We start from the raw sequence: 115343 nt of genomic DNA, 5'->3' as shown, positions 1-115343 counted from the left end.
CGCGGCGAGGAGCGGCCGCAGGGACAGTTCCAGCCCGGTCAGCAGGGGCTGTTCTCCCGCCTGAAGGACGCGTTCAACGGGCGCTGATCCCTGACCGTCAACGACTGTCAGGGGGCGCCGAGCGGAGGCGTACGGGGTGCTCCGGTCCCCGTGCGCCAGGGGCCTGTGCCGGGGGAAGCCCGGATTCGGACTTGTACGGAGGACGTGACAACATGCGGTCATGTCCTCCGCGCTGACCGATCTCTTCCCCCAGCCGATCGTGCAGGCCCCCATGGCGGGCGGTGTCTCCGTCCCGCAGCTCGCCGCCGCCGTCTCCGAGGCCGGTGGCCTCGGCTTCCTCGCCGCCGGATACAAGACCGCCGACGGCATGTACCAGGAGATCAAGCAGCTGCGGGGGCTCACCGGCCGCCCGTTCGGCGTGAACGTGTTCATGCCCCAGTCGGACCACGCCGAGTCCGGCGCGGTGGAGGTGTACGCGCACCAGCTGGCCGGCGAGGCCGCCTGGTACGAGACCGAGCTGGGCGACCCGGACAGCGGCCGCGACGACGGCTACGACGCCAAGCTCGCCGTCCTCCTCGACAACCCGGTGCCGGTGGTCTCCTTCCACTTCGGCGTGCCGGCCCGTGAGGTGCTCGACCGGTTCCGCCGGGCCGGGACCCTCACCCTCGTCACCGCCACGACCGCGGAGGAGGCCCGCGCGGTCGAGCGGGCCGGGGCGGACGCGGTGATCGCGCAGGGCGTGGAGGCCGGCGGCCACCAGGGCACCCACCGGGACCTCCCGGAGAACGACGGCTCCGGCATCGGACTGCTGTCGCTGGTCGCGCAGGTGCGGGAGGCCGTACGGATCCCGGTCGTCGCCGCCGGCGGCATCATGCGCGGCAGCCAGATCGCCGCCGTCCTCGCGGCGGGCGCGAGCGCGGCCCAGCTGGGCACCGCCTTCCTCGCCACCCCCGAGTCCGGGGCGCACGCCCTGCACAAACAGGCGCTGACCGACCCCCTGTTCACGCGCACCGAGCTGACCCGTGCCTTCACCGGCCGCCCGGCCCGCGCGCTGGTCAACCGCTTCCTGCGCGAGCACGGCCCCTACGCCCCCGCCGCCTACCCGGAGGTCAGCCACCTCACCGCGCCGCTGCGCAAGGCCGCCGCGAAGGCCGGGGACGCGCAGGGTCTGGCGCTGTGGGCGGGACAGGGGTACCGGATGGCGCGGGAGCTGCCGGCCGGACGGCTGGTGGAGGTGCTGGCGGCGGAACTCGCCGAGGCCGGGACAGCGTTGTCGGCCGGGGGTGGTGCGCGATGACCGCGCCGGTGTTCGTCGTCGACTCGCTGGAGGGCGTGGGCCCCGGCTCCGTCGTCGACGTCCGGGGCCCGGAGGGGCGGCACGCCGTCTCGGTACGGCGGTTGCAGCCGGGCGAGCACGTGGTGCTCACCGACGGCAGGGGCCGGGGCGCGGCCGGGGCCGTCGTCAGCGTGTCCGGGAAGGACCACCTGGTGGTCGAGCCCTCCGAGTTCCCGGTGGAGCCCGAGCCCAGCCCCCGCATCACCGTCGTCCAGGCCCTGCCCAAGGGGGACCGTGGCGAACTGGCCGTGGAGACGATGACGGAGACCGGTGTCGACGCGATCGTGCCCTGGCAGGCGGCCCGCTGCATCACCCAGTGGAAGGGCGAGCGGGGACTGAAGGCGCTCGCCAAGTGGCGGGCCACCGCGCGGGAGGCCGGCAAGCAGTCCCGGCGGCTGCGCTTCCCGGAGGTCGCGGACCTCGCGACCACCAGGCAGGTCGCCGAGCTCCTCGCCGCCGCCGACTTCGCCGCCGTGCTCCACTCCGACTTCGAGCACGTCAGCCGGCCCCTGGCCGCCGCCGAACTCCCCGCCGAGGGCGAGATCGTCCTGGTCGTGGGGCCGGAGGGCGGCGTCTCCCGGGACGAGCTGGCCCTCTTCGAGGAGACGGGCGCGAAGGCCTGCGTCCTCGGCCCCACCGTCCTGCGCACGTCCACCGCCGGCACCGCCGCCACGGCCCTGCTGCTGGGCCGCACCGGCCGCTGGTCCTGACCCCTCGTCCCGACCCCTCGCGGAGGCACCGTGGAACTCGCCCAAGTCCGGCTCCTGGTCACCGACTTCCCCGCCTGCTACCGCTTCTACACCGACGTCCTCGGCCTCAAGCCGCAGTCCGGCGCCGCGCGCGGCCCGTACGAGAAGCTCAGCCCGCACACCGGCTCCGCCGGGATCGCCCTGCAGGACCGGGCGATGATGGCCGAGGTCCTGGCCGAACTGGGCGACACCGCCACCGGCCACCGCTCCCTGGTCGTCCTGCGCGTGGACGACCTCGACGCCTACTGCGCGGAGATCACCTCCCGCGGCGCCACCCTGCTGCACGGCCCGGCCCCCATGACCGACCGCATGCGCGTCGCCCACCTCAAGGACCCGGAGGGCAACCTGGTGGAGCTCCAGGAGTGGCTGCTGCTGCGCGGCTGACGGCGGGCAGCAGCGCCCAGCCGTCCACCTCACCGGCCACCGGCCCGCCACGGCCCCGCAGTGCGTCGACGAAGGCCCGGACGACGCGGGGTTCGTGCAGGTTGACGGTGTGTCCGTGCCGGTCGAAGACCAGACCGGAGTGCCCGTAACCGCCGACGACCACGCCGGGGAACACGAGGTGCGTCACGGTTCCGTCCCGGTGCAGCGAGAGCACCTCCGTACACGGTCCGCCGTCGGTGTGCCGGTGCCGGACCCGCCACCGGTACTCGGTGCCGTCGGGCAGGACGAGCCGTCTGAGCCTGCGTTCACCGCGCATCGGGCCACCATAGGCCGCCTGCCCCCGAACGGGTGAGTGGCCGTATGCGGCCTTCCGCGCGGTGCGGGGCGGTGGCACGCTGCGCTGTATGGGCGTATCGAGGCGGATACGGCGCGGGTCGCGGACGGCGGCCGTGGTGGGGCTCGTCGCGGTGGGCGCGGGAGCCGTCGTGGCGTGTCAGCCCGGTGGGCTCGGGTCCGCGACCGTCGCCTACACCACCGACCGGACCGCGACCGCCGCGCTGGAGCACCGGCATGTGAACGTCGCCTGGCTGACCTGCACCGGACGGCAGGGTGACGACGGCACCCGGGATGCCTCGCCCTCGTCGACGGAGAGCACGCTCGTCTCCGTCGACTGCCGGGGGGAGACGGACGACGGGCGGAAGATCGCCGTCACCGGGGTGGTGACCAAGGCCGTCGACGGGGCCTGCGTCCGCGGTGACCTGACGGCGAAGGTCGGCGGCAGACAGGTCTTCCACGTCGACGGGCTGGGCAACTGCTCGGCGCCGCCCGGGCCGACGTACCGCCCGCCCACCGGGGGCCGGCCCGAGCCGGCGGTGACCGTCACCGTCACCGTCACGCGGACCGTGTGGCCCGTACCGGGCAAGTGAGGGGCGAACCGGGAGCGGAGCGCGCCGGTCGCTGCGTAGAGTGACGGGGTGACTCAGGGCGCCTATCTCCGATATCCCCACCTGCACGGCGACTTGGTGACCTTCGTCGCCGAGGACGACGTGTGGCTCGCACCGCTGGACGGCGGCCGGGCCTGGCGGGTCAGCGCCGACAACACGCCGGTGACCCGGCCCCGGATATCACCCGACGGAAGGCACCTCGCCTGGACCTCCACCCGGGACGGCGCCCCCGAGGTGCATGCCGCCCCGGTCGACGGCGGCCCCGCCGAGCGGCTGACGTACTGGGGCAACCGCCGGACCGAGGTGCGCGGTTGGACCCCCGACGGACGGGTGCTCGCGCTCGGCGCGCAGGGCCGGCCCAGTTTCCGGCACTCCTGGGCGCACGCCGTCCCGCTGGACGGCGGACCGGCCGAGACCCTGCCGTACGGCCCGGTCGGCGACGTGGCTCACGGTCCGGCCACCGTGCTGCTGTCCGCGCCGATGGGGCGGGAGGCCGCCCACTGGAAACGCTACCGGGGCGGCACGGCGGGCAAGTTGTGGATCGACCGGGACGGCGGCGGGGAGTTCGTCCGGCTGCACGAGGACCTCGACGGCAACATCGAGTGCCCGGTGTGGGCGGGGGACCGCATCGCCTTCCTCTGCGACCACGAGGGCACCGGCGCGCTCTACTCCTCCCTCGCCGACGGCTCCGACCTGCGCCGGCACACCCCGCTGGACGGCTTCTACGCCCGGCACGCGGCCGGCGACGGCACCCGGGTCGTCTACGGCTCGGCCGGTGAACTCTGGCTGCTGGACGACCTGGACGGCGCCGAGCCGCGCCGGCTGGACGTACGGCTCGGCGGACCCCGCGTCGACCTGCGGCCCCACCCGGTCAACGCCTCCCGCTGGTTCGGAGAGGCCGCACCCGACCACACCGCGCGCGGCAGCGCCGTCTGCGTGCGCGGCGGCATCCACTGGGTCACCCACCGCTCCGGCCCCGCCCGCGCCCTGGCCGCCACCCCCGGCGTCCGCGCCCGCACCCCGCGCGTCTTCCGCGCCGAGGGCGAGGAGTGGGTGGTGTGGGTGACGGACGCCGAGGGCGAAGACGCCCTGGAGTTCGCTCCCGCCACCGGCACCGTCCCCGGCGCCCCGCCGCGCCGGCTCGCCGCCGGAGAACTGGGCCGCGTCCTGGAACTGGCCATGGCACCCGACGGCGGCCGGGCCGCCGTGGCCGCGCACGACGGCCGGCTGCTCCTGGTCGAACGCGAGACCGGCGAGGTCCGCGAGGTCGACCGCAGCGACGACGGCGAGGTCTCCGGCCTCGCCTTCTCACCCGACTCCGCCTGGCTCGCCTGGGCCCACCCCGGCCCCCGCCCGCTCTCCCAGCTCCGCATCGCCCACACCACCGACCTCTCGGTCACCGAGGCGACCCCGCTGCGGTTCCAGGACTACGCGCCCGCCTTCACCCTCGACGGCAAACACCTCGCGTTCCTCTCCAACCGCGCCTTCGACCCGGTCTACGACGAACACGCCTTCGACCTCGCCTTCGTGGTCGGCGCCCGTCCCCACCTGATCACCCTGGCCGCCACCACCCCCTCGCCGTTCGGCCCCCAGCGCCACGGCCGCCCCTTCGAGACCCCCGACAAGGACGAGACCCCCGACGGCGAGGGCACCCCGGCCACCCGTATCGACCTGGAGGGCCTCGCCGACCGCATCGTCCCCTTCCCGGTCGAGGCCGGCCGCTACTCCACGCTCCGAGCCGCCAAGGACGGCGTCCTGTGGCTGCACCACCCCGTCGAGGGCGTCCTCGGTGCCGCCCGCGCCCACCCGGAGGACCCCGACCCGCACACCGAGCTGGAGCGCTACGACCTCGCCCAGCGCCGCCTGGAGCACCTCGCCTCAGCGGCCGACCACTTCGAGGTCAGCGGCGACGGCAGACGCGTCCTGCTGTGGAGCGAGGGCCGGCTCCGGGTCGTCCCCGGCGACCGTCGTACCGGCAGCGACGACGACGGCGACACCAGCGTCACCGTCGACCTCGCCCGCGTCCGGCAGACCGTCGACCCGGCCGCCGAGTGGCGGCAGATGTACGACGAGACCGGCCGCCTGATGCGCGACCACTTCTGGCGCCCCGACCTCGGCGGCGCCGACTGGACCGGCGTCCTCGACCGCTACCGCCCGCTCCTCGCCCGCCTCGCCACCCACAGCGACCTGGTCGACCTGCTCTGGGAGGTGCACGGCGAACTCGGCACCTCGCACGCCTACGTCACCCCGCGCGGCGGCTCCGGCGGCGCCCGGCACGGCCTGCTCGGCGCCGACATCTCCCGCCACGCTGACGGCGGCTGGCGCATCGACCGCATCCTCCCGTCGGAGACCTCCGACCCGGACGCCCGCTCCCCGCTCGCCGCACCGGGGGTCGCGGTCCGCCCCGGCGACGCGATCATCGCGGTCGCCGGCCACCCGGTCGACCCCGTGACGGGCCCCGGGCCGCTGCTCGCCGGCACGGCCGGCCACCCCGTCGAACTGACCGTCTCCCCGGCCGCCGGCGGCGAACCCCGGCACACCGTCGTCATCCCCGTCGCCGACGAGGAACCCCTGCGCTACCACGCCTGGGTCGCGGACCGCCGGGCCCACGTCCACGCGGCCTCCGCCGGCCGCCTCGGCTACCTCCACGTCCCCGACATGCAGGCCCCCGGCTGGGCCCAGATCCACCGGGACCTGCGCGTCGAGGTCGCCCGCGAGGGCCTCGTGGTCGACGTCCGGGAGAACCGGGGCGGCCACACCTCCCAGCTGGTGGTCGAGAAGCTGGCCCGCCGGATCATCGGCTGGGACCTCCCGCGCGGTATGCGCCCCACCAGCTACCCGCTCGACGCCCCCCGGGGCCCGGTCGTCGCCGTCGCCAACGAGTTCTCCGGATCCGACGGCGACATCGTCAACGCGGCCATCAAGGCCCTCGGCATCGGCCCGGTCGTCGGCACCCGCACCTGGGGCGGTGTCATCGGCATCGACAGCCGCTACCACCTGGTCGACGGCACCCTGGTCACCCAGCCGAAGTACGCGATGTGGCTGGAGGGCGTCGGCTGGGACGTGGAGAACCACGGGGTGGATCCCGACGTGGAGGTCCCGCAGAGGCCCCAGGACTGGGCGGCGGGCAGGGACACCCAGCTGGACGAGGCGATCCGGCTCGCACTGCAGGCGCTGGAGGAACGCCCCGCGAAAACACCACCGGGCCTGCCCGGCTGACCGACTACGATGCCCACGGAATGGATCACAGGAGGCACACGCATGGCCGGAGAACCGCAGGACGACTGCCTGTTCTGCAAGATCGTCGCGGGTGAGATCCCGGCGACGATCGTCCGCGAAACCGAGACGACCGTAGCGTTCCGCGACATAAACCCCCAGGCCCCCACCCACGTCCTGGTGATCCCGAAGGCCCACTACGAGAACGCGGCCGAGCTCGCCGCGGGCGCCCCGCAGGTGGCCGCCGACGTGCTCGCGGAGACCAAGGCCGTGGCCGACGAGGAGAAGCTCGACAGCTACCGCCTCGTCTTCAACACGGGCTCCGGCGCCGGCCAGACCGTCTGGCACGCCCACGCCCACGTCCTCGGCGGCCGCGGCCTCCAGTGGCCGCCCGGATAAGCGGTGTCCGTACGCGAACTGGTGGTCCTCGGCACCGCCAGCCAGGTCCCGACCCGGCACCGCAACCACAACGGCTACCTGCTGAGGTGGGACGGCGAGGGCATCCTGTTCGACCCCGGCGAGGGCACGCAGCGGCAGATGCTGCGCGCCGGGGTCGCCGCCCACGACCTGAACCGGATCTGCGTCACGCACTTCCACGGTGACCACTCCCTGGGCCTCGCGGGAGTCATCCAGCGGATCAACCTGGACCAGGTGCCGCACGAGGTCACCGCGCACTACCCGCGCTCCGGGCAGCGTTTCTTCGACCGGCTGCGCTACGCGACCGCCTACCGGGAGACGGTCGGCCTCACCGAGGCGCCGGTCGCCGCCGACGGCGTCCTCGCGGTGACCCGCTCGTACACCCTGGAGGCCCGCAGGCTCTCGCACCCCGTCGAGTCCTACGGCTACCGGCTCATCGAACCCGACGGCCGCCGCATGCTGCCCGACCGGCTCGCCGCGCACGGCGTCAGGGGCCCGGACGTGGGCCGGCTGCAGCGCGAGGGCCGGCTCGGGGACGTGACGCTGGAGGACGTCAGCGAGGTGCGGCGCGGGCAGCGGTTCGCGTTCGTCATGGACACCCGGCTCTGCGACGGCGTGCACGCGCTCGCGGAGGGCTGCGATCTGCTCGTCATCGAGTCCACGTTCCTCGACGAAGACACCGAACTGGCCGTGGAACACGGGCATCTGACGGCCGGCCAGGTCGCCGCCGTGGCCCGGGACGCCGGCGTACGGCACCTGGTCCTCACCCACTTCAGTCAGCGCTACTGCGACCCGGAGGAGTTCGAGCGGCAGGCGCGGGCGGCGGGCTTCGAGGGGGAGCTGACCGTGGCGTACGACCTGCTGCGGGTGCCGGTTCCGAAACGGCGGTAAACCAGCCGTACGATGCTTTGATGTCCCTCCCGAAAGCAGAACTGCACCTCCATATCGAAGGAACGCTGGAGCCTGAGCTGGCGTTCGAGCTGGCCGCCCGCAACGGTGTGACCCTCCCGTACGCGGACAGCGAGGCCCTCCGCGAGGCCTACCGGTTCGAGGACCTCCAGTCCTTCCTGGACCTGTACTACGAGCTGATGGCCGTCCTGCGCACCGAGCAGGACTTCGCCGACCTGGCCGACGCCTACCTCGCCCGGGCCGCCGCGCAGGGCGTGCGGCACGCGGAGATCTTCTTCGACCCGCAGGCCCACCTGGCCCGGGGCGTATCGATGGGCACGGTCGTGGAGGGGCTGTGGCGGGCGCTGGGCGGCAGCGAGGCGCGCCACGGCGTGTCCACCAGGCTGATCATGTGCTTCCTGCGGGACGAGTCCGCCGAGTCGGCCCTGGCCACCCTGGAGGCCGCGAAGCCGTACCTGGACCGGATCACCGGGGTCGGCCTGGACTCCGCCGAGGTCGGGCACCCGCCGGTGAAGTTCCGGGAGGTGTACGAGGCCGCCGCCGCGCTCGGGCTGCGCCGGGTCGCGCACGCGGGCGAGGAGGGGCCGCCGGAGTACATCACCGAGGCGCTGGACGTCCTCGGTGTGGAGCGGGTCGACCACGGACTGCGCTGCATGGAGGACCCGGCACTCGTCGAGCGACTGGTCCGGGAGCGGATCCCGCTGACCCTGTGCCCGCTGTCCAACGTCCGGCTGCGCGCCGTGGACACCCTGGCCGGCCACCCGCTGCCGGCCATGCTCGACGCCGGCCTGCTGTGCACGGTCAACTCCGACGACCCCGCGTACTTCGGCGGCTACGCCGGCGACAACTTCGCGGCCGTGCACCGGACCCTGGGCCTGTCCCGGGACCGGCTGCGCGAGCTGGCCCTCAACTCCTTCCTCGCCTCCTTCCTGGAGGACGACGAGGAGCGGCGGGCGCGTTACCTCGCCGAGGTGGAGGCGTACGAGTTCGGGGACGCCGCCTCGTAAGGCACGCCGGGCGGGCACGGCGGGCGACTCCCCGGGGATCTCCGGGACCGGGACGTCCGTGGCCGGGGCCGTGACCGGACGAGGGTGCCCGCCCGCGCTGCACCGCCGTCGTCGTCGGGACCGGCGTGTGATCCGGACCACGGTTGGGTTGGAGGGTGGTGTGCGGGGGTAGGAGGCTCTAGCCTCGGTTCTCATATGTGGACGGCATTCATAAGAGGAGATGGCCAGTGAGCGGTGACCCGGCTCCGCAGAAGGTGGCGCGGCGACTGCGGGAGGGGATGGCGCGCGGAGTGCTCTCCTTTCCGCTCACCGCGTTCCGCGACGACGGCACCCTCGATCCCGACGGCTTCCGCACCCACGTCGCCGGCCGGCTCGCCGCCGGCCCCGGCGCCCTCTTCCCGGCCTGCGGCACCGGCGAGTTCTTCTCGCTGGACGAGGACGAGTACCGGACCGTCGTCACCGTCGCCGTCGAGGAGGCGCACGGCCGCGTGCCCGTGGTCGCCGGCACCGGCTACGGCTGGGCGCAGGCCGCCCGGTTCGCGCGGATCGCCGAGGAGGCCGGCGCCGACGCCCTGCTCGTGCTGCCGCACTACCCGACCGAGGCCCCGCAGGACGGCCTCGCCGCCCAGCTGGAGCACCTCGCCGCCCGCACCCGGCTGCCGCTCGTCGCCTACCAGCGCGGCCAGGTCGCCTACACCGCCGGCTCACTGCGCCGCCTCGCCCGCGTCCCGAACGTCATCGGCCTCAAGGACGGGCACGGCGACCTGGACCGGCTCCAGCGCCTCATCCTGGCCGCACCCGACGGCTTCCTCTTCTTCAACGGCGCCGCCACCGCCGAGATCCAGGCCCGCGCCTACGCCGCCGTCGGCGTCCCCGCCTACTCCTCCGCCGTGCACGCCTTCGCCCCCGAGATCGCGGGCGCCTTCTTCACCGCGCTCCGCGACGGCGACCACGGCACCGCCGACAAGCTGCTGCGCGGCTTCTACGTCCCGTTCGTCGAACTCCGCGACCGGGTGCCCGGATACGCCGTGTCCCTGGTGAAGGCGGCGGCCCGGCTGCGCGGACAGCCGGTCGGGCCCGTGCGCGCCCCGCTCACCGACCCCGCGCCCGCCGACCTCGCCGACCTGAAGGCCCTCCTCACCGCCGGACTCGATCTCGTAGGAGCCTCCCTGTGACCCGTGACCTGACCATCGCCGAGGTGCGGCTGACACCGATCCTGGTCGCCGACCCGCCGCTGCTCAACACCCAGGGCGTGCACCAGCCGTACACCCCGCGGCTGATCGTGGAGATCGTCACCGCCGACGGGGTCACCGGGCTCGGCGAGACCTACGGCGACACCAAGTACCTGGAGCTGGCCCGGCCGCTGGCCGAGCGACTCCCCGGACGCTCGGTCACGGATGTGAACGGCCTGTTCGGGATCGACCTCGCCGTGGACGCCTCCCGGGTCGAGGGCGAGGCGGACGCGGGCGGGCTGCGCGGGGTGCAGACCGCCGACAAGCTCCGGCTGTCCGTGCTGTCCGCCTTCGAGGTCGCCTGCCTCGACGCCCAGGGCAGGGCACTCGGGCTGCCCGTGCACGCGCTGCTCGGCGGCAGGGTGCGGGACGCCGTCGAGTACAGCGCCTACCTCTTCTACAAATGGGACGGGCACCCGGCGGGCGTCCCCGCCGAACCCGACGCGTGGGGCGCCGCGCTCGACCCGGCCGGCGTGGTGGAACAGGCGCGCCGGATGCGGGACCTGCACGGCTTCGGATCGTTCAAGCTCAAGGGCGGCGTCTTCCCGCCCGACGAGGAGACCGCCGCCGTCCGCGCCCTCGCCGACGCCTTCCCCGGCCACCCGCTGCGGCTCGACCCCAACGGCGCCTGGTCGGTGGAGACCTCGCTGAAGGTCGCGGAGGAACTCGGCGACGTCCTGGAGTACCTGGAGGACCCGACCCTGGGCACGCCCGCCATGGCACAGGTGGCCGCCGGCACGGACGTGCCGCTCGCCACCAACATGTGCGTCACCACCTTCGGCGAGATCAAGGAGGCGTTCACGAAGGACGCCGTCCAGGTCGTCCTCTCCGACCACCACTACTGGGGCGGCCTGCGCAACACCCAGCGGCTCGCCGCGGTCTGCGCCGCCTTCGGGGTCGGGGTGTCCATGCACTCCAACACCCACCTCGGCATCAGCCTCGCCGCGATGACCCAGGTCGCGGCCACGGTCCCGAACCTGCACCACGCCTGCGACTCCCACTACCCCTGGCAGTCCGAGGACGTCCTCACCGAACGGCTCGCCTTCGACGGCGGCAGGGTCGCGGTGTCCGACGCGCCCGGCCTCGGCGTCGAACTGGACCGGGACGAACTCGCCCGCCTGCACCGGCGGTGGGCCGAGGACGACGGCGCGCTGCGCGACCGCGACGACGCCGCGGCGATGCGCGCCGCGGAACCGGACTGGCGGACACCGGCCATGCCCCGCTGGTGACCGACGCCGTACGGCATCCCGGTGCATGACCTGGTGCACACTGGCCAGAACCGCACCACGCCAGGGAGCGCACCGTGACGCCGTCGCACACCCTCACCGGAGAGGAACCGGAACACCTCACCCAGGCAGCGCGCTGCCGGACCCAGGTCGACCCGCTCGCCGCGCTGCGCGCCCCCGGCGACCCGCCCTGGGACGTCTACCTCACCGGCACGGTCTTCCTCGACATCATCTTCACCGGCCTGGACTCGGCGCCGGTGCGCGGCACCGAGTCCTGGGCCCGCGGCATGGGTTCCAGCCCCGGCGGGGTCGCCAACATGGCCACCGCCCTGGCCCGGCTCGGCCTGCGCACCGCCCTCGCCGCGGCCTTCGGCGACGACCACTACGGCGAGTACTGCTGGGACGCGCTGGAGCAGGGCGAGGGCATCGACCTCTCCGCCTCGCGGACCGTGCCCGGCTGGCACTCCCCGGTGACCGTCTCGATGGCCTACGAGGGCGAGCGGACCATGGTCTCGCACGGCCACGAGCCGCCGCCCGAGGCCGTGTTCCCCGCGGAGGGCGCCCCGGCGCACCCGCCCCGCGCGCGTGCGGCCGTCGCCTCCCTCACCCCCGGCACGCGCGCCGCGTGGATCGCCCGGGCGGCCCGCGAGGGCACCCGGATCTTCGCCGACGTCGGCTGGGACGACACCGGCGCCTGGGACCTGTCCGGGCTGGCCGACCTGGAGCACTGCGAGGCGTTCCTGCCCAACGCGGAGGAGGCGAAGCGGTACACCGGCACCGACTGCCCGCGGCTCGCCGCGCACGCCCTCACCGAGTACGTGCCGGTGGCCGTGGTCACCCTCGGGGAGGAGGGCGCCTACGCCGTGGACCGGCGCACGGGGGAGGCCGCCGAGGTGCCCGCGATCGCCGTGGAGGCGCTGGACCCGACCGGGGCGGGGGACGTGTTCGTCGCCGGGTTCGTGACGGGCTCCCTCGCGGGGTGGCCGCTCGCCGACCGGCTGGCCTTCGCCGGGCTGACGGCCGCGCTGTCCGTGCAGGAGTTCGGGGGCTCGCTGTCGGCGCCGGGGTGGTCGGAGATCGGCGCGTGGTGGCGGCGCGTGCAGTCCCTGCCGGGGCAGTCGCCCGCGGCGCTGGGGCGGTACGAGTTCCTGGAGGGCCTGGTCCCCGAGCGGCTGGACCGGCCCTGGCCGCTGCGCCGGGCCGTACCGACGATCGGCTTCCGCCGCTCGGGCTGACGTACCGGGCGAGGCGGTCGTATGAAAAGCCCTACGGCGATGTCGGCCCCCCGTCGTACCCTGGAGTCGCGAGGCCGCCCTCAGCCGTGCGGCCGTGACGAGGAGGAAGCGCAGGCCTTAAGCGCCGGCCCATGACACAGACACCCACAGCTCACACCTCCGCGCAGGAGCAGGCGAGAGCGCAGTTGACCGTCCCCGCCCAGCACCCCATGGTGACCGTGCTGGGTTCCGGCGACTCCCTCCTGCGTGTGATCGAGAGGGCCTTCCCGGCGGCCGACATCCACGTCCGGGGCAATGAGATCAGCGCGGTCGGCGACCCGGTGGACGTCGCCCTGATCTCGCGCGTGTTCGACGAGATGATGCTGGTGCTCCGCACCGGGCAACCGATGACGGAGGACGCAGTGGAACGCTCGATCGCGATGCTCAAGGCGAGCGAGAACGGGACGAGCGACGGCCCGGAGACCCCGGCGCAGGTGCTGACGCAGAACATCCTGTCCTCGCGCGGCCGTACGATCCGCCCCAAGACCCTCAACCAGAAGCGGTACGTCGACGCGATCGACAAGCACACGATCGTCTTCGGCATCGGTCCCGCCGGCACCGGCAAGACCTACCTGGCCATGGCCAAGGCCGTGCAGGCCCTCCAGTCCAAGCAGGTCAACCGGATCATCCTGACCCGTCCGGCGGTGGAGGCGGGCGAGCGCCTCGGCTTCCTGCCCGGCACGCTCTACGAGAAGATCGACCCGTACCTGCGCCCGCTGTACGACGCGCTGCACGACATGCTCGACCCGGACTCCATCCCCCGGCTGATGGCCGCGGGGACGATCGAGGTCGCGCCGCTCGCCTACATGCGGGGAAGGGCCCAGCCGGTCTTCACGAACGTCCTGACGCCGGATGGCTGGCGCCCCATCGGCGCGCTCCAGGTCGGTGACCTGGTCATCGGCTCCAACGGTGAGCCGACCCCGGTCCTCGGCGTCTATCCGCAGGGGGAGAAGGACATCTACCGTGTCACGGCCCAGGACGGCTCCTGGACGCTGTGCTGCGGTGAGCATCTGTGGACGGTCAGGGCGCGCGACGACAAGCGCCGTGACAAGCCGTGGCGGGTCCTGGAAACCCAGGAGATGATCGGCAACCTGCGGGCGGCGCATGCGCGCCGGTACGAGCTGCCGCTGCTGACTGCGCCTGTGTGTCTCCCCGAGCGCGATGTGCCGATGGATCCGTATGCACTGGGCCTGCTCCTCGGCGACGGGTGCCTCACCGGCTCCGCCACCCCCTCGTTCTCCACAGAGGACCCGGAGCTGGCAGCAACGCTGGAATCCGCGATTCCGGGTATCTCGGTCCGGCATCGAGGCGGACCTGCCTACGTCCTGAACCGGACCAAGTCTCCCGGAGATGTGATCACCCAGGTGAACCCGGTCACCAAGGTCATGCGCGAGCTGGACCTGACCGGCGCACGCTCACACGCCAAGTTCGTCCCTGACGACTACCTGCACAACTCGGCCGCGGTCCGGTTGGCCGTCCTGCAGGGTCTTCTGGATTCGGACGGCGGCCCGGTCGTGCAGAAGGACCGCACCTGCCGCATCCAGTACAGCACGACGTCGATCCTGCTCCGTGACGACGTGATCTCGCTCGTGCAGTCGTTGGGCGGCGTCGCCTACAGCCGACGCCGGGCTGCCGAGGGTCGCACGCCGGGTCTCGCGAACGGCCGGGAGGTGGCGCACCGCCGCGACTCCCACACCATCGACATCCGCCTCCCCGAGGGCATCGAACCCTTCCGCCTCGCCCGCAAGCGAGACGAGTACCACGCGGCCGGAGGCGGGGGACGCCCGATGCGGTTCATCGACAGCATCGAACCCGCGGGCAGGGAGGAGTGCGTCTGCATCCAGGTGGCGGCCGAGGACTCTCTCTACGTAACCCAGGACCACCTGCTCACGCACAACACGCTCAACGACGCCTTCATCATCCTGGACGAGGCCCAGAACACGAGCCCCGAGCAGATGAAGATGTTCCTCACCCGCCTCGGCTTCGACTCGAAGATCGTGATCACGGGTGACGTGACCCAGGTCGACCTGCCCAACGGGCAGAAGTCCGGTCTGCGGCAGGTGCAGGACATCCTCGAAGGGGTCGAGGACGTCCACTTCTCCCGGCTGTCGTCCCACGATGTCGTCCGGCACAAGCTGGTGGGCCGTATCGTCGACGCGTACGAGAAGTACGACAGCAAGCACGGCACCGAGAGCGGCGCCCCCAAGGGCGGCCGCGGCACGTCCGGCGCCAAGGGCACCAAGGGGAAGTAGACCAGCACGGCCATGTCGATCGACGTCAACAACGAGTCCGGCACCGAGGTAGACGAGCAGGCGATCCTGGACATCGCCCGCTACGCGCTCGCGCGGATGCGCATCCACCCCCTCTCCGAGCTCTCGGTGATCGTCGTGGACGCCGACGCCATGGAGCAGCTGCACATCCAGTGGATGGACCTTCCGGGTCCCACCGATGTCATGTCGTTCCCGATGGACGAGCTGCGCCCGCCGTCCAAGGACGACGACGAGCCGCCGCAGGGGCTGCTCGGCGACATCGTGCTGTGCCCGGAGGTCGCCGCGAAGCAGGGGGCGGAGGCGCCCACGCAGCACTCCATGGACGAGGAGCTGCAGCTGCTCACCGTCCACGGCGTGCTGCACCTGCTCGGGTACGACCACGAGGAGCCCGACGAGAAGGCCGAGATGTTCGGCCTCCAGGCCGCCATCGTGGACGGGTGGCGGGCCGAGCACGGCCTGACCGGGCCGTCCCCGGCGCCGACCGTCTCGTAAGCGGGCCGTATGTCTCCGCAGATCGTGGTCGGCGCGATCGCGCTGGTCGTCGTCGCCTGGCTCGCCGCCTGCGCGGAGGCGGGCCTGGCGCGGGTCTCCAGCTTCCGGGCCGAGGAGGCCGTGAAGTCCGGCCGGCGGGGCGGCGCGAGGCTCGCGCAGCTCGCCGCCGACCCCACCCGCTATCTGAACGTCGCCCTGCTGGTCCGCGTGGCCTGTGAGATGGCCGCCGCGGCGTTGGTGACGTACGCCTGCCTGCAGGAGTTCGCCGCCACCTGGCAGGCCCTGCTGGTCGCCATCGGTGTGATGGTGCTCGTGTCGTACGTCGCCGTCGGCGTCTCCCCGCGCACCATCGGCCGCCAGCACCCCGTCAACACGGCGACCGCGGCGGCGTACGTGCTGCTGCCGCTGGCCCGTGTCATGGGGCCGATCCCGTCGCTGCTGATCCTCATCGGCAACGCGCTCACGCCCGGCAAGGGCTTCCGGCGCGGGCCCTTCGCCTCCGAGGCGGAGCTGCGCGCGCTGGTCGACCTCGCGGAGAAGGAGTCGCTGATCGAGGACGAGGAGCGCCGGATGGTGCACTCGGTCTTCGAGCTGGGCGACACCCTGGTGCGCGAGGTGATGGTGCCGCGCACCGACCTGGTCACCATCGAGCGCTTCAAGACCATCCGCCAGGCCCTCACCCTGGCCCTGCGCTCCGGCTTCTCCCGCATCCCGGTCACCGGTGAGAGCGAGGACGACATCGTCGGGATCGTGTATCTGAAGGACCTGGTCCGCAAGACGCACATCAACCGGGAGGCGGAGGGCGACCTGGTCTCCACGGCGATGCGCCCGGCCGTCTTCGTGCCCGACACCAAGAACGCCGGCGACCTGCTGCGCGAGATGCAGAAGGAACGCAACCACGTCGCCGTCGTCATCGACGAGTACGGCGGCACCGCCGGCATCGTCACCATCGAGGACATCCTGGAGGAGATCGTCGGCGAGATCACCGACGAGTACGACCGGGAGCTGCCGCCCGTGGAGGACCTCGGCGACGACCGCTTCCGGGTCACGGCCCGCCTGGACATCACCGACCTCGGCGAGCTGTACGGGCTGGAGGAGTACGACGACGAGGACGTGGAGACCGTGGGCGGACTCCTCGCCAAGGCGCTCGGCCGGGTGCCCATCGCGGGTGCCTCGGCGGAGGTCTCCCTGCCCGACGGGCGCAGCCTGCGGCTGACGGCGGAGGCCGCGGCCGGCCGCCGCAACAAGATCGTGACGGTCCTGGTCGAACCGGTCCCCGTCCCGGTCCCGGAGGAGGTCGGACCCGAGTGACCCCGCAGCAGCTGCGTGCCTTCTGCCTCTCCTTCAACGCGGTGGTGGAGGACTTCCCGTTCAACCCCGAGACGTCGGTCTTCAAGGTGCTGGGCAGGATGTTCGCGCTGACCAGCCTGGACGCGCGGCCCCTGACGGTCAACCTCAAGTGCGACCCGGAGGACGCCCTGCGGCTGCGCGGGGAGCACGAGGGGCTGATCGTCCCCGGCTGGCACATGAACAAGCGGCACTGGAACACCGTGACGGTGGACGGCGGTCTCCCCGACCGGCTGGTGAAGGAGCTGATCGAGGACTCGTACGACCTGGTCGTGGCGGGTCTTCCGAGGGCGGAGCGGCTGCGGCTGGACCGGCCGTGATCCCGTTGCCGGGGCCGGTCGGGTGCATGTCAGAATCCGGCATGACTGTGCGATACCCGCGCCCGCTGCGCCCCGGTGACCGTATCGGTGTGACCTCCCCGTCCAGCGGGGTGGCCCGGGAACTCCGGGGCCGCCTCGACCTCGCCGTACGTGACCTGGAGGCGCTCGGGTACGAGGTGGTCGTCGGCCGGTGCATGGACGGCACGACGCACGTCAGCGCGCCGGCGGCGGAGCGCGCGGCCGAGCTGACCGGGATGCTGACCGACCCCGCCGTCCGGGCCGTGATCCCTCCGTGGGGCGGGGAGACCGCGATCGACCTGCTGCCGCTGCTCGACTTCGAGCGGATCGCGCGGGCCGAGCCGACGTGGATGGTCGGCTGGTCCGACATCTCCACGGTCATCGCCCCGCTGACCCTGGGCACCGGCGTCGCGACCGTGCACGCCTCATGGACACGCCCTACCGCACACCCGAGGGCCTCGCGTCCTGGCTCGACATCGTCACCGCCGCGCAGGGCGAGCCGTTCACCCAGACCCCGCCCGGCCGGTACCGGACCGGCGGCTGGGACGACTGGGCCGCCGACCCCGGCATCCGCGACCTCACCCTGGACGCCGAGGGCGGCTGGACCCGCCTCGACGGCACCGGAGACGTCGACGTCGAGGGCCGGCTGATCGGCGGCTGCACCGAGATCCTCGCCAACCTGACCGGGACGCCGTACCTGGACACCTCGTCCTTCGCCGTGGGCGAGCCGCTGCTCGTCTACGTCGAGGCCTGCCAGGACGACGCGTTCGAGATCTGCCGCAATCTGCACGGCCTGCGCCTCGCCGGCTTCTTCGACCGGGCGGCCGCCGTCCTCGTGGGCCGCACCCACGCGCCCGACAGTCGCACCCTCACCCAGCACGAGGCCGTCCTCGACGCCCTGGGCCCGCTGGGCGTGCCGATCGTCGCCGACGTCGAGTGCGGGCACGTGCCGCCCCACCTTCCCCTGGTGAACGGCGCGCGGGGGCGAGTGGTGCACACGGGCGCGCGCAGCGAGATCGTGCAGACCCTCGACTGACTCCCGGCCGGGACTTCGTATGCTCGGGGCATGACCGAGAGCAACGCGCTTGACCCCGAGGACCGCAAGATCGTCACCCTGGCCCGTTCCGCGCGGGCCCGCAACACCGTGCCCGAGGGCGCGGCCGTACGGGACGACACCGGGCGGACCTATGTCGCCGGGTCGGTGGAGCTCGCCTCGCTGAAGCTGAGCGCGCTGCGGACGGCCGTCGCCATGGCCGTGGCCTCCGGGGCCGCCTCCCTGGAGGCGGCGGCGGTGGTGAGCGAGGCGGAGTCCCTGCCGGCGGAGGACCTGGCCGCCGTCGCCGACCTGGGGGGCGCCGGGACGCCGGTGCTGCTCGCCGCGCCCGACGGCACGGTACGGGTCACCGTCTCCGCGGGCTGAGGCGGCACCGCGCGGGGAGCCACCGAACAAAAGGTCGGCTGGAATTCAACCTTGTTGGGTTCCCGCCGCCGCGCGTCAATGGGCCCATACGTTCCGACGGACCGTCAGATCCGCACCCCCGCGCAGTGTGCCCGCACCCGCCTGCGCAGGCCTTCCCGTCCGTCGGCCGTCCCCACGCGGCACTCCCCACCAGGAAAGGGAAGCGGATCCCCATGAGAGGCAAGCGCACGGCAACGGGTGCGGCACTGGCCGCCGGGTCCCTCGCGGTCACCGGACTCGCCTTCGCCCCCACCGCGGCCGCCGTCACCCCCCAGTCGGCGACCATCACCGCGAACTGCGGCATCTTCGGCGGCGGCACGGCCACGCTCACCGCCACCCAGGTCGGCACCTCGGCCACCCTCACCCTCACCTCCACCGCGATCAAGACGCCGGTCGCGGTGGCCCAGGATTCGATCGCCTCCACGCTCACCATGGTCAAGGCGAGCGGCGGCACCACCGTCTTCAGCGGCACGAAGAACCCGGCCATGGCGAGCGGCTCGGCGGTCACCGTCGGGCCGCTGCCCGGCACCGTGGCCGCCGGCGACAGCCTGGAGGCGTACGGCGGCTCGCTGAAGATGGTGATCTTCGGGGTCACCGTGACCTGTACGGCCTCGGCCAGGCAGTCGCCCGGCCCGTTCGTGTTCTGACCCGACCGAGCGATGTGTTCCGGATGCCGCAGAAACTGATGATCCGTCAGCTTTCTGCGGCATCTCCATTGACTTCTCACCCCCGCTCCACATCAATGCCCCCTGTCGGCGCAGACGAGCCGCTGCGCCAGCAACCCTCAGGAGGGGGCCCATGGGTCCGACACCCCGAAGAGCCCGACGGTGGCGCTGGGCGTCACTGCTCGGGGCGACCGCCCTCGCGGTCACCGCGGGCGGCGCGCTGGCCTGCCCGGCCGGCGCCGCCGGCACCGACGTGGACTTCGCCACGCACTGCGTCCCGCCGGCCGTCGCGGGCATCCCGCCCATCGACGGCACCACCACCGGCAACGTCACGGTGGACAACACCAGTCCCAAGGTCGGCGACACCGTCACCGTGACCTACACCGTGGTCAAGGCCGCCGCCGGCAACCCCACCGACCTGGCCCTGCCGGCCGACATCATGACCCCGACCGGGAAGGTGACGCTCGGCGGCGCCCAGAGCGGCGCCGTCACCGTCACCGGACCGAAGAAGAACCCGCCGGTGCCGGGGAAGGCCGCCTTCCCGTCCTTCTCCATGACCGGCACGTTCACCGTCACCAAGGCCGGGCAGATCACCCTCTCGCCCGGCGACTACAACATCCACACCAGCTACATCCTGGAGCTGGACACCCCCTGCACCGTCATCACCCCGCCCGCCCCGGTCTCCCAGACCATCACCGCGACCGACGGCACGCCCGGCAACACCCGGGCGATCTCGCTCGGTTCGGCCTCCGGTGACCCCGGCGCCGGCGTCACCGTCAACGGCCACGACTTCACCCCGGGCGCCACCGTCACCCTGGCCGGGCGGGCCGGCGACACCCAGACCGCGGACACCGCGACCGTGACCGCGAACGCCCAGGGCTCCTTCAGCGGCACCCTCGTCGTCCACGACAAGGCGACGACCGGGATCGTGGCCTACGAGGGCGGCACCTGGAACCCGGACAAGGGCGCCGGCCCCGCGGCCTACGTCGTCAACGACAACACACCCGTCCCGGCCGGCGGTCAGAAGCTGACCACCACCGTCAAGGCGGGCACCCTCTCCATGTCCCAGGCCGGTGACTCCGTCGCCCTGTCCGGGGTCGACTTCGGCCAGGGCGGAGCCTCCACCGGCAGTCTCGACACGGTGACCGTCAAGGACTTCCGCGGCGGACCCGCGGGCTGGTCCCTGACCGGCAAGGTCACCGACTTCACCGGTCCCGGCGCCCGGATCGACGCCGGCCGGCTGAGCTGGACGCCGGCCTGCGCGACCAAGGCGGGCAGCCCCAGCACCTGCAAGGCCGGTTCGGCGGGCACCGTGGGCAGCGCGGGCGCGACCCTCGCGTCCACCCCCGACGGCACGCTGACCGGCGGTGAGTTCACTGTCGACGCCGGGCTCTCGCTGGACGTGCCGGCGTTCACGCCGCCCGGCGCCTACTCCGGGGTGCTCACGCTGACGCTCACCTGAACGCACGGGCGTCCGCACCCGCCCGTTCCCCTGTCTCCCGTCCGTGGGGGTCCGCACCCATGCGCAAGCTGCACGTCCTCCTGAGCCTGACCGCCCTGCTCCTCGGCCCGCCCACGGCAGTGGCCCGCGCCGCCGACAACGGCAGCTGGTCCGTCTACCCGGTCGCCTCGAAGACCGCCGCGCGGCCCTACTTCACCCTCTCCGCCGAACCGGGCCAGACCCTCACCGACAAGGTCGCCGTCCGCAACAGGACCGCCCGGCCGCTCACCTTCCGGCTCTACGCCGCCGACGCCTACAACACCGCCCGCGACGGCGGGTTCGCCGTCCGCACGCTGAAGGAGCGGATGCGCGGGGTCGGCGCCTGGGCCAGGCCCGCCGAGTCCCGGATCACCGTGCCCGGGCACCGGACCCTCACCGTGCCCTTCACCCTGCGCATCCCCGCCGGTGCCGGGCCCGGCGACCACGCCGGTGCGATCGTCGCCCTGGACGAGCGGATCGACAAGGGCGCCGGCCGTCTCGCCCTCGGCGTCCAGCGGGCCGTCGGCGCCCGGGTCTACCTGCGGGTCGGCGGTCCCACACTGCCCGCGCTCGCCGTCGGCGACCTGCGCGTCAGCCACCACCAGCCGCTCGTCCCCGGCCTCGGCGACAGCACCGCCACCGTCTCCTACACCCTGCGCAACACCGGCAACGTCACCCTCCACCCCACGGTGGAGCTGACGGCGCGCGGACTGTTCGGCCGTACGCTGCTCGACCGGGAGCTGACCCGGGTGCCCGCCGAACTGCTGCCTGGGCAGCGGGTACGGCTCACCGAGACCTGGCGCGGGGCACCCCAGTTCGACCGGGCGGACGTGACGCTCACCGCGAGCGCCCAGGACAGCCGCGAGTCGGCGAGCGCCGGCTTCCTCGCGCTGCCCTGGCTGCCGGTGGCGCTGGTGTTCGCCGCCGGTGTGCTCACCGGGGCGCTCCTGGTCAGAGCGCGTCGGGCCCGCGCTCGCCGGTCCGCACCCGGACGACCGTCTCCACCGGAACGGCCCACACCTTCCCGTCCCCGATCTTCCCCGTCTGCGCGGCCCTGACGATCGCGTCGATCACGTCGTCGGCGACGGCGTCCTCCACCACGACCTCGATCCGCACCTTCGGCACCAGGTCGACCCGGTACTCGGCCCCCCGGTACACCTCGGTGTGGCCGCGCTGCCGGCCGTAGCCGCTCGCCTCGGTCACGGTCAGACCGTGCACCCCCAGCTCCTGCAGGGCGGTCTTGACCTCGTCGAGGCGGTACGGCTTGACGATGGCGGTGATGAGCTTCATGCCTGGGTCTTGACCTTCTGGGCGGAGGGGAGGACGGAGTGGGACACCGGGGCGCCGTGGCCCAGGACGCCGTGATCGTATGCGGTCTCGGCGTGCACCGTAAGGTCCAGACCGGTGTGCTCCTGCTCCTCGCTCGCCCGGAAACCCATCGCCTTGTCGAGCAGTGTGCCCAGGCCGTACGTCACCGCGAAGGCGTACCCCGCCACGGCCGCCACGGCCAGCAGCTGCCTGCCGAGCGGGGCGAGCCCGCCGCCGTAGAACAGGCCCTCCACCCCGCCGGTCATCGCCTTCTCGGCGAACAGGCCGATCAGCAGGGTGCCGATGATCCCGCCGACCAGATGGACGCCGACGACGTCCAGGGAGTCGTCGTAATCCAGCCTGAACTTCCAGCTCACGGCGTAACTGCAGACGACACCGGCGGCGAGGCCCACGACCAGGGCGCCGAGCAGGGACACCGTGCCGCAGGACGGGGTGATCGCGACCAGGCCGGCCACCGCGCCGGAGGCCGCGCCCAGGGTGGTCGGGTGGCCGTCGCGCCGCTGCTCCACGAAGAGCCAGCCGAGCAGACCGGTGCAGCCGGCGGCGAGCGTGTTGAGGAACGCGGCGGCGGCGAGGCCGTTCGCGCCGAGCGCGGAGCCCGCGTTGAAGCCGAACCAGCCGAACCAGAGCAGACCGGCGCCGAGGATCACCATGGGCAGGTTGTGCGGGCGCATGGCGTCCTTCTTGAACCCGAGCCGCGGGCCCAGGACCAGACAGAGGGCGAGCCCGGAGGCACCGGAGGTGATCTCCACGGGCAGACCGCCGGCGAAGTCCAGCGCGCCCAGCCTGGCGAGGATCCAGCCACCGGGACCCCACACCCAGTGCGCCACCGGAACGTATACGAGCAGCGTCCACAGCGGTACGAAGACCAGCCATGCCGAGAACTTCGTCCGGTCGGCGACCGCGCCGCTGATCAGCGCGGCCGTGATGATCGCGAAGGTCAGCTGGAAGGTGGCGAAGAGGGCGGTGGGGACGGTGCCGTGCACGCTGTTTGGGGTGATGTGCGCCATGCCGGCGTGGTGCAGGCCGCCGATCAGTCCTCCGCCGAGGTCGTCGCCGAACGCCAGCGAGTAGCCGGCCGCCAGCCACACCACCGTCACCAGGGCGATCGACACGAAGCTCATCATCAGCATGTTCAGGACGCTCTTCGTGCGGACCATGCCGCCGTAGAAGAGGGCGAGCCCCGGGGTCATCAGCAGGACGAGGGCGGTCGCGGCGAGGAGCCAGGCGGTGTCACCGGTGTTCACGGCGGCGGCAGCGAGGGTCACGGGCGTCTCCAACGGTGGGCGGACTGCGTCAGAGGGTCACCGGTGCGGGTTTCCGGTCGCGTACGGCCGTGTTTCCGTGACGTTTCGTTGCGTGAAGGTCACCGAAACCTCACGGTACGGCGGTGCTCCGTGGATCAGGGAGAATGAACGGCATGAGCGTTCGCACCCAGTCATCCGAGCAGCCGGCCGAGACCGTCCACCGCGCCGGCTTCGCCTGCTTCGTGGGCCGCCCCAACGCGGGCAAGTCCACCCTCACGAACGCTCTGGTCGGGCAGAAGGTGGCGATCACCGCGAACCAGCCGCAGACCACGCGGCACACGGTACGCGGCATCGTGCACCGGCCGGACTCCCAGCTGATCCTCGTGGACACCCCCGGTCTCCACAAGCCGCGCACGCTGCTCGGCGAGCGGCTCAACGACGTCGTACGGACGACGTGGGCCGAGGTCGACGTGATCGGCTTCTGCCTCCCGGCGAACGAGAAGATCGGCCCCGGTGACCGCTTCATCGCCAAGGAGCTGGCCGGGATCCGGAAGACCCCCAAGGTCGCCATCGTCACCAAGACCGACCTGGTCGACTCCAAGACACTGGCCGAGCAGCTGATCGCGATCGACCAGCTGGGCAAGGACCTGGGCATCGAGTGGGCGGAGATCGTCCCGGTGTCGGCGGTGGGCGCCAAGCAGGTGGACCTGCTGGCCGACCTCCTGGTCCCGCTCCTGCCCGAGGGCCCGCCGCTCTACCCGGAGGGCGACCTGACGGACGAACCCGAGCAGGTCATGATCGCGGAGCTGATCCGCGAGGCCGCGCTGGAGGGCGTCCGCGACGAGCTGCCGCACTCCATCGCCGTGGTCGTCGAGGAGATGCTCCCGCGCGAGGACCGCCCCGCCGACCGTCCCCTCCTGGACATCCACGCCAACGTCTACATCGAGCGCCCCAGCCAGAAGGGCATCATCATCGGCCCCAAGGGCAAGCGCCTGAAGGAGGTCGGCATCAAGTCCCGCAAGCAGATCGAGGCACTGCTGGGCACACCCGTCTTCCTCGACCTCCACGTGAAGGTCGCCAAGGACTGGCAGCGCGACCCGAAGCAGCTTCGCAAGCTGGGTTTCTGACCTCGTTCTCCGCTCGCCCGGCGTATTCGGCTGAGGGCCCTTGCCACGGGGCTCCGCTCGGGTTCCGGAGACCGGGGACGCCGGCCGCGCGGCGGTGGCCGCAGGTGCGGCCGGTCCGCGGCTGTGGACGATGCGAGGAGCCCGTCGTCCAGCGGCGCGAGCAGCCGGGCCTCTAGCCGGCGGCCCCCTGGGGGGTCATGTCCTGGAGGCCCACCACCCTCAGCAACCGGAGTCTGTCGTGTGACTCCGTGCCGGGGCGGGCCGTGTGGATGACGAGGTGGTGGTGGGCCTCGTGGCTCAGGAGGACCTCGCAGTCGAGTTCCAGGAGGCCGACCACCGGGTGCAGGAAGCGTTTGGTGGCGGGGCGGCGCAGGGACACCTCGTGGTTCTGCCAGAGCCGGGCGAACTCCTCGCTCTTCGCGCGGAGCTCGGTCACCAGGGCCGCGGGCTCCGGGTCGTCGGGGCGGGCCGCGGTCACCGCGCGGAGGGTGGCCACGTGGTCGCGGGCGTGTGCCGGGAGGTCCTCCGGCGGGAACAGCGCACGGGCCGTCGGGTCCAGGAAGAAGCGGCGGGTCAGGTTCCGTTCCCGTGCCGGACGGGCGGACGCGTCGCCGACCAGGGCTTTGGCCAGCGCGTTCTGCGCCAGCACCGTCCCCCAGTCCGTCACCACCTGCGCCGGTGAGTCGTACAGCCGGTCCAGGACCAGCAGCAGGCCGGGGCGGACATGGGGCGACGCCCCCTCCCGGCGTGGCGGCGCCTCGCCCACCAGGTGGAAGAGGTGGTCCCGTTCGTCCTCGGTCAGGCGCAGCGCCCGCGCCAGCGCCGTCAGCATCTGGCGGGACGGGCGCGGGCCGCGCTGCTGCTCCAGGCGCGTGTAGTAGTCGACCGACATCCCGGCCAGCGACGCCACCTCCTCCCGGCGCAGTCCGGGCGTACGACGGCGGGCGCCCGCCGCGAGGCCCACGTCGGACGGTTCCAGCCGGGCGCGGCCACGGCGCAGGAAGTCGGCGAGTTCTGCTCGGTTCACCCCTCCAGCGTGGGGCAGCCCGCCCGGCTTATCCAGGGACTGCCGATCCCACGATCGGGAGGTCTCTCCCGGTCCGCGCTCCGGCCGCCGAGGGTGGAAGCCGTCCACCGAGAGGAGCACCACCATGTCCACCACACTCGTCACCGGCGCCACCGGCCAGGTCGGCACCGGGTTCCTGCCCAGGCTGCTGGCCCAGCGGCGCCCCGGGGAGCGGGTCCGGGTCCTGGTGCGGGACCCCGCCCGCGCCGACCGGCTCGGCGACCTCGGCGCCGAACCCGTCCTCGGCGACCTGCGCGACACCGGCGTCCTCGGCAAGGCCCTCACCGGAGTCGACGCCGTCGTCAACATCGCCGCCTCCTTCCGGGGCGTGACGGACGAGGAGATGCGGGCCGTCAACCGCGACGCCGCGCTGGAGCTGGGCCGGGCGGCCCGCGCCCGCGGGGTGCGGCGGTTCGTGCAGGCCGGCACCATCCTGGCGTACGGCACCGGCCGCGGCCGGCCGCTCGTCGAGGACGACCCCACCGTGCCGGGCGGCCCGATGTGGATGGCGTACCCGCAGGCCAAGGCGGAGGCCGAGCGCGGACTGCTGGCGCTGGACGGGCTGGACGTCCGCGTCGGCCGCCTCGGCTTCGTCTACGGCGACGGCGACCCGCACCTGCCGGGCATCACCCGCTGGACCGCCGCCCAGCCCGCCACCAAGCGGCACCACCTGGTGCACGTCGCCGACGCCGCCCAGGGCCTGCTGCGCCTGCTGTACGCCCCCGGCGCCGACGGCCGCACCTACAACATCGCCGACGACGCCCCGGTCACCGTCCTGGACATCCACCGGATCCTCGGGGTGGAGCCGCCCGCGGACGGCCCCGACCCCGACCCCTGGTACGCCATCGCCTCCACCGACCGCATCCGTCGCGAACTCGGCTACCGGCCGCACTTCCCGACCCTGTGGTCCGCCCGGGACGCCGGAGCCCTATGAGTGCGGGCCCTGGGCCCGCAGCAGGTCCCGGTACCACCGGTACGACGCCTTCGGTGTCCGCTGAAGCGTCTCGAAGTCCACGTGCACCAGGCCGAACCTGCGGGCGTAGCCCTCGGCCCACTCGAAGTTGTCCATCAGGGACCACACGAAATAGCCGCGCACGTCGACCCCGGCCTCGACCGCCCGGTGCAGGGCCCGGACGTGGGCGTCCAGGTACGCGATCCGGTCCTGGTCGTCCACGCCCTCGTAGGAGCAGCCGTTCTCGGTGATGACGACGGGCGGGAGCCGGTCGCCGTAACGCTCGCGGAAGCCGGTGAGCAGTTCCGTCAGGCCCTCCGGTACGACCGGCCAGCCGAAGTCCGTCACCGGGCGGCCCTCGATCCGCCGGACCGAGAAGGGGAGTTCGGCCGGCATCGTCAGGCCGCCGAACTCGGTGTCGCCGCCCTGCGGTGCGCCGACCAGTGTCGGGGCGTAGTAGTTGATCCCGTACCAGTCGACCGGCTCGGCGATCACCTTGAGGTCGGCCTCCACGTCCCCCGGCATCAGGGCGCCCATGCCCTCGGGGTACTCGCCCAGGAGGACCGGCTCGGCGAAGAGGCGGTTGAGGAGGACGTCGTAGAAGCCGGCCGCCTCCAGGTCCGCCTGTTGCCGTGAGGCGGCCCAGGTGGGGCCGTGGGAGTTGGCGATGCCGATGTCGCCCGCGCCGGCCGCGCGCAGCGCCCGTACCGCGAGGCCGTGGGCGAGGAGCTGGTGGTGGGCGACCGGGAGGGCGTCGAAGAGCAGCCGCCGGCCGGGGGCGTGGGCGCCCAGGGCGTGCCCGAGCAGTGTGTGTTCGGCGGGCTCGTTGAGGGTGATCCATTTCCGTACCCGGTCGCCGAGCCGCTCCGCGACCACCGTCACGTGGTCGGCGAACCGGGCCGCCGTGTCCCGGTCCAGCCAGTCCAGGTCCGCCGGCAGGTCCCAGTGGAAGAGGGTCGGGACGGGGCGGACGCCCGCCGCGCACAGCTCGTCCACCAGCCGGTCGTAGAAGTCCAGGCCGCCGGGGGAGTTCACCCGCGGCCAGGAGACCGAGAACCGGTACGCGTCCACGCCGAGGTCCGCGAGGAGGGCCACGTCCTCGGCGTAGCGGTGGTAGTGGTCGCAGGCCACCGCCGCCGTCGAGCCGTCCTTCACCCGCCCGGGCCCGGCCGTGAACACGTCCCACACGGACGGCTCCCGCTCCCCGGCCGCGCCTTCGATCTGGTGGGCCGAGGTCGACACGCCCCACAGGAAGCCGGGCGGGAACCGGGGGACCGGGGTGCCTGCGTCAGTCGCCATGGCCGGATCATCCGTACCGTCGGTAACGGAAGTCAACGCCCCTGCGCGGAACGGCCGTCACGCACCCTCCTTCAGCACCCTCGACACCAACTCCCGTTCGTTCTCGCTGAGTCGGGGGTCCGCCGCGTACACGGTGCGGCCGTCCACCGAGATCTCGTAGGCGAAGCCGTCCGGGACCCCGGCCGGAGGGGTGTCCCCGCCGGCCGCGAGGACGCGTCCGGCCAGGGCCTCCCACTCGGAGGCGTCGGGCCGGGCGGAGGTGTCCACCTCGGCCCGGCGCTCGATGCCCGCGAAACCACCCGTGCGTCGCACTCGAATCCACATGGGTCCGTGTCTAGTACGGAACTACAGCGTCCGCACCCCCACCTGCTCCCACGCCTTCTGCACGGCCTGGAGTTCGCCCCCGGCGCCGTACCGCTCGCGGGCCGCCTTCACCGTCAGCGTGGCGAAGTCGGCGAAGAGGGCGTCCTCCCGCAGTTCGCCGCCGGTCAGCACGTCGTACCAGATCTGCCCGGCCTTCTCCCAGGCGTAGCCGCCGAGGGCGGTGGCGGCCAGGTAGAAGGCGTGGTTGGGGATGCCGGAGTTGATGTGCACGCCGCCGTTGTCGCGGCCGGTGCGGACGTAGTCCTCCATCTTGGCCGGCTGCGGGTCCTTGCCGAGGACGTCGTCGTCGTACGCCGTGCCCGGGGCCTTCATCGAGCGCAGCGCCACGCCCGTGACGCGCGGGGCGAGCAGCCCGGCGCCGATCAGCCAGTCCGCCTCGACGGCGGTCTGGCCGAGGGTGTACTGCTTGATCAGCGAGCCGAAGACGTCCGACACCGACTCGTTGAGCGCGCCGGACTGCCCGAAGTAGGCCAGGTTGGCGGTGTGCTGGGTGACGCCGTGGGTCAGCTCGTGCCCGATGACGTCGACCGGGATGGTGAAGTCGAGGAAGATCTCGTTGTCGCCGTCGCCGAACACCATCTGCTCGCCGTTCCAGAAGGCGTTGTCGTAGTTCTCGCCGAAGTGCACGGTGGCGTCCAGCGGCAGCCCGTTGTCGTCGATGGAGCGCCGGCCGTACGCCTTCAGGTACAGGTCGAAGGTGGCGCCCAGGCCCGCGTAGGCGCGGTTGACCGTGGCGTCCGGGCCGGGGTCGGATCCCTCCTCGCGGACCTTGGTGCCGGGCAGGTCCTGGGTGTGCTCGGCGTCGTAGATGGTGCGGTGCGGCTGGTCGGCGGCGGCACCGGCGGGCGGGGCGACGGCGGACGCACCGATCACCGTGGTCAGGCGGCGCTTGGTGCGCTGGTAGGCGTCGTGCTCCAGGGACCGGCGGGCCGGGCCGGAGAGCGCGGGGTCCTCGTGACGGGCGAGCCGGTCGAGGACGTGCGGCGGCACGATCGTGCAGAAGACGGGCTGGAAGCCCCCGTTGGTCGTCATATGCGCACCATTGCACTGCGTGATGACGATGTCACTAGCTGCCACCATGATTGGTGAAATACCGGGACAGGGGACGCAACCCTGCGTGACGACGTGGTACGGCGATGTGGTGCGGCGCACTTTTTGTCCCTTTTTGTCGTGCGGTCCCGCATACTGGGACAGGCCCGCGCACCCCGGAACGGCTCGGCTAGGCTGCGGAGCATCATGCGTTTCTGGCTGCTTCTTCTTAGCTGCCGCGGCGAGGGCCTGTAGTCGAGGCCGACTCCCTCCCCGCGGAGCTTGGCGTTGCGTCGTCGGCCGCCCACTCGGATACCGGACATCCTGAGGAGCCCACGCCATCATGGCCAACCGCCAGCAGCCCAGCCCCATGCCGATCCACAAGTACGGCCGCTACGAGCAGGTCGACATCCCGGACCGCACCTGGCCGGACCAGCGGATCACCACCGCCCCCCGCTGGCTCTCCACCGACCTGCGCGACGGCAACCAGGCCCTGATCGACCCCATGTCGCCCGAACGCAAGCGGCGCATGTTCGACCAGCTGGTCAAGATGGGCTACAAGGAGATCGAGGTCGGCTTCCCCGCCTCCGGCCAGACCGACTTCGACTTCGTGCGCTCGATCATCGAGGAAGAGGGCGCGATCCCCGAGGACGTGACGATCTCCGTCCTGACCCAGGCCCGCGAGGACCTGATCGAGCGGACCGTGGAGTCCCTGAAGGGCGCCCGCCGGGCCACCGTCCACCTGTACAACGCCACCGCCCCGGTCTTCCGCCGGGTCGTCTTCCGCGGCTCCAAGGACGACATCAAGCAGATCGCCGTCGACGGCACCCGCCTGGTGATGGAGTACGCCGAGAAGCTGCTGGGCCCCGAGGCTGATGGTACGGAGTTCGGCTACCAGTACAGCCCCGAGATCTTCACCGACACCGAGCTGGACTTCGCGCTGGAGGTCTGCGAGGCGGTCATGGACGTCTGGCAGCCCGGCCCGGGCCGCGAGATCATCCTCAACCTGCCCGCCACCGTGGAGCGTTCGACCCCGTCCACGCACGCGGACCGCTTCGAGTGGATGCACCGCAACCTGACCCGCCGCGAGCACGTCTGCCTGTCCGTCCACCCGCACAACGACCGCGGCACGGCCGTCGCCGCCGCCGAGCTGGCCCTGATGGCCGGCGCCGACCGCGTCGAGGGCTGCCTGTTCGGGCAGGGCGAGCGCACCGGCAACGTCGACCTGGTCACCCTGGGCATGAACCTGTTCTCGCAGGGCGTCGACCCGCAGATCGACTTCTCCGACATCGACGAGATCCGTCGTACGTGGGAGTACTGCAACCAGATGGAGGTCCACCCGCGCCACCCGTACGTGGGCGACCTGGTCTACACGTCCTTCTCCGGCTCCCACCAGGACGCCATCAAGAAGGGCTTCGACGCCATGGAGGCCGACGCGAAGGCCAAGGGCGTCACCGTCGACGACATCGAGTGGGCGGTGCCGTACCTGCCGATCGACCCGAAGGACGTCGGCCGCTCCTACGAGGCCGTCATCCGCGTCAACTCGCAGTCGGGCAAGGGCGGTGTCTCCTACGTCCTGAAGAACGACCACAAGCTGGAGCTGCCGCGCCGGATGCAGATCGAGTTCTCCAGGATCATCCAGGCCAAGACCGACGCCGAGGGCGGCGAGATCACGCCGAAGGAGATCTGGGCGGTCTTCCAGGACGAGTACCTGCCCAACCCCCGGAACCCCTGGGGCCGCATCCAGGTGAAGACCGGCCAGTCGACCACCGACACCGACGGCGTGGACACCCTCACCGTCGAGGCCACGGTCGACGGCGAGGACCGGATCCTGTCCGGTTCCGGCAACGGTCCGATCTCGGCCTTCTTCGACGCCCTGCAGTCCATCGGCATCGACGTACGCCTGCTGGACTACCAGGAGCACACGATGAGCGAGGGCGCCTCCGCGCAGGCCGCCTCCTACATCGAATGCGCGATCGACGGCAAGGTCCTGTGGGGCATCGGCATCGACGCGAACACGACGCGTGCGTCGCTGAAGGCGGTCGTCTCCGCGGTGAACCGCGCGGCCCGCTAGACCCCGTCCGACCGGCGCTTTCGGCGCCCCGACCGCGGAACACGGCGGTCGGGGCGCCGTCATGTATCGGCCACCGCGCCCCCCAGGTCACGGAAAGGTCTCGTACGGGGTACTGACGCCACCTCGGTGATGTGGCTAACATCACGCCAGCGCGGCGATGTTGCCGCGCGGTTACGGAGGTGCGACGTGCTGCCAGTACGGGGACGAGACGGCCGTGCCGCCAGGGCTGTGCGCATCCTGGGCACCCGCACCGCGTGGACGCCCGTCGGAGACGGCGAGTTCTTCTGTCCCGGCTGCGGCGGCGACCGCAACTACCAGCGCCTCACCGGACGCCGCCGGCTCACCCTGCTCGGCGTGCCGGTGCTGCCGCGCGGGACCACCGGACCGGTCGTGGAGTGCGCGGCCTGCGAGCACCACTTCGGCACCGAGGTGCTGGACCACCCCACCACCCGCCGCTTCTCCGCGATGCTCCGCGACGCCGTGCACACCGTCGCCCTCGCCGTGCTCGCCGCGGGCGGCACCGGCTCCCGCACGGCCCTGGAGACGGCCGCCACCGCGGTCCGCGCGGCCGGCTTCGACGACTGCACCGAGGACCAGCTGGCCGCCCTGGTCGAGGCCCTCGCCGCCGACACCGGCCGCTACTTCGAGCAGCCGTGCGGGGCCGGGCTGACCATAGAACTGCACGAGGCCCTGGACCCGCTGGCCCCGCACCTCGCCCCGGCCGGCCGCGAGGCCCTGCTCCTCCAGGGCGCCCGCATCGCCCTCGCCGACGGCCCCTACACCCCCGCCGAACGCGACGCCCTCGCCACCGTCGGCGCGGCCCTCACCATCTGCTCCGACGACGTCACCCGCTTGCTGGCCGCGGCCCGCACCCCGTCCTGACCACCCGTGCGGAGTAAGGCCGCCCCCGCGACCGCGGGCAGCCTCAGGGAGTGACCCCGCGCAGCCGCTCCCTCCTCGCCGGCCTGGTGCTCCTCGCCTCGCTCACCGCCCCGCTGCCCGCGCACGCCGCACCCGCGGCCGGCGGCTGCGACTCCTCCGTGCCCTACGTCTCCGGGCAGGGCGGCTACGCCGTCTACCGCATCCCGGCCGTGGTGAGGACCCGGCAGGGCACGGTCCTGGCCTTCGCGGAGGGCCGCCGCTCCGGGCCCGCGGACACCGGGGACATCGACGTCGTCCTGCGCCGCTCGACCGACGGCGGCTGCACCTGGGGCCCGCTGACCGTCGTGACCGCCGGGCACGGGCACACCCGGGGCAACCCCGCCCCCGTGACCGACCCGCACACCGGCGCGATCGTCCTGGTGACCTGCGCCAACAGCGGGACCGTGACGGAGGAGCAGATCATGCGCGGCCAGGTCACCCCGCGGCAGGGCCGCCGGGTCCACGTGCAGCGCAGCGGGGACGACGGACGGCACTTCACGGCCCCACGCGACATCACCGCCCAGGTGACCCGGCCGGGCTGGCGCTGGTACGCCACCGGCCCCGGCCACGCCCTCGCCCTCACCCACGGCCCCCACACCGGCCGCCTCCTGATCCCCGCCGACCACTCCGCGGCCCCGCCGCCCGGCTCCCCCGACACCGGCCGGGAACCCAGGTACTACGGCGGCCACGCCCTCTACAGCGACGACCTCGGCCGCAGCTGGCACCTCGGCTTCACCGACGACACCCACGACGGCCGGACCAACACCAACGAGACCGGCGCCGCCCAGCTCCCCGACGGCCGCGTCTACCTCGGCGCCCGCGACCAGAACGGCACCGCCCCCGGCAACCGCCTCGACACCTACTCCCGCGACGGCGGCCGCACCCTGGACCGCCCCTTCACCGTCCAGCCGGCCCTGAACGCCGTCCCCGTGGTCCAGGGCAGCGTCCTCCAGCCCAGCGGCCCCGGCGCGCCCCTGCTGTTCTCCGCGCCCTCGGTGCCGGACGCCCGCCGCGCCCTCGCCCTGTGGGCCAGCACGGACGCCGGCCGCACCTTCACCAGGCTCCGCACCCTCTCCGACCGCCCGGCCGCCTACTCCGACCTCGTCCAGCTCGCCCCCGGCACCCTCGGCGTCCTCTACGAGACCGGCCGCCAAGGCCCCTACGAGTCACTGGAGTTCCACCGGATCCGCCTGCCCTGACCCCCCGGGGTGTCACAGACACACCCGGCTGTCCCGTCGTAGGGGGTGCACGCACCTACCGGTACTCACCGACCGGGTACGCACCGACCGGTACAAGGAGTGGACGACGATGAACCTTTCCCGCCCCGGCCCTGGTACCGGTCACCGTCGTCCGCTGGATGCCGCTGATGACCGGTGCGATGATCACCCACGGGCGGCGCGGCGAGTCCGCGCTCGTGCCGCTGAGCATCGGCCGTCTCGCACCGGCCGCATTCATCGCATGGGGGAGAGACACATGAGCCGGACAGAGGAGTTCCAGGAGCTGCGGCCCCTGCTGTTCTCGATCGCCTACCGGATCCTGGGCAGCGTCAGCGAGGCCGAGGACGCGGTCCAGGAGACCTGGCTGCGCTACGTCGACTCCCCGACCGAACCGCGGTCGGTCAGGGCCTTCCTGTCGGCCACGGTGACCCGGCTCTCCATCGACGTGCTCCGCTCGGCCCGCGTCCGGCGGGAGGCCTACGTCGGGCCGTGGTTCCCGGAGCCGCTGCTCGCCGACCCCTACGAGGACCCGGCACGCTCGGCGGAGCTCGCCGACTCCGTGTCCATGGCCGCCCTGCTCCTGCTCGAACGGCTCAGCCCGCTGGAACGGGCGGTCTTCGTGCTGCGCGAGGTGTTCGACTTCGGCTTCCCCGAGATCGCCTCGGCCGTCGGCCGCTCGGAGGCCGCCTGCCGCCAGCTCGCGGTGCGGGCCCGCCGCCACATGTCCGAGGGCCGGCCCCGCTTCGAGGCCGACCGCACCGAACGGGAGGAACTGGCCGCACGGTTCTTCGACGCCCTCCGCGAAGGCGATGTCACCGGACTGCAGGACCTGCTCGCCGCCGACGCCTCCATGGTCGGCGACGGCGGCGGCAAGTCGCCGCAGCTGGCCCGGGCCGTCCTCGGCGCCGACAAGGTGGCCCGGCTGCTCGGCTTGGTCATCGCCCAGCTGGCCCTGGTCGACGCGACCTTCGAGACCCACGAGGTCAACGGCCAGCCCGGCGCGGTCTTCCACGACCGGGACGGCAAGGTGCTCCAGACCCTGGTCCTCGACGTGCTCGACGGACGGATCCACGCGGTCCGGCTGGTGGGCAACCCCGACAAGCTCGGGCACCTGGGCCCGGTCGCGGACGCCTGGGCCGTCCACCGCGAGCTGCAGCGGCTCCGCAGGGCCGCCCGGCCCACACCGTGACCGCCGCCCTCAGTGCCGGTGCGTCCCCCGCGACCCGGACCCCAGCAGCCCCGCCGCCGCCAGGAACTTGCCGACCCGCTCGACCTCCGCGCCGGACAACGGGACCTGCGGCTCGGCGGTCACCGGGCAGTCGATGACCCCGCGCAGATGCAGCGCCGCCTTGAACGCGCCCAGCGCCGACGAGCTGCCGCCCATCCGCGCGGGATCCCCGGCGCCCACCATCCCGAACAGCGCGCACAGCCGCTCCTGTTCGGCCCGCGCCCCGTCCAGGTCGCCCGCCGCGCACAGACGGTACAGCCGGACGTACCCGTGCGGGTCGACGTTGGCCAGCCCCGGCACCGCCCCGTCGGCGCCCAGCGCCAGCGCCGCGTCGGCGACCAGCTCCGAACCGGTCAGCACACTGAACCCGGCGTGGGCCCTGGCCCCCGTGACGACCTCCCGGAACGCCGCCAGATCCCCGCTGGAGTCCTTGATCCCGGCCAGCACCCCGTCCCCGGCGAGCCCCAGCACCAGCTCGGCGGGGAGCTTGGTGTGCACGGCGACCGGAATGTCGTAGGCGATCACCGGGACCGGGCTGGCGGCGGCGATCCGGCGGTAGTGATGGACGATCTCGGCGGGGTGGGTGCGGGCGTAGAAGGGGGCGGTGACGACGACGGCCTGCGCGCCGGCCGACGTGACCGCCCGGACGTGGTCCAGGACCCGCGGGGTCGTCATGTCGATGGCACCGGCGAGCACGGGCAGCCGACCGCCCACGTGCCCGGTGACGGCCGCCACCACCTGCCGGCGCTGCGCGTCCGTCAGAAAGGCCGCCTCCGAGGTCGAGCCCAGCAGGAACAGCCCGTGCACCCCGCCCTCCACCAGGAAGTCGACCAGACGCAGCAGCGAGGGCACATCCACCTCGCGCTCCGGCGTCAGCGGCGTGCAGACGGGCGGGACGACACCGGTCAGCGGGGCGGGGAACGTCATTCACGGCTCCTGGCGGGCTAGGTCTCGGGTCGACTGGTCCTCCTCCACAGGATGGTGACACCGGTAGCGGTGTCCGGGCCGTGACGCGGCCGAGAAGTCCGGCATCGACCCGGCGCAGACCCCGTCCGCCTTCCAGCAGCGGGTGCGGAACGGGCAGCCGCTCGGCGGGCGGGTCGCCGACGGCACCGGCCCGGTCAGCGGGATCGGGTCGATCGGGTCCAGCAGCCCGGGCGTGGCCGAGAACAGGGCACGGGTGTACGGGTGCCGGGCCGCGTCGGTGACCCGGTCCGCCGGGGTCTCCTCCACGATCCGGCCCAGGTACATGGTGATCACCCGGTCGCTCATCCGCCGTACCGTCTGGATGTCGTGTGAGACGAACACCAGGGCCAGGCCCAGGCGTTCCTTCAGATCGAGCAGCAGGTTCAGGATCTGTGCGCGGACCGAGACGTCCAGCGCGCTGGTCGGCTCGTCCGCGACGACCAGCGCCGGGTCCAGGGCGAGCGCCCGGGCGATGGCGACCCGCTGCCGCTGCCCGCCGGACAGCTGCCCCGGCAGGGCCTCCGCGAGCGCCCGTGGCAGCCCCACCAGTGCCATCAACTCCCGCACCCGCTCCTCCCGCTCCGCCCGGGAGCCGCGCCGGTGGACGTCCAGCGGGTCACGCAGGACACGGCGGACGGTCAGCCGGCGGTTCAGCGCGGTCGACGGGTCCTGGAAGATCATGCCGGTGCCCGCGCCGGCCGTGGCCCGGCGCTCGGCGGCCGGCATCGCCCACAGGTCCCGGCCCCGGAACGCCACCGTCCCGGACACCGGCCGCTCGACGCCCACCAGCACCTTCGCCAGCGTCGACTTCCCGCACCCCGACTCGCCGACCACCCCCACCGTCTCACCGGCCGCCACCGACAGATCGGCGCCGGTCAGGGCGTACACCCGGTCCCGCCGGAACAGACCGCCACCGCGCGCCCTGTGCACCACGTGCGCGTCCCGCACCTCCACCACGGCGCTCACTGCACCGCCTCCTCGCTCTGAGCCGACGTCGGCCCGACCACCGGGTGATGACAGGCGGCCGAGTGCACCGGGACCCCCGCGAGGACCGGCGCGGTCGTGCGGCACACCTCGGTGGCGAGCGGGCAGCGGTCGGCGAACCGGCAGCCCGCCGGGAAGTCGGCCGGCGCCGGCACGACCCCCTTGATCTGTGTCATCCGCTCCTGCGCCGACTCCAGCGAGAGCACGCTCCCGAGCAGCCCCCGCGTGTAGTGGTGGGCCGGCGCCGCCACCAGCTCGGCGGTCACCCCCGTCTCCACGATCTGCCCGCCGTACATCACCACCACCCGGTCGGTGACGTCGGCGACCAGCGCCAGATCGTGCGAGACCAGGACCAGCGCGAAGCCCAGCTCCTCCCGCAGCCGCAGCAGCAGCTCCATCACCTGCGCCTGCACGGTCACGTCCAGCGCCGTGGTCGGCTCGTCGGCGACGATCAGCTTCGGGTCCCGGGACAGCGCCATCGCGATCAGCACCCGCTGCCGCTGCCCGCCGGACAGCTCGTGCGGGTGACTGCGCAGGGTGCGCTCCGGATCCAGCCCGACCAGCTCCATCAGCTCGCGCGGACCACGCCTGCCCCCGCGCCGGACCAGCTGCTTCAACTGGGCGCGGATGGTCATGGCCGGGTTCAGGGAGGACAGGGCGTCCTGGTAGACCATGGCCATCTCATGGCCCAGCAGCCGCCGCCGCACCCGCATCGGCTCGGCCAGCAGATCCCGCTGCCGGAACCGCACCTGCCCGCCGACCCGGGCCCCCTTCGGCTGCAGCCCCATCACGGTGAGCGCGGTCAGCGACTTCCCGCAGCCCGACTCGCCCACCAGCCCCAGCACCTCACCGGGGTACACCTCGAAGCCGACCCCGGCCACGATGTCCACACCCCGGTGCCGGTCCGGGAAACCGACGGCCAGGTTCTCCACCGCCAGCACCGGCTGCCCGCCCGGGGCGGGGCGCGGGCGGGCCCGGGCCCGCAGCCGCCGGGCGGCCTCGGTGAGCCCGGGCAGCGGCAGCACCTCGCCGGTACCGGGCTCGGGGGCCTCCAGCCGGTCCTCCGGCCCTCGTGCCTCGCGGGGCGCGGGTGCCGCCCAGGCGTCCGAGACGCCCTCGGAGAGGATGTTCAGCGACAGCACGGTGAGCAGGATCAGCAGCCCCGGGAAGACGGTCGCCCACCAGCCGCCGGTCAGCACCATGTTCTTGCCGTCGGCGATCACACTGCCCCAGGACGGGTCCGGGGGCCGCACGCCCGCGCCGATGAAGGACAGCGAGGCCTCGAAGACGATCGCCTCGGCGACCTGGACCGTGCAGAACACCAGCACCGGAGCGGCACAGTTGACGGCCACGTGCCGCAGCACGATGTGCGGGGTGCGGGCACCGATGACCCGCTCGGCGGTGACGTAGTCCTCACCGTACTGGTCCAGCACGTTGGCCCGTACGACCCGGGCCACGGGCGGGGTGAAGAGAAAGGCGATGGCACAGATCAGCACCCCGATCCCGCCCCCGAACACGGCCACCAGCACGGCCGCCAGCGCGATCCCCGGGAACGCCATCACCACGTCCAGACAGCGCATCAGCGTCTCGTCGACGGCCTTGCGGGAGGTGGCGGCGACCGCCCCCACGACCGCCCCGACGACGAGCGCCAGCACGGTCGCGCCCAGCCCGATGGCGAGGGACCAGCGGGCCCCGTACATCAGCCGGCTGAGGATGTCCCGGCCCAGGCTGTCCTGCCCGAGCCAGTGCGCCGCCGACGGCCGCCCGGACCCGCCGACCGGGTCCTGCTGGTCGAGCGGATCGTCCGGGGCGAGCAGGGGAGCGAGTACGGCGACGAGGAGGACGACGGCCAGGAAGCAGACCGCGGCCCGCGACAGCGGCGGCAGCCGGCGCCGGCCGCGCGACCGGATGCCGCCGGGCCGGGAGAGCCGCTCGGTGAGCCGCGCGCGCGTGACCATTCTCAGCCCGCCCTCAGACGTGGGTTGACCAGCAGATACAGAAGGTCGATGACGAGGTTGACGACGACGAACCCGGTCGCCGTGGTCAGGACGACCCCCTGCACGACGGCCGGATCCCCGTTCTGCACGGCGTCGATCATCAGCTTGCCCATCCCGGGCAGCGAGAAGATCGTCTCGATGACGACCGCACCGCCGAGGAGGTAGCCGACCCGCAGCCCGAGCACGGTGAGGGGATTGACGAGCGCGTTGCGGAGCACGTTCCGCCCGACGACCACACGCGGCGGCAGCCCGCTCCCGATCGCCGTCCGCACGTAGTCCTTGTCCAGTTCCTCCACCACGGAGGTCCGTACGATCCTGGTCAGCTGGGCGGCGACCGGCAGGGACAGGGCGGCGGCGGGCAGCGCCATGGTCCTCAGCCAGCCCGTGACCGAGTCGGCCGGGTTGACGTACCCGCCGGTCGGGAACCAGCCCCGGTCCACCGCCAGGTACTGGATCATCAGCAGCGCCAGCCAGAACCCGGGCGCCGCGACCCCCACCAGCGAGACGACCCGGATGACCTGGTCCGGCAGCCGGTCCCGGTACACGGCGGCCGTCACCCCGCCCCCCAGCGCCAGCACCACCGCCATGGCCAGGCCGAGGAAGGTCAGCTGGAGGGTGAGCGGCAGCGCGGTGGTGACCTGGTCGGCCACCGGGGCCCGGGTCAGGACGCTGGTGCCGAGGTCGCCGTGGAGCAGATCTCCGACGAAGCGGACGTACCGCAGGGGCAGCGGGTCCAGCAGCCCGTTGCGCTCCCGGAACTCGTGCAGCTGCCCCGGGGTCGGATTGGCCCCCTGGAAGAACGCGGACGCGGGGTCCACGTCCGAGAACCGCATCACCAGGAACACGAACAGCACGATGCCGAGGAGCAGCGGCACGAGCAGGGCGACACGGCGGAGCAGGATCCGTACGACGGCCGTCATCCCGTCAGACCCACCTGGCCTGGAGGAGGTTGATCCCGGGGTACGGCTGCGCCCTTATCCCGGTGAGCCTGCGCGGGTCCCAGGCGGTCATCAGCTCGTTGTGGACCACCGGGTACAGCACGGCCTGCTCGGCGACGACGTCGATGTAGTCCTGGACCATCGCCTTCTTCCGCGCGGGGTCCGGCTCCCGCGTCGCCCGGTCCATGTCCTTGAAGAGCCGCTTGGCGACGGGGTCGCCGGCCCACCGCGTGTACTGCATCCACAGGTTCCCGGGCCCGTAGTTGTAGTGCATGACCAGATCGGCGTCGAGCCCGAACTGGTTGGGGTTGGAGGCGGCGGCGACGACCTGGTAGTCCCGCTTCTGGTCCATCTTGGTGAACACGGCGGTGGTCTCCTGCGGCACGAGGGAGGTCTCCACACCGATCGCGTCCCAGGACGCCTTGACGGTCGGCAGGCAGTCCACGATCCAGCTGACGTTGACCGCGAGGAGCTCGACCTTGAGTCCGCTGACCCCGGCGGCCTTCAGCAGCGCCTTCGCCTTGCCGGGGTCGTGGTCGTAGACGGTCCCGGCCCGCCGGTAACCGGGATTGCCCTCGTTCAGGAACGAGGAGGCGGGCTTCCCGTGCCCCTTCAGCGCGACACGGATCATCTTCTCGGTGTCGATGGCGTAGTGCAGGGCCTGGCGGACGCGGACGTCGTCGAAGGGCTTGTGCCGGGTGTTGAACATCAGGAACAGGTTGTTCATCCCGGCCCCGCCGGCGACCTTCAGCCCGCCCTGCTCCAGCCGGGAGACGTTGGCGTACGGAATGTTGTCGGCGATCTGCGCCCCGGCCCCGGAACCGGAGATCTTCGCGACCCGGGGAGCGGCGTCCACGATCGTCAGCCAGTTCATCCTGTGGAAGGCCGCCCTGCGGGGCCCGTTGTAGCCGTCGAACGCCTCGAAGGTGGTGTTGGACTTCGGGTGGTGCGCGGTCTGCCGGTACGGCCCCGAGCCCACGGCCAGCCCCTTGATCGCGTCGTCCCAGGCACCGGGCCGGGAGAAGACGTGCTTCGGCATGATCTTGGCGAGCGTGAGCCGGGCGAGCCCGTCCGGGAAGGGGAACTTCAGGACGAGTTCGACGGTCCGGGAGTCGACTGCGCGTACGGACTCCAGCCAGGGGACGAAGAAGCCCTTGGCGAGGGTCTGGGTGCCGGGGTCCAGGATCCGGTCGAAGACGAACACCACGTCGTCGGCGGTGACGGGCGTGCCGTCGTGGAAGGTGGCACCGGCGCGGAGGGTGAACCGCCAGCTGGTGGCGGAGGGGTCGCGGGGCACCGCGGTGGCGAGCGCGGGATAGGGCGTCCGGGTGATCGGGTCGGTGTCCAACAGACCTTCGTAGATGTGGTTGTTGGCGGCCATCGCGAACGCCGACGCCGTCTGCGTGGGATCCCAGCTGCCGTCGTTGCCGTACCCGATCACAGCGGTCAGCGTCCGGTCCTTCCCGGTCCCCCCGCCCCCCGTCTCGTTGGTGGACTCGGGACCGGCGGAACAGGCGGCCAGGGCGGGGGCGACACCGACGGCCGCACCGAGCACACCGAGACCTTTGAGCAGGGAGCGGCGGTGGGGGGTGGACCTGTCGGCGGTCACGTCGTCGTCGCGCACGGGTCCTCCAGCGGGTGGAAGGGAGGGAGATACGACGTCCTACGTCCTACGTCCGGTCGGTAGCGCGACCATAGGAGGGGCTGTGGGGGCGGTCAAGACAGCGCACACGAATGGCGTAGCCCACCGAGGGAACGCCGGGGCGACGAGGGGCCGGGCAGGGGCGAAAGGCTGCCTAGAAGCGGGCGCCCCCCACCGCGCCGACGAACTCCGTCCACGCGGCCGGCCCGATCACCAGCACCGGGCCGCTCGTCACCTTGCTGTCCCGGACCGGTACGACACCGGGGACTCCGTCGGCGACCTCGACGCAACTGCCGCCTTCGCCGTTGCTGTAGCTGCTCTTGCGCCACGCCGCGCCGGGGAAGTCGTAGCCGACCTCGGCGCAGTCGCCGCCCTGACCGTTGCTGTAGCTGCTCTTGTGCCAGCGTGCGTTGCTCAGGTCGTACTCGCGCATCGTCTGTGATCCTCAGCCGCCGACTCGACCACGGCGAGGGACGCCTCCGGCGACAGTGCGGCGACCCTGAGCAGATCGTATGCGCGCTGTGCCCTCTTCACCACAGCCGGATCGTCCATCAACGTCCCCGAAAACGACGTCTCTGTATAGGCGACCGGTGGCGCGTCCTCGAACTCCATGAGCTGCAGAAGACCGTTAACAGCCCCATGGGCTCCCGCCGCGTACGGCACCACCGTCACCCAAACCGTCCGTGACCGCATCAACTCCGCGATCCGCTCCAGCTGCCCCGCCATCGCCCCCGCCCCGCCCACCGGGACCCGCAGCACGTTCTCGTGCAGGATCACCCAATACTCGGGTCTTGTAGCGTCCTTGAGGATCCGTGCCCGTTCCATCCGGGCGCCGACGATCTCCTCGACGTACTCGTCCGTGACGAACGGGTTGGCCGCGACGGTGACCGCCTCGGCGTAGGACCTGGTCTGCAGGAGGCCCGGCACCGCCGTCGGCGCGAACTCGCAGATCTTCGTGGCCACCCGCTCCAGCTCCACGACCTCCGCGAAGTACTCCGCGTACCGTCGGTCGTCGATGAGCTTGCGGCACAGGCGCTCGAAAATGCCGTCGGTTTGCAGGACGCGGTCGATCCGCTGGGCGATGTCCAGCTGGGGTTTCCGGATGGCCTGCTCGAACTGGCCGATGTAGGCGCCGGAGACGAAGACGAGGGCCCCCAGCTCCACCTGGGTGAATCCCGCGTCCTCCCGGCGGCGTTTCAGTTCCGCGCCGAAGAACTCCCAGACCGCCTGCCGTGAACCGTTGGCCATGGCCAACCCCCTTGACCTGCCGCGCTCTTGTAGGACGCAGACGCCTTCCGAGTGTAGATGCGGAGCGTCACGCTTGATGTGCGAAGCGTGAAATGCGGAAGCGGAGGGGAGCAAGGTGAAGGTTGTCGAAGAGGCGGAGGAGGCGTTGAGGGAATTGCGGACGGCTCTCGAAGAGGTCGGGGTGATTCTGCCGTCGCTGGGGCTCGACCCGGTGAGTCTGGCGCGGGAGGTGCCCTGCCCGCTCGTGGAACTGGGGCGGTGTTCCGTGGAGACCGCGCGCCGGCTCACGGCCGCGCTGGCGGGGGTGGTGCGGTGAAGCCCGCCGTCGGCACTCATGTGATGGACACCTGTACCGGGAAGGTCGGCATCGTGATGGGGCACGAGGGGCCGTACGTGCAGCTGAGGCCTTACGGCGGCGGACGGGAGTGGGACGCGGAGCCGGACGCCCTGCGCGCCGCCACCCCCGCCGAGCGGCTGAGCGCGGCGACCGCTTACGCCAACGCTCGCAGTCGCGGTGAGCTGCTCTAGCCATCTCGCCAGATATCAAGACATGCGGGGCGGCCAAGCCCTACATTGAGCCGGGCCGCTGGGGAGGCGGCCCTGGGGGCATCGAGGGGGCTCACGCGTGGAGATACGAGTCAGGGTTGCGCGCATCCTTCCGTCCGGTGACGGCGTGGCCGACGAGCGGAGCGACACCGAGGGGTGGACGGAGTCCTTCGCGGACTGGATCACGGAGGACCGCCGGCTGGGCCGGTCAGCCGTCATGCGGCGGGTGCGGGAATCGCGCGCCGACGGCGCGATGTCGTCGGGTCCCTCGTCCTGGATCAGTTTCGCCGTCGACTCCGGTTCGTTGGTGACCGGCGTGGTCGGAGTGTGGGCCGCGTTCCGTGCCTCGCTGCCCCGGAGGGCACGGGAGAGTGCGCGACTCGTGGTGGAGTACGGCGGCCGCCGCTACGTCGTCAACGAGGAGACGCCCGAGGACGCGATCCGCGTGGCCATCGCACTGGGTCTCGCGTCGGCGCCGAGCGAGGGGGAACCGGGCCGTGCTCCTTCCTGACCCGGTACGGAGCCACGCCGTCCTCATCGGCGTGCCCGAGTACCGGCACCTCGCTCCGCTGCCCGGTGTGCGAGCCGGGGTCGGCAGACTTGCGGACCTGCTGTGCGACCCCACGGTCTGGGGCCTGCCTCACCACCATGTCACTGTCCTCGGCGCCGAGGCCTCCGCCGACAACATCCTCCAGGCGGTCCGGCACGCGGGGGAGGCGGCCACCGAAACGCTGCTTGTCTACTTCGCGGGGCACGGCCTGCGGGAGTACAGACGCAAAGAGCTGTATCTGGCACTGGCCGGTGCCGAAAAGGACCACCTGCCGATCGGGACGCTGCCGTACGCCGACCTGGTCGGCATGCTCCGGCACGAAGAGTTTCCCGCCCGCCGTCGGATGATGTTCCTCGACTGCTGCTACAGCGGGCTGGCCACTTCCATGGGTGGTGGCTCTGTCGCCGTCCTGGAGCGCTACGACGTAGCGAACCTGGTGGTCGACATGGGGGCGGGCCAGGGTGATCCGAATGCTGACGACGACACGGACTTCATCGGCCATGTGATGACGTCGGCGTCGGGCACGCAGCTGTCGTACACGCCGGCCGGGGGTTATCCGCTGTTCACCGGTGCGCTGATCGAAGCGCTGGAAAAGGGCATCCCCGGAGCGGGCCCGACGCTGAGCGCCCGCACCATCTGGCAGCACATCCGGCAGCAGGACATCGCCTCCACGCCCCAGTACAAGGCGCTCAACACCCGGGAGAACGAGCCCTGGGTCCGCAACCGGGACCATGCCTCCGGGACCGGCCGGGACGCAGCGGTCCCGGCCGGCCGCCCAGCCCGGACGGCCCCGACACCCCGGCTGTACGACGAGCGCATGGACTACGTGGACACCTTGCGTGCCCTCCTGCTGCGTGCGGGCATGACCGCCGTGCCCGAAGGTGCCCCGGGAGGCTGGCGGATGAGGTGGCTGAAGTGGAGAGGGAGCGTCTCCCGGGCGGAGCGCGTGATCGGCTACCTCAAGTCGCCGTACGCCAGGACGGGGGCGGTGGTCCTCACGGACACGCACCTGCATCTGAACTCCACCTCCCGGTGGAGGATCCCCCACTCGCAGCTCTGGAGGGTCTCGGCGGACACCTCGAGCAAATGGGTCACCGCGACCACCGTCACGGACCAGGGAGGGTCGTCGGAAGAGATCCTCGTCCTCATCACGCGTCTCAGCCTCGGGCGGGACACCCTGGAGTTCAGAGAGAGCTCGGCGGGGGCGGTGCGGAGCGCCCTCCTCGCCTTCCTGCCGGAGATCGCCGACCTCCACCGGCGTCATCCCGAGTGGTTCCCCCAGCCGGGCGGGAGCCCCGTCGGCATGGGCGAGAATGGGTGTCATGAGTCTGTTCCGCGACGACGGCATCGTGCTGCGCACCCAGAAGCTGGGTGAGGCGGACCGGATCATCACGCTGCTCACGCGGGGACACGGGCGGGTGCGGGCCGTGGCGCGCGGGGTGCGGCGCACCAAGTCGAAGTTCGGGGCCCGGCTGGAGCCCTTCTCCCACGTCGACGTGCAGTTCTTCGCGCGGGGGAGCGAGCTGGTCGGGCGCGGGCTGCCGCTGTGTACGCAGAGCGAGACGATCGCTCCCTACGGCGGGGGGATCGTCACCGACTACGCGCGGTACACCGCCGGGACGGCCATGCTGGAGACGGCCGAGCGGTTCACCGATCACGAGGGCGAGCCGGCCGTGCAGCAGTACCTGCTGCTCGTGGGCGGGCTGCGGACGCTCGCCCGGGGCGAGCACGCGCCCCACCTCGTCCTCGACGCCTTCCTGCTGCGCTCCCTCGCCGTGAACGGGTACGCGCCCAGCTTCGGCGACTGCGCGAAGTGCGGGATGCCCGGTCCGAACCGCTTCTTCTCCGTGGCTTCCGGCGGGTCCGTCTGCGGGGACTGCCGGGTGCCCGGGAGTGTCGTGCCGTCGCCGCAGACCCTGGTACTGCTGGGGGCGCTGCTTACGGGAGACTGGGAGACGGCGGACGCCTGCGAGGCGCGGTACGTCCGCGAGGGCAGCGGGCTGGTGTCCGCCTACCTGCACTGGCATCTGGAGCGCGGGCTGCGTTCGCTCAGGTACGTCGAGAAGTAAGAGGGAGACGAGAGGCACATGGTCGTACGCGGGATCCTGGGGCGCCAGCGGCGCGAGTACCGGGCGCCGGAGCCGCATCCGTCGGGTGCGCGCGCGCCGAAGCTCCCGGGTGAGCTGGTCCCGAACCATGTGGCGATCGTCATGGACGGCAACGGGAGGTGGGCGAAGGAGCGGGGGCTGCCGCGCACCGAGGGGCACAAGGTCGGGGCCGAGCGGGTGCTCGACGTGCTCCAGGGGTCCATCGAGATCGGTGTGCGCAACATCTCGCTGTACGCCTTCTCCACCGAGAACTGGAAGCGCTCGCCCGACGAGGTCCGCTTCCTGATGAACTTCAACCGCGACTTCATCCGCAAGACCCGGGACCAGCTCGACGCGCTCGGGATCCGGGTGCGCTGGGTGGGCCGTATGCCCAAACTGTGGAAGTCGGTGGCGAAGGAGCTGCAGGTCGCCCAGGAGCAGACGAAGGACAACGACCTGCTCACGCTGTACTTCTGCATGAACTACGGCGGCCGTGCGGAGATCGCCGACGCGGCGCAGCGGCTCGCGGAGGACGTGAAGGCGGGCCGGCTCGACCCGTCGAAGGTTTCCGAGAAGACGATCCAGAAGTACCTGTACTACCCGGACATGCCGGACGTCGACCTGTTCCTGCGTCCGAGCGGTGAGCAGCGCACCTCCAACTACCTGCTGTGGCAGAGCGCGTACGCGGAGATGGTCTTCCAGGACGTGCTGTGGCCCGACTTCGACCGCCGTGACCTGTGGCGGGCCTGCATGGAGTTCGCTTCCCGCGACCGCCGTTTCGGCGGGGCCGTGCCGAACGAGGAACTGCTCGCCATGGAAGCCGCCATGAAGGGTGATTCCACCTCGTAGCCACCGGGGGTTCACGCGGGCCGCCGAGGATACGGGACCCATGAGACGTCTCACCCCTGTCCTCGCCCTCGGCGCCCTGCTGCTCACCGGCCTGCCCGCACACGCGGCCGAGGGACCCGCGCACCGCGAGAGCTACGGCACCAAGGCGCCGTACGCCCCGGAGCGGAACCATGGTTATCAGCGGCCCCCGGCCGGGTTCGAGCCGGTCTTCACCGAGAACGTCTCCCGGCACGGCTCCCGCGCGGCCACAGGACGGGGACCGCCGGCTCGGTGCCGAGCTGCGCTTCACCCACGCCGAGGAGATCGTCCCGCTGGCCGCGCTGATGGGTCTGCCGGGCAGCACGAAGCCGGCGACGCCGGGGGAGCCGTACACCTACGCGGACAACCCGTGGCGGGGCGCCGCCGTCTCCCCGCTGGGCGCCAACATCCAGTGGGACGTCTTCCGCAAGGGCGACCGCTGGCTGGTGCGGATGCTCTACGACGAGAAGGAGACGGCGTTCAGGGCGGGCTGCCGTCCGGTCGCGAAGGGCAGTGCCTTCTACGACCTGGACGAGCTGGAGCGCTGCTTCGGGCGGAGCTGAGCCGGGGCGGGCGCCCCGGCGGTCAGTCCTGGGGGCAGTCGGCGCAGTCGGAGCACGTGCCGAAGATCTCCACCGTGTGCGCGACGTTCACATAGCCGTGCTCCGCAGCGATGGCCTCGGCCCACTTCTCGACGGCCGGACCCTCCACCTCCACCGCCTTGCCGCAGGCGCGGCAGACCAGGTGGTGGTGGTGCTCGCCGGTGGAGCAGCGGCGGTAGACGGACTCGCCCTCGGAGGTGCGCAGGACGTCGACCTCGCCGGCCTCGGCGAGGGACTGGAGGGTGCGGTAGACCGTGGTCAGGCCGACGGAGTCGCCCTTGTGCTTGAGCATGTCGTGCAGTTCCTGCGCGCTGCGGAACTCGTCGACCTCGTCCAGGGCCGCCGCCACGGCTGCACGCTGTCGGGTCGCGCGGCCCCTCACGGGCGGTCCAGCGGTCGTCACCCTTGCCTCCTCAACGTCTCGCGTCTGCCCGGGCCATTGTGCCAGCCCGGACTGTCAGCGGTCAGACGCCGACCTCGTCGCCGGCTCCCCGCGCGGCCGGAATGGAGCACTCCGCCGGGTCGCCGGCGGGCTGGGCCGCGGCGGCGGCGCGGGCGCGTCGCCGGGCCAGCGGGCCGGCCAGCGCGGTCAGCACGATGAACGCGGCGATGGTCAGCAGGACGATCGTGGCGCCGGGCGGAACGTACTGGTAGTACGAGGTGACCGTGCCGCCGACGGCCACGACCACCCCGATCGCCACCGCGATCACGAAGGTGACGGCGAAGCTGCGGCTGAGCTGCTGCGCGGCCGCCACGGGGACGACCATCAGCGCGGACACCAGCAGCAGGCCGACGACCCGCATGGCGACCGTGACGGTCACGGCCGCGGTGACGGCCGTCAGCAGGTTCAGCGCGCGCACCGGCAGGCCCGTGACCCGCGCGAACTCCTCGTCCTGGCTGACGGCGAACAGCTGGCGGCGCAGGCCCAGCGTGACCAGCAGCACGAAGGCGGCGAGCACGCAGATCGCGGTCACGTCGGACTCGGACACCGTCGACAGGGAGCCGAACAGGTACGACATCAGGTTGGCGTTGGATCCGCCCGGCGCGAGGTTGATCAGCATCACACCGCCGGCCATACCGCCGTAGAACAGCATGGCCAGGGCGATGTCGCCGCGCGTCCTGCCGTACCAGCGGATCAGCTCCATCAGGACCGCGCCGAGGACGGAGACGGCCGTCGCCATCCACACGGGGGAGGTGGAGAGGAGGAAGCCGAGGCCGACGCCGGTCATGGCGACGTGTCCGATGCCGTCGCCCATCAGGGCCTGACGGCGCTGGACCAGGTAGATGCCGACCGCGGGCGCGGTGATGCCGACCAGGACGGCGGCCAGCAGCGCCCGCTGCATGAAGGCGTAGTTCAGGAAGTCCATCAGCTCAGCAGTCCCGTGCGGATCGGTTCGGCGCCCGCGGGTGCGTGCGGGTGTACGTGGTCGTGGCCGGGCAGCGCGTGCTGGCCGACCGCGCGCGGCGGCGGGCCGTCGTGCAGCACGCAGCCGTCGCGCAGGACGACCGCCCGGTCGATCAGGGGTTCCAGCGGGCCCAGTTCGTGCAGCACGAGCAGGACCGTCGCGCCGGCCTCGACCTGCTGCCTCAGCGTCCGCGCCAGGATCTCCTGGCTGGCCAGGTCGACGCCCGCCATCGGCTCGTCCATGATCAGCAGTTCGGGCTCGGCGACCAGCGCGCGGGCGATGAGCACGCGCTGGTGCTGGCCGCCGGAGAGGGCGTTCACGGAGTCCTTGGCGCGGTCCGCCATGCCGACCAGTTCCAGGGCCCGGCGCACGGCCTCCCGGTCGCCGCGGCGGAAGACGCCGAAGCGGGTGCGGGACAGGCGCCCGGAGGAGACGATCTCGGTGACCGTCGCCGGGACGCCGCCCGCGGCCGTCGTGCGCTGCGGTACGTAGCCCACGCGCGCCCAGTCCCGGAAGGAGCGGCGGGGGGTGCCGAACAGCTCGATCGTGCCGCCGCTGACCGGGACCTGGCCGATGATCGTGCGGATCGCCGTGGACTTGCCGGAGCCGTTCGCGCCGAGCAGCGCGACGACCTCGCCGCGGCCGACGGTGAGGTCGATCCCGCGCAGCACGGGACGCGCGCCGAGTTCGGCGGTCACCCCGCGCAGGGCTATGACGGGCTCGGTGGCTGCCATCTCTTCTCCCCTCACCGGGCGCCCAGTGCCTGCCGGAGCGCCTTGAGGTTGGCGTCCTGGACGGCGAGGTAGTCCTTGCCGCGGGACGCGTCGGTGATGCCCTCGATCGGGTCGAGGACGTCGGTCTTCAGGCCCGCGTCCTTCGCGATGGTCTTCGCGGTCCTGTCGCTGACGAGCGTCTCGTAGAAGACGGTGGAGACGCCGTCGGCCCCGGCCATCCTCTCCAGGTCCCTGATCCGGGCGGCGCTCGGCTCGGACTCGGGGTCGAGGCCGTTGACGGCCTCCTCGGTGAGGCCGTAGCGCTCGGCGAGGTAGCCGAAGGCGGCGTGCGTGGTGAGGAAGACCTTGGTCTTCGTGTGCGCGAGGCCGTCCTCGAACCGGGTGTTCAGCGCGTCGAGTTGCTTCACCAGGGCCGCGGTGTTCCTCCGGTAGTCGGCCGCGTGCTTCGGGTCGGCCTTCTCGAAGGCCCTGCCGACGCCCTCGGCGACCTGGGCGTAGCGCACCGGGTCGAGCCAGATGTGCGGGTCCTTTCCGGCGGACTCCCCGTCCTCGTGGGTGTCGTGCGCGGCCGCGTGGCCGCCGACCTCGGTGCCGTGGTCCTCCAGCGTGGTCAGGGAGGACGCGTCGATCTTCGTCCGGACCGGGGACTGGGCCACCGCGTCGTCGACGGACGGCTGGAGGTTCTTCAGGTAGAGGACCGCGTCGGACTCCTCGAGCGACGCGATCTGGCGGGGGCTGATCTCCAGGTCGTGCGGCTCCTGGCCGGGCGAGGTGAGGGTGGTGACGTGGACGTGGTCCCCGCCGATCCGCTCGGCGAGGAACTGCATCGGGTAGAACGACGCGACGACGTCGAACTTGCTCGTGTTGGCCGCGACCGCCGTGTCGCCGGAGCAGGCGGAGAGCGTGCCGACGCCGAGGGCGGTGGCCACGGCGACCGCGGCGGCGGGTATGAGGCGGTGCGCGCCGGACCGGGCGCGTCGTCGTACGTTCATGACAGTCATTTTCAACAAACATGGAAACCGTTGTCAACAACGCTCATCACGTGGTCTGGGCAGGGGCCGATTTGGTCGTGGGGGAGCCTGCGCCGGTAACCTGAATCATTCGCTGGAAGCATCTCGCTTCAACGCCCGTCGTCGTAATGAAGAGAGCACCGTGGCCGCCGACAAGATCGACACCATCGTCAGCCTGAGCAAGCGCCGTGGCTTCGTTTTCCCTTGCAGTGAGATCTACGGCGGACAGCGTGCCGCCTGGGACTACGGACCGCTGGGTGTCGAGCTCAAGGAGAACATCAAGCGCCAGTGGTGGCGCTACATGGTGACGTCCCGCGAGGACGTCGTCGGTATCGACTCGTCCGTCATCCTGGCTTCCGAGGTCTGGGTGGCCTCCGGTCACGTCGCCACCTTCACGGACCCGCTGACCGAGTGCACCTCGTGCCACAAGCGGTTCCGCGCGGACCACCTGGAAGAGGCGTACGAGGAGAAGAAGGGCCACGCCCCGGCGAACGGCCTCGCGGACGTCAACTGCCCGAACTGCGGCAACAAGGGCCAGTTCACCGAGCCCAAGCAGTTCTCCGGCCTGCTCTCGACGCACCTCGGCCCGACCCAGGACTCCGGCTCGGTCGCCTACCTGCGCCCCGAGACCGCCCAGGGCATCTTCACCAACTTCGCCCAGGTGCAGACCACCTCGCGCCGCAAGCCGCCGTTCGGCATCGCTCAGATGGGCAAGTCGTTCCGCAACGAGATCACGCCGGGCAACTTCATCTTCCGCACCCGCGAGTTCGAGCAGATGGAGATGGAGTTCTTCGTCAAGCCGGGCGAGGACGAGCAGTGGCAGGAATACTGGATGGAGCAGCGCTGGAACTGGTACACCGGCCTGGGTCTCCGTGAGGAGAACATGCGCTGGTACGAGCACCCGAAGGAGAAGCTCTCCCACTACTCCAAGCGCACCGCCGACATCGAGTACCGCTTCCAGTTCGGCGGCAGCGAGTGGGGCGAGCTGGAGGGTGTCGCCAACCGCACCGACTACGACCTCGGCGCGCACTCCAAGGCCTCCGGCCAGGACCTCTCCTACTTCGACCAGGAGGCCGGCGAGCGCTGGACCCCGTACGTCATCGAGCCGGCGGCGGGCGTGGGCCGCACCATGCTGGCCTTCCTCCTCGACGCCTACGTCGAGGACGAGGCGCCCAACGCCAAGGGCAAGATGGAGAAGCGCACGGTGCTCCGCCTGGACCACCGTCTGGCCCCGGTGAAGGTCGCCGTCCTCCCGCTGTCCCGCAACCCGGAGCTGTCCCCGAAGGCCAAGGGCCTCGCCCAGGCGCTGCGGCAGAACTGGAACATCGAGTTCGACGACGCGGGCGCCATCGGCCGCCGCTACCGCCGCCAGGACGAGATCGGTACGCCGTACTGCGTGACCGTCGACTTCGACACCCTCGAGGACAACGCCGTCACGGTCCGTGAGCGCGACTCCATGAAGCAGGAGCGCGTGTCCCTCGACCAGATCGAGGGCTACCTGGCCAGCCGCCTGGTCGGCGCCTAGTCACACCCTCGAATGCCGGACGGGCCGAGCGACTCGGCCCGTCCGGCATTCGTGTGTCCGCGTCCGGTCAGCGCCCCTGGAGCGCCCTGACGTTGTCGCCGAAGGTCCAGTTCTTCGCGCCGTCCCAGTTGACCGACCACGTCATCAGGCCCTTGAGCGACGTGCCGTAGTGCTTCCAGGCCTGGGCGACCAGGGACGGGGTCATGTAGCCGCCGCCCGCGCCGGGTTGGGCGGGCAGACCCGGGACCTGCTTGTCGTACGGCACCCTGATCGTCGTGCCCTGCACCACCAGGCCCCTGTCCAGGCAGTCGGTCTGGGCGGTGAAGCCCTGCACGGTGCCGGCCGCGTAGGAGTCGCCGGAACAGCCGTACATGCTGCCGTTGTAGTACTGCATGTTCAGCCACCACAGCCGGCCGTTGTCCGCGTACTTCTTGATCACCGGCAGGTACGCGCCCCAGATCGAGCCGTAGGTCACGCTGCCGCCGGTGACGTACGCCGTCTCCGGCGCCATCGTCAGGCCGAAGCCGGACGGCATCCGGGCGAGGATCCCGTCGATGATCCGGATCAGGTTGGCCTGGGACGCCGAGAGCTGGTTGATGCTGCCGCTGCCCACCAGCCCCGTCTCGATGTCGATGTCGATGCCGTCGAAGTTGTACCGCTTCAGGATCGGGACGATCGTCGCCACGAACCGGTCGGCCACGGCGGAGGACGACAGGTCGATGCCGGCCGCCGCGCCGCCGATGGAGAGCAGGATCGTCTGCCCGGACGCCTTGGCCGCGCACATCTCGGCGGGCGTGGCCACCTTCACGCCGGCGTCCATGCCGTCCTCCCACAGCGCCGTCCCGTCGGAGCGGATCACCGGGAAGGCGGCGTTGACGACGTTGTAACCGTGGGCGGCGATGCGGGAGTCGGTGATCGGGGTCCAGCCGAAGGGCGGGTGGACGCCGTTGGCTGCGCCGTCCCAGTTCTCCCAGTAGCCCTGGAGCACCTTGCCGGCCGGTTTCGGCTTCGCCGCGCAGGTGTCGGCGGCGGAGGCGGCGGGCGCGGTGGCGAGGCCCAGGGGGACGAGGAACGCGGCGGTGAGCGCGGTGACGAGCAGACGTCTGATCATGCGAGGCCTCCCGGTGGGGTGCGGCGAGGTGTCGTAGACATGACAGTGCAGTCATGACAGTGCTCTGGTCCATACCTCTCGTCAATAGGTCTGGACCAATCAGAAGGAATCCGCCGACCGGGGAATGACAGAGTTTGAATGACAGATATTGAAATCTGTCATTCGTCATGGCAGGCTGGAGCCATGACGATGCGAACCCGAACCCTCGGAACCACCGGCCCCCAGGTCTCCGCCCTCGGCCTCGGCTGCATGGGCATGTCCGGCATGTACGGCGACGCGGACCGCCCCGAGTCGATCGCCACCCTCCACGCCGCCCTGGAGGCCGGCGTGACCCTGCTCGACACCGGCGACTTCTACGGCATGGGCCACAACGAACTGCTGATCGGCGAGGCGCTGCGCACCGCCCCGGCCGCCCTGCGGGAGAACGCGGTGCTGAGCGTGAAGTTCGGCGCCCTGCGCGACCCGGACGGCGGCTGGTCCGGCTTCGACGGCCGTCCGGCCGCCGTGAAGAACTTCGCCGCCTACTCACTGCAGCGCCTGGGCGTCGACCACATCGACATCTACCGTCCCTCCCGGCTCGACCCCGACGTCCCCATCGAGGAGACCGTCGGCGCGATCGCCGAACTGGTCGAGAAGGGCTGGGTCCGGCACATCGGGCTGAGCGAGGTCGGCGCCGACACCATCCGCCGGGCCGCCGCCACCGCCCCGATCGCCGACCTCCAGATCGAGTACGCTCTCGTCTCCCGCGGCCCCGAGCGGGAGATCCTGCCCACCCTGCGCGAACTGGGGATCGCCGTCACCGCGTACGGCGTGCTCTCCCGCGGACTGATCTCCGGCCACTTCACCCGCGACCGGCAGCTCGCCGCACACGACTTCCGCGCCCACTCGCCCCGCTTCCAGGGCGAGAACCTCCGGCACAACCTCACGCTGGTCGAGTCCCTGCGGAAGGTCGCGGAACAGAAGGGCGTCACCGTCGCCCAGATCGCCATCGCCTGGGTGCTCTCCCGCGGCGAGGACATCGTGCCGCTGGTCGGCGCCCGCACCCGTGAGCGGCTCGGCGAGGCGCTGGGCGCGGTGGACGTGACCCTGGACGCGGCCGACCTCGCCGCCATCGAGAGCGCCGTACCGGCGGACGCGGCGGCCGGTGACCGGTACGCCGCGGAGCAGATGGCCATGCTCGACAGCGAACGGTGAACAGCGCTCCGGGTTACCGTCTAGGCATGCCACCGACCAGCGAGATCCTGACCGCCGAGCGCATCCTCGAAGCCACCGAGGAGGTGCTGCGCCGCCACGGCCCGGCCAAGGCCACCGTGGTCGACGTCGCCCGCGCGCTCGGCGTCAGCCACGGCAGCGTCTACCGGCACTTCCGCACCAAGGCGGCGCTGCGCGAGGCGGTCACCAAGCGCTGGCTGGACCGCACCTCGGAGCGGCTCGCCGGGATCGTCACCGCCGAGGACCGCGACCCGGAGCAGCGGCTGCGGGACTGGCTCGCCGCCCTCTTCGCCGCCAAGCGGCACAAGGCCGGCGACGATCCCGAGCTGTTCGCCACCTACACCGTGCTGGTCGAGGAACTCGGCGGTGTGGTCAGCGAGCACATAGCCGATCTCACCGGCCAGCTCACCCGGATCGTCGCCGCCGGCGCGGAGACGGGCGCCTTCCGGGTCACCGACCCGGCCACCGCCGCCCGGGCCGTCTTCCAGGCCACCGGCCGCTTCCACGACCCGTGCTACGCCCGCGAGTGGACCGCTGCCGGCGTCGACGAGGAGTTCACGGCGCTGGTGGAGCTGTTGGTGCGGGGGTTGCGGGCGGGCAACGACCAGGGGTGACGGGGTCGGTTCTCGGAACTCGGCGGTCGCGCGGGATCACAAGAAAGGACCGGATAAGCCAAAATCAGGCCACTCGTCGTAGTCCATTCCTGTGGAATCTGGCAGGTGTGGTGATGCGGGGAAATCCGGGGTAAGGGGGTCCGGGAGAGGCAACCGCCTGTCCGACCCGCCGGCCGAGGCCCCGGCCTCGGCCGTGCGTTGCGACGGATTGTCCTTCCCGAGGTCCCCCCAGCCCACCGGTTCGGTGAGAGGAACTGGCCCTTCCGGGTCTCTGACGACCGGTTCGGTGGGAGGAACGCGTCCGTCCGGCCTTGGCAGGCCGTCCGCCGCCTCCGGGAAGAGGTGATGCACCTCTTTCAGGGCGTAGACGGCAGCGAGTCGTGTCCCTTCGTCGTGGAGGAGCTCGTCGACGAAGTCCCGCCCCCGTTGCCTGGCGCGCGTGGACACGATCTGTGCCGCGACCACGGGATCGGGAAAGCCGCCATGGTGTGCCGTGTCACGCGGCGGGTACAGATCGCCCAGCACCCGTACGATCGTGTCGACCTCACGGACCACCCGGTAGTCGGTGCCGAGATCGACGCCGGTGATGTGTTGGTAGCGGAACCGAACGGCGCGGAGGACGTCCCCGACCGCCTCGCCCTCGCCACGGCCACCGGACAGCGCCAGTGACGCCAGGACGAGGTCCAGGAGCTCCTTGTCGATCTCCGGCAGCAGCCCGCCGACCGCAGACCGCACGTACTCCTGCTCCATGTCCAGGAGCACCATGCGGATGTCGGCATGGAGTGCCAGTCCGCGCTGCCGGAGCAGATCGGTCAGCGCGGCGAGTTGGACCTCCGCTGGGTTTCGCTGCCCCGGGACCTCAGGGAGCCGGGCGGGGAAACCGCCCGGCGTCCCGCTGACGCCCAACAGTTCCAGGCGCGCGTCCAGGGCATCCCGGGCCGCATGGTGCAGGCAGACCGGGTCCACGGGAGTCATGACGGTCTCGTCGACGGCCCGCCGGCCGGTGAAGGTGCCCGCTGACCGGGCGAGGATCAGGAGCCGGACCTTGGGTCCCGTCACCCGCTGCCGGACTGCGTCCAGCAGTGCGTCGATGTTCTCCGGCCTGGTCTCCGCCCGGTCCGCCACGAGCAGCAGCGGGTACTTCAGGTGCTCCAGGAGGTGCACCCAGTCGGACGCACTGCGTTTCTCCCGGCTGACGAAGCCCGCGGACCCGTCCCAGGTGCTCGATTCCCGCGTCAGTTTCCTGATCACCTCGACAGCGGTACGGGTTTTCCCGCTGCCCATGGGCCCGGTCAGCAGCCGCACCCCGCTGCCGTCGGCGCTGCGGGCCCACTTCCCCAGTTCGTCGACCAGCTCGGTGCCGCCCTGGAACGGCGTCGCCGCCACCTCCGGATCCAGGAGCTGGGCCGGTGTCCGGGGCCTCGGCGGAGGTGAGGTGAACACGCGGTGCAACTCCACCGGTTCCGGCACCGGAGCCGCCCCGGTGTCTTCCTCGATCCAGGCACGCAGACAGGGGTGGTGCAGCATGCGGACGGCCGGCATGATCACGAAACGCCCGCGTTCGAAGGCCTGCAGACATCCGATGAAGAACCCCGAGACGAAAACAGCCGCACCGGACATCCCACACCAATCGAGGGTGCCGCGGACCTCCGGGCCACGGAGCCGGCCCATGTGGTACAGCCTGGTCCACTGTCCGGTGGCCGACTCGATCTCCCCCCGCACGCCACACGGGTCGAGGTATCCCTGGTACCGCTGCAGATCGGGGAAGCCCACGGTCTCGGCCTGGTGCACGGCACCGGTCACGAAGCGCCCCCAGCGCAGCGGCGCCTCCTCCCGGGCGCCGTCCCTCACTCCGACGAGCCGGAGCAGGGCGACATCGAGGGACGAAGCCGAATCAGGGGATCCGCCGACGGATCCGGCGTGGCCGCAGGCCCCGCTGGGGAACAGTGAGCCGTTCACCCGGCACACGTCGTGGCCGCTGTGCCACACGACCTCCGCGTCCGACTGCTCTCCCGGCGGGTCCATGAAGGCGACTGTCACGGTGCCCCCGCCCTCGGACGGGTCACGGATTCCGTGTCCTGCCGTGAGCACCAGACGCGGAGTGATCCGGTAGCCGGACGATATGCGTTTCCCGGACGCGATGGCGACGACCCGCCTCCAGTCGGTCACGGCCTACCTCCTGTCCGCGCCGGAGCCGCCGGGCGGCGGCACCGCCAGGCCCCGGCCCGACCGTTCCGAGTTGATCAGATTCCCCTTCGCCACCTCCAGGACGACCTTCAGCCGATGGGTGCTGCCCGTGGACCGCTCACCGTTGGCATCGGCCCTCACCACCCAGGCCTGCACACCGCCCCCGCCCCGGGCGGACCGCCGCAGTTCGAGGGTGAACTCCAGCTCCACCTGGTGCACCTGGAACCGCAGACCTTGGCCCGCACCGGCCCCTGCGGCAGCCTGAAGCCCCGCGCGGACCGCCTCGATGGCCTCGCTGAGTTCCGTCGCCCGGTCCTCCCCGCTCATGCGTGCCCCCTTCGCATGAGTGCCACTCTTCTCGGGCGCGGACGAGAGGTGGAAGGCGCACACGAGCCGTCGGGAAGTACGCGGGGCGCGCTGAGGGGCGTGCGGTGGTCGGTGCTCAGCGGGACGGCTACCGGCGTGCCGTCGGATCGACCGTCGCCTGGGGCCCTCCGCGAGGTGCAGCTCCGCCTTCACGGAAACCGGGCGTTCTCCCGCCCAGCGGGTGTCGCGGCGGAGCGTGCGTCAACTGCCCGCTCGCTGCACCCGGATCACAGGCTGCCGGCCGTGCCGGTCGGGAGGAGGGGCCGACCGGCAGCCGGGCGGGGTCAGCCTGTTGCCGGGTAGTTCTTGTACCAGGAGAGGGAGACTCTGGTACCCCTCTGGGCGGTCCCGCAGGCTCGGGGGCATGAGGGAAACCACCGTCACCGCCCCGGCCGTCCGCCCGACGGCCGCGCCGCCCGCGCTCGGCGGCCCCGGACTGTTCACCGTCCTGTTGGCCGCGGCGCTCCCGCTGGTCGACTTCTTCATCGTCAACGTGGCCCTGCCGGCCATCGGCGCCGATCTCGCGACGGGCGAGGCCGTGCTGGAGCTGGTCGTCGCCGGGTACGGGGTCGCGTACGCCGTGCTGCTCGTGCTCGGCGGGCGGCTCGGGGACCTGTTCGGGCGCCGTCGGCTGTTCCTCGGCGGGATGGCCGCCTTCGGACTCACCTCGCTGGCCTGCGGACTCGCGCCCGGCGCCTGGAGCCTGGTCGCGGCCCGGGTCGCGCAGGGCGCCTCGGCCGCCGCGATGCTGCCGCAGGTGCTCGCCACCATCCAGTCCGCCACGAGCGGCGCGCGCCGGGCGAAGGCCATGAGCCTGTACGGCGCCACGGCCGGGCTGGCCATGGTGGCGGGGCAGATACTCGGCGGGGTGCTGGTCGCCGCCGATGTCGCCGGGACCGGATGGCGGGCGATCTTCCTCGTCAACGTGCCGGTCGTGGCCGTCGGCCTGGCGCTGGCCGCGCGGTACGTGCCGGAGACCCGCTCGCAGCACCCGGAGCCGGTGGACGGGCCGGGCACGGTGCTGCTCGCGGTGTCGCTGCTGACGCTGCTCGCACCGCTCACCGAGGGCCGGGCCGCGGGCTGGCCGCTGTGGACATGGCTGTCGCTGGCCGCGTTCCCGTGCGCGGTGGGCGCGTTCTGGGTGGTGGAGCGGCGGGCGGACCGGTCGGGGCGTACGCCGCTGGTGCCGCCGAGCCTGTTCCGGGTGCCGTCGATGCGGCGCGGTCTGGAGCTGCTGCTGCCGTTCTCCATCGGCTTCAGCGGGTTCATGTTCGTGATCGCGCTGTCCTTGCAGCAGGGTGCCGGGCTCGGTCCGGTGCCGGCCGGGCTCGCGCTCGCGCCGATGGCGGTGGCGTACCTGCTCGTCTCCCTGGCCGGGCCGCGGCTGATCGCCCGCCACGGCACCCGGGTGGTCACCGCCGGGGCCGCGCTCCAGGGCGTGGGCCTGCTGCTGATCCTGCTGACCGTGTGGCGGGACTGGCCGCGGCTGGACGTCCTCGCGCTGCTGCCGGGGACGGCGGTGGCCGGTGCCGGTCAGGCGCTCCAGCTGCCCAACGTGATGCGGATCGTGCTGTCCGAGGTGCCGCCCGCCCGGGCCGGTGTCGGCAGCGGGGTGATGGTGACCACGCAGCAGTCGGCGCTGGCCCTGGGCGTGGCCACGCTGGGCACGTTGTTCCTGACCCTCGTGCCGCACGTGGGCATGCGGGACGCGCTGCTCGTCACGCTCACGGTCCAGCTGGGCCTTCCGGTGCTGACGGGACTGCTGAGCCTGCGGTTGCCCCGGACGGTCGGCTGAGCGTCCTTCGGGTCGGGCCGGTTCCCGCGGAGTGCGCCCCGCCGACGCCGGGCGTGCCGCACACTCCTGTGCGGCCGGGCGGCCCGACTCGGGGGATGGACGCGTCCCCGGGGCCGGCAGAACCGGCAAGGTCAGCCGCGACAACAGACTGATCCGGCCCGTCCACCGGTCGGTCTGCTCGCCGCCCGCTGCCACCCACCCTGGTGGCGGGCCGCTGTGATCCTGGTACCAGGAGCACCTGGAAACAGGCTGTCCGGCGCGGGACCCTTGCCTCATGACGACCACCGCCCAGGAAACCGCCCCGCCACGGCCGGCTCGGGGAGCGGAGATCCGCCGGCACGAGCTGGCCGCGTTCCTGCGCAGCAGACGCGAGCGCATCACCCCGGAGCAGGTGGGCCTGCCGCGCGGCGCCCGCCGCCGTACCCCCGGGCTGCGCCGCGAGGAGGTCGCCCAGCTCTCCGCGGTCGGCGTCACCTGGTACACCTGGCTCGAACAGGCCCGCGACATCCAGGTCTCCGTGCAGGTCCTGGACGCCCTCGCGCGCGCCCTGCGCCTCGACGCCGGCGAACGCGCGCACCTCTTCCAGCTGGCCGGCACGACCGACCCGACCCCGGCCGCGAACTGCCCCGGCATCACCCCCGCCCTGCGCGAGATGCTGACCCGGCTGGAACCGATCCCGGCCTGCATCCAGAACAGCCGGTACGACATCCTCGCCTACAACCGCACCTACGGCCGTCTCCTGGGCGACCTGGACGCGGTCCCGCCCGAGGACCGCAACTGCATGCTCCTCGTGCACACCAACGAGCAGTGGCAGGAGGCGGTCGTCCACCTGGAGGAGACCCGGCGCCTGATGGCCGCCCGGCTGCGCGCCGCCCTCGCCGGCCACCTCGGCGAGCCCGCCTGGAAGATGCTGCTGAAGAGGCTGGAGGAATCCCCCGCGTTCCGCGAGAACTGGCAGCGCTACGAGGTGGTCGCCACCCGCTCCCGCACCAAGGAGTTCCGCAACCCCTACGTCGGCCTCCTCGCCCTGGAGCACACGGACCTGTGGCTGGCCCCCGAGTCGGGCGCCCGGATGGTGACGTACACCCCGAGGGACGAGGAGACCCGGGAGCGGCTGGAACGGCTGTACGTACTCGCGTGCGGGGTGCCGGCCCGCTGATCCCCACCCTTCGGGAGGCCGGGGGACGGGGGCGGCTCAGCCGGACAGCCGGGACCGCAGCAGCTTCTTGTCCGGCTTGCCCGCCGCCGTCAGGGGGATCTCGGGGACCAGGTGCAGGGCGTCGGGGGCGTGGAGGCGCCCCTTGCGGGCGGTGACGAAGTCCCGGAGGTCCTCCAGGGAGGGGCGCCGGCCGGGCGCGGGCACCACGGCGGCGTGGACGTGCTCCACCGACTCCTCGTCCCGGACGCCGTACACCGCGCACCGGGCCACGCCCGGGTGACCCAGCAGCAGTTCCTCCAGCTCCGCCGGATACACATGGCCGCCGACGACCACGATCATGTCCTTGATCCGGTCCACGATGTAGAGGTAGCCGTCCTCGTCGAGATAGCCGACGTCACCGGTGTGCACCCACCCGTCCCGCAGCACCTCGGCGGTCAGCTCGGGCTGTTTCCAGTACCCGGACATCACATAGGGCGAGCGCACCCGCACCTCGCCCCACCGCCCGGGCGGCAGGGTCGTACCGTCGGCGTCCCGGACGGCGATCTCCACACCGGGCAGGGCCCGGCCGACCGTCAGCTGGCCGCCGGCCCCGGTCACCTCCAGATCCGCGGGCCCCGACGCGGTGATGTGCTGGGCCTCGGCCTGCCCGTACAGGCCGTACAGCACGGGACCCAGCACCTTGGCCGCCTGCCGCATCCTGGCCGGTGACGCGGCGGTGCCGCCGTAGCTGATCCGGCGCAGGCCGGACAGGTCGGTGCCGGGCAGGTCCGGGTGGTCCAGCAGCCGGTACAGCAGCGGAGGCAGCAGCCAGGTGTGGGTGACGCGCTCGCGCTCGATCGTGGCGAGCACGTCCCCGGGTTCGAACCCGTGCCGCAGGACCACCGAGCCTCCCTGGAGCAGGGCCGTGTCGGCGAAGATCCCGGCGAGGTGGGCGAGGGCGGTGCAGGCCAGGTAACGGGGCGGCGGCGCACCGGCGTCGGCGGCCCCCCGGTCCAGGCCGATGCGGTAGGAGCCGTGGCTCATGCGGATGCCCTTGGGGATCCCGGTCGTCCCGCCGGTGTGCCGGACGCACCAGTCGTCGTCCGGGCGCACCAGCCCCCTCATCGGCCGGGGGGCCCGCCGCGACGCCGCGGCCAGCACGTCCTCGGCGAACGCGCAGGGCCCCAGCGAGAGCGTCCCGGGGATGCCGGACGACACCTCCCGCGCCGTCTCGTGCCGCTGATCGTCCACCAGCAGCAGGGCGCAGTCCACGCTCTCCAGCACGCGGGCCATGACGGACGGGCTCATGCCCTCGTAGAGGGAGACCACGCGGGCACCGGCCAGGTTGGCGGCGTACCGGGCGATCAGGGCCTCGGCGGTGTTGCCGGTGAGCAGACCGACGGTGGTGCCGCGGCCCGTCCCGCGGTCCGCCAGTTCCCCGGCGAGCCGCAGGACCTGGTCCCGTAACTCCGCCGCGCCGATCACCCGCCCCTCGGCGGTGGTGACGACACCCCGGGCCGGCTCTGCGCCCAAAGCATCCATCAGAACCTCGACGTAACTGCGGAAACCGGTCTCACCGTGCGCCATCCCGCTTGCCTCCACCCTCGCTCGGAACCGCCGGACGCCGTCGACGCTACTGTCCGGCCGCTCATGCCTTCCACGACCGGTTCCGCCATATGTTCATAGCCCGTCGCGCATGAGGCGTTCCTCGGCCAGCCGACGGAAGTCCCGTGCGGCGGGGGAGAGATAGGCGTCCTCGCGCCACACGAGGGTCAGGATCCGGTGGCAGTCGTCGGCGTCCAGTCGTACCCAGGCGACCAGGCCGTCCTCGCCGAGGGCCCGCCGGGCGACGGCCGGCATCAGCCCGAGCCCCAGCCCGGCGCCGATCAGCCCCGGAGTGGCGGCGGCCTCGTCCCCTTCGCAGACGACTCGCGGTATGAGCCCCTCCCGAGCGAACAGCCGCTCCAGAAGCGCTCGTTGCCAGTGCCCGGCCCGCGTGCTGACGAAGTCCTCACCGGCCAGCTCGGCCACCGCGACACGCTCCCGCCCGGCCAGCCGGTGTTCCGGCGGCACGGCGAGCAGCACCTCCTCCCGGACCAGCTCCACCGCACACAGCCCGGGCCCGGCCAGCGGCTGCGACGCGATGGCGAAGTCCACTTCGGCGGCCCGCAGATGCTGTCGCATGGACTCCACCGGCGCCTGGAACAGACGCACCTTCGCCCCGGGCCGCAGTTCCCGGAAGGCGGACAGCACCCCCGACAGCTGCAACAGCGTTTCGGCGGCCACGGCGACCCGCCCCGGCCCCGCCCCCGCGGCATCGGCCGCCTCCCGTCGCCCGTCGTCGAGTTCCGCCAGCGCCCGATCGACCCGTGCCAGAAAGGCGGCGCCCTGCTCGTTGAGCCGTATCCGACGCCCCCGCCGGTCGAACAGCGGCGTCCCCAGCTCACCCTCCAACCGGATGATCGTCCGGCTCACCGAGGGCTGTGCGACCCGGAGTTCCTCGGCGGCCCGGCTGATGTGCTGGTGGCGGGCTACGGCCTGGAAGTAGCGGAGGGAGAGGAGGTCCATGGGGGTAGTGTCGCCCGGCCGGGCGGGCGGGCCGGCCCTGCCGCTCTGGTACCCGGCCGCCCCCGCGGGGACTCCGCCGCGAGGCTCTGGACGGCCTTGCAGGAAAGCACGCCTTCCGCCGTCTGCGTCAGGGCTGTGTGTGCCTCCTCGACGCTGAGGCCCCGGCCCGGGCAGGCCTCGGCGTCGGCCGTACGCGCGTCAGTCAGCCCGGGCCGTCCACGCGAGCGCGAATCGATTCGCGTTCCGAATACGAGGAACGAGATGTCCCTCTGATCTCAGCGCCTACAGGTGCTCGTAAATCGATGTCCCCGGCGACGGTCGCTTGCCAGGTGACGCGGATAGCGCGGACCTGACCGGAGTCACGGATGACGGAGACCGGTACCGGCGGCTGTGCGACGGCGCAGACGCAGGGTCCGTACAGTCCCCGGGCCGGCACCGTCCCGATCGCTCCGCGTCCGGGACGGTGCCGAACGGAGGCGCCCCGTCGCCGGGCGACATGCCCCGGGTTCCTGGCCGGCTGCTCCTACGCCCGCTCCGCACCCCGAGCCGTCCCCACAGCCTCCCGTACCTCCCCCGCCTCCAGGTTCTCCGCCGTTCGTTCGGCGGTCCCGCGGGCCCAGCGGCCGCTGGTCAGGAAGCCCAGGAGGAGGACGGACAGGCCGCAGGCGGTGAGGATCCACCAGCCGGGGCGGGCTGCGGAGACGAAGGCGTGGCGGTACGGGGACGAGCCGATGCCGGAGGCCAGGACGGCGCCGACCACGGCGACGCCGAGGGTCTGGCCGAGCTGCCGGCTGGTGGAGGCGACGGCGGCGGCGACTCCGGCCTGGGCGCGGGGCATGCCGGAGACCGCCGTGTTGGTGATCGGCGCGTTGACGAAGCCGAAGCCGATGCCGAAGAGGACGTAGCCGAGCAGGAGGGTGGAGTTCGTCGTCTCGGCTTCGAAGGCGGCGAAGAGCACGCTGCTCGCGGTCATCGCCGTACCCGCGATCAGGAGGGGCAGGCGCGGGCCGCGGCTGCCGACCAGACGGCCGGAGAGCGGGGCGCACAGGAACGTCGGCAGGGCCATCGGCAGCATCCACAGGCCCGCGTGCAGGGCGTCGAGGCCGCGCACGTTCTGCAGGTACAGGGTGGAGAGGAAGAGGAAGCCGCCGAGGGCCGCGAACGCGCTGATCGCGATCACCGTGGCGCCGCTGAACGGGGCCGAGCGGAAGAAGCGCAGGTCGATGAGGGGTTCTTCGCGCCGGGGTTCGTACCGCAGGAGAGCCAGGAGGGCGGCCGCCGCGATCACCGCGAACGGTGCCACGAAGGCGGCGCCCGACTCCGGCGCCTGGATGATCGCGTACGTCAGCGAGCCGAACAGGGCGATCACCAGCAGCTGCCCGACCGGGTCGGGGCGGCGGGCCCGCGGCGCGCGGGACTCGGGGACGAAGCGGAGGGTGAGGAGGAGGGCGGCGAGGCCGACGGGCAGGTTGACCCAGAAGATCGCGCGCCAGCTCACCGACTGCACCAGCAGCCCGCCGACCAGCGGCCCCGCCGCCATGGAGATGCCGACCACCGCGCCCCACACACCGATCGCGCGGGCGCGTTCGCGGGCGTCGGTGAAGGTGTTGGTGATGATCGACATGGCGACCGGGTTGAGCATCGAGCCGCCCACCGCCTGGATCATCCGGAACACGATGAGCAGTTCCAGGTTCGGGGCGAGGGAGCAGAGTACGGAGCCGATGGTGAACACCGTGAGGCCCGCCATGAAGACGCGTTTGCGTCCGATCCGGTCGGCCGTGGAGCCCGCGAGCATCAGCAGCGAGGCCAGGACCAGCGTGTAGGCGTCGATCGTCCACTGCAGGCCGGAGGTGGTGGCGTGCAGATCGCGCTGCATCGAGGGCAGGGCGACGTTCAGCGCGGTGTTGTCGAGGCTCACGATGAGCAGGCTCATGCAGCAGATCGCGAGCACGAGCAGACGGTGGCGAGGACTCGGCTCGGGCATGGCCCCATCGTACGCGCAACTCAATAGTGCGTCTAACTAATGAGCTATACACGATCCCCCGCCGGACGGCCGGAGGAGCGCGCCAGGCCCAGCGCGGCCAGCCCCACGAGCCCCGCCGCCTGCACGGCCAGCACCACCGCCAGCGCCTCCCGCATCCCCAGCCCCGGCACCAGGGACAGGAACAGCGAACCCAGCGTCGCCACCCCGACCGCCAGGCACGACTGCTGGAGCGTGGCCGCCAGCCCGCTGCCCGCGCCGGCCAGCCGGTCCGGGATCGCCGCCAGCAGGAAGCGGAAGTACAGGGGCAGCTCAAGTCCCTGGCCCACCCCGCACAGCGCCAGTCCGGGGGCCAGCGCGAGCGGGCCCAGGTGCGGCCACGGGCCCAGCAGCGCCGTCGCCACCAGAATCGCGAGGCCCGCGATGTGGACGACCGCCGCCAGCGTCACCGCCCGCCCGCCGAACCGCCGAACGGCACGCGGCGCCAGCATCGACGCGGCGAACTGCGCCACCCCCATCGGCACCAGCGTCAGCCCCGCCCGCAGTGCCCCGTACCCCAGGCCCCGCTGCAGCATGACCGCCGTCACGAACATCCAGCCCGCGAAGCCGACGAACACCGGCAGACCCAGCAGCAGCCCCCGGCGCACCTCGGCGGCCGCGAGCAGTGACGGCGGCAGCAGCGCGCCGCCCGTCGTACGTTCCACCCGCCGTTCCACGCCGTGGAAGGCCACGGCGACGAACGGCGCCGCGCACAGCAGCAGCACCGACCACAGCGGCCAGCCCGCCGCCCGGCCCTCGGTCAGCGGCAGCAGCAGCGCGGTCAGCGCCGCCGCCAGGAGCGCCGTACCGGCGAGATCGGCACGCGCCGGCCGCTCCGCCCGGCTGTCCGGGACCGACCGCAGCGCACAGCCGAAGGCGGCCGCCGCCACCGGCACGTTCACCAGGAACACCGCGCGCCAGCCGGTGCCCGCGAGGTCGGCGGCGACCAGCACCCCGCCCAGCACCTGCCCGAGCACGACGGACACCCCGCCCACCGAGCCGTACAGGGCCACCGCGCGGGCCCGGCGCTCCCCGGACGTCGTGGCGTGGAGGGTGGCCAGCACCTGCGGCAGCAGCGCCGCCGACGCGGCACCCTGGGCCACCCGCGCGGCCACCAGCCACCACGCGCCGGGCGCCAGCCCGCAGGCCAGCGAGGTCAGCCCGAAACCGGCCACCCCCCACAGGAAGAGCCGCCTGCGGCCGTACGAGTCCCCGAGCCGGCCGCCGAGGACGAGGAGCACGGCGTACGCCACCGCGTAGCCGGCCACCACCATCTCCAGGGTGGCCGGGGGTGCGTGCAGGTCCCGTTCGATCGTCGGCAGCGCCACGTTCACGATGAAGAAGTCGATCATCGGGAGCGCGGTGCCGAGGAGCAGGGTGAGCAGGCCGAGGGGGCTCAGGGCCGCCCGGGGCGGGGCGGCGGTCACGGGTGAGGTCGTCGTGGTCACGCCTCGACCCTGAGGCAGGCCCGAGCCGGGTACCAGGCGGCGGTTATCCAGGTACCGGCACCAACTGGAACGGGGTGACGGCCGGACGGCACCCTGGTGCCATGACCACCGCAGCGCCCGAGCAGACCGAGGAGACGGCAGAGCGGAAGCAGGGGCGGGCCCGGGTGCCCCGGACGCCGCTGACGGGTGAGGCGATCCCGGCGACCGGGGTGACCGAGGTGACCGTGACCGAGGTGACCGAGGCGGCACCGGCGTCCGGGCGGAACACCGAGATCCGGCGGCGGGAGCTGGCCGCGTTCCTGCGCAGCCGGCGCGAGCGGATCACCCCGGAGCAGGTGGGTCTGCCCCGCGGCGCCCGCCGCCGCACCCCCGGGCTGCGCCGCGAGGAGGTCGCCCAGCTCTCCGCGGTCGGCATCACCTGGTACACGTGGATCGAGCAGGCCCGGGCCGCCCACGTCTCCGCGCAGGTGCTGGACGCCGTCGCCCGTGCCCTGCTCATGGACCCCGCCGAGCGCGCCCACCTGTTCGCCCTCGCCGGGACCGCCGACCCGCGCACCGAGGCCGAGTGCCCGGTCGCGTCGAAGACCGCGCTGAAGGTCGTGGAACGCCTCGCCCCCTACCCGGCCTCCCTGCAGAACGCCCGCTACGACGTCCTCGCCGCCAACCGCCCCTTCGCCCAGCTCTTCGGCGACCCCGCCGAGCTGCCCCCGGCCGACCGGAACTGCCTGTGGCTGCTGACCACCAGCGCACGCTGGAGGAGGGACTTCCTGGACCGGGACGAGATGCTGCGGGACCTCATCGCCAAGTACCGGGCGGCCATGGCCGAGCACGTGGCCGAACCCGCGTGGAAGCAGCAGCTGAACCGGCTCCTCGGGGTCTCCGGCGAGTTCCGCGAGCTGTGGGAACGGCACGAGGTGGCGCCGATGTCCCCGCACGTCAAGCGGTACCGGCACCCGGTGGTCGGGCTGGTCCGGCTGGAGCACCGGAACATGTGGCTGGCGCCCCAGGCCCCGGCCCACCGGGTGGTCGCCTACCTGCCCGCGGACGAGGAGAGCGAGGAGCGGCTGGAGCGGCTCGCCGAGCTGCCGGACGAGCTGTCGGCCGGGTGAGGGACAATGGAGCCTTGCCCCTGTCGCCGTAGATCCGTCCCGGAGCCCTGACGATGACCCACCCGCTCTCCATCGGACCGCACGCCGTGACGCCGCCCGTCGTGCTCGCCCCCATGGCGGGGATCACCAACGCGCCCTTCCGGACCCTGTGCCGGGAGTTCAGCGGCGGCAAGGGCCTGTTCGTCAGCGAGATGATCACCACTCGGGCGCTGGTCGAGCGCAACGAGAAGACCATGCAGCTGATCAAGTTCGACGCGAGCGAGCAGCCGCGCTCGATCCAGCTGTACGGCGTCGACCCCGCGACCGTCGGCAAGGCCGTCCGCATGATCGCGGAGGAGGGCCTGGCCGACCACATCGACCTGAACTTCGGCTGCCCGGTGCCGAAGGTCACGCGCAAGGGCGGCGGCTCGGCGCTGCCGTACAAGCGGAACCTGCTGCGGGCCATCGTCAGGGAGGCCGTGACCGGCGCCGGTGACCTTCCCGTCACCATGAAGATGCGCAAGGGCATCGACGACGACCACATCACCTACCTCGACGCCGGCCGCATCGCCGTGGAGGAGGGGGTGACGGCCATCGCCCTGCACGGTCGTACGGCCGCCCAGCACTACGGCGGCACCGCCGACTGGGACGCCATCGCCCGGCTGAAGGAGCACGTGCCGGAGATCCCCGTGCTCGGCAACGGCGACATCTGGTCGGCCGAGGACGCGCTGCGGATGGTGCGGGAGACCGGCTGCGACGGGGTCGTGGTCGGCCGCGGCTGCCTGGGCCGGCCGTGGCTGTTCGCGGACCTGGTGGCCGGGTTCGAGGGACGCACCGAGGACTTCGTAAGGCCGACCCTGCGCGAGGTCGCCGCCATCATGGTCCGGCACGCCACGCTGCTCGGTGAGTGGAGCGGCGACGAGTCCAAGGGCGTGGTCGACTTCCGCAAGCACGTCGCCTGGTACCTGAAGGGCTTCGCGGTCGGCTCCGAGATGCGCAAGCGGCTCGCGATCACGTCGTCCCTGGAGGAGCTGCGGGCCGGCCTCGACGAACTGGACCTGGACCAGCCGTGGCCGTCCGGCGCGGAGGGCCCTCGCGGCCGCACCTCCGGCAACAACCGCGTGGTGCTGCCGGACGGCTGGCTGAAGGACCCGTACGACTGCGCGGGCGTCACGGAGGACGCCGAACTCGACACGTCGGGCGGGTGACCGCCAGTCCGTCCGTCACCGGGGCTCCGCCCGGGCCCCGTCCGGGGGGACGAGCGGTCACCCCTTCCGCGGATGCGGAGTAGACCCGTACGCCCGCAGGAAACGGTCCCGGAAGGAGCTCATCTTCCAGACCGGGGCGTCGTGGGCGGGGCGGAGGCCGTTCGTCCAGTTCCAGTCGGTGATCTTGTCGAGCAGCTTCGGGTCCTTGGCGACGATCGACACCGGGACGTCGCGGCTGGCGTGGTTGCCGCTGACGCGGGCGATGGGCTGGTGGTCGCCGAGGAAGACCAGGACGGTGTCCTTGGTGCCGTAGCGCTCCAGCCACTCGGTCAGCGCGGTGACCGAGTACTGGATCGACTTGCCGTACTCCTCTCGGGACCTGGTGCTGTCGGCGATGACGTCCTCCGCCTTGTTGCCCGCCGCCTCGATGCCCTTGAAGACGGAGCCGTCGCCGAGCCGGTCCCAGTCGACCCTCTTCGGGATGGGCGCCCAGGGCTGGTGGCTGGAGGTCAGGATGAGCAGGGACATCCGTGACCTGCCCTTGGCCGGCGGCTTGCTGTGCACCCGCTCCTGATACTGCTGGAGCGCGTACTGGTCGGGCATGGTCGACCAGCTGAACTTGGGGCCCCGGTAGCCGAGCTGGAAGGCGTTGTACACCTTGTCCAGGCCGTACCACTTCTGCTCCGGCCACCCCTTCTGCACGCCCGGCATGACCCCGACCGTGTCGAACGCGCCGGTCTTCCGGAACGCCTCCGTCAGGCTGAGGTGGTCGCTGGCCATGACCGTGCGGTAGCGCTGCTGGTTGCTGATCCACAGGCCCGACATGGTGGTGGAGTGGCCGAGCCAGCTGCTGCCGCCGTAGGTCGCCGAGGTCAGCCAGCCGCTCCGGGCGTGGAAGCCGGCCTCGGCCAGGGCCTTGGTGCGGATGTCGAGGGTCCGGTCGACGCCGGGTGCCATGACCGGGTCCTCGATCGCGCTCCGGCCGTAGCTCTCGATGAAGGTGAAGACCACGTCCTTGCCGCGCAGGTCGGGGACCAGCTGGCTGCCCGGCGTGTTGCCGAACGCGTCGACCCGGGCCACCTTCTCGAACTCCGCCTCGTCCTTCAGCGTGGCCGAGACCCGGCGGGCCTGGGCCTTCAGGGCGGTCGCGGTGCGGTCGGAGGCGAGCGGCACGCCGGCCACCTGGAGGCCGAGGGAGGAACAGGTGATCCAGACGACCCCGGCGACCAGCGTGCCCCGGGTCGCGGTCCCGGGGTGCCGGGCGAGGAGGTCGCCCAGCCGGATCACGGACAGGGCCAGCAGCACGAACAGCAGCAGGACCAGGGCGATCACCCCGGCCACCGCGGCGATCGTGGTCGTACGGCCGAGGGAGTCCTCCAGGTACGACTCCGCGTCACCGAACAGGCTCCAGTCCAGGACGACGTTGAAACTGCGGCCGAGGTACTGGTTGAACCCCATGTCCAGCGCGTTCAGCACGGTCATGACCCCGAGCAGCACCCCGGACACCGCCGCCACCACCACCCGGGGCCGGCGCGGCAGCGCGAGCAGCACGGCGGCCCCGATGACCGCCTCCGCGGGTATGCGGAAGAACTCCGCGGGCCCCAGCCGGACCACCGTGTCGGGCATCACCAGCGCGGCGACGACGAGGACGGCGGCGAGGACGGTGACGGTGACGGACAGGGCCTGAGCGGCGGTGGGGTACCGCTCCCGCCAGCGCGGCCTGGGCACGGGCGCGGTGACCTCGTCGGGGACGGTCTCCTCGGCTGACTGGAGCGCACTCATGCCCTCCCGTACGGCCCGCGGGAAACCACCGTTCAGGACGGTCGGGCAAACAGCTGGTCAATCCCCTGGCATCTCAGGCGCCTCCGACCGCCGTCAGCAGGGCCAGGGGTGCCGCCGCGGACCGGGCCTCCCTGCCACAGGCGTGCGGGTACGGCACCGGTGGGCCCTGGGGGGTGCGTCCGTAGCCCGCCAGGACCTCCGGCAGCCGGTGCCCGCTCCTCGTCGCCGCGTCGACCAGCGCGTGGGCGACCGTGCGGGCCTCGTCGTGCAGCCCGTAGCGGGCGAGGCCCAGGGCGATCAGGGCGTTGTCGTGCGGCCAGACCGAGCCGCGGTGGCAGGAGAGCGGGTGGTACGCCGGCTGTCCGGCGGCGACCGTGCGGACGCCCCATCCGGAGAAGAAGTCCGGCTCCAGGAGCCGCCGGCCCACCGCCTCCCCGTACTCCTTGTCCAGCAGCCCCGACCACAGCAGGTGCCCCGCGTCGGAGGCCAGCGCGTCGATCTGCCGGCCCCGGTCGTCCAGCGCCAGCGCCGGGAAGGACCGCTCCCGCATCCAGAAGTCCCGCTGGAAGCGGTCCCGGAGGTCGGCCGCCGCCTGCTCCAGTAACGCGGCGTACGTCTCGTCCGCCCACGCCGACCGCGCCACCCCCGCCGTGCGGCGCAGCGCGTCGTACGCGTAGCCCTGGGCGCCCGCCGCCATCACCGCGCCGGTGGGCCGGGTGCCGTCGGCGCGGCAGATCGCGCCGGGGGAGTCCTTCCAGTTCTGGTTGGCGAGGCCGCCCTCGTCGGCGCGGTAGACGAGGTAGCCGCGCGAGGTGAGGCCGCCGTGGTCCAGCATCCAGCCGATCGCCGCGCGGGCGTGCGGTTCCAGGCGGCGGGCCAGGTCCGTGTCCCCGGTCCGTTCGACGTAGGCGCCGAGCAGGACCAGGAAGAGCGGGGTGGCGTCGACCGAACCGTAGTAGCGGCGGAACGGCACCTGGCCGAAGTGGGCCAGCTCGCCGTGCCGTACCTCGTGCACGATCTTGCCGGGCTGGGCGACGGGAGAGCCGCCGGTGCCGGTGGCCTGGGTGGCGGCGAGCGCGGACAGGGTGGCGGCGGCCGGCCCGGGGCGGTACGGCAGGGCGAACAGGGAGGTGAGGAGCGCGTCGCGGCCCATCAGCGTGAGGAACCAGGGCGCGCCGGCCGCCGGTACGCGCAGCTCCTCGCCGTCCGGTCCGGTGGCCGGCACCTGGAGCGCCGCGAGGTCGGCGAGGCCCCGGGCGCAGGCGGCGGCCAGCTCCGGCCAGCCGGCCGGGAAGGCCACGCCCTCCATGAACTCGGCTTCGCGGGCGAGGAGTTGCTCGTGCACGGCGGCGGGGTCGCGGGGCACGCGCAGGGCGCGCCTCTCGCCGTGCGGGCGGGCGATCACCCGCAGCAGCAGCTCGGTGGTGCCGTGCGGGCCGAGGTCGAGGGTCCACACCAGGCGGCGGGCGCCGGTGCCGGTCTCCTCCACGGCGTCGGGGGCCGGGTCGGCGGTGATCGTCGTGCGGGAGTGCCACTCCGCGCGCCGGTAGGTGAACTCGATGCCGTCGTCGAGGACCTCGCGGGAGCGTACGGCTCCGGGCTTCGTGTAGGTGCGGTGGTCGGAGCGGAGTTCGAACTGGTCGGTGAAGTCGGCGTCGACGGTGAGCGCGAGCCGGACGGTGGTGGGCACCGGCCGGTTGCCGGTCACCTTCACCGACTCCACGAACGAGCTGTCACCCACGGCCTGTTCCCGGAAGAGGGTGTGGGCCGGAGGCTCCTGCGGGCCGCCGCGCGGGACGAGGACGCAGCGGGTCGCGTCCCCGTCCGTGACCGGGATGAGCACCTCGGGCACCGCGCCGTCGACGGTGAGCTGCCAGCGGCTGAGGTGCCGGGCGTCCCGGACGAACAGCCCGTCCGGATTGCCGCCGCCCCGCACCCCGCTGATGTCGCCACGGTCGCCCACGGCGGCGAAGGTGGCGCCGTGCACGAGCAGATGATGCCGGTCCGTCATCCCCGGTCCCCTCCTCTGTCACTGCTGTCGAACGGTGCGCTGTCCGTGGGGGGTACGTCTCTTTCTGCGCTCTTGTCCAGTCTTTGTGCGCTCTTGTCCGGCTGTTGACGCTGCGTGGCCCGCTCTTGACGCTCCGGGTCCCGCCGGTCCCCGTCCCGCCGGTCCTCCCGGTCGCGGTCCCGCTGGTCCCACCGGTCCTCCCGGTCGCGGTTCCGCTGGTCCCGCCGGTCCCCGTCCCGCTGCCCCCCGGTCCCGGTCCGCCGGTGGTCCGCCTGCCGTTTCGGCGGTGCGGAGCTCCGGTGGTGCAGGTCGAGTGCGAGGGCCGCCGTCCAGCTGAAGCCGGTGGCGCCGCAGGCCTCGCCGGTGAACGGGTCGACGTACTCGGCGAAACCGGTGGCGGCGGCGAGGTCCAGCACCGCCTCCCGCAGCGCGTCGGCCCGCTCCCGCTCGCCGTGTGTGCGCAGGCCCCGCTCCAGCAGCCAGGCGGTGTTGAACCAGGCCGGTCCGCGCCAGTAGCGGTGCGGGTCGAAGGCCTCGCCGAGGAGGTCGTAGCTCGGCACCAGCCGGGTACGGTCGCCGAGCGCGAAGTGCGGGCCGGTCAGGGTGCGGACGAGCGCGGCGGCGGTGTCCCGGGGGAGTCCGGGCAGCAGCAGCGGGACCAGGCCGGAGACGCTGCGCTCGGGCACCAGGCCCGCGCCCCGCAGGTCCCGGCACAGGAACATCCCCGCCTCCGCGTCCCACAGCCGCTCCACCAGCGCCGCCGTCAGCCGTTCGGCGCGCGCGTGCCGGGCCGAGCCGGCCGCGCCCAGTTCGCCGGCGATGTGGGCGAGGGCGTGCTCGGAGGCGATGAGCAGCGCGTTGAACGCCGGGTCCTCCACGGCGAACCGCCCGCCTCCGTCGGCGTATCCACCGTCCCGGTAGTCGGCGGCCAGCCGCACGTACCGCCCGTAGTCCAGGTCCGTCGGCCGGTCCTCGGCGGCGCCGTGGTCGAGGTCGGCGCGGCGGAAGGAGCGGGCCGGGGCCGGGGTGATCCGGGACAGCGGGGCGTCCCAGCAGGGGCTGTTGTCCATGCCCTGCTCCCACGGGTGGACCACGGACGCGAGGCCGCCGCCGCCCAGGTCCCGCCGGTGCAGCAGATACCGGTGCCAGGCGGCCAGCCGCGGGTACAGGCGGGTCAGGAAGCCGCGGGCCCGGGACAGCTCCGGGTCGGCGCGGTGCACCAGCCAGGCGGCCAGCGCGTGCACCGGTGGCTGCACGATGCCGGAGGTCTGTACGGTGCGCGGGGCGCCCGCGGTGCGCCCGGCGGTGGAGGAGCGCCAGAAGTCGGGGCTCGGGAAGTACGCGTCGAGCGGGACGGAGGGGTTGAACACGATGTGCGGGACCCGGCCGTCGGCCCACTGGGCCGCGAGCAGCGTCTCCAGCTCCGTCTGGGCCCGCAGCGGGGAGAGGTGCCGCAGCCCGATGGCGACGAACGCCGAGTCCCAGGACCACTGGTGGGGGTACAGGTTCCGGGACGGCACGGTCGAGCCGCCGGTCCAGTTGGCCTCCAGGACCTCGGCCGCTTCGACGTGCGGGGGCGCCGTGGTCGCCGGTGCGGCCGGTGGATCGTACGCGGTCTCTCGCTTCGCGGGGCGGGCAGTGAGCTGGGCCGTGCGATCCACTCGGGGCTCCCCGAAGACGTCCGGGCGACCGGGTTTGGGCGCGATCGCCGTAGGGTTACGTCTATTTAACACGCGGAACTCACTATGTAATGCAGGCTTGAGGAACACAAGGGGGTGCGCATGACGGGACGTCCGGGAAGGACCGGCAAGGGCGGGAGCCAGGCCGGCGCCGGCGATCTGCTCGAACTGGTGCGCAGGGGACGGGCCGTGACGCGCGGCGCGCTCCAGCAGGCGACCGGGCTCTCCCGGGCCACCGTCGGCCAGCGCCTGGACCGGCTGTTCCGGGCGGGCTGGCTGCGCGAGGGTGCCGGCGGCCCGGTCGGCTCACCGCTCGGCGGACGTCCCTCCATCACCCTGGAGTTCGACGACTCCCACGCGGTGGTCCTCGCCGCCGACCTGGACACCCGGCACGCCCGCGCGGCCGTCCTCTCCCTGACCGGGGAGATCCTCGCCGAACACGGCGGCACACTGGCGGTCGAGGACGGACCGGAATCGGTCCTCGGCGAACTCGGCCACTGGTTCGCCGAGTTGCTGACCAAGGCCGGGCACCGGGGCGAGGAGGTCTGCGGGATCGGGCTCGCGGTACCGGGCCCGGTGGACAGCGGGACCGGCCGCGTGGTCCAGCCGCCGATGATGCCGGGCTGGGACGGCTACGACATAACCGGCCGGCTCTCCCGTGCCTTCACCGAGCACACCGGCGCCCCCTCGGTCCCGGTCCTGGTCGACAACGACGCGAACCTCATGGCCTACGGCGAACAGCGCACCGGACACCCCGACTGCACGGCCTTCGTGCTGGTGAAGGTGTCCACGGGCATCGGCGCCGGGGTGGTCGTGGACGGCTCGATCTACCGGGGCGCAGACGGCGGCGCCGGCGACCTCGGGCACATCCGCGTCGGCGCCGACGCGCTGTGCCGGTGCGGGTCGTACGGCTGTCTCGCGGCGGTCGCGAGCGGCGGTGCCGTGGCCCGGCGGCTGGCCGCGTCCGGGGTGCCGGCCGCCTCCGGCTCGGACGTGCGGGACCTGCTGGCCGCCGGACACCCGGAGGCCGCCGCGCTGGCCCGGGAGGCCGGGCGCGCGGTCGGGGACGTGCTGGCGACGGTGGTGACCCTGCTCAACCCGGGCGTGCTGATGATCGCGGGCGATCTGGCCGGAACACCCTTCCTGACCGGGGTGCGCGAGCTGCTCTACCAGCGGGCGCTGCCCCGCTCCACCGCCCACCTGGACGTCGTCACCTCCCGGCTCGGCGACCGGGCCGGGCTGGTCGGCGCGGGGGCGCTGGTGGTGGAGCACCTGTACGCGCCGGAGCGGGCGGAGGAGCGGTTGTCCGAGATGGGCGTGTGAGTCGGTGCTCGGAGAGGGGCGCGTGACGCGGGTGTCTCCGTTCCCGGCACCGGTCCGCGGGAGGGTCCGCATGGTGAAACGGGGCGGTCTGTGGCAGCGTGATTCTCGCCACCCTTGATAAGGGTCGCGCTCAGATGAGCGGATCACGCGCGACTGCACTTCCTCAAGGGGTGGCACTCGGTGCCACCCCTTGATCGTTCATCGATCGAAATCAGTCGTGCTGGGCGCCGCTCATCTGAGCGGAAAACCGCACCTGTGGGCGCGCTTGTGTTCAAGAAGTGAAAACATACGGCTGGCTTCGCTTGCCAAGCCTTGACTTTCGATCCGCTGGCGGACGAGTGGTTACAGGCGCATGACGCGCAAGTGGACGTACCCAGGAACCTTCGATCTGGGTATGTTCCTGGCCGTCAGGGCAGCCACCGTGGCCTCAAGGAGTCGAGACCCGTGTCGGAAAACAAAGAACCCCACGTAGCGAAGTTCGTTTACGACTTCACCGAGGGCAACAAGGACCTCAAGGACCTCCTCGGCGGCAAGGGTGCCAATCTCGCCGAGATGACCAACCTCGGTCTGCCGGTCCCTCCCGGCTTCACCATCACCACGGAGGCCTGCAAGGTCTACCTGGAGAGCGGTGAGGAGCCCGCGGCGCTGCGTGACGAGGTGAGCGCGCACCTCGACGCCCTCGAGGCGAAGATGGGCAAGAAGCTCGGCCAGGCCGACAACCCGCTGCTGGTCTCCGTCCGCTCCGGCGCCAAGTTCTCGATGCCCGGCATGATGGACACCGTCCTGAACATCGGCCTCTCGGACAAGTCCGTGCAGGGCCTGGCCGCCCAGGCCGGCGACGAGCGGTTCGCCTGGGACTCCTACCGCCGCCTCATCCAGATGTTCGGCAAGACCGTCCTCGGCGTCGACGGCGACCTCTTCGAGGAGGCCCTCGACAAGGCCAAGGCCGCCAAGAAGGTCACGGTCGACACCGACCTGGAGGCCGCCGACCTGAAGAAGCTCGTCACCACCTTCAAGAAGATCGTCAAGAAGGAGGCGGGCCGGGACTTCCCGCAGGACCCGCGCGAGCAGATGGACCTCGCCATCAAGGCGGTCTTCGACTCCTGGAACGGCGACCGGGCCAAGCTGTACCGCCGCCAGGAGCGCATCCCGCACGACCTGGGCACGGCCGTCAACGTCTGCTCGATGGTCTTCGGCAACCTGGGTCCGGACTCCGGCACCGGTGTCGCGTTCACCCGCGACCCCGCCTCCGGCCACCAGGGCGTCTACGGCGACTACCTGCAGAACGCGCAGGGCGAGGACGTGGTCGCGGGCATCCGCAACACCGTCCCGCTCGCGGAGCTGGAGCAGATCGACAAGAAGTCGTACGACCAGCTCATGCAGATCATGGAGACGCTGGAGAACCACTACAAGGACCTCTGCGACATCGAGTTCACGATCGAGCGCGGTCAGCTGTGGATGCTCCAGACCCGGGTCGGCAAGCGCACCGCCGGCGCGGCCTTCCGCATCGCCACCCAGCTCGTCGACCAGGGCCTGATCGACGAGACGGAGGCGCTGCAGCGCGTCACCGGCGCCCAGCTCGCCCAGCTGATGTTCCCCCGCTTCGACGACAGCGCCAGGACCGAGCAGGTCGGCCGGGGCATCGCGGCCTCGCCGGGCGCGGCGGTCGGCAAGGCGGTCTTCGACTCGTACACGGCGGTCAAGTGGTCCCGCTCGGGCGAGAAGGTCATCCTGGTCCGCCGTGAGACGAACCCGGACGACCTGGACGGCATGATCGCGGCCGAGGGCATCCTCACCTCGCGCGGCGGCAAGACCTCCCACGCGGCCGTGGTCGCCCGGGGCATGGGCAAGACCTGTGTCTGCGGCGCGGAGGAGCTGGAGGTCGACACCAAGCGCCGCCGGATGACGGTCCCCGGCGGACACGTGGTGGAGGAGGGCGACCTGATCTCCATCGACGGCTCCTCCGGCAAGGTCTACCTGGGCGAGGTCCCGGTCGTCCCGTCCCCCGTCGTGGAGTACTTCGAGGGCCGGATGCACCCGGGCGCGGACGACGCGGACGAGCTGGTCGAGGCGGTCCACCGCATGATGGCCTTCGCCGACCGCAAGCGCCGCCTGCGCGTGCGGGCCAACGCGGACAACGCCGAGGACGCGCTGCGCGCCCGCCGCTTCGGCGCCCAGGGCATCGGCCTGTGCCGCACCGAGCACATGTTCCTCGGCGAGCGCCGGGAGATGGTCGAGAAGCTGATCCTCGCCGACACCGAGGAGGAGCGCGAGGCCGCCCTGCGGGAGCTGCTGCCCCTGCAGAAGAAGGACTTCGTCGAGCTCTTCGAGGCGATGGACGGTCTCCCGGTGACGATCCGTCTGCTGGACCCGCCGCTGCACGAGTTCCTCCCGGACATCACGGAACTCTCGGTCCGCGTGGCCCTGGCCGAGTCCCGTCAGGAACCGCACGAGAACGACCTGCGCCTGCTCCAGGCGGTCCACCGCCTGCACGAGCAGAACCCGATGCTGGGCCTGCGCGGTGTCCGCCTCGGCCTGGTCATCCCCGGCCTGTTCACGATGCAGGTCCGCGCCATCGCGGAGGCCGCGGCCGAGCGCAAGAACGCCAAGGGCGACCCGCGCGCCGAGATCATGATCCCGCTCGTCGGCACGGTCCAGGAGCTGGAGATCGTCCGCGAGGAGGCCGACCAGGTCATCGCGGAGGTCGAGGCGGCGACGGGGACGAAGCTGAAGCTGGCGATCGGCACGATGATCGAGCTTCCGCGCGCCGCCCTCACGGCCGGCCAGATCGCGGAGGCGGCGGAGTTCTTCTCGTTCGGCACGAACGACCTGACGCAGACCGTGTGGGGTTTCAGCCGCGACGACGTCGAGGCCAGCTTCTTCACCGCCTACCTGGAGAAGGGCATCTTCGGCGTCTCCCCCTTCGAGACGATCGACAAGGACGGCGTGGGCTCGCTGGTGAAGGCGGCCGCGGAGGCCGGCCGGCGCACCCGGCCCGACCTCAAGCTCGGCGTCTGCGGCGAGCACGGCGGCGACCCGGAGTCGGTCCACTTCTTCCACGAGGTGGGTCTGGACTACGTCTCCTGCTCCCCGTTCCGCATCCCGGTCGCCCGCCTCGAGGCCGGCCGCGCGGCCACCCAGTCGGAGGGCAGCGACCACCGCTGACCTGCCCGAACCCCGGAGCCGCCGCCGGTCCCCGACCCTCACCGATCGGCGGCGGCCCCGGCGCACGAAAGAGGAGGGGCGGCATCCCGGTGCGGGGGATGCCGCCCCTCCGGTGCGTCCGCCGTCCCCCCCGGCGGACCGTCGCCGAGCGCCCCGGCGCGCGGTCGGGACACGACCGCAACTCGCCTTACGTAATCAGCCCGCACGGTTGATCGTTGGGCTGTGCATCGGTGACGGACGTCAGGGGGCACACGATGACGATCACGCGGAGGGGCCTGCTGGGCGCGGCCGCCGGCGCCGCGTCGCTCACGGCCTGCGGGTCGAACACCGGGCGGGGCGGCGGAAGCTCGGGGCCCGGGCTCGTGCAGTGGTACCACCAGTACGGCGAGCCGGGTACCGAGCAGGCCGTCCGGCGGTACGCCGCCGGGTTCGGGAAGGCGCACGTCACGGTGCAGTGGCGGCCGGGGAACTACGACCAGCAGACCGCGGCCGCGCTGCTCACCGACTCCGGGCCCGATGTGTTCGAGGTCAACGGGCCGACCCTGGACCAGATCCAGGGCGGGCAGGTCCTCGATCTGACCGAGGTGGTGGAGGGGGTGAAGGACGACTTCAATCCGGCCGTGCTCGGACCCAAGACGTACGGCGGCAGGGTGTACGGCGTCCCGCAGGTCATCGACACGCAGATGCTCTACTACCGCAAGAGCCTGCTCCAGGACGCCGGAGTCGAGCCGCCCACCAGCCTCGACGCCCTCGTGGACGCCGCCCGCGCGCTCAGCGGGGGCGGGGTCAAGGGGCTGTTCCTGGGGAACGACGGGGGAGTGGGGGCGCTCGGGGGGACTCCGCTGTACGCGGCCGGGCTCCGGCTCGTCACCGAGGACGGCGGGGTCGGCTTCGACGAACCCGCCGCCGCCCGCACCCTCGGCAAGCTGCGCCGGTTCCACGCGGACGGGTCCCTCCTCCTCGGCGCGCCCAGCGACTGGGCCGACCCGTCCGCCTTCCTCCAGGGGCTCACCGCCATGCAGTGGTCCGGACTGTGGGCGCTGCCGCAGGTGCGGAAGGAGCTCGGCGACGACTTCGGGGTGCTGCCCTTCCCGGGGGACGGCGGTCACGGCCGGCCCTCCGTACCCGTCGGGGCCTACGGTGCCGCGGTCAGCGCGCGCAGCGGGCACAGGGAACTGGCCAAGGAGTACGTGAAGTGGCTGTGGGTCGAACGGACCGACCACCAGCAGGACTTCGCGCTGTCCTACGGGTTCCACATCCCCGCTCGGGTCTCCCTCGCCAGGAAGGCCACCCGGCTCCGCACGGGCCCGGCCGCCGACGCCGTGCGTTTCGCCACCGACCACGGGTACGCCCAGCCCCTGCTGTGGACCCCGGCCGCCCAGACCGCCTACCAGGACGCCCTCAGCCGGATCGTCCGGAGCGGGGCGAGTCCCGAGCGTGAGCTGCGGGGGGTCGTACGGAAGGTGTCGGAGGAGCTGGCCCGGGTGAAGAAGAAGCGATGAGGCGCACCAGGGCGCTCTGGTTCTGGGTGTTCGTCGGGCCGTTCGCGCTCGGGCTCGCCCTGTTCACCTACGTACCGCTGCTGTGGAGCGTGGCGCTCAGTTTCTTCGACGCGCACAACACCGTCACGCCCACGCACTTCGTCGGGTTCGGCAACTACACGGCCATGCTGCGGGACGACGCGTTCGTCGGCAGCCTGGAGACCTTTCTCGCCTTCACCGCCTTCATCGTGCCCGTCACCTACGTCGTCTCCCTCTCCCTCGCCCTGATGGTCAACCGGGTCCGGCGGGCCCGGGCCTTCTTCCGGTCCGTGTTCTTCCTCCCGGCCGCGTGCAGTTATGTCGTCGCCGCGCTGATCTGGAAGATGTCGATCTTCAACGGGGTGCGGTTCGGGCTGGCCAACACCGTGCTGGGCTGGTTCGGGGGCGAACCCGTCGCCTGGCTGGCCGGCACCGATCCGCCCTGGTACTGGCTGGTCATCGTGACCGTACGGCTGTGGCTGCAAGCCGGGTTCTACATGATCCTCCTCCTCGCGGGGCTGCAGCGGATCGACCCGGTGCTGTACGAGGCGGCGGCCGTCGACGGGGCCCGGCCCGGCTGGACGGTGCTGCGGCACATCACGCTGCCGCAGCTGCGGGCCACCTCGGTCGCGGTGGTGCTGCTCCTCGTCGTCAACGCCTTCCAGGCCTTCGACGAGTTCTACAACCTGCTGTCCGACGCCCGCGGCTATCCGCCCTACGCCCGGCCGCCGCTCGTCTACCTCTACTACACCGCCCTCGGACAGGGGCAGAACCTCGGGCTCGGCAGCGCGGGCGCGGTGCTCCTCGCGCTGGTCATCGCCGTCGTCACGGTGGCGCAGGGGCGCTGGCTGGGGCTGGGGAAGGGGGAGGGCGATGGATGACGGCCTGGTGCGGGCCGGGCGGGCGCTGCGGGTGGTGGTGCTGATCACCCTCGCACTCCTCTTCCTGGTCCCCTTCTACCTGCTCGTGCGCAACGGGCTGGCCGGTGACCGGGACATCACCTCTCCCGAGTGGACCTTTCTGCCGCGCGAGGTGAGGTGGTCGAACGTGCGCGAGGTGTTCGCGGACTCCTCCGTGCCCTTCGCCCGGTCCCTGCTCAACTCCGCGCTGATCGCCGTCGCCACCACCCTCGGCACCCTGCTCCTGGCCTCCCTCGCCGGTTACGGCCTCGCCCGCATCCCGTACCGGCACGCGAACAAGGTCTTCCACGGCATCCTGGGGACCCTGCTGGTCCCGGCGGCCGTCACCTTCGTGCCGAGCTTCGTGCTGGTGTCGTCGCTGGGCTGGGTCTCCACGCTGCGCGGGCTGATCGTGCCGACCCTGTTCTCCGCGTTCGCCTGCTTCGTCTTCCGCCAGTACTTCCTCGGCTTCCCGCGGGAGCTGGAGGACGCGGCGCAGCTCGACGGGCTGGGGTACTGGCGGACGTACTGGCTGGTCGTCGTGCCGAACGCGCGGCCGGTGTTCGCGGCCGTCGGGACCATCGTGTTCCTCGGCGCGTGGAACTCCTTCCTGTGGCCGCTGGTGATCGGGCAGGACCAGAGCGCCTGGACGGTGCAGGTGGTCCTGTCCGCGTACACCACGGCCCAGGTCGTACGGCTGCACGAGCTGTTCGTCGCGGCGGCCGTGTCGATCCTGCCGCTGCTGGTGGTGTTCCTGTGCTTCCAGCGGTGGATCGTGGCGGAGGTGGAGCGGTCCGGGATCGACTGACAGAGCCTGGCGGAGGCGGCTCAGGCGGTGGCGCCGCTGTCCACGACCAGGTCGGTGCCGACGACCGAGGCCGCGTCGTCGGAGGCCAGGTAGAGGACGGCGGCGGCGATCTCCCGGGTCGCGGCGATCCGGCCGAGCGGGAGGGTGGCCCGGGCACGCTCGGTCCGCTCCGCCTCCGTCTCGCCCGGCTGCAGGGACATGGAGGTGTCGGTGGCGCCGGGGCTGACGACGTTGATCCGGACGCCGTCCCCGATGTGGTCCAGGGCGGCACCCCGGCTGAGCGCGGTCACGGCGGCCTTGGTCGCGGAGTAGGCGGCGGCGCCGGGGGAGGAGGTGTGCCGGCCGAACGTGGAGGAGACGTTCACGATCGCACCGCCCGCCGGCTGGGTGCGCATCTGCCGGATCTGGGCCTGGAGGGCCAGGTGGACGCCGGTGACGTTGATCGCGAGCTGCTCGTGCCAGTCCTCCTCGGGGAGGTCCGCGAGCGGTCGGCCGCCGCGGAAGACGCCCGCGTTGTTGACGGCGACGTCGAGCGAGCCGAACTGCTCCACGGCCGCCCGTACCAGCGCCTCGGCGCCGGCCGCGCGGGATACGTCGGCGGACACGGCGAGGGCCTTGCCGCCCTGTTCCCCGATCAGCCGGACGGTCTCCGCCAGGGGCTGCTGCCGCCGCCCGGCGACGACGACCCGGGCGCCCTCGGCCGCGAACGCCAGGGCCACGGCCCGGCCGATCCCGGAACCGGCGCCGGTGACGAGGGCGGTGCGGCCGGTGAAGCGGTACGACATCATGAACTCCCTGTTTCTTGACCGTTCGGTTCAGTATCGGGGCGAGAAAAACGCCCTCGGTGGAGGGCGTGTCTCAGTCGAGCAGGGTCAGGGCCTGCTCCGCGGCGTCCCGGACCCGGGCCGGGTCGGCCGACGCCTTGCCGACGACCCGCAGGCCCTGCATCAGCACCAGCAGCGTGCGGGCCACGGCGAGCGGGTCGCGGTCGGCCGGCAGCTCGCCCTGGCCGCGGGCGCGGGCCAGCGCCGAGTGCAGCAGCGTCTCCAGCTGGTCCCAGTTGCGCTCCACGCGCCGGGCCGCGACCGGGTCGTGCGGGGCCAGTTCGGCCGCCGTGTTGGTGACCATGCAGCCCTGGAGCCGCAGCCGTTCGTCCGTCGCCTCCTGGGCGTAGCGCCGGACGAGGGCGCGTACGGCCGGCAGGGCGGGTCCGGGACGGGACAGCTCGTGCACGATCGGCGCGAGGCCCGACTGCTCGTAGCGCTCCAGTGCCTTCAGGTACAGCTCGTGCTTGTTGCCGAAGGTGGCGTACAGGCTCGCCTTGCCGATGCCCAGGTGTGCCACCAGGTCGGCCATGGACGTCGCCTCGTAGCCGCGCCGCCAGAACAGCTCCAGGGCTGACTGCAGCGCGGCGTCCGGGTCGAATTCCTTGGTCCTGGCCACACCGGCAGCCTAGGTTTTTCCGGAACGATCGGTCAAGTGTGGTCAGGCCGTGCGGACCTCGTACGCCGTCACCCGTACCTCCTCGTCGTCCAGGCACTGACCGCCGGCCAGGTCGAAGCGCTGCTTCAGCAGCGGGGAGGCGACGAACGGGCGGCCCTCGTGGGTGCCGGTCAGGCCGCGGGAGAGGACGGCCGCGCCGGTGAACGGATCGCGGTTGTCGATGGCGTACAGCCGGTCCGTGCGGTCCCGGAAGACCGCCACCTGACGGCCGTCCGGCAGCAGGGCGGCCACCCCGCGGCCCGGCACCAGCGCGTCCAGGTCGCAGACCGTGAACCAGGTGCCGGCCAGCTGGAGCTGGACCTTCAGGGTGGTCGTCTCAACGGCGAGGGTCATCGCTGGGCGCTTCCTTCCAGGATGTCGTCGGCGGGCCGCAGGCCGATGTCCAGCAGCGGCAGGTCGGGCTTGATCTGGTCGCGCTCGGGGACGAAGGAGACGACCGGGTCGGGGGTGTCCGGTGCGTTCACGAAGGACACGAACCGGGCCAGCTTCTCGGGGTCGTTGACGGTCTCCGCCCACTCGTCGCGGTAGTGCGCGACGTGCGCCCGCATGAGCCTCTCCAGCTCGTCGCAGATGCCGAGCGAGTCGTGCACCACCACGTCCCGCACGTGCTCCAGGCCGCCGGGGACGCGTTCCAGCCAGGTGCTGGTGCGCTCCAGGCGGTCGGCGGTGCGGATGTAGAACATCAGGAACCGGTCGATCAGCCGGACCAGTTCGGCGTCCGACAGGTCCTGGGCCAGCAGGTCGGCGTGGCGGGGGGTGGCGCCGCCGTTGCCGCCGACGTACAGGTTCCAGCCGTTCGCGGTGGCGATCACCCCGAAGTCCTTCGACTGGGCCTCGGCGCACTCGCGCTGGCAGCCGGAGACCGCCGACTTCAGCTTGTGCGGGGAGCGCAGGCCCCGGTAGCGCAGCTCCAGGTCGATCGCCATCCTGACGGAGTCCTGCACGCCGTACCGGCACCAGGTGGAGCCCACGCAGGACTTCACCGTGCGCAGCGCCTTGCCGTACGCGTGCCCCGACTCGAATCCGGCGTCCACCAGCCGCGCCCAGATCAGCGGCAGCTGCTCCACCCGGGCGCCGAACATGTCGATCCGCTGGCCGCCGGTGATCTTCGTGTAGAGACCGAAGTCCCGGGCGATCTCCCCGATCACGATCAGCTTCTCCGGGGCGATCTCCCCGCCGGGGATGCGCGGCACGACCGAGTACGAGCCGTTCTTCTGCAGGTTGGCGAGGAAGTGGTCGTTGGTGTCCTGGAGCGCGGCCTGCTCGCCGTCCAGGACGTAGCCGCTCGCGCCGATCGTGGGGGCGAGGGAGGCGATGATCGAGCCGACCGCCGGCTTGCACACCTCGCAGCCGTCACCGCCCCGGGCGCCCTCGCGGCCGTAGCGGTCCAGCAGCTCCCGGTACGACGCGACGCGCAGCGCGAGGACGATCTCGTACAGCTCCTCGCGGGTCTGGGAGAAGCAGGCGCACAGGCCCTTGTCGACCTCGACGCCGGACGCCTCCAGCTCCGCGGTGACCAGCTGGCCCAGCACCTTCACGCAGCTGCCGCAGCCGGTGCCGGCCTTGGTGCACTTCTTCACCTCGGGCACCGTGGTGCAGCGGTGGTCGGTGACCGCGCCGCGGATCGTGCCCTTGCTGACGTTGTGGCAGGAGCAGATGACCGCGTCGTCGGGCAGCGCGGACGGACCGAGCTGAGCCCCCGAGCCCGCTCCGGCGGGCAGGACGAGCGACTCGGGGGAGACGGGCGGCACCGAGCCGGTGAGCGCGCGCAGGGTGCCGTACGCCTCGGCGTCACCGACCAGGATGCCGCCGAGCAGTGTGCCGTCCGCGCCGATGACCAGCTTCTTGTACAGGCCCGCGCGCGAGTCGGAGTAGACGACGTCCAGGCAGTTCTCGGTGGTGCCGTGCGCGTCACCGAAGGAGGCGACGTCCACGCCGAGCAGCTTCAGCTTGGTGGACAGGTCGGCGCCGGTGAAGGAGGCCTCGTCGGCGGCGATGGTGGCCGCGGCCGTCTCCGCCTGCTCGTAGCCCGGCGCGACAAGGCCGTACACCCGGCCGTCGGCGGCCAGCGCGCACTCGCCGATCGCGAAGACGTGCGGGTCGGAGACGGTCCGGCACTGCTCGTCCACCGCGATGCCGCCGCGCTCGCCGACCGTGAGGCCGCAGGCGCGGGCCAGCTGGTCGCGGGGGCGGACACCGGCGCTGAACACCACCAGGTCGGTGGCGAGTTCCGAGCCGTCGGACAGCTTCATGCCGGTGACGGCGCCGTCGGCGTCCGTCACGATCTCCTGGGTGCCCACACCGGTGTGGACGGCCAGGCCCATCTCCTCGATGGTCCGCAGCAGGGCCGCGCCACCGCCGTCGTCCACCTGCACCGGCATCAGGCGCGGCGCGAACTCCACGATGTGCGCGTTCAGTCCGAGGCCCTTGAGCGCGCCGGCGGCCTCCAGGCCGAGCAGGCCGCCGCCGACCACGGCGCCCGTCGTCGCCCGGGTCCTCGCGTACTCCTCGATGGCCAGCAGGTCCTCGATGGTCCGGTACACGAAGCAGCCGGTGGCGTCCTTGTTCGGGACCGGCGGTACGAACGGGTAGGAGCCGGTGGCGAGGACGAGGACGTCGTAGTCCACGACCAGGCCCGAGCGGGCGGTCACCGTGCGCGCCTCGCGGTCGACGGTCTCCGCCGGGTCGCCGAGGCGCAGCTCGATGCCGTGGTCCTCGATGAACGCCATGTCGGTCAGGGAGAGGTCCTCGGGGGTCCTCCCCGAGAAGTACGAGGTGAGCTGCACGCGGTCGTACGCCGGACGCGGCTCCTCGCACAGCACGACCACGCGGTGCGTGGCGGTCAGGCCGCGCTCGGCGAGCGCTTCGAGGAAGCGCTGGCCGACCATGCCGTGGCCGACGAGCACGATCGTGGGGGTGGCCCCCGGGGTGGCGGTCATTCAGGAGCCTCCATCGTTGGTGAGCAGGTGGAGCAGGGGGCCGTCGTCGGGGAGCGGCTCTGCTCCCTCCCAGGCCCGGGCGAGCGCGCCGACGGTGCCGAGTTCGCCGACGAGGACCCCGCCGACCAGGCGGTCGTCGCGGACGACGACCTTGCGGTAGGTGCCCCGGGTGGCGTCGGCGATCCGTACGACGTCGTCGCCGGGGCGGGGTTCGGTCTCGCCGAACGCGGCGAGGTCGAAGGGGGAGTCGGGCCCGGTGAGGGTCAGCCGGGTCAGGGAGCGGGTGCCGGTGTAGCGGGCACGGGTGTCTCCCGCCAGCAGCCCGGCGAGCGCGTCGGCCTGTTCCAGGGCCGGGGCGGCCAGGCCGTAGACGGTGCCGTCGTGCTGGGCGCAGTCGCCGATGGCGTGGATGTGCGGGTCGGAGGTGCGCAGCGCGTCGTCGACGAGGACGCCGTTGCGCACGGCGAGGCCCGCCTGCTCGGCGAGGCCGGTGCGGGGCCGTACGCCGCAGGCGAGGACCACGAGGTCGGCGTCGAGGGCGTAGCCGTCGGCCAGCTCGACCGAGCGGACCGCGCCGGCGACGCAGCGCACGTCCCGCACCCGGCACTCGGTGTGCGTCTCGACGCCCAGGTCGGTGAGGTGCCGCAGCACCAGCCGGGAGGCGTCCGGGTCGAGCTGGCGCTCCATGAGCCGCTCGGCCTGCTGGGCGAGCACGACCTGGGCGCCGCGCACGGCGAGCGCACGGGCCGCGGAGACGCCGAGCAGCCCGCCGCCGATGACGACCGCCCGCACCCCGGGCCGCACGGCCTTGGCGAGGCCCAGGCAGTCGTCCATGGTGCGGAACGCGTGGACGCCCTCGGGGAGCTGGTGATCAGTCGTGAACAGGCCGCGCAGCGGGGGCAGCACCGGGTTGGAACCGGTGGCCAGGACCAGCGTGTCGTACGCGAGCGACGTGCCGTCGGCGCAGTCGACGGTCCTGGCGGCCCGGTCGATGCCGGTGACCCGGGTGCGCAGCAGGCCGGCGTGCGGCGGGAGCGCGATCACCTCCGGGGCGTACCGGCCGGCGAGCACCTCGGCCAGCAGGACCCGGTTGTACGGCGCGTGCTCCTCGTCGCCGACGAGCAGCGCGGGCACACCCAGCTCGCCGAGCCGCCGGGCGAGCCGTGCGCCCGCGAGGCCGGCGCCGATCACCACCACACGCGTATTCGAGGTCATGCCCCGAGCCTGCGGCCCGGACGTTACCCGGCGGCATCACGTCTGTTTCCCGAGAGGAACGCTGCCCTCATCGGGCGGCGGCCCGGGGTGTGAGGCGGAGACCCGGCCCGGGGTGTGAGGCGGAGACCCGGGTTGGGCGAGGGCGCGGGCCCGGGTGGGGGGACGGCGGGGCCTCAGCGCACCGCCTGTGCCACGAGGGCGGCTATGCGCGCCTCCACCTCCGGTGTCACCTCGGTCAGCGCGAAGGCCGTCGCCCACATCGAGCCCTCGTCCAGCCGGGCCGCGTCGTTGAAACCGAGCGTGGCGTAGCGCGACGTGAACTTCGCCGCGCTCTGGAAGAAGCAGACGACCTTGCCGTCCCGGGCGTAGGCCGGCATGCCGTACCAGAGCTTCGGCGCGAGGTCCGGGGCGGCGGTCGTGACGACGGCGTGGACCCGCTCGGCCATGATCCGGTCCGAGTCCCCCATCTCGGCGATCTTCGCGAGCACGTCCCGCTCCGCCTGCGCCGCCTTCTCCGCGCGCGAGCCGCGGCGCGCCGCCGTCCGCAGCTCCTGCGCGTGCTCCTTCATCGCGGCCCGCTCCTCGGCCGTGAACCCCTCGTGCGTGCCGGTGTCGGTGCCACCCATGGCAGGTCCCCCCGAAGAATCCGTGAAGAATCCGATGTGTGCGATGTGGAGAGGACCCTACCCGGACCCACTGACAACGGGCCGTCTTCAGCGGCTCCCCGTCAGATGGGCGAAGACCACCACGTTGCCCTGGTAGCCGGTGGTCCGCGAGTAGCCCCCGCCGCAGGTGATGACGCGCAGTTCGGGGCGGGGCGCCGCGCCGTACACCTTCTCGTCGGGGAAGGCGCGTGCCGAGTACACCTCCACCGCGTCCACGGTGAACACGGCCACGGTGCCGTCCCGGCGGTCCACCTCGATGCGGGCGCCCCGCTTCAGCGCCCCGAGGTCGTAGAAGACGGCGGGTCCCTCGGTGTTGTCGACATGGCCGGCGACGATCGCGGTGCCCGTCTCCCCCGGGGTGGTGCCGGCCTCGTACCAGCCGGCCAGGTTCTTCTCCTTGGCGGGCGGCGCGTCCAGGGTGCCGGAGCGGGTGAGGGCCAGGCCCGTCAGCGGGGCGTTCACGCGGATCGCGGGGATGCGGATGCGGACCGGCGGGGACGGCGCCAGCGCGGCGGCCGCGCCCCGCGCGTCGGCCGGGTCGAAACGGCCCTCGGCGGCGGCCGGCTGCGGTGGCGTGTGGTCGACGGCGCCGCCGCCGAGCAGCCACACCCCCGAACCGAGGGCCACGACGGTGACCGCGGCTATGGCGGTGTCGCCGAGCCTGGAGCTGCTGCGCATGCGATCCCCTCTCCCGGGGGCGGACCCCCCGAAGCCCTATCCCCCTCCGGGCCGCGAGGGGCGTCGGACCCGGAGGGGGCGGGATGTGCGGTACCGGCGGACGGACAGCGGAGGGTGTCCGTCAGATCCCGTCGCCTCTCGCCCGGCGATGCAGGAGCCAGGTACCGCCCGCGGCGGCGACGGCCAGTGCCGCCACACCCGCCGCGGTCTGCACGGGGTCGGGGCCCAGTCCGCCGCCGACCCCCGTCTTCACGCTTCCCCGCGGCTGCACCTGTTCGTACGCCGCGCTCAACGCCACCACCAGGTCGCCCGTCACCTGCCGGTCACCCTCGGCGCACCGGGCGACGATCTCGTACGTCCCCGGCTGCGCGCTCGGCGGCACCCGGAACTGGCCGATCGCCTCGCCCTCGTGCGCGCTCGGTGCCAGCGTGAACGTGCCGGCGCCGACCGCGCCCGCGTCACCGGTCGCGGCGCCGGGGTCGCCGCACGCGGCGGTGTTCACCGAGACCTGGCCACCGGGTGCCACGGTGGACGGGTACACGTCCAGACGGCCGGACCCGGCGGCGTGGGCGGGTGCCGCGGCGGCCACGGCGAGCGCGGTACCGGCCAGCAGACGGGCAGTGCGTCGCATGGTGCTCCCCAGAGCTTGTCCGACTCGTCCAGGGGTGCGCCCCTGCCCTACCGAGGTAAGTCGCTCCGGGGCGCGGCCGCTTCCTGAGGGAGCGTCAGAAATGCGGTGAACGGGTGTCGTCGGCGCCCCCCGCGCGGCCTAGTCCGCGCGGCGTTCCGGCAGGTCAGGGGGGTCCGAGGGCGCAGGACGAGACGGTGGTACGAAAAGCACACGAATGGACCGGTGGGGGAGGTGAACGGGTGACGAAGAGGGCCGGTGCCGTGCGGCACCGGCCCTGGGGGCGGGCGTGCCAGGCGAACGGCCGCCCCGGGGCGGGGTGCTCCGGGGCGGGCGTGCCGGCTGTCCCGCCGGATCAGTTCACGTTGACCGCGCTCCAGGCGGCGGCCACCGCGTTGTACTCCGCGCTGCCCGCGCCGTAGAGGTCCTTGGCCGCGTTGAGGGTGGCCGTGCGCGCACCCGCGTAGTTGGTCGAGGAGGTCATGTAGACCGTCAGCGCCCGGTACCAGATCCTGCCGACCTTGTCCCGGCCGATGCCGGTGACCGTCGAGCCGTTGTACGTCGGCGAGTCGTAGCTGACGCCGTTGATCGTCTTCGGGCCGCTGCCCTCGGCCAGCAGGTAGGCGAAGTGGTTGGCGACGCCGGAGGAGTAGTGGACGTCCAGGTTCCCGACCGAGGAGCTCCAGTAGTCCGCCGAACTCCCGTCCCTGGAGGGCTTGTCCATGAAGCGCAGCGCCGCCTTGCCGAAGCCGGACTTCACGATCTTCTCGCCGATGAGGTAGTCACCGGGGTCGGAGGAGTTGTCCGCGTACCACTCGACCATCGTGCCGAGGATGTCCGAGGTGGCCTCGTTGAGTCCGCCGGACTCGCCGGAGTACGTCAGCGCCGCCGTCTTCGACGTCACTCCGTGGCTCATCTCGTGCCCGGCGACGTCGAGGGCGACCAGCGGTCCGAAGGTGGTCCCGTCACCGTCGCCGTACGTCATGCAGAAGCAACTGTCGTCCCAGAAGGCGTTGTTGTAGTTGCTGCCGTAGTGGACGCGGTTGTACGAGCCCTTGCCGTCGCCGGCGATGCCGTTGCGGCCGTGGACGTTCTTGTAGTAGTCCCAGGTCTCGTTGGTGCCGTACTGCGCGTCGACGGCGGCGGAGGAGCGGTCCGCCGTGGTGCCCGTGCCCCAGTGGTTGTCGGCATCCGTGAACAGGGTGGCGGGGGCCCGGCTGAAGCAGATCCCGAAGATGCACAGGTCGGTCTTGTTCGCCGCGTCACCGGTGTAGGTGTTGCCGCGCGTCGGGTCCTTGAGCTGGTACGACGACCCGGACTGGGTGGTCTCCAGCGCCACCGTCCCGCTGTAGAGGCCCTTGCCGTCGCCGGTGGCCGTCTCGATGCTGTCCCAGGCGTCGATCCGGGCGCCGGTGCGCGCGTCGGTCAGCACGGTCCGGGCGACGGGGTTGCCGAGCGAGTCCAGGCCGACCGCGTTGGTGCGCCAGGCGAGCCTCGGGCTGCCGTGCAGGGCGTCGACGACCAGTTCCGGCTTGGCCTTGACCTGCTTCAGCGTCGTACCGGGGGTGGCCGCGCGCAGGGCGCTCACGGCGAGGCCGGCGGCTTTGGGGCCGGAGACCGCCGGGGTGACGGAGGGCAGGGAGATCGCCTGCCGGGTGGCACGGTCGGCGCCGCGGTAGCCGCCGTCGGATCCCAGGTGGACGACGAAGTCGCCGCCGACGACCGGGAGTCCGCGGTAGGTGCGGTCGTAGCGGACGTGCTGGGTGCCGTCCCTGTCCACGATGACGTCCCGGACGCTGGTGTCCTGGGGGGAGGTGAGGCCGAGGGCGGTGGCGTGGGCGAGAAGTGCCGAGGCCGCGTTCTCGATCGCGGCGGCCCGGGTGGGTCTGCCGTCGGCGTGGGCGGCGGGGGAGAGGCTGACGGCCAGCAGGGTCGCGGTGGTGAGGGCGACACCGGCGGTGGCCGTGCGACGGGTTCCTCGGGTGTGCTGCCGTATCCGGCTCATACGTCTCCTCGGGGAGGCGCCAGGCTAGGCGTGGGGGTGGCGCTGGTCCCCGAGATTTAAGTGCGCATGACATGTCATGTCCATAGCGCCGTCATGGAGATGTGTGGGGAGCCGGCGAGGGTACAGAATCGTTTCCGTGATCGCCGAGGACCGCCCACGGGGAGACAGCCGCAAAGGCAGCCGCGAAGGCAGCCGCGAAGACGTCCGCGAGGACGCCCGCCCCCTGCCCTTCTTCGTCTACGGCACGCTCCGCCCCGGCGAGCCCAACCACGACCTCCTCCTGCGCGGCCGCACCCTCGCCGAGGAACCGGGACGCCTCGCCGGGGCCGTCCTGTACGACGGCCCCGGCTACCCCTACGCCGTCGAGGAACCCGGCGGAACCGTGCGCGGCGAGCTGGTGACCGCGCTCCCGGAGGCGTACGCGGACCTGCTCGCCGCCCTGGACCGGCTGGAGGAGTACGTGCCGGGCGACCCCCGCAACCTCTACGAACGCGCCGCCCGGGACATCGCCCACGGCGCCGGCGGCACCGTCCGCGCCTGGGTCTACCTCGCCGCCCCCCACGTCGCCGCCCGGCTGCGCGAGACCGGCACCCGCATCCCGGACGGCGACTGGATCTCCCGCCGCTGACCCGGTCCGGTGTCCCGGGCGCCGCCGGCCCGGCCCGGCGTCCCCGGCGCCGCCGACTCGGCCCTGCGCCCCCAGGGCCTGTCCGGCGGATCCTTGATCCGTATGGTCATGGGGCCATGAAGGTTCTGATCCTGCTGTTCGCCGCGTTCGTCGTTTTCGTCATGCCGACCTCCCTGGTGTGGCTGCTGGGGAGGCGAGCGAGGATCCCTGACTGGATGACGATCGTGTTCCTGCTGGCCGGGTGGCTGACCGTGGTGGTCGGCTGGGCCCTCTCGCAGCGCGCGCAGCCGAGCCTGTTTCCCGAGACGTCGCCCTGCCACGCGACGCGCGGCGCTCCTGTCTCGCGGTATTTCCCGCCCGACTCCTTCTGCCTTCACGCGGACGGGGAGTTGCGGACGGTCAACGGGCCGAACGCCAGGCTCGTGTTCCGGACCGCCGCCGGCACCACCTTGGCGACGGCGGTCGCCGCCGCCTTCGCGCGGCGTCGTCGAGGAGCCTGATCAGCCCAGCAGCTCCAGCCCCTCCGGCACCTCGATGCCGAACTCCTCCTCCACCAGGCGCCGCGTCTCCGCCTCCCGGGTCAGCGTGCGCTCGGTCACCGTGCCGTCGGCGCGGGTCTCGGTGAACCGGGCGCCGTCCAGGGCGAGATGACGCTCGGCGGTGGTCCGCTGCAGGTAGGGGCGGCGGGTGAACGGGGAGCGCGGGTGGGTGCCGACGAACCAGTTGAACACCTCGAAGTCCGGTGCGGCGAACGGCTCCTGGGTGAACGCGTACTGCCCGGCCCACACCTCGTCCCGGGCGTCGTGGGCCTGCAGCTCCCACAGCTCCAGCGGCCCCTCGTGCGGCAGCCGCGCCAGCCGGTGCCGGCGTCCGGCGCCCTCGAAGTCGGTGCCGGTCTCCAGCGGTACCGGCAGCAGCAGCGCCCCGGGCGCGCCGAAGCCGACGTCCGCCAGGTACGGCCGCGGCTCGCCCGGCACCTCGACCCGGAGCATCGCGTGCGTCCGCGGCCGGCTCTCCGGTGTCTCGGCGCCCACCACCACGCGGCCGGCCAGCGGGGTCACCCGGAAACCGAGCGCCTCCAGCGCCAGCCGGAGCAGGGTGTTGTGCTCGTAGCAGTAGCCGCCGCGCCGGCCGTGGACCATCTTCGCCATCAGGTCGGCGGGCGCCAGCGAGGGGGCCGTCCCGCGCACCGGGTCCAGGTTCTCGAAGGGCAGCGACAGCGCGTGCGCCAGGTGCACGCCCCGCAGGGTGGCCAGGCCGGCCCGGCGCTCGCCCTTCCAGCCGATGCGGTCCAGATAGGCGTCCAGGTCGTACGACGGGGTCTGCTCGGTGTCGGACATGCTCCGAACCTATGCGAGCCTTGCCGCCGGCGCCGCGTCCGGCGGACGGAACCGCTCTACTCCCCTGGCCCTAGGACCTCCACCCGCACCGCGCACGACTTGAACTCCGGCATCCGGGACGTGGGGTCCAGGGCCGGGTTGGTGAGCGTGTTGGCGCGGCCCTCGCCCGGCCAGTGGAAGGGCATGAACACGGTGTCCGGCCGGATGGCGGTCGTGATCCGGGCCGGTGCCACGGCCCGGCCGCGCCGGGACACCACCGCCAGCCGGTCGCCGTCCGCCGCGCCGAGGCGGGCCGCCAGCCGCGGGTGCAGCTCCACGAAGGGGCCGGGCGCCGCCGCGTTCAGCTCGGCCACGCGCCGGGTCTGCGCCCCCGACTGGTACTGCGACACGACCCGCCCGGTGGTCAGCAGCAGCGGATACGCGGCATCCGGCTCCTCCGCGGTCGCCCGGTGCACCACGGGTACGAACCGGGCCCGGCCGTCGGGGGTGGGGAAGCGGTCGAGGAAGAGGCGGGGGGTGCCGGGGTGCGCGGGGCCGGCGTCGGTCGCAGGGCCGCCGGGCAACGGGTCCGGGACCGCGTCCGCGCCGTCGGCCGTGGCCGTCACCCGCGGGTCCGGCTGCTCCGGGCACGGCCAGAAGACGCCGTTCTCCTCCGCCAGGCGACGGTAGGTGATGCCCGAGTAGTCGGCGGGGCCGCCGGCGCTGGCGCGGCGGAGCTCCTCGAAGACCTCCTCCGGGTCGGCCGGGAAGCCCTTCTCCACGCCGAGGCGGCCGGCCAGCTCGTGCAGGACGTACAGGTCGCTGCGGACGCCGGGCGGCGGGGCGACGGCCTGCCGGCGCAGCAGCACCCGGCCCTCCAGGCTGGTCGTCGTGCCCGTCTCCTCCGCCCACTGGGTGACCGGCAGCACGACGTCCGCCAGCTCCGCCGTCTCCGACAGCACGACGTCGGCCACCGCGAGGAAGTCCAGTGCGCGCAGGCGCTGTTCGACATGGGCGGCGCGCGGGGCCGACACCACCGGGTTGGAGCCCATCAGCAGCAGCGCCCGGACGTCCGTGCCGAGGGCGTCGAGGAGTTCGTACGCGCTGCGCCCGGGGCCGGGCAGGCTGTCGGGGTCCACGCCCCACACCCCGGCCACGTGCCGCCGCGCCACCGGGTCGTCCAGCTTGCGGTAGCCGGGCAACTGGTCCGCCTTCTGGCCGTGTTCGCGCCCGCCCTGCCCGTTGCCCTGCCCGGTCAGGCAGCCGTACCCGGACAACGGACGGCCAGGACGCCCCGTCGCCAGGCACAGGTTGATCCACGCGCCCACCGTGTCCGTGCCCTTGGACTGCTGCTCCGGTCCGCGCGCCGTGAGCACCATCGCCGACTCCGGCGCGCAGAACATCCGCACGGCCTCCCGCAGCTGCGGCACCGGGACCCCGGTGATCCGCTCCACGTACTCCGGCCAGTGCGCCATCGCCGCGGCCCGGGCCTCCTCCCACCCGGAGGTACGCTCCCGGATGTACTCCTCGTCCGTGCGCCCCTCCGCCACCACCAGGTGCAGCAGGCCGAGCGCGAGGGCCAGGTCGGTGCCGGGGCGCGGCGCGAGGTGCAGGTCCGCCTGCTCGGCCGTCCTCGTGCGGCGCGGGTCGACGACGATCAGCGTGCCGCCGTTCTCCCGCAGCTCCGTGAGGAAACGCAGCGACGGGGGCATGGTCTCGGCCAGGTTGGACCCGACGAGGATCACACAGCCCGTCCCCGGGACGTCCTCCAGCGGGAACGGCAGCCCCCGGTCGAGGCCGAACGCCCTGGTGCCGGCCGCCGCGGCCGACGACATGCAGAACCGGCCGTTGTAGTCGATCTGCGAGGTCCCCAGCACCACCCGCGCGAACTTGCCGAGCGCGTACGCCTTCTCGTTGGTCAGCCCGCCCCCGCCGAACACCCCGAGCGCGTCGGCGCCGTACCGCTCCCGCGTCGCCCGCAGCCGCCCGGCGATCCGGTCCAGCGCCTCCGCCCAGCTCGCCTCCACCAGCCGGCCGCCCTCCCGCACCAGCGGCGCGGTCAGCCGTACCGCGGGGGACAGCACCTCGGCCGCCGTACGGCCCTTGCCGCACAGCGCGCCCCGGTTGACGGGGAAGTCGGGGCGTTCGGTGACCTCGACGCCCCCCTGGGGCAGGGGCGTGATGTTCATCCCGCACTGCAGGGCGCAGTACGGGCAGTGGGTGGGCGTCGAGGTGTTCTCCATACCGCCCAGCGTCCGTCCGGCGTGTTACGCCCCCGTACCGCACCCGGTTACACCCCCGGCACGGCGACCTCCCCGCGCCGCCCCGGCCGCCGTGAGGGAACCGTCACCGCCCGGCGGCCAGCGCCCGCGCCACCCCCGGTTCCCGCGGCCCCAGGAACCGCGGATCCGGCCGCAGCACCGCGTCCAGCGCCGCCTTGCCCGCCGCGAACACCTCGCGCGTCCCGCCGTAGTACCAGGTCGCGTCGTGTTTCGCGTCGACTCCGACGCCGTACGACTCGATCCCCGCCGCCTCGCACAACGCCACCGCCCGCCGGATGTGGAATCCCTGGCTGATCAGCACGGCCCGGTCGACGCCGAAGATCTTCTTCGCCCGGACACAGGAGTCCCAGGTGTCGAACCCGGCGTAGTCGCCGACGATCCGGGTGTCCGGCACCCCGTGCCGCGTGAGGTAGGCGCGCATGGCGTCGGGCTCGTCGTAGTCCTCCCGGCTGTTGTCCCCGGTGACCAGGACGACCTCGATCCGCCCCGCCCGGTACAGCCTCGCCGCCGCGTCCAGCCGGTGCGCGAGGTACGGCGACGGCTCCCCCTGCCACAGCCCGGCCCCGAACACCACCGCGACCTCGGTGCGCGGGACGTCCGCCGTCGTGCGCAGCCGGTCCGCCGTGGACACGTACAGCCAGGTCGACGGCAGCAGCGCCAGCACACACCCGGCCATCACGGCCCGCACCAGCCGCCGCTGCCCGGCCCGCGTGCGCGGCCATCGCGGCCGACGGATCTTCATACGGTCCCCCCGTGCTCGCCTCCGACCATGGAGGACGCCGGCGACGCCGGTCCGGTTCGCCTCACACCGCGCGGGCGTTCGAGGTGAACCCGAGGAAAACACCCGTGACGGCCGCGCAACGGGCACGCAACGTGCCCCGGTCAGGATCGCTCCATGACGGCGTCCACCCCACCCCGCACCGGCAGCCGGCTCGTCTCCCCGCTCGGCCGCCGCCGCCCGGCCCCGACCGCCCTCGTGCTGGTCGCCCACGGCAGCCGCGACCCGCGGGCGCTCACCACCGTGCGGGCCCTCATGGCCCGGGTCCGCGCACTGCGGCCCGGCCTCCCCGTCCGCCTGGGCCACATCGAGCTGAACGAGCCCCTGCTCCCCGACACCCTCGCCGCCCTCGGCGACACCCCCGCCGTCCTCGTCCCGCTCCTCCTGGGCCGCGGTTACCACGTGAAGCAGGACATCCCGGAGATGGCCGCGGCGGCCTCGGCCGACACCCGTACGGCTCCGCCCCTCGGCCCCCACCCCCTCCTGGCCGAGGCCCTGCACGCCCGCCTGCTGGAGGCCGGCTGGCCGACCGCCATGGACGACACCGCCCGCCGCTCGACCGCCGTCGTCCTCGCCGCGGCCGGCTCCCGCGACCCCGACTCGGCCGGCGACACCCGCCGCACCGCCCGCCTCCTCGCCGCCCGCCTGGACGTCCCGGTGATCCCGGCGTACGCCTCGGCGGCGACGCCGACGGTGCCGACCGCTCTGCGCGCCCTGGCGGCGAGGGGCCGCCACCGGGTGGCCGTGGCCTCCTGCTTCACGGCCCCGGGCCGCTTCGCCACGCAGTGCGCGCGAGCGGCGCCGTGGATCGCGTCGGCTCCGCTGGGAGCCCAGGACGCGATGGCCCACCTGATCCTGCACCGCTACGACCAGAGCGCGTCAGCACGGTCGGCCGCGGCCGCCTGAGCGGCACGGGGTGGCTTACTGTCGAGGCATGGAAGGCACCGCACTCTCGACGGCATACGACCCGGCGTCAGCCGAGCGCTGGGCCCCCGAACCCGACAAGCGCCCCGGCCGTACCGCCTTCCAGCGCGACCGCGCCCGCGTCCTGCACTCGGCCGCGCTCAGACGCCTGGCCGGCAAGACGCAGGTGGTGACCCCGGGGACCAGGAGCCAGATCTGGGACGCCAGCCCCCGCACCCGCCTCACCCACTCCCTCGAATGCGCCCAGGTGGGCCGGGAACTGGGCGCGGCCCTCGGCTGTGACCCGGACCTGGTGGAGGCGGCCTGCCTCTCGCACGACCTCGGTCATCCGCCCTTCGGCCACAACGGCGAACAGGCCCTGAACGAGTTCGCCGACGACTGCGGCGGTTTCGAGGGCAACGCCCAGTCCCTGCGCCTCCTCACCCGCATCGAGCCGAAACGGTTCACTCCCGAGGGGTCCGTCGGCCTGAACCTCACCCGCGCCACCCTCGACGCCGCCGCCAAGTACCCCTGGCCGCGCGGCGCTCACCCCACCGACCCGGCGTCGGGCAAGTTCGGCGTGTACGAGGACGACCGCCCGGTGTTCGACTGGGTCCGGGCGTACGCGCCCGGCGCCCGCACCTGCTTCGAGGCGCAGGTCATGGACTGGTCGGACGACGTGGCGTACTCGGTGCACGACGTCGAGGACGGACTGCACGCCGGCCACATCGACCCCAACTGCCTGCACGCGGAGCCGGAACGGCAGGCGGTGTTCGCGGTCGCCGTCGGCCGGTACGTGCCCGCGGACACCGATCCGGCGGAACTCGCCGCCGCCCTGGACCGCCTCCAGGACGAGGAGTGGTGGCCGCACGGCTACGACGGCACGGCCGTCGCCCAGGCCCGGCTGAAGGACGCCACCAGCCAGCTCATCGGCCGGTTCTGCCTGGCCGCCGAGAGAGCCACCCGCAGCGCGTACGGAACCGGCCGGCTCACCCGCTACGGCGCCGAACTCGTCGTACCGCGCGGGACCCGCATGGAGTGCGCGGTGCTCAAGGCGGTCGCGGTCCGGTACGTGATGCAGCGCGCCGAGCAGGAGCGGCTCCGCGCCGACCAGCGGGTCGTCGTCGCGGAGCTGGCCGAGGCGCTGACCGCCCGCGCGCCCGAGGGTCTGGACCCCCAGTTCCGGGCGCTGTTCGACGCGGCGGGCGACGACCGGGCGCGCAAGCGGGTGATCGTAGACCAGATCGCCTCCCTCACCGACGCCTCCGCGCTCTCGCTGCACGCGAGACTGACAGGGCATATGTGAGAGGAACATGACCGGCCGTGGCCTGATCGGGTCACACCCTCTTCCCGCAGCACGCCGTGTGCGGGACGCTCGCATGTGGCGGCACCCTTACGAGGAGGCATCAAGTGGTCGACGCGGATCAGACATTCATCATCGTCGGAGGCGGTCTCGCCGGCGCGAAGGCGGCCGAGACGCTCCGCGCGGAGGGCTTCAGCGGCCGGGTGATACTGATCTGCGACGAACGCGACCACCCGTACGAGCGCCCGCCGCTGTCCAAGGGCCACCTGCTCGGCAAGGAGGAGCGCGACAGCGTCTTCGTGCACGAACCCGCCTGGTACGCGCGGAACGACATCGAGCTGCACCTCGGACAGACCGTGGACCGGATCGACCGTACGGCGAAGACGGTCCGCTTCGGTGACGACGGCACCCTCGTCCGCTACGACAAGCTGCTCCTGGTCACCGGTGCCGAGCCGCGCCGCCTGGACGTCCCCGGCACCGACCTGGCGGGCGTCCACCACCTGCGCCGCCTCGCGCACGCCGAGCGGCTCAAGGGCGTCCTGCACCACCTCGGCCAGGAGAACGGGCACCTGGTGATCGCGGGCGCCGGCTGGATCGGCCTGGAGGTCGCGGCGGCGGCCCGCGAGTACGGCGCCGAGGTCACGGTGATCGAACCGGAGCCGACCCCGCTGCACGGCGTCCTCGGCCCCGAGCTGGGCAACGTCTTCGCCCAGCTGCACCGCGAGCACGGCGTCCGCTTCCACTTCGGCGTGCGGCTCACCGAGATCATCGGCCAGGACGGCATGGTCCTCGCGGTCCGCACGGACGACGGCGAGGAACACCCGGCGCACGACGTCCTCGCGGCGATCGGCGCGGCACCGCGGGTCGCGCTCGCGGAGGCGGCGGGCCTGGAGATCGCCGACCGGGCGCACGGCGGCGGCATCGTCGTCGACGAACGGCTGCGCACCTCGGACCCCGACATCCACGCGGCCGGCGACGTGGCGTCCTTCCCGCTGGCCCTGTTCGGCACCCGACTGCGGGTGGAGCACTGGGCGAACGCCTTGAACGGGGGCCCGGCGGCGGCCCGCGCGATGCTCGGCCAGGACGTCACCTACGACCGGGTGCCGTACTTCTTCACCGACCAGTACGACCTGGGCATGGAGTACAGCGGGTGGGCGCCGCCGGGGACGTACGACGGGGTGGTGATCCGGGGCGACGTCGGCAAGCGGGAGTTCATCGCGTTCTGGGTGAAGGAGGGACGCGTGCTGGCCGGGATGAACGTGAACGTGTGGGATGTCACAGAGCCGATCCAGAACCTGATCCGTTCCCGGGTCCGGGTGAACGTCGAGGCCCTCTCCGACCCGCACGTACCGCTGGGCGACCTCGCCCCCTGATCCCCGCGGGCACCGGGACTGTCACCGCGCCCCCGTAGACTTCATCCGTGGCAGGACGGATCAACGACGAGGACGTGAAGGCGGTACGGGACGCGGTCCCGATCGACGCCGTGGTCTCCGAGTACCTCCAGCTGCGCAACGCGGGCGGCGGCAACCTCAAGGGCCTGTGCCCGTTCCACGACGAGAAGTCGCCGTCCTTCCAGGTCAGCCCGAGCAAGGGACTTTTCCACTGCTTCGGCTGCCAGGAGGGCGGCGACACCATCACCTTCGTGATGAAGGTGGACCACCTCTCCTTCTCGGAGGCGGTCGAGCGGCTGGCCGCGCAGGCCGGCATCACGCTGCGGTACGAGGAGGGCGGGTACAACCCGGCGCACCAGCGCGGCGAGCGGATCCGCCTGGTCGAGGCGCACAAGGTCGCCGCGCAGTGGTACGCGGAGCAGCTCGCCACCAGCGCCGAGGCCGAGACCGGGCGGGTCTTCCTCGCCGATCGCGGTTTCGACCAGGCCGCCGCCGTCCACTTCGGCGTCGGCTACAGCCCGCAGGGCTGGGACCACCTCACCCGCTACCTGCGCGGCAAGGGCTTCACCGACAAGGAGCTGGTCGCCTCCGGCCTGGCCCAGGAGGGCCGCCGGGGCCCCATCGACCGCTTCCGGGGCCGCCTCATGTGGCCGATCCGGGACATCGGCGGCGAGGTCGTCGGCTTCGGCGCCCGGAAGCTGTACGAGGCGGACACGGGCCCGAAGTACCTCAACACCCCCGAGACGCCGATCTACAAGAAGAGCCAGGTGCTGTACGGCATCGACCTGGCGAAGAAGGAGATCGCGAAGTCCAGCCGCGCGGTGGTGGTCGAGGGCTACACGGACGTCATGGCCTGCCACCTGGCCGGGGTCACCACGGCCATCGCGACGTGCGGTACGGCCTTCGGCGGCGAGCACATCAAGATCCTGCGCCGGCTGCTGATGGACAACGGCAGCGCGCGTGTGATCTTCACCTTCGACGGTGACGCGGCCGGGCAGAAGGCCGCGCTGCGCGCCTTCGAGGACGACCAGAAGTTCGCCGCGGAGACCTACATCGCGATCGCGCCGGACGGCATGGACCCGTGCGACCTGCGCCTCGCCAAGGGCGACGAGGCGGTGGCGGACCTGGTCGAACCGCGCACGCCGCTCTTCGAGTTCGCGCTGCGCCAGATCGTGGCGCGGTACGACCTGGACACCCCGGCGGGGCGCGCCGCCGCCCTGGACGAGGCCGCGCCGATCGTCGCCAAGATCAAGAACACTGGCGCCCAGCACGAGGTCGCCGTGGAGCTGGCCGGCATGCTCGGCATCCTCGACACCCAGTTCGTCGTCCGCCGGGTCGCCCAGCTGGCCCGCTGGGCCCGCGACGGCAAGGGCCCGCAGCAGGACGACCGGCGCCGCCGGCCCGAGCAGCAGTGGGCCGACTCCCCGCGCCCCGCGAACTCCGGCCCGGCGCTCACCCTGCGCAACCCGGTGTTCGCCGCCGAACGCGAGCTGCTGAAACTCGCCCTCCAGCGTCCCGAGCTGGTCTCCCCGGCCTTCGACGCCTACGGCGTGGACGAGTTCACGGCGCCGCCGTACGCCGCCGTGCGCCAGGCCGTCGCGGAGGCGGGCGGCGCCGAGTACGGCGTCCAGGACCCGCAGGAGTACCTGGTCCGGGTCCGTGAGGCCGCGCCGGACGACACGGTCCGCGCGATGGTCACCGAGCTGGCCGTCGAACCGATCCTGCGCCGCACGGTGGACGAGACCTACGCCGGCACGGTCCTCGTCCAGATCCGCCGCCGCGCCGTGGAACGCCGCATCCGTGACATCCAGTCCCAGATGACCCGCCTCTCCACCGGCGGCGACCCCGCCCAACTGGCCGCCGTACAGAACGAGCTGTGGGTCCTCCAGCAGTACGACCAGGCACTGCGGGAACGGGGCGCGGAGGCGCTCTAGGGGGAAGAGCCGCAGGTGCCGAGCGCATAGTCCGACGAGCTGCGTAACCGCTCCGTCACGGACCGATGCAAAAAGTCACCGCACGACCCTCGTGGCGGCGTTGTGTCGTACCCCACACTGGGGGCGGTGCCCGAGCCTCGGAGCGCACGCTGCCGCACACCTTCAGCAGCGATCATCCTGGAGGTCGCCCCCCGTGCAGACCCAGACCCTCACCCAGACCCACAGCACGACCAGCGCCACCAGCACCACCGCGGACGAGCCGGACGCGGAGGCGGACGTCCTCACGGCCGTGCCCCCGCAGGGCCGTGCCGCCCTGCACCCGGAGGCCGTGCCGGGGGAGACGGCGGAGCCGCCCGCCGACGCGTTCACGGACGAGCCCGAGGAACCCGTCGAGGTTCCCGTCGCCGCCCGCCCGGAGTCCGGCGGCCCCTCCGCGGACCTGTTCCGCCAGTACCTGCGCGAGATCGGCCGCATCCCGCTGCTCACCGCCGCCGAGGAGGTGGAGCTCGCCCGCCGGGTGGAGGCGGGCCTGTTCGCGGAGGAGAAGCTCGGCAGCACCCCCGACCTGGACAGCCAGCTGGCGCTCGACCTGGACCGGCTCGTCGTCATGGGCCGGGTGGCCAAGCGGCGGCTCATCGAGGCGAACCTGCGGCTCGTCGTCTCGGTGGCCAAGCGGTACGTCGGCCGCGGCCTGACCATGCTCGACCTCGTCCAGGAGGGCAACCTCGGGCTGATCCGGGCCGTGGAGAAGTTCGACTACGCCCGCGGCTACAAGTTCTCCACCTACGCCACCTGGTGGATCCGCCAGGCCATGTCCCGGGCGCTCGCCGACCAGGCCCGCACCATCCGCGTCCCGGTCCACGTGGTGGAGCTGATCAACCGGGTCGTGCGCGTGCAGCGGCGGATGCTCCAGGAGCGGGGCTGCGAGCCGACTCCCGAAGAGGTCGCCGCCCACCTCGACCTGCTGCCCGAGCGGGTCTGCGAGGTGCTGCGCCTCGCCCAGGAGCCGGTGTCGCTGCACGCCCCGGTCGGCGAGGAGGACGACGTCGCCCTCGGTGACCTCATCGAGGACGGCGACGCGGCCAGCCCGGTGGAGTCCGCCGCGTTCCTGTTGCTGCGCGAGCACCTGGACGCCGTCCTGTCCACGCTCGGCGAACGCGAGCGGAAGGTCGTCCAGCTCCGGTACGGCCTGGTCGACGGCCGCCCCCGCACCCTGGAGGAGATCGGCCGCATCTTCGGCGTGACGCGGGAGCGGATACGGCAGATCGAGTCCAAGACCCTCGGCAAGCTCCGCGACCACGCCTTCGCGGACCAGCTGAGGGGCTATCTGGACTGACGGGCCTCAGCTCCGCCAGTGCGGGTCGAGGGCGATCTCCCGGAGCTGCGCGACGGTGAGGGCCGGTGCGGCCCTGGTGGCGGAGTCGTGCTGCGAGCCGGAGTTGAACGCGCTGATGACGACCCGGAAGCCGTCCTCGCGCATCGTGTCGACGGTCCACATGACGACGCCGTCGCCGCCCTTCTCGCCCGGGCCCTGGTGCACGGCGACCCGCGTGCCGTCGGCGAGCGTCTCGTCGTCGGGGCCGAAGAGATCGTCGCGGACCTCGTCCTGGTGCGGCTGCACGTTGACCTGCACCAGGCTCCTGCCCTTGCCGTCGTCGACGACGGCGTAGGCGAAGTCGCCGTCGTCACCGCTCTTGCCGACGACCTTCAGCCCCCTGGGCAGCAGGGACAGCAGCCGGGTACGGGCGTGCAGGCCGGCGCCGGGGTCCGTGGGGTCGGCGGTGGGCCGGCGCGGGTCGCGCGGGAGGGCGTCCACGAGGATCCGCCACTCCTTGGCCGACGCGAGCCGGGTCAGGGCCGCGGGATCCAGCGGAGGCTCGTCCCGGCTGACGGCGGCGCCCTTCTCGGAGGGCGCGTTCCACTCCGACACGGCGACGTGCTGACCGGTCGGCGTGACCAGCTCCGCGGTCCACAGCTTGGTGTCCGCACGCCGGTCCGGATACTCGTAGCCCCGCATGACCCTGATCACCGAGCCGTCCGTGAGGTGGTTCGTGACGCAGGAGTCGTACGGGACGTAGACCTTGTCCGGGCACTCGACCGCCTGCCGCGCGTCGGTCCCGCCGGGCTCCACGCGGTTGACGCTGACGGACACGGCGGCGGCGCCGTGTCCGTCGTCGTACACGACGGAGGCGAACGGGAACACGGCGGGGCCCTCCTCGGACCCACGCCCCGTCTCCTCACCGGACTTCCCCGGCGGGAGCAGCCGTTCCAGGGTCCGGATCATCTGCTCCTTGCCGACGCCCGGCGCGTGGGTTGCGCCGGGACGCGGGCCGACGGCGACGGAGGACTGCCGCGGCGCGGCCGGGGAGCCGTGCCCCCACGGTACGAGGAGCGCCCCGCCGGCCCCGGCGAGCGCCACCCCGGTGATCCCGCCGACGACGGCCGCCCGGCGCCGCAGCCGCAACCGCCGGCCCCGCAGCGCGCCGGCCGCGGCGAGCGCGCCCCGGTCGGTCTCGAAGGCGCCGCCGGCCTGGCGCAGGGCGGCGGACAGCCGGTCCTCGAAAGGGTCGGTGTGCGGGTCGCTGTGCTGGTCGTAAGGCATGGCGGAACCACCGTTTCGGCGAGGTGAGTGACAGAGGGGGGCGGGTGAGCGCGGGCGGGCGGACCGCGGTGTCAGGGCCGGGCGTACGCGCCGACGTCCTCGCCCAGCAGCTCGCGCAGCCGGGCCAGCGCCCGCGTGCAGCGGGTCCGTACGGCGGCGCAACTCGCGTCGAGGGCGTCGGCGGTCTCCTGGACGGACCGGTCCTCCCAGTACCGCAGGACGACGACCGCCCGGTCCTTCGCGGGCAGCCGCGCGAGCGCGTCGAGCAGCGTCAGCCGCAGCGGCGTGTCCCCGGCGGCGTACGCCACCTCGGGCAGCGTTCCGGTCGCCCGTTCCCCGCTGCTGCGGCGCCGCTGATGGGTGAGGAACACGCGGGTGAGCACGGTCTGCGCGTACGCGGCCGGGTTGTCGGCCCGCGCCACGTGTCCCCAGCGGACGTAGATCCGCCCGAGCGTCTCCTGCACGAGGTCCTCGGCGAGATGCGTGTCCCCGGCGGTCAGCAGACAGGCGGCCCGGTACAGATGTCCGGCCCGCACGGCCGCGAACTCCGCATACTCCTCAGCCCTGGCCTGTCGTCCCATCAGCTCCCCTTGCATCGCGTGACGCGTCCACCTCATTGATGCGGTGGGGGAGCGAAATGTTTCACACGGTTTCCCGCGGATTCCGCGGAGTCCGCTCTGGTGGTGGTCGGCCCACCGACGGGCCACGGACCGGACCGGCCGGCACGAGCGGCTCGATCCGGTCCGCACCGCGCTCTAGTCGACCTCGGCGACCGCCTGCGCGAACTGGGCCTTGTACAGCCGCGCGTACGCCCCGTCCGCCGCCAACAGCTCGGCGTGCCCGCCCTGTTCCACGATGGAGCCGTTCTCCATCACCAGGATCGTGTCCGCGTCCCGGATCGTGGAGAGCCGGTGGGCGATCACGAACGACGTACGGCCCGCCGCCAGCTTGGCCATCGCCTTCTGGATCAGCACCTCGGTACGGGTGTCGACCGAGCTCGTCGCCTCGTCCAGCACCAGGATCACCGGGTCGGACAGGAACGCCCGCGCGATGGTGATCAGCTGCTTCTCACCGGCGCTGACCCCCGTGCCCTCGTCGTCGATCACGGTGTCGTACCCGTCGGGCAGGGTGCGGATGAACCGGTCCGCGTGCGCGGCCCGGGCCGCCTCCTCGATCTCGCCCCGGGTGACCTCGCGCGAGGCGCCGTACGCGATGTTCTCCGCGATGGTCCCGCCGAACAGCCAGGTGTCCTGGAGCACCATGCCGATCCCGGACCGCAGTTCGTCCCGGGTCATCCTCCGGATGTCGACCCCGTCCAGCGTGATCCGGCCGCCCGAGACGTCGTAGAACCGCATCAGCAGGTTGACCAGCGTGGTCTTGCCCGCGCCGGTCGGGCCGACGATCGCCACCGTGTGCCCGGGCTCCACCGTCAGCGACAGGTCCTCGATCAGCGGCTTCTCCGGGTCGTACCGGAACGACACGTGCTCCAGGCGCACCCGCCCGCGCAGCTCCTCCGGCCGCTCGCCCGGCACCGGGTCCGCCTCCTGCTCCTCCGCGTCCAGGAGTTCGAAGATCCGCTCGGCCGAGGCGACACCGGACTGCACCAGGTTCGCCATCGACGCCACCTGGGTCAGCGGCATAGAGAACTGCCGCGAGTACTGGATGAAGGCCTGCACATCACCGATGGAGAGGGAGCCGGACGCGACGCGCAGCCCGCCCACGACCGCCACCAGCACGTAGTTCAGGTTCGACACGAACATCATCAGCGGCTGCATGACACCGCTGTTGAACTGCGCCTTGAACGCGGCCTGGTACAGCGCCTCGTTCTGCTCGGCGAACTGCTGCGCCGACTCCCGCTGCCGGCCGAACACCTTCACCAGGGTGTGCCCGGTGTACATCTCCTCGATGTGCGCGTTCAGCTTGCCGGTGGAGCGCCACTGCTGCACGAAGTGCGGCTGCGACCGCTTGCCGACCCGGGTGGCGACCACGAACGACAGCGGTACGGTCACCAGCGCGACCAGCGCCAGGATCCACGACACCCAGAACATCATCGCGAGGACGCCGACGATGGTCAGCACCGAGTTGATCAGCTGCCCCATCGACTGCTGGAGCGTCTGCCCGATGTTGTCGATGTCGTTGGTCGCCCGGGACAGCACCTCACCGCGCTGCCGCTTGTCGAAGTACGACAGCGGCAGCCGCGACAGCTTCGTCTGCACGTCCTCCCGCAGCCGGTACATCGTGCGGTTCACGGCCCGGTTCACCAGCCGGGTCGCGACCGCCATCAGCAGACCGGCGACCAGGAAGGTGCCGGTGGCGAGCAGCAGCACGTCGCCGACGGCACCGAAGTCGATGCCCTTGCCGGGCGTGAAGTCGGTGCCCCGCAGCATGTCCGCGACCCGGCCCTGGCCGCGCTCGCGCATGGAGTCGAGCACCTGCTCCTTGCCTGCCCCGGCCGGCATCCGCCGGCCGATGATGCCGGCGAAGACGAGGTCGGTGGCCCGGCCGAGGATCTTCGGGCCGATCACGTTGAGGCCCACGCTGACGACCACGCAGGCCAGCAGGCCGTAGATCGTGAACCGTTCCGGTCCGAACCGGGCGACGAGCCGTTTGCCCGACCCCTTGAAGTCCATCGAGCGCTGGTCGGGGCCGCCCCCGGCCATCATGCGTCCCATGGGACCGGCCATCAGGCGGCCTCCGCTTCCGTCAGCTGGGAGAGCACGATCTCCCGGTAGGTCTCGTTGGATGCCATCAGCTCGGCGTGCCGGCCGGTGCCGACCACCCGGCCCTCGTCCAGCACGATGATCCGGTCCGCTTCCCGGATGGTCGCCACCCGCTGGGCGACGATCACGACGGTCGCCTCGGCGGTCTCCCGGGCGAGCGCCGCGCGCAGGGCCGCGTCCGTGGCGTAGTCGAGCGCGGAGAAGGAGTCGTCGAAGAGGTAGATCTCCGGGCGCTGCACCAGCGTGCGGGCGATGGCGAGCCGCTGCCGCTGACCGCCGGAGACGTTGGTGCCCCCTTGCGCGATCGGCGCGTCCAGACCGCCCTCCAGGTTGCTCACGAAGTCCTTGGCCTGCGCCACCTCCAGCGCGTGCCACAGCTCGTCGTCGGTGGCGTCCGGATTGCCGTAGCGAAGGTTCGTGGCGACCGTGCCCGCGAACAGGTACGGCTTCTGCGGCACCAGTCCGACGGTCTTCGCGAGCAGCCGCGGGTCGACCTCCCGGACGTCCGTGCCGTCGACGAGGACCTCGCCCTCGGTGGCGTCGAACAGCCGGGGGACGAGTCCGAGCAGCGTCGACTTGCCGCTGCCGGTGGAGCCGATCACGGCGGTCGTCTCGCCGGGCCGGGCCGTCAGGCCGACGGACTTCAGCACCGGCTCCTCGGCACCCGGGTAGCGGAAGCCCGCCCCCCGGATCTCCAGGTGCCCGTGCGCGCGCAGCTCGGTGACGGGAGCCGCCGGCGGCACGACGCTGGACTCGGTGTCCAGGACCTCCTGGATGCGCTCGGCGCACACCTCCGCGCGCGGCACCATCATGAACATGAAGGTGGCCATCATCACGGACATGACGATCTGCATCAGGTAGGCGAGGAACGCGGTGAGGTCGCCGATGGCCATCTGGCCGCTGTCGATCCGGTGGGCGCCGAACCACACCACCGCTATGGACGACAGGTTCACCACCGTCATCACGATCGGGAACATCAGGGCGAGCATCCGGCCGGTGGCCAGCTGCATGTCGGTCAGCTCGGCGTTGGCCTTGCCGAACCGGCCCTGCTCGTACTCGTCACGGACGAAGGCGCGGATCACCCGGTTGCCGGTGATCTGCTCGCGCAGCACCCGGTTCACCGTGTCCAGACGGACCTGCATCGACCGGAACAGCGGGCGCAGCCGGCGCACGATCAGCGTCACGGAGACGCCGAGCACCGGTACGACGGCGACCAGTACCGCCGACAGCGGCACGTCCAGGCCGAGCGCCAGCACGATCCCGCCCACGCACATGATGGGCGCCGACACCATCAGGGTGAACGTCATCAGGACCAGCATCTGGACCTGCTGCACGTCGTTCGTCGTACGGGTGATGAGGGAGGGAGCCCCGAAGTGACCCACCTCACGCGCGGAGAAGGACTGGACCCGGTCGAAGACGGCACCGCGCACGTCCCGGCCGAGCGCGGAGGCGGTCCGGGCGCCGTAGTACACGGCGCCGATGTTGCACACGACCTGCGCCAGCGAGATGGCGATCATCAGGGCGCCGAAGGACAGGATGTAACCCGTGTCACCCTTCACGACACCGTTGTCGATGATGTCCGCGTTGAGAGTGGGCAGGTAGAGGGTGGCGCAGGTCTGCAGGAACTGCAGCACCACCAGCAAGGCGATGGGTTTCTTGTAGGGCCTGAGATAGGTCCGCAGAAGTCGTATGAGCACGCTACGTCTCTCGGAGTCGGCGACAGGGCTGAACGGTTGCCCTTGGCCCCTATCGTCGGACACTCCACCCGCGTTACCTCAACCGATTAACCCGGCCGCCGCTCTCCTTGAGCTAAGAGCGGAAAGCCCCCGGATGCGTCTGCTCCCGCACCGCCGTGAACTGCTGCCGCACCGCCTGCCCCACGGCCAGTTCCTCGCCGGGCTCCAGTACCTGCGCCGCCGCGCCCTGCCAGGCCGGCGGCGTCCGCGGGTCGAGTGTGCCCTGCGACACACCGAGCGCCCAGGCGGCCTGCCGGGCCGCGCCGATCGCCGTGTAGTCCGCGGGCTGCGGTACGACGACCTGCGCGCCGAACAGCGACGGCGCCGAGGCCTGCACGGCGGGCAGCTCGGCGGCCGGGCCCAGCAGGAAGATCCGCCGCACCTCCACGCCCCGCCCGCGCAGCACGTCCAGCGCGTCCGCGAGCCCGCACAGCATGCCCTCGAACGCCGCCCGCGCCAGGTGCTCGGGCTTCATCGACTCACGCCGCAGCCCCGCGAGGGTCCCCGCGGTGTGCGGCAGGTTCGGCGTCCGCTCACCCTCCAGATAGGGCAGCAGCACCAGCCCGTGCGCGCCCGGAGTGGACTTCATGGCCAGGTCGGACAGGCTCTCCAAGTCCGGCAGGCCGAGGAGTTCGGCGGTGCCGCGCAGGGCGCGTACGGCGTTCAGGGTGGTGACGACCGGCAGGTGCATGCCGGTCGCGTCGGCGAGCGAGGTGATCATCCCGGTCTGGTCGGCGAGCGCCTCCGGGTGCACGGCCATCACCGAGCCGGACGCCCCCAGCGACACGACCGCGTCCCCGAGGCCGATCCCCAGCCCGAACGCGGCGGCCATGGTCTCCCCGGTGCCGGCGGAGATCAGCAGCCCCTCCGGGGTCGTACCGGCCGCGTCGGCGGGGCCGATCACCTCCGGCAGCACCGCCTGGTGGCCGAGCGCCAGCTCGACCAGGTCGGGCCGGTAGGCGCCGGTGGCCGCCGACCAGTACCCGGTGCCGGAGGCCCCGCCGCGGTCGGTGGTCCGGCGCACGGGCCGGCCGAGCAGCTGCCAGACCAGCCAGTCGTGGGCCTGGAGCAGGACGGCCGTGCGCCGCGCGTTCTCCGGTTCGTTCTTCGCGAGCCAGCGCAGCTTGGTGACCGGCCGGCCCGCCTGCGGCACGCAGCCGACGGCCTGCGCCCAGGCCTCCTTGCCGCCGAGCGCGTCCACGAGGTCGGCGGCCGCGACCTGGGCGCGCTTGTCCCCGCCGACCATGGCCGGGCGGACGGTGTTGCCCTGGGCGTCCAGCGGTACGACCGCGTTCTGCTGGGACGCCACGCCGATCGCCTGCACGCCCTCCAGCAGACCGCCGCCGGCCGCCTCCCCCAGGGAGAGCAGCCAGGCCTGCGGGTCGACGTCGCTCGGACGTCCCTCCATCGGATGCGGGGCGTACCCCTGCCGTAGTACGGCACCGGTGTCCGTGTCGCAGACCACGATCCGCGTGAACTCCGGTGAGCTGTCCAAGCCGGCGACTATCCCCATGCCAAGGGATTTTGCCGTATCGGCGGGGGTGACTGTGATCCGCCGGGGTGCGGGTGCCCGCCCCCTAGGTGTTGCTCGTGCCCCAGTCGTCCCCGCCGCTGCCGTTGCCGTTGCGTTCCCGCAGGGTGCGGACCCGCTGGGCCACCGACTCCGGGACACGGTCGCCGACCTTGTCGCTGACCGTGTGGAACGCCTTGCCGGCGTAGACCCGGCTCTGCTGGGCCGCGCTCTCGGCGGTGTTGCGCACCGCCGGGTTCTGCGCGATCTGCCGGGCCGACTTCTTCAGCTGTTCGTAGCGCTCGCGTCCGGCCCTCGTGCCGAGTACGTAACCGAGGGCCAGTCCGCCGAGGAACGTGAGCCGGTAGCGCATGGCTGCCACCCTTCCCGTGTGTAGGTCTCTGGTGCGGCGCTGGCGCCGGGGGATACCGATTGGCGGAGCACCCCCCTGCTTGCGCTAATGTATGTGTCGCAGCGAGCGCCCGCCCCCTGGCGAATACCCGGGTAGGCACGTTCGATGCAATCGAGGCGATCCTCCGTAGCTCAATTGGCAGAGCAGCCGGCTGTTAACCGGCAGGTTACTGGTTCGAGTCCAGTCGGGGGAGCTTCGGTCCTCCGTAGCTCAATTGGCAGAGCAGCCGGCTGTTAACCGGCAGGTTACTGGTTCGAGTCCAGTCGGGGGAGCGCAGTGAACGAGGACCCCTTGGGGGTCCTTTTTCATGTCCGTTCCCGGTCCACGGGAACCGCTGCCCCCGCCGCGGTGTCCTCAAGGTCATGAGCAGCGCGGAAGCCGACCATCCGAGGCAGGAGATCGTATGAGCGGCTATGCTGCGGCAGACGGCGCGCACACTTGTACGCGACACGCCGTTATGGGGCGGTAGCTCAGCCGGTTAGAGCAGCGGACTCATAATCCGTCGGCCGTGGGTTCGAGTCCCACCCGCCCCACCAGTCGCTACACGCGCAGAAGCGTTTCTATCTGCGGAAACGTACGAAGGAGGGCCGCCACGCCAGCGTGGCGGCCCTCCTTCACTCCGCCAGACCAAGATCCAGGGACCCTACAGGGGCCCGGAGGTCCCCACTCGGGCCTGAGGCCCCTGTGCGGCCTCCTGGGAGCGTTCCTGATCTTCCTTGGAGGCCTCGGAGTCGCCTGGGGCGACAGGGACGGGCGCCCACGCTTCAGGGTCCATCTCCGTCCCGTCGTCGATGACGAAGCGGGCAAGGTGATGCTGGCCCTTCCCCAGCCCTGGAAGACGTGTAGTCACCTTGTCCGCCGACAAGATCCTCAGGCGGGTGTCCTTGCAGTGGTCGCGAACCCACTGGATCACGGTCCGGGTCGCGTTCTCCTGACTGGCGACGGCTGTCTTGATCTTGCCGAGCGGGCGGCTGTTGCGCGGAGTCTTTACGCTGATCGTCCAGGCGCCGTCGGCGTCTCGGGCAGCGTCGGCGTAGACGACGGCCGTGCCGTCGCTGAACAGCTTCTGGGGAAGGGTGAGCGGGCGGAGCACGTTGTAGGGGACGCTGCGCGGGATCACGGCCGTCATGGACTCGACCTCGCGGCGCGCGAGTTCGGGGAGGACGCTGGTGTAGGTGTCGGAGGTGATCTGGCGCGAGCTGTGGCCCAGCCGCTCCTGGATGACCTTGATGTCGTTCCCCTGGAGTAGCGACAGACTTGCCGAGATGTGCCGGAGATCATGGAGGCGGACCGGCGGCAGACCGGACAGCTCCACCAGGCGCTTGAAGCGTCGGCTCACCCAGTCGGGGTGAAGGGGCTCGCCGTTCTCCTGCGTGAAGACCCGGTCCGACTCGACCCAGGCTTCTACTCCAGACCACTCCTCACGCGCTTGGTCCTGCTTGGCTCGCCACTGAGCCAGGACCTCGGTCGACTCCTCGCTCAGGTCCAGCGTGCGGACGCTGTCGGCCTTGGGCGCTTCGCCGTACAGCCGGTAGGCCACTTCAACGATCTGGGCGGATATGCGAAGCCAGAAATTGTCGAGGCTGACTTCCGGCCATGGAAGGGCGCACATCTCGCCCCGTCGGGGGCCGAGGAAGATGAAGGAGTGCCATAGGGCGTAGAGCCAGTCGTCTCGGACGAAGTCGAGGAACTGCCCGGTCTGCTCGGGTGTCCAGACCATGACGGGGCCTGGCTTCTCCCCGGTCCGCTTCCAGTGCTCGACCCGCTCTGGCGTCCACACCAGGGGCTTGGGCCGGCTGACCGTCGGCAGCTCGACGAGCTGGGCCCAGTTCTTGCTGAACGCCTCTTCCCGCTTCATCCCCCAGGTGATGGCGGAGGAGATGGTGTCGTTGATCCGGTGCATCGTTGCGGGGGAGGTGACCTTGCGCAGTCCCTTGCGGCCCTCGCGCAGTGCGGCGTTGGCCTCCAGGTAGGCACGCCGGGTGCGTCGGCGTTCCTCCTTCTGGCCTGCGGCGCGGACCCACGCTGTGTGGGCGGCGTCGCGGGCCTGGGTCAGTTCCTCGACCCGCAGGCGGTGCAGCGTGCGCTCGGCGTTCTCACGCTCGATGGCCTTGTACATCTGGTCCAGGTGGCGCACGCGCAGGTCACGGCGCTTGATGTGGCCCAGGTGGGGGATGAGGTAGTTGTCGATGTGCTCCTGATAGCCGTGCTGGGTGGTGCGGGCGAGGGACTTTTTGGCGTCGATCCAGCGCCGCAGGTAGTCGGCCATCGTCTCGGTGGACAGAACGTCGGTGCCGCGGTCGGCTTCCTTGAAGACCTTCTCGGCCTCCTCTTCGGCCTTCTCCTTGGTGGGGAAGCCGCCGCGCTTGACGCGGCGCCGCTTGCCGTTCTCCCCGCGCTCCAACTCCAGGGAGAAGTACCACGTTCCGTGGCCCTTGCGGCCGAGCTTGGGGCACGTCAGCCCTATGTCTCCGGTCTTCGGGCTGTCGTCGTCGTTCAGGACGGGCTTGCCCGTCTTGTCCATGAGTGGACCCTTGCACTGGCATCGCCGGTAGAAGTTCGGCGAGTACATCCGACCCCCTGCTGACGGCTGGCTCCAGGCCAGCCGGGTTGTGCGTACGTATCCGTACGTGTCTGGCGTGATCTCTTTCGATCTTGCTGGGGCTGTCGGACACCGTTGTAAAGTTGCCAGCATGTTGGCGCGGGGGAGACAGGCGACCAACGACATGACTGCTCAGGAAGCGGGCGGGCCGACCGGAGCCATGGGGCTGGAGGAGCTACTTGCTCTCCCCGCCACGGTCAATGTGACAACGGCTGGACGTGCCCTGGGCATTGGCCGCGACAAGGCGTACGAGTTGATCAGGACGGGCACGTTCCCCGTCAGGACGCTGCCCCTTGGGGGTACGGTCCGTGTACCGACGGCCGAGCTGTGGAGGGTGCTCGGTGTCGAGCCTCGTACGGAGGTGAGTCCATGATTACGAGCAATGCGCGATTCTGAGGTGTTCGGTGGTCTATCTAAACTGTGACCTATCTCGCTGGTAAATTAGTGGATGTTGGGAGGGGTCGGGTAGAGGGGTCGAGATCATGCCAAGGCTCTACGGTTTCTGGGACATGGCGTACCAGCGCGTACGCGAGGACGAGGCGGAAGGTATCCGAGCCGCCGCCTCGCGGCGGCTGGAGAAACAGAGCTGGCCGGCGATCACTGCATGGATGACCGAACACGGCTACCGCACCACCCAGGGCAACGAGTTCAAGCCGGATGTGCTGGCCGGCGTCCTCCATCACCCGGCCATCGCTGGTCTGAGGGAGACCGAAGACGGCGAGCTGGTCGACAGCGGCGGCCCTCGGATCATCCCGGTAGAGGACTTCCTCGCCATCCGTGCCCTGCGGCAGGTCAGCGACCCCGACAAGCAGCGCGGTGACCAGCGGGAGTACCTGCTCTCAGGTCCCATCAGTGTGTGCGGCCTCTGCGGTCATACGCTGGGCGCGTCGCCGTCGAACGCCGGAGCCCGAGGCCACCGCTGCCCTCCCAGCTCGGCACAGCACCCGGGCGGCTGCGGCAAAGTACGCATCAACGCCGATCTGTTCGAGACGTACGTCGCGGAACACGTCCTGGCCGAACTGGCCAAACCCGAGGTGGCAGAGCTGATCGCCGCCGTACGCGAGGACCTGCTCGCCCAGGCAGCGGACCTGGACAAGCAGGTCGCCTCGGCGCGTCGGCGGCAGAAGAAGTTGGGCGCGGATTATGCCAGGGGGTCAGGTATGTCGCTCGCCGCGTTCAAGGCGGCAGACAAGGAGTTGACCAACCTGATCCGGGAGAAGGCGACACAGGCCCGGTTCTTGAAGCAGGTGAAGCACGTCCCCGTCGGGGACGTCCCGGATCTCGTGCGTTGGTGGAAGCACGCGCCGTTGAAGGCCAAGAAGGGCCTGGTCGTTCTTCTCCTGGAGCAGATCGCCGTGTACCCAGCCGCGTCCAAGGGCTCGCGCACCGTGGACGCGGACCGGGTCGCCCTCACCTGGCGGCAGTGGGGTGCCGCCGAGCAGGAGCCTCGCTCCGCTTACTGACCTTTGCGGCGTGTTGTCGTTACGGGCTGACGATGGGTGATCGTTGCGGTATGCCGGTTGTGTGAGATATCCGCAGGGTGGTGGGCTGACGCCTGAACGGCAGGCGTTTCGCGAGCGGATCCGGCTGGAGGCCGCGGAGCGATTTGCAGCGGGTGCCTCCAACGTCGAGGTCGCCAAAGACTTACGGGTGAGTGTGCGCTCGGTGCAGCGCTGGCGCCGGGCCTGGCACGACGCCGGGCCCGAGGGACTGCAGTCTGCCGGGCCCGTGTCACGGCCCAAGCTGAGCGAGGCCCTGTTCATCGTGCTTGAGCAGGAGCTCGCCAAGGGGCCGGTCGCGCACGGCTGGCCGGACCAGACGTGGACCCTGGCACGGATCAAGACGCTGATCGGGCGCCGGTTCCACAAGAGCATGACGCTGTCGGCGATCGCGAAGATGCTGCACCGGCACGGCTTCAGCCACCAGGT

The 115343-nt window shown here is 72.3% G+C and carries 99 protein-coding genes, 3 tRNA genes and 3 pseudogenes (1 of these 105 running past the window's edge); 58 read left to right on the top strand and 47 right to left on the bottom strand.

Annotated features, from left to right (window positions below):
- The 4 genes from dnaJ to ACZ7N4_RS03640 form a co-directional block, all read left to right on the top strand.
- On the top strand, positions 1-87 hold the final stretch of the coding sequence (dnaJ, locus tag ACZ7N4_RS03655) for a molecular chaperone DnaJ (protein WP_471353356.1). Its footprint begins 1050 nt before the window's first position; 87 of the gene's 1137 nt are visible here — the last part of the coding sequence; the start codon falls outside the window, past its left edge; its stop codon occupies positions 85-87.
- A 133-nt stretch (positions 88-220) separates the two neighbouring features.
- The gene (locus tag ACZ7N4_RS03650) at positions 221-1297 is read left to right on the top strand and encodes a nitronate monooxygenase (protein WP_471353354.1); all 1077 of its coding nucleotides are present in this window, start codon (positions 221-223) and stop codon (positions 1295-1297) included.
- The gene (locus ACZ7N4_RS03645) at positions 1294-2046 is read left to right on the top strand and encodes a 16S rRNA (uracil(1498)-N(3))-methyltransferase (protein WP_471353352.1); all 753 of its coding nucleotides are present in this window, start codon (positions 1294-1296) and stop codon (positions 2044-2046) included. The genes ACZ7N4_RS03650 and ACZ7N4_RS03645 overlap by 4 nt, the downstream gene beginning before the upstream one ends.
- 30 nt (positions 2047-2076) lie before the next feature.
- Complete coding sequence (locus ACZ7N4_RS03640; RefSeq protein ID WP_471353350.1) at positions 2077-2469, top strand: VOC family protein; 393 nt, start codon at positions 2077-2079, stop codon at positions 2467-2469.
- Here ACZ7N4_RS03640 and ACZ7N4_RS03635 read toward each other — a convergent pair.
- The gene (locus ACZ7N4_RS03635; RefSeq protein WP_471353348.1) at positions 2411-2785 is read right to left on the bottom strand and encodes a hypothetical protein; all 375 of its coding nucleotides are present in this window, start codon (positions 2783-2785) and stop codon (positions 2411-2413) included. The genes ACZ7N4_RS03640 and ACZ7N4_RS03635 overlap by 59 nt on opposite strands.
- An 88-nt stretch (positions 2786-2873) precedes the next feature.
- On the opposite strand from ACZ7N4_RS03635, the gene ACZ7N4_RS03630 reads away from it, so the two are divergent.
- The 17 genes and pseudogenes from ACZ7N4_RS03630 to ACZ7N4_RS03550 all read left to right on the top strand — a co-directional run bounded on the left by ACZ7N4_RS03630 (position 2874) and on the right by ACZ7N4_RS03550 (position 21803).
- Positions 2874-3395, top strand: a complete 522-nt coding sequence (locus tag ACZ7N4_RS03630; RefSeq protein ID WP_471353346.1) for a hypothetical protein — start codon at positions 2874-2876, stop codon at positions 3393-3395.
- Positions 3396-3443: 48 nt separating this feature from the next.
- On the top strand, positions 3444-6632 hold the full coding sequence (locus ACZ7N4_RS03625) for a S41 family peptidase (protein ID WP_471353344.1): 3189 nt from the start codon (positions 3444-3446) through the stop codon (positions 6630-6632).
- A 42-nt stretch (positions 6633-6674) separates the two neighbouring features.
- Positions 6675-7028, top strand: coding sequence for a histidine triad nucleotide-binding protein (locus ACZ7N4_RS03620; protein ID WP_471353342.1), 354 nt, complete (start codon positions 6675-6677; stop codon positions 7026-7028).
- A 3-nt stretch (positions 7029-7031) separates the two neighbouring features.
- Positions 7032-7937, top strand: a complete 906-nt coding sequence (locus ACZ7N4_RS03615) for a ribonuclease Z (RefSeq protein ID WP_471353339.1) — start codon at positions 7032-7034, stop codon at positions 7935-7937.
- 20 nt (positions 7938-7957) lie between these two features.
- The gene (locus tag ACZ7N4_RS03610) at positions 7958-8962 is read left to right on the top strand and encodes an adenosine deaminase (protein ID WP_471353337.1); all 1005 of its coding nucleotides are present in this window, start codon (positions 7958-7960) and stop codon (positions 8960-8962) included.
- Between the two features lie 278 nt (positions 8963-9240).
- A complete protein-coding gene (locus tag ACZ7N4_RS03605) occupies positions 9241-10137 on the top strand; it encodes a 5-dehydro-4-deoxyglucarate dehydratase (RefSeq protein WP_471354246.1) in 897 nt (298 codons plus the stop codon).
- Positions 10134-11423 (top strand): glucarate dehydratase family protein, encoded by a 1290-nt coding sequence (locus ACZ7N4_RS03600; RefSeq protein ID WP_471353334.1) that lies wholly within the window; start codon positions 10134-10136, stop codon positions 11421-11423. Before ACZ7N4_RS03605 ends, ACZ7N4_RS03600 begins: the two co-directional genes overlap by 4 nt.
- A gap of 74 nt (positions 11424-11497) precedes the next feature.
- Positions 11498-12655, top strand: coding sequence for a carbohydrate kinase family protein (locus ACZ7N4_RS03595; protein ID WP_471353332.1), 1158 nt, complete (start codon positions 11498-11500; stop codon positions 12653-12655).
- A 131-nt stretch (positions 12656-12786) separates the two neighbouring features.
- Positions 12787-14946 carry a PhoH family protein gene (locus ACZ7N4_RS03590; protein WP_471353330.1) on the top strand — a complete coding sequence of 720 codons (2160 nt, stop codon included), beginning with the start codon at positions 12787-12789 and terminating at the stop codon, positions 14944-14946.
- A gap of 12 nt (positions 14947-14958) precedes the next feature.
- The gene (gene ybeY, locus ACZ7N4_RS03585; RefSeq protein ID WP_270083898.1) at positions 14959-15456 is read left to right on the top strand and encodes an rRNA maturation RNase YbeY; all 498 of its coding nucleotides are present in this window, start codon (positions 14959-14961) and stop codon (positions 15454-15456) included.
- Between the two features lie 9 nt (positions 15457-15465).
- Positions 15466-16767 carry a hemolysin family protein gene (locus ACZ7N4_RS03580; RefSeq protein ID WP_471353327.1) on the top strand — a complete coding sequence of 434 codons (1302 nt, stop codon included), beginning with the start codon at positions 15466-15468 and terminating at the stop codon, positions 16765-16767.
- Positions 16764-17123: an MmcQ/YjbR family DNA-binding protein gene (locus ACZ7N4_RS03575; RefSeq protein WP_471353325.1), complete on the top strand. Its 360-nt coding sequence runs from the start codon at positions 16764-16766 to the stop codon at positions 17121-17123. Before ACZ7N4_RS03580 ends, ACZ7N4_RS03575 begins: the two co-directional genes overlap by 4 nt.
- Before the next feature lie 41 nt (positions 17124-17164).
- Positions 17165-18177 (top strand): annotated as a pseudogene (locus tag ACZ7N4_RS03570) (S66 family peptidase).
- A gap of 30 nt (positions 18178-18207) precedes the next feature.
- Positions 18208-18561 (top strand): cytidine deaminase, encoded by a 354-nt coding sequence (locus tag ACZ7N4_RS03565; RefSeq protein WP_471353323.1) that lies wholly within the window; start codon positions 18208-18210, stop codon positions 18559-18561.
- A 212-nt stretch (positions 18562-18773) separates the two neighbouring features.
- On the top strand, positions 18774-19247 hold the full coding sequence (locus ACZ7N4_RS03560) for a hypothetical protein (protein ID WP_471353321.1): 474 nt from the start codon (positions 18774-18776) through the stop codon (positions 19245-19247).
- Between the two features lie 151 nt (positions 19248-19398).
- Positions 19399-20727 (top strand): beta-xylosidase, encoded by a 1329-nt coding sequence (locus ACZ7N4_RS03555; protein WP_471353319.1) that lies wholly within the window; start codon positions 19399-19401, stop codon positions 20725-20727.
- 59 nt (positions 20728-20786) lie between these two features.
- Positions 20787-21803: a DUF916 domain-containing protein gene (locus tag ACZ7N4_RS03550; RefSeq protein ID WP_471353317.1), complete on the top strand. Its 1017-nt coding sequence runs from the start codon at positions 20787-20789 to the stop codon at positions 21801-21803.
- On the opposite strand, the gene ACZ7N4_RS03545 is transcribed toward ACZ7N4_RS03550, so the two are convergent.
- Complete coding sequence (locus tag ACZ7N4_RS03545) at positions 21697-22035, bottom strand: P-II family nitrogen regulator (protein WP_059249473.1); 339 nt, start codon at positions 22033-22035, stop codon at positions 21697-21699. The two genes, ACZ7N4_RS03550 and ACZ7N4_RS03545, sit on opposite strands and share 107 nt — an antisense overlap.
- On the bottom strand, positions 22032-23342 hold the full coding sequence (locus tag ACZ7N4_RS03540; RefSeq protein WP_471353315.1) for an ammonium transporter: 1311 nt from the start codon (positions 23340-23342) through the stop codon (positions 22032-22034). The genes ACZ7N4_RS03545 and ACZ7N4_RS03540 overlap by 4 nt, the downstream gene beginning before the upstream one ends.
- Positions 23343-23494: 152 nt before the next feature.
- On the opposite strand from ACZ7N4_RS03540, the gene era reads away from it, so the two are divergent.
- A complete protein-coding gene (gene era, locus ACZ7N4_RS03535; protein ID WP_470595506.1) occupies positions 23495-24448 on the top strand; it encodes a GTPase Era in 954 nt (317 codons plus the stop codon).
- A gap of 172 nt (positions 24449-24620) precedes the next feature.
- On the opposite strand, the gene ACZ7N4_RS03530 is transcribed toward era, so the two are convergent.
- Positions 24621-25475 (bottom strand): helix-turn-helix transcriptional regulator, encoded by an 855-nt coding sequence (locus ACZ7N4_RS03530; protein WP_471353312.1) that lies wholly within the window; start codon positions 25473-25475, stop codon positions 24621-24623.
- Positions 25476-25599: 124 nt separating this feature from the next.
- On the opposite strand from ACZ7N4_RS03530, the gene ACZ7N4_RS03525 reads away from it, so the two are divergent.
- On the top strand, positions 25600-26448 hold the full coding sequence (locus ACZ7N4_RS03525) for an NAD-dependent epimerase/dehydratase family protein (RefSeq protein WP_471353310.1): 849 nt from the start codon (positions 25600-25602) through the stop codon (positions 26446-26448).
- Here ACZ7N4_RS03525 and ACZ7N4_RS03520 read toward each other — a convergent pair.
- The 3 genes from ACZ7N4_RS03520 to ACZ7N4_RS03510 are packed head-to-tail and all read right to left on the bottom strand — an operon-like array spanning position 26443 to position 29181.
- Positions 26443-27765 carry a GH1 family beta-glucosidase gene (locus ACZ7N4_RS03520; protein WP_471353308.1) on the bottom strand — a complete coding sequence of 441 codons (1323 nt, stop codon included), beginning with the start codon at positions 27763-27765 and terminating at the stop codon, positions 26443-26445. The two genes, ACZ7N4_RS03525 and ACZ7N4_RS03520, sit on opposite strands and share 6 nt — an antisense overlap.
- A gap of 57 nt (positions 27766-27822) precedes the next feature.
- Positions 27823-28089, bottom strand: coding sequence for a protealysin inhibitor emfourin (locus tag ACZ7N4_RS03515; protein WP_471353305.1), 267 nt, complete (start codon positions 28087-28089; stop codon positions 27823-27825).
- Positions 28090-28110: 21 nt separating this feature from the next.
- Complete coding sequence (locus tag ACZ7N4_RS03510; protein ID WP_471353303.1) at positions 28111-29181, bottom strand: M4 family metallopeptidase; 1071 nt, start codon at positions 29179-29181, stop codon at positions 28111-28113.
- Between the two features lie 340 nt (positions 29182-29521).
- On the opposite strand from ACZ7N4_RS03510, the gene leuA reads away from it, so the two are divergent.
- The 4 genes from leuA to ACZ7N4_RS03490 all read left to right on the top strand — a co-directional run bounded on the left by leuA (position 29522) and on the right by ACZ7N4_RS03490 (position 34579).
- Positions 29522-31252: a 2-isopropylmalate synthase gene (gene leuA / locus ACZ7N4_RS03505; RefSeq protein WP_471353301.1), complete on the top strand. Its 1731-nt coding sequence runs from the start codon at positions 29522-29524 to the stop codon at positions 31250-31252.
- 186 nt (positions 31253-31438) lie between these two features.
- Positions 31439-32134, top strand: a complete 696-nt coding sequence (locus ACZ7N4_RS03500; RefSeq protein ID WP_471353299.1) for a TerB family tellurite resistance protein — start codon at positions 31439-31441, stop codon at positions 32132-32134.
- Positions 32135-32184: 50 nt separating this feature from the next.
- Positions 32185-33372 carry a sialidase family protein gene (locus ACZ7N4_RS03495; protein WP_471353297.1) on the top strand — a complete coding sequence of 396 codons (1188 nt, stop codon included), beginning with the start codon at positions 32185-32187 and terminating at the stop codon, positions 33370-33372.
- A 274-nt stretch (positions 33373-33646) separates the two neighbouring features.
- Positions 33647-34579, top strand: a complete 933-nt coding sequence (locus ACZ7N4_RS03490) for an RNA polymerase sigma-70 factor (RefSeq protein WP_471353295.1) — start codon at positions 33647-33649, stop codon at positions 34577-34579.
- Between the two features lie 9 nt (positions 34580-34588).
- On the opposite strand, the gene ACZ7N4_RS03485 is transcribed toward ACZ7N4_RS03490, so the two are convergent.
- The 7 genes from ACZ7N4_RS03485 to ACZ7N4_RS03455 form a co-directional block, all read right to left on the bottom strand.
- A complete protein-coding gene (locus ACZ7N4_RS03485; protein ID WP_471353293.1) occupies positions 34589-35545 on the bottom strand; it encodes a dihydrodipicolinate synthase family protein in 957 nt (318 codons plus the stop codon).
- The gene (locus ACZ7N4_RS03480; RefSeq protein WP_471353291.1) at positions 35546-36550 is read right to left on the bottom strand and encodes an oligopeptide/dipeptide ABC transporter ATP-binding protein; all 1005 of its coding nucleotides are present in this window, start codon (positions 36548-36550) and stop codon (positions 35546-35548) included.
- The gene (locus tag ACZ7N4_RS03475; RefSeq protein WP_471353289.1) at positions 36547-38526 is read right to left on the bottom strand and encodes a dipeptide/oligopeptide/nickel ABC transporter permease/ATP-binding protein; all 1980 of its coding nucleotides are present in this window, start codon (positions 38524-38526) and stop codon (positions 36547-36549) included. The genes ACZ7N4_RS03480 and ACZ7N4_RS03475 overlap by 4 nt, the downstream gene beginning before the upstream one ends.
- 2 nt (positions 38527-38528) lie before the next feature.
- Positions 38529-39485 (bottom strand): ABC transporter permease, encoded by a 957-nt coding sequence (locus tag ACZ7N4_RS03470; protein ID WP_471353287.1) that lies wholly within the window; start codon positions 39483-39485, stop codon positions 38529-38531.
- A 4-nt stretch (positions 39486-39489) separates the two neighbouring features.
- Complete coding sequence (locus ACZ7N4_RS03465; protein WP_471353285.1) at positions 39490-41127, bottom strand: ABC transporter substrate-binding protein; 1638 nt, start codon at positions 41125-41127, stop codon at positions 39490-39492.
- A 172-nt stretch (positions 41128-41299) separates the two neighbouring features.
- Entirely contained in the window at positions 41300-41578 is a 279-nt protein-coding gene (locus ACZ7N4_RS03460) for a DUF397 domain-containing protein (RefSeq protein ID WP_471353283.1), read from the bottom strand.
- Positions 41560-42393 carry a helix-turn-helix domain-containing protein gene (locus ACZ7N4_RS03455; RefSeq protein ID WP_471353281.1) on the bottom strand — a complete coding sequence of 278 codons (834 nt, stop codon included), beginning with the start codon at positions 42391-42393 and terminating at the stop codon, positions 41560-41562. Before ACZ7N4_RS03455 ends, ACZ7N4_RS03460 begins: the two co-directional genes overlap by 19 nt.
- A gap of 115 nt (positions 42394-42508) precedes the next feature.
- Between ACZ7N4_RS03455 and ACZ7N4_RS03450 the strand changes: the two genes are divergently transcribed.
- The 7 genes and pseudogenes from ACZ7N4_RS03450 to ACZ7N4_RS03420 all read left to right on the top strand — a co-directional run.
- The gene (locus ACZ7N4_RS03450; protein ID WP_471353279.1) at positions 42509-42709 is read left to right on the top strand and encodes a hypothetical protein; all 201 of its coding nucleotides are present in this window, start codon (positions 42509-42511) and stop codon (positions 42707-42709) included.
- On the top strand, positions 42706-42921 hold the full coding sequence (locus ACZ7N4_RS03445; RefSeq protein WP_471353277.1) for a hypothetical protein: 216 nt from the start codon (positions 42706-42708) through the stop codon (positions 42919-42921). Before ACZ7N4_RS03450 ends, ACZ7N4_RS03445 begins: the two co-directional genes overlap by 4 nt.
- Before the next feature lie 97 nt (positions 42922-43018).
- A complete protein-coding gene (locus ACZ7N4_RS03440; protein WP_471353275.1) occupies positions 43019-43450 on the top strand; it encodes a hypothetical protein in 432 nt (143 codons plus the stop codon).
- A complete protein-coding gene (locus tag ACZ7N4_RS03435; RefSeq protein WP_471353273.1) occupies positions 43437-44864 on the top strand; it encodes a caspase family protein in 1428 nt (475 codons plus the stop codon). The genes ACZ7N4_RS03440 and ACZ7N4_RS03435 overlap by 14 nt, the downstream gene beginning before the upstream one ends.
- Complete coding sequence (gene recO, locus ACZ7N4_RS03430; protein ID WP_471353271.1) at positions 44812-45558, top strand: DNA repair protein RecO; 747 nt, start codon at positions 44812-44814, stop codon at positions 45556-45558. The genes ACZ7N4_RS03435 and recO overlap by 53 nt, the downstream gene beginning before the upstream one ends.
- An 18-nt stretch (positions 45559-45576) precedes the next feature.
- Positions 45577-46425, top strand: coding sequence for an isoprenyl transferase (locus ACZ7N4_RS03425; protein WP_471353269.1), 849 nt, complete (start codon positions 45577-45579; stop codon positions 46423-46425).
- A gap of 254 nt (positions 46426-46679) precedes the next feature.
- Positions 46680-47006: pseudogene (locus tag ACZ7N4_RS03420) on the top strand (histidine-type phosphatase); the annotation flags it as partial.
- Between the two features lie 22 nt (positions 47007-47028).
- Here ACZ7N4_RS03420 and ACZ7N4_RS03415 read toward each other — a convergent pair.
- The 4 genes from ACZ7N4_RS03415 to ACZ7N4_RS03400 all read right to left on the bottom strand — a co-directional run bounded on the left by ACZ7N4_RS03415 (position 47029) and on the right by ACZ7N4_RS03400 (position 50177).
- Complete coding sequence (locus ACZ7N4_RS03415) at positions 47029-47448, bottom strand: Fur family transcriptional regulator (protein ID WP_471353267.1); 420 nt, start codon at positions 47446-47448, stop codon at positions 47029-47031.
- A 61-nt stretch (positions 47449-47509) separates the two neighbouring features.
- Entirely contained in the window at positions 47510-48412 is a 903-nt protein-coding gene (locus tag ACZ7N4_RS03410) for a metal ABC transporter permease (protein WP_471353265.1), read from the bottom strand.
- Complete coding sequence (locus ACZ7N4_RS03405; RefSeq protein WP_471353263.1) at positions 48412-49185, bottom strand: metal ABC transporter ATP-binding protein; 774 nt, start codon at positions 49183-49185, stop codon at positions 48412-48414. The genes ACZ7N4_RS03410 and ACZ7N4_RS03405 overlap by 1 nt, the downstream gene beginning before the upstream one ends.
- Positions 49186-49196: 11 nt before the next feature.
- Positions 49197-50177 (bottom strand): metal ABC transporter substrate-binding protein, encoded by a 981-nt coding sequence (locus ACZ7N4_RS03400; RefSeq protein WP_471353261.1) that lies wholly within the window; start codon positions 50175-50177, stop codon positions 49197-49199.
- A 160-nt stretch (positions 50178-50337) separates the two neighbouring features.
- On the opposite strand from ACZ7N4_RS03400, the gene ACZ7N4_RS03395 reads away from it, so the two are divergent.
- On the top strand, positions 50338-51720 hold the full coding sequence (locus tag ACZ7N4_RS03395) for a glycine--tRNA ligase (RefSeq protein ID WP_471353259.1): 1383 nt from the start codon (positions 50338-50340) through the stop codon (positions 51718-51720).
- Between the two features lie 67 nt (positions 51721-51787).
- On the opposite strand, the gene ACZ7N4_RS03390 is transcribed toward ACZ7N4_RS03395, so the two are convergent.
- Positions 51788-52831, bottom strand: a complete 1044-nt coding sequence (locus tag ACZ7N4_RS03390; RefSeq protein ID WP_471353257.1) for a chitinase — start codon at positions 52829-52831, stop codon at positions 51788-51790.
- A gap of 183 nt (positions 52832-53014) precedes the next feature.
- Here ACZ7N4_RS03390 and ACZ7N4_RS03385 point away from each other — a divergent pair, with 183 nt between their 5' ends.
- Positions 53015-54025, top strand: a complete 1011-nt coding sequence (locus ACZ7N4_RS03385) for an aldo/keto reductase (RefSeq protein WP_471353255.1) — start codon at positions 53015-53017, stop codon at positions 54023-54025.
- Positions 54026-54051: 26 nt separating this feature from the next.
- Complete coding sequence (locus ACZ7N4_RS03380) at positions 54052-54657, top strand: TetR/AcrR family transcriptional regulator (protein ID WP_471353253.1); 606 nt, start codon at positions 54052-54054, stop codon at positions 54655-54657.
- Positions 54658-54693: 36 nt separating this feature from the next.
- On the opposite strand, the gene ACZ7N4_RS03375 is transcribed toward ACZ7N4_RS03380, so the two are convergent.
- Together ACZ7N4_RS03375 and ACZ7N4_RS03370 are read right to left on the bottom strand one after the other, a co-directional pair.
- The gene (locus tag ACZ7N4_RS03375) at positions 54694-56826 is read right to left on the bottom strand and encodes a hypothetical protein (protein ID WP_471353251.1); all 2133 of its coding nucleotides are present in this window, start codon (positions 56824-56826) and stop codon (positions 54694-54696) included.
- 3 nt (positions 56827-56829) lie between these two features.
- The gene (locus ACZ7N4_RS03370; protein ID WP_471353249.1) at positions 56830-57171 is read right to left on the bottom strand and encodes a trypco2 family protein; all 342 of its coding nucleotides are present in this window, start codon (positions 57169-57171) and stop codon (positions 56830-56832) included.
- Positions 57172-57574: 403 nt separating this feature from the next.
- On the opposite strand from ACZ7N4_RS03370, the gene ACZ7N4_RS03365 reads away from it, so the two are divergent.
- Together ACZ7N4_RS03365 and ACZ7N4_RS03360 are read left to right on the top strand one after the other, a co-directional pair.
- A complete protein-coding gene (locus ACZ7N4_RS03365; protein ID WP_471353247.1) occupies positions 57575-59005 on the top strand; it encodes an MFS transporter in 1431 nt (476 codons plus the stop codon).
- Between the two features lie 274 nt (positions 59006-59279).
- A complete protein-coding gene (locus ACZ7N4_RS03360; protein WP_471353245.1) occupies positions 59280-60164 on the top strand; it encodes a helix-turn-helix transcriptional regulator in 885 nt (294 codons plus the stop codon).
- 36 nt (positions 60165-60200) lie between these two features.
- Here the strand turns inward: ACZ7N4_RS03360 and ACZ7N4_RS03355 are convergent, their stop codons facing one another.
- The 4 genes from ACZ7N4_RS03355 to ACZ7N4_RS03340 form a co-directional block, all read right to left on the bottom strand.
- On the bottom strand, positions 60201-61730 hold the full coding sequence (locus ACZ7N4_RS03355; protein WP_471353243.1) for an AMP-binding protein: 1530 nt from the start codon (positions 61728-61730) through the stop codon (positions 60201-60203).
- 93 nt (positions 61731-61823) lie between these two features.
- The gene (locus tag ACZ7N4_RS03350) at positions 61824-62711 is read right to left on the bottom strand and encodes a LysR family transcriptional regulator (protein ID WP_471353241.1); all 888 of its coding nucleotides are present in this window, start codon (positions 62709-62711) and stop codon (positions 61824-61826) included.
- A gap of 523 nt (positions 62712-63234) precedes the next feature.
- Complete coding sequence (locus ACZ7N4_RS03345) at positions 63235-64695, bottom strand: MFS transporter (RefSeq protein ID WP_471353239.1); 1461 nt, start codon at positions 64693-64695, stop codon at positions 63235-63237.
- Positions 64696-64739: 44 nt separating this feature from the next.
- Entirely contained in the window at positions 64740-66179 is a 1440-nt protein-coding gene (locus ACZ7N4_RS03340; protein ID WP_471353237.1) for an MFS transporter, read from the bottom strand.
- A gap of 101 nt (positions 66180-66280) precedes the next feature.
- Between ACZ7N4_RS03340 and ACZ7N4_RS03335 the strand changes: the two genes are divergently transcribed.
- Both ACZ7N4_RS03335 and dusB read left to right on the top strand, forming a co-directional pair.
- A complete protein-coding gene (locus ACZ7N4_RS03335; RefSeq protein WP_471353235.1) occupies positions 66281-67288 on the top strand; it encodes a helix-turn-helix transcriptional regulator in 1008 nt (335 codons plus the stop codon).
- A gap of 53 nt (positions 67289-67341) precedes the next feature.
- Positions 67342-68475 (top strand): tRNA dihydrouridine synthase DusB, encoded by a 1134-nt coding sequence (gene dusB / locus ACZ7N4_RS03330; protein ID WP_471353233.1) that lies wholly within the window; start codon positions 67342-67344, stop codon positions 68473-68475.
- Positions 68476-68532: 57 nt separating this feature from the next.
- Here dusB and ACZ7N4_RS03325 read toward each other — a convergent pair whose 3' ends face one another.
- The 3 genes from ACZ7N4_RS03325 to ACZ7N4_RS03315 form a co-directional block, all read right to left on the bottom strand.
- Complete coding sequence (locus ACZ7N4_RS03325; RefSeq protein WP_471353231.1) at positions 68533-70257, bottom strand: alkaline phosphatase family protein; 1725 nt, start codon at positions 70255-70257, stop codon at positions 68533-68535.
- Between the two features lie 73 nt (positions 70258-70330).
- Positions 70331-72268, bottom strand: a complete 1938-nt coding sequence (locus ACZ7N4_RS03320; RefSeq protein WP_471353229.1) for an amylo-alpha-1,6-glucosidase — start codon at positions 72266-72268, stop codon at positions 70331-70333.
- Complete coding sequence (locus ACZ7N4_RS03315; RefSeq protein ID WP_471353227.1) at positions 72265-73929, bottom strand: MGH1-like glycoside hydrolase domain-containing protein; 1665 nt, start codon at positions 73927-73929, stop codon at positions 72265-72267. The genes ACZ7N4_RS03320 and ACZ7N4_RS03315 overlap by 4 nt, the downstream gene beginning before the upstream one ends.
- A gap of 120 nt (positions 73930-74049) precedes the next feature.
- Between ACZ7N4_RS03315 and ACZ7N4_RS03310 the strand changes: the two genes are divergently transcribed.
- The 5 genes from ACZ7N4_RS03310 (at position 74050) to ACZ7N4_RS03290 (ending at position 81662) form a co-directional block, all read left to right on the top strand.
- Entirely contained in the window at positions 74050-75270 is a 1221-nt protein-coding gene (locus ACZ7N4_RS03310; RefSeq protein WP_471353224.1) for an ROK family transcriptional regulator, read from the top strand.
- Positions 75271-75714: 444 nt separating this feature from the next.
- On the top strand, positions 75715-78435 hold the full coding sequence (ppdK, locus tag ACZ7N4_RS03305) for a pyruvate, phosphate dikinase (protein ID WP_471353222.1): 2721 nt from the start codon (positions 75715-75717) through the stop codon (positions 78433-78435).
- Positions 78436-78689: 254 nt separating this feature from the next.
- Entirely contained in the window at positions 78690-79937 is a 1248-nt protein-coding gene (locus tag ACZ7N4_RS03300; protein ID WP_471353220.1) for an ABC transporter substrate-binding protein, read from the top strand.
- Positions 79934-80836 carry a carbohydrate ABC transporter permease gene (locus tag ACZ7N4_RS03295; protein WP_471353218.1) on the top strand — a complete coding sequence of 301 codons (903 nt, stop codon included), beginning with the start codon at positions 79934-79936 and terminating at the stop codon, positions 80834-80836. Before ACZ7N4_RS03300 ends, ACZ7N4_RS03295 begins: the two co-directional genes overlap by 4 nt.
- A complete protein-coding gene (locus ACZ7N4_RS03290) occupies positions 80829-81662 on the top strand; it encodes a carbohydrate ABC transporter permease (RefSeq protein ID WP_471353216.1) in 834 nt (277 codons plus the stop codon). The genes ACZ7N4_RS03295 and ACZ7N4_RS03290 overlap by 8 nt, the downstream gene beginning before the upstream one ends.
- Before the next feature lie 20 nt (positions 81663-81682).
- Here the strand turns inward: ACZ7N4_RS03290 and ACZ7N4_RS03285 are convergent, their stop codons facing one another.
- The 9 genes from ACZ7N4_RS03285 to ACZ7N4_RS03245 form a co-directional block, all read right to left on the bottom strand.
- On the bottom strand, positions 81683-82450 hold the full coding sequence (locus ACZ7N4_RS03285) for an SDR family NAD(P)-dependent oxidoreductase (RefSeq protein WP_471353214.1): 768 nt from the start codon (positions 82448-82450) through the stop codon (positions 81683-81685).
- Between the two features lie 70 nt (positions 82451-82520).
- Positions 82521-83105, bottom strand: a complete 585-nt coding sequence (locus ACZ7N4_RS03280; protein ID WP_471353212.1) for a TetR/AcrR family transcriptional regulator — start codon at positions 83103-83105, stop codon at positions 82521-82523.
- Between the two features lie 42 nt (positions 83106-83147).
- Positions 83148-83498, bottom strand: a complete 351-nt coding sequence (gene nirD / locus ACZ7N4_RS03275) for a nitrite reductase small subunit NirD (protein WP_471353210.1) — start codon at positions 83496-83498, stop codon at positions 83148-83150.
- A complete protein-coding gene (gene nirB / locus ACZ7N4_RS03270; protein WP_471353208.1) occupies positions 83495-86104 on the bottom strand; it encodes a nitrite reductase large subunit NirB in 2610 nt (869 codons plus the stop codon). The genes nirD and nirB overlap by 4 nt, the downstream gene beginning before the upstream one ends.
- A complete protein-coding gene (locus tag ACZ7N4_RS03265) occupies positions 86105-87319 on the bottom strand; it encodes an NAD(P)/FAD-dependent oxidoreductase (protein ID WP_471353206.1) in 1215 nt (404 codons plus the stop codon).
- A gap of 173 nt (positions 87320-87492) precedes the next feature.
- Positions 87493-87945 carry an iron chaperone gene (locus ACZ7N4_RS03260; protein ID WP_471353204.1) on the bottom strand — a complete coding sequence of 151 codons (453 nt, stop codon included), beginning with the start codon at positions 87943-87945 and terminating at the stop codon, positions 87493-87495.
- Between the two features lie 87 nt (positions 87946-88032).
- Complete coding sequence (locus ACZ7N4_RS03255; RefSeq protein ID WP_471353202.1) at positions 88033-88662, bottom strand: class F sortase; 630 nt, start codon at positions 88660-88662, stop codon at positions 88033-88035.
- Between the two features lie 121 nt (positions 88663-88783).
- A complete protein-coding gene (locus ACZ7N4_RS03250; RefSeq protein ID WP_471353200.1) occupies positions 88784-89293 on the bottom strand; it encodes a hypothetical protein in 510 nt (169 codons plus the stop codon).
- Between the two features lie 352 nt (positions 89294-89645).
- Positions 89646-91295: a M4 family metallopeptidase gene (locus ACZ7N4_RS03245; protein WP_471353198.1), complete on the bottom strand. Its 1650-nt coding sequence runs from the start codon at positions 91293-91295 to the stop codon at positions 89646-89648.
- Between the two features lie 223 nt (positions 91296-91518).
- On the opposite strand from ACZ7N4_RS03245, the gene ACZ7N4_RS03240 reads away from it, so the two are divergent.
- Positions 91519-91923 (top strand): gamma-glutamylcyclotransferase family protein, encoded by a 405-nt coding sequence (locus ACZ7N4_RS03240; RefSeq protein WP_471354244.1) that lies wholly within the window; start codon positions 91519-91521, stop codon positions 91921-91923.
- Positions 91924-92039: 116 nt separating this feature from the next.
- Positions 92040-92423 (top strand): hypothetical protein, encoded by a 384-nt coding sequence (locus tag ACZ7N4_RS03235; protein ID WP_471353196.1) that lies wholly within the window; start codon positions 92040-92042, stop codon positions 92421-92423.
- Here the strand turns inward: ACZ7N4_RS03235 and ACZ7N4_RS03230 are convergent, their stop codons facing one another.
- The 3 genes from ACZ7N4_RS03230 to ACZ7N4_RS03220 all read right to left on the bottom strand — a co-directional run bounded on the left by ACZ7N4_RS03230 (position 92424) and on the right by ACZ7N4_RS03220 (position 96266).
- Positions 92424-93263, bottom strand: coding sequence for an arylamine N-acetyltransferase family protein (locus tag ACZ7N4_RS03230; protein WP_471353194.1), 840 nt, complete (start codon positions 93261-93263; stop codon positions 92424-92426).
- A 56-nt stretch (positions 93264-93319) separates the two neighbouring features.
- Positions 93320-95485, bottom strand: coding sequence for a molybdopterin oxidoreductase family protein (locus tag ACZ7N4_RS03225; protein WP_471353192.1), 2166 nt, complete (start codon positions 95483-95485; stop codon positions 93320-93322).
- A 103-nt stretch (positions 95486-95588) separates the two neighbouring features.
- On the bottom strand, positions 95589-96266 hold the full coding sequence (locus ACZ7N4_RS03220; protein WP_471353190.1) for a SanA/YdcF family protein: 678 nt from the start codon (positions 96264-96266) through the stop codon (positions 95589-95591).
- Between the two features lie 153 nt (positions 96267-96419).
- On the opposite strand from ACZ7N4_RS03220, the gene ACZ7N4_RS03215 reads away from it, so the two are divergent.
- From ACZ7N4_RS03215 to ACZ7N4_RS03195, 5 genes and pseudogenes are all read left to right on the top strand, one after another.
- Entirely contained in the window at positions 96420-97208 is a 789-nt protein-coding gene (locus tag ACZ7N4_RS03215) for a sirohydrochlorin chelatase (RefSeq protein ID WP_471353188.1), read from the top strand.
- Between the two features lie 28 nt (positions 97209-97236).
- Entirely contained in the window at positions 97237-98511 is a 1275-nt protein-coding gene (locus ACZ7N4_RS03210) for a deoxyguanosinetriphosphate triphosphohydrolase (RefSeq protein WP_471353186.1), read from the top strand.
- 104 nt (positions 98512-98615) lie between these two features.
- Complete coding sequence (locus ACZ7N4_RS03205) at positions 98616-99881, top strand: NAD(P)/FAD-dependent oxidoreductase (protein WP_471353184.1); 1266 nt, start codon at positions 98616-98618, stop codon at positions 99879-99881.
- A 47-nt stretch (positions 99882-99928) separates the two neighbouring features.
- Positions 99929-101833 (top strand): DNA primase, encoded by a 1905-nt coding sequence (gene dnaG / locus ACZ7N4_RS03200; RefSeq protein ID WP_471353182.1) that lies wholly within the window; start codon positions 99929-99931, stop codon positions 101831-101833.
- Between the two features lie 117 nt (positions 101834-101950).
- Positions 101951-103169: pseudogene (locus ACZ7N4_RS03195) on the top strand (RNA polymerase sigma factor).
- Positions 103170-103175: 6 nt separating this feature from the next.
- Here the strand turns inward: ACZ7N4_RS03195 and ACZ7N4_RS03190 are convergent.
- The 6 genes from ACZ7N4_RS03190 to ACZ7N4_RS03165 form a co-directional block, all read right to left on the bottom strand.
- Positions 103176-104435: a hypothetical protein gene (locus ACZ7N4_RS03190; protein WP_471353180.1), complete on the bottom strand. Its 1260-nt coding sequence runs from the start codon at positions 104433-104435 to the stop codon at positions 103176-103178.
- Positions 104436-104506: 71 nt separating this feature from the next.
- Complete coding sequence (locus tag ACZ7N4_RS03185) at positions 104507-105016, bottom strand: SigE family RNA polymerase sigma factor (RefSeq protein ID WP_471353178.1); 510 nt, start codon at positions 105014-105016, stop codon at positions 104507-104509.
- Positions 105017-105190: 174 nt separating this feature from the next.
- Positions 105191-107119: an ABC transporter ATP-binding protein gene (locus ACZ7N4_RS03180; RefSeq protein ID WP_471353176.1), complete on the bottom strand. Its 1929-nt coding sequence runs from the start codon at positions 107117-107119 to the stop codon at positions 105191-105193.
- The gene (locus tag ACZ7N4_RS03175; protein WP_471353174.1) at positions 107119-108852 is read right to left on the bottom strand and encodes an ABC transporter ATP-binding protein; all 1734 of its coding nucleotides are present in this window, start codon (positions 108850-108852) and stop codon (positions 107119-107121) included. The genes ACZ7N4_RS03180 and ACZ7N4_RS03175 overlap by 1 nt, the downstream gene beginning before the upstream one ends.
- 112 nt (positions 108853-108964) lie before the next feature.
- The gene (locus tag ACZ7N4_RS03170) at positions 108965-110404 is read right to left on the bottom strand and encodes an FGGY family carbohydrate kinase (RefSeq protein ID WP_471353172.1); all 1440 of its coding nucleotides are present in this window, start codon (positions 110402-110404) and stop codon (positions 108965-108967) included.
- A 64-nt stretch (positions 110405-110468) separates the two neighbouring features.
- Entirely contained in the window at positions 110469-110774 is a 306-nt protein-coding gene (locus tag ACZ7N4_RS03165) for a YtxH domain-containing protein (protein ID WP_471353170.1), read from the bottom strand.
- 159 nt (positions 110775-110933) lie between these two features.
- On the opposite strand from ACZ7N4_RS03165, the gene ACZ7N4_RS03160 reads away from it, so the two are divergent.
- From ACZ7N4_RS03160 to ACZ7N4_RS03150, 3 genes are all read left to right on the top strand, one after another.
- Positions 110934-111006 (top strand) — tRNA-Asn (locus ACZ7N4_RS03160).
- Positions 111007-111012: 6 nt separating this feature from the next.
- Positions 111013-111085, top strand: a tRNA-Asn gene (locus ACZ7N4_RS03155).
- A gap of 187 nt (positions 111086-111272) precedes the next feature.
- Positions 111273-111349 (top strand) — tRNA-Ile (locus tag ACZ7N4_RS03150).
- Positions 111350-111456: 107 nt separating this feature from the next.
- On the opposite strand, the gene ACZ7N4_RS03145 is transcribed toward ACZ7N4_RS03150, so the two are convergent.
- Positions 111457-113337 carry a tyrosine-type recombinase/integrase gene (locus ACZ7N4_RS03145; protein WP_471353168.1) on the bottom strand — a complete coding sequence of 627 codons (1881 nt, stop codon included), beginning with the start codon at positions 113335-113337 and terminating at the stop codon, positions 111457-111459.
- A 560-nt stretch (positions 113338-113897) separates the two neighbouring features.
- Here ACZ7N4_RS03145 and ACZ7N4_RS03140 point away from each other — a divergent pair.
- Together ACZ7N4_RS03140 and ACZ7N4_RS03135 are read left to right on the top strand one after the other, a co-directional pair.
- Entirely contained in the window at positions 113898-114878 is a 981-nt protein-coding gene (locus ACZ7N4_RS03140; RefSeq protein WP_471353166.1) for a recombinase family protein, read from the top strand.
- 61 nt (positions 114879-114939) lie between these two features.
- Positions 114940-115343, top strand: a 404-nt coding sequence (locus tag ACZ7N4_RS03135) for a helix-turn-helix domain-containing protein (RefSeq protein WP_471353164.1), incomplete at its 3' end; no start/stop codon positions are given.

The organism is Streptomyces sp. NPDC107654 (assembly GCF_055639035.1).
The sequence above is the reverse complement of the archived record's forward strand: the minus strand, read 5'-3'. Positions and strand labels throughout refer to the sequence as shown.

Coding starts and splice junctions, on each gene's coding strand:
- era (WP_470595506.1), top strand. CDS start 23,495: ATGAGCGTTCGCACCCAGTCATCCGAGCAGCCGGCCGAGACCGTCCAC.
- ACZ7N4_RS03350 (WP_471353241.1), bottom strand. CDS start 62,711: ATGGACCTCCTCTCCCTCCGCTACTTCCAGGCCGTAGCCCGCCACCAG.
- ACZ7N4_RS03190 (WP_471353180.1), bottom strand. CDS start 104,435: ATGCCTTACGACCAGCACAGCGACCCGCACACCGACCCTTTCGAGGAC.
- ACZ7N4_RS03635 (WP_471353348.1), bottom strand. CDS start 2,785: ATGCGCGGTGAACGCAGGCTCAGACGGCTCGTCCTGCCCGACGGCACC.
- ACZ7N4_RS03220 (WP_471353190.1), bottom strand. CDS start 96,266: ATGAAGATCCGTCGGCCGCGATGGCCGCGCACGCGGGCCGGGCAGCGG.
- ACZ7N4_RS03545 (WP_059249473.1), bottom strand. CDS start 22,035: ATGAAGCTCATCACCGCCATCGTCAAGCCGTACCGCCTCGACGAGGTC.
- ACZ7N4_RS03285 (WP_471353214.1), bottom strand. CDS start 82,450: ATGATGTCGTACCGCTTCACCGGCCGCACCGCCCTCGTCACCGGCGCC.
- ACZ7N4_RS03210 (WP_471353186.1), top strand. CDS start 97,237: ATGGAAGGCACCGCACTCTCGACGGCATACGACCCGGCGTCAGCCGAG.
- ACZ7N4_RS03425 (WP_471353269.1), top strand. CDS start 45,577: ATGGTCGTACGCGGGATCCTGGGGCGCCAGCGGCGCGAGTACCGGGCG.
- nirD (WP_471353210.1), bottom strand. CDS start 83,498: ATGACCCTCGCCGTTGAGACGACCACCCTGAAGGTCCAGCTCCAGCTG.
- ACZ7N4_RS03290 (WP_471353216.1), top strand. CDS start 80,829: ATGGATGACGGCCTGGTGCGGGCCGGGCGGGCGCTGCGGGTGGTGGTG.
- ACZ7N4_RS03310 (WP_471353224.1), top strand. CDS start 74,050: ATGACGGGACGTCCGGGAAGGACCGGCAAGGGCGGGAGCCAGGCCGGC.
- ACZ7N4_RS03490 (WP_471353295.1), top strand. CDS start 33,647: ATGAGCCGGACAGAGGAGTTCCAGGAGCTGCGGCCCCTGCTGTTCTCG.
- ACZ7N4_RS03170 (WP_471353172.1), bottom strand. CDS start 110,404: ATGGGGATAGTCGCCGGCTTGGACAGCTCACCGGAGTTCACGCGGATC.
- ACZ7N4_RS03230 (WP_471353194.1), bottom strand. CDS start 93,263: ATGTCCGACACCGAGCAGACCCCGTCGTACGACCTGGACGCCTATCTG.
- ACZ7N4_RS03455 (WP_471353281.1), bottom strand. CDS start 42,393: ATGGCCAACGGTTCACGGCAGGCGGTCTGGGAGTTCTTCGGCGCGGAA.
- ybeY (WP_270083898.1), top strand. CDS start 14,959: ATGTCGATCGACGTCAACAACGAGTCCGGCACCGAGGTAGACGAGCAG.
- ACZ7N4_RS03510 (WP_471353303.1), bottom strand. CDS start 29,181: ATGACGACCAACGGGGGCTTCCAGCCCGTCTTCTGCACGATCGTGCCG.
- ACZ7N4_RS03365 (WP_471353247.1), top strand. CDS start 57,575: ATGAGGGAAACCACCGTCACCGCCCCGGCCGTCCGCCCGACGGCCGCG.
- ACZ7N4_RS03185 (WP_471353178.1), bottom strand. CDS start 105,016: ATGGGACGACAGGCCAGGGCTGAGGAGTATGCGGAGTTCGCGGCCGTG.
- ACZ7N4_RS03260 (WP_471353204.1), bottom strand. CDS start 87,945: ATGGGTGGCACCGACACCGGCACGCACGAGGGGTTCACGGCCGAGGAG.
- ACZ7N4_RS03630 (WP_471353346.1), top strand. CDS start 2,874: ATGGGCGTATCGAGGCGGATACGGCGCGGGTCGCGGACGGCGGCCGTG.
- dusB (WP_471353233.1), top strand. CDS start 67,342: ATGACCCACCCGCTCTCCATCGGACCGCACGCCGTGACGCCGCCCGTC.
- ACZ7N4_RS03385 (WP_471353255.1), top strand. CDS start 53,015: ATGACGATGCGAACCCGAACCCTCGGAACCACCGGCCCCCAGGTCTCC.
- ACZ7N4_RS03405 (WP_471353263.1), bottom strand. CDS start 49,185: ATGGCAGCCACCGAGCCCGTCATAGCCCTGCGCGGGGTGACCGCCGAA.
- ACZ7N4_RS03225 (WP_471353192.1), bottom strand. CDS start 95,485: ATGGAGAACACCTCGACGCCCACCCACTGCCCGTACTGCGCCCTGCAG.
- ACZ7N4_RS03215 (WP_471353188.1), top strand. CDS start 96,420: ATGACGGCGTCCACCCCACCCCGCACCGGCAGCCGGCTCGTCTCCCCG.
- ACZ7N4_RS03360 (WP_471353245.1), top strand. CDS start 59,280: ATGACGACCACCGCCCAGGAAACCGCCCCGCCACGGCCGGCTCGGGGA.
- ACZ7N4_RS03565 (WP_471353323.1), top strand. CDS start 18,208: ATGACCGAGAGCAACGCGCTTGACCCCGAGGACCGCAAGATCGTCACC.
- ACZ7N4_RS03235 (WP_471353196.1), top strand. CDS start 92,040: ATGAAGGTTCTGATCCTGCTGTTCGCCGCGTTCGTCGTTTTCGTCATG.
- nirB (WP_471353208.1), bottom strand. CDS start 86,104: ATGACCGCCACCCCGGGGGCCACCCCCACGATCGTGCTCGTCGGCCAC.
- ACZ7N4_RS03335 (WP_471353235.1), top strand. CDS start 66,281: ATGACCACCGCAGCGCCCGAGCAGACCGAGGAGACGGCAGAGCGGAAG.
- ACZ7N4_RS03245 (WP_471353198.1), bottom strand. CDS start 91,295: ATGAGCCGGATACGGCAGCACACCCGAGGAACCCGTCGCACGGCCACC.
- ACZ7N4_RS03515 (WP_471353305.1), bottom strand. CDS start 28,089: ATGTGGATTCGAGTGCGACGCACGGGTGGTTTCGCGGGCATCGAGCGC.
- ACZ7N4_RS03140 (WP_471353166.1), top strand. CDS start 113,898: ATGCCAAGGCTCTACGGTTTCTGGGACATGGCGTACCAGCGCGTACGC.
- ACZ7N4_RS03525 (WP_471353310.1), top strand. CDS start 25,600: ATGTCCACCACACTCGTCACCGGCGCCACCGGCCAGGTCGGCACCGGG.
- ACZ7N4_RS03470 (WP_471353287.1), bottom strand. CDS start 39,485: ATGACGGCCGTCGTACGGATCCTGCTCCGCCGTGTCGCCCTGCTCGTG.
- ACZ7N4_RS03400 (WP_471353261.1), bottom strand. CDS start 50,177: ATGAACGTACGACGACGCGCCCGGTCCGGCGCGCACCGCCTCATACCC.
- ACZ7N4_RS03560 (WP_471353321.1), top strand. CDS start 18,774: ATGAGAGGCAAGCGCACGGCAACGGGTGCGGCACTGGCCGCCGGGTCC.
- ACZ7N4_RS03295 (WP_471353218.1), top strand. CDS start 79,934: ATGAGGCGCACCAGGGCGCTCTGGTTCTGGGTGTTCGTCGGGCCGTTC.
- ACZ7N4_RS03390 (WP_471353257.1), bottom strand. CDS start 52,831: ATGATCAGACGTCTGCTCGTCACCGCGCTCACCGCCGCGTTCCTCGTC.
- ACZ7N4_RS03180 (WP_471353176.1), bottom strand. CDS start 107,119: ATGGCCGGTCCCATGGGACGCATGATGGCCGGGGGCGGCCCCGACCAG.
- ACZ7N4_RS03345 (WP_471353239.1), bottom strand. CDS start 64,695: ATGCCCGAGCCGAGTCCTCGCCACCGTCTGCTCGTGCTCGCGATCTGC.
- ACZ7N4_RS03520 (WP_471353308.1), bottom strand. CDS start 27,765: ATGGCGACTGACGCAGGCACCCCGGTCCCCCGGTTCCCGCCCGGCTTC.
- ACZ7N4_RS03370 (WP_471353249.1), bottom strand. CDS start 57,171: ATGAGCGGGGAGGACCGGGCGACGGAACTCAGCGAGGCCATCGAGGCG.
- ACZ7N4_RS03485 (WP_471353293.1), bottom strand. CDS start 35,545: ATGACGTTCCCCGCCCCGCTGACCGGTGTCGTCCCGCCCGTCTGCACG.
- ACZ7N4_RS03590 (WP_471353330.1), top strand. CDS start 12,787: ATGACACAGACACCCACAGCTCACACCTCCGCGCAGGAGCAGGCGAGA.
- ACZ7N4_RS03620 (WP_471353342.1), top strand. CDS start 6,675: ATGGCCGGAGAACCGCAGGACGACTGCCTGTTCTGCAAGATCGTCGCG.
- ACZ7N4_RS03145 (WP_471353168.1), bottom strand. CDS start 113,337: ATGGACAAGACGGGCAAGCCCGTCCTGAACGACGACGACAGCCCGAAG.
- recO (WP_471353271.1), top strand. CDS start 44,812: ATGAGTCTGTTCCGCGACGACGGCATCGTGCTGCGCACCCAGAAGCTG.
- ACZ7N4_RS03250 (WP_471353200.1), bottom strand. CDS start 89,293: ATGCGACGCACTGCCCGTCTGCTGGCCGGTACCGCGCTCGCCGTGGCC.
- leuA (WP_471353301.1), top strand. CDS start 29,522: ATGGCCAACCGCCAGCAGCCCAGCCCCATGCCGATCCACAAGTACGGC.
- ACZ7N4_RS03380 (WP_471353253.1), top strand. CDS start 54,052: ATGCCACCGACCAGCGAGATCCTGACCGCCGAGCGCATCCTCGAAGCC.
- ACZ7N4_RS03320 (WP_471353229.1), bottom strand. CDS start 72,268: ATGACGGACCGGCATCATCTGCTCGTGCACGGCGCCACCTTCGCCGCC.
- ACZ7N4_RS03460 (WP_471353283.1), bottom strand. CDS start 41,578: ATGCGCGAGTACGACCTGAGCAACGCACGCTGGCACAAGAGCAGCTAC.
- ACZ7N4_RS03550 (WP_471353317.1), top strand. CDS start 20,787: ATGCGCAAGCTGCACGTCCTCCTGAGCCTGACCGCCCTGCTCCTCGGC.
- ACZ7N4_RS03555 (WP_471353319.1), top strand. CDS start 19,399: ATGGGTCCGACACCCCGAAGAGCCCGACGGTGGCGCTGGGCGTCACTG.
- ACZ7N4_RS03580 (WP_471353327.1), top strand. CDS start 15,466: ATGTCTCCGCAGATCGTGGTCGGCGCGATCGCGCTGGTCGTCGTCGCC.
- ACZ7N4_RS03605 (WP_471354246.1), top strand. CDS start 9,241: ATGGCGCGCGGAGTGCTCTCCTTTCCGCTCACCGCGTTCCGCGACGAC.
- ACZ7N4_RS03650 (WP_471353354.1), top strand. CDS start 221: ATGTCCTCCGCGCTGACCGATCTCTTCCCCCAGCCGATCGTGCAGGCC.
- ACZ7N4_RS03325 (WP_471353231.1), bottom strand. CDS start 70,257: ATGAGTGCGCTCCAGTCAGCCGAGGAGACCGTCCCCGACGAGGTCACC.
- ACZ7N4_RS03255 (WP_471353202.1), bottom strand. CDS start 88,662: ATGCGCAGCAGCTCCAGGCTCGGCGACACCGCCATAGCCGCGGTCACC.
- ACZ7N4_RS03610 (WP_471353337.1), top strand. CDS start 7,958: ATGTCCCTCCCGAAAGCAGAACTGCACCTCCATATCGAAGGAACGCTG.
- ACZ7N4_RS03300 (WP_471353220.1), top strand. CDS start 78,690: ATGACGATCACGCGGAGGGGCCTGCTGGGCGCGGCCGCCGGCGCCGCG.
- ACZ7N4_RS03265 (WP_471353206.1), bottom strand. CDS start 87,319: ATGACCTCGAATACGCGTGTGGTGGTGATCGGCGCCGGCCTCGCGGGC.
- ACZ7N4_RS03475 (WP_471353289.1), bottom strand. CDS start 38,526: ATGGTCACGCGCGCGCGGCTCACCGAGCGGCTCTCCCGGCCCGGCGGC.
- ACZ7N4_RS03645 (WP_471353352.1), top strand. CDS start 1,294: ATGACCGCGCCGGTGTTCGTCGTCGACTCGCTGGAGGGCGTGGGCCCC.
- ACZ7N4_RS03355 (WP_471353243.1), bottom strand. CDS start 61,730: ATGGCGCACGGTGAGACCGGTTTCCGCAGTTACGTCGAGGTTCTGATG.
- ACZ7N4_RS03410 (WP_471353265.1), bottom strand. CDS start 48,412: ATGGACTTCCTGAACTACGCCTTCATGCAGCGGGCGCTGCTGGCCGCC.
- ACZ7N4_RS03165 (WP_471353170.1), bottom strand. CDS start 110,774: ATGCGCTACCGGCTCACGTTCCTCGGCGGACTGGCCCTCGGTTACGTA.